88 protein-coding genes, 1 tRNA gene and 1 pseudogene (1 of these 90 running past the window's edge) are annotated in these 115,343 nt (G+C 50.5%); 49 read left to right on the forward strand and 41 right to left on the reverse strand.

The annotated features are described in order from the left end of the window. Nucleotides 1-96 precede the first annotated feature (96 nt). On the forward strand, nt 97-1,392 hold the full coding sequence (locus ACFSW8_RS06265; RefSeq protein ID WP_377091372.1) for an aminopeptidase P N-terminal domain-containing protein: 1,296 nt from the start codon (nt 97-99) through the stop codon (nt 1,390-1,392). Here ACFSW8_RS06265 and recG read toward each other — a convergent pair. From recG to ACFSW8_RS06310, 9 genes are all read right to left on the reverse strand, one after another. Then, on the reverse strand, nt 1,389-3,410 hold the full coding sequence (gene recG / locus ACFSW8_RS06270) for an ATP-dependent DNA helicase RecG (protein ID WP_377086572.1): 2,022 nt from the start codon (nt 3,408-3,410) through the stop codon (nt 1,389-1,391). The genes ACFSW8_RS06265 and recG overlap by 4 nt on opposite strands. Nucleotides 3,411-3,415: 5 nt before the next feature. Further along, complete coding sequence (gene recJ / locus ACFSW8_RS06275; RefSeq protein ID WP_377177748.1) at nt 3,416-5,113, reverse strand: single-stranded-DNA-specific exonuclease RecJ; 1,698 nt, start codon at nt 5,111-5,113, stop codon at nt 3,416-3,418. A gap of 154 nt (nt 5,114-5,267) precedes the next feature. Next, nucleotides 5,268-8,021 (reverse strand): isoleucine--tRNA ligase, encoded by a 2,754-nt coding sequence (gene ileS / locus ACFSW8_RS06280; protein ID WP_377086573.1) that lies wholly within the window; start codon nt 8,019-8,021, stop codon nt 5,268-5,270. 219 nt (nt 8,022-8,240) lie between these two features. Beyond that, nucleotides 8,241-8,903 (reverse strand): thioredoxin family protein, encoded by a 663-nt coding sequence (locus ACFSW8_RS06285; RefSeq protein ID WP_377177750.1) that lies wholly within the window; start codon nt 8,901-8,903, stop codon nt 8,241-8,243. Nucleotides 8,904-9,079: 176 nt separating this feature from the next. After that, nucleotides 9,080-9,772: a thioredoxin family protein gene (locus ACFSW8_RS06290; RefSeq protein WP_377086578.1), complete on the reverse strand. Its 693-nt coding sequence runs from the start codon at nt 9,770-9,772 to the stop codon at nt 9,080-9,082. A gap of 148 nt (nt 9,773-9,920) precedes the next feature. Beyond that, nucleotides 9,921-11,057, reverse strand: a complete 1,137-nt coding sequence (locus ACFSW8_RS06295; protein WP_377086580.1) for an acyl-CoA desaturase — start codon at nt 11,055-11,057, stop codon at nt 9,921-9,923. A 310-nt stretch (nt 11,058-11,367) separates the two neighbouring features. Continuing rightward, nucleotides 11,368-12,057 carry a ribonuclease III gene (rnc, locus tag ACFSW8_RS06300; RefSeq protein WP_377086584.1) on the reverse strand — a complete coding sequence of 230 codons (690 nt, stop codon included), beginning with the start codon at nt 12,055-12,057 and terminating at the stop codon, nt 11,368-11,370. Between the two features lie 161 nt (nt 12,058-12,218). Next, a tRNA-His gene (locus ACFSW8_RS06305) sits at nt 12,219-12,294 on the reverse strand. A gap of 96 nt (nt 12,295-12,390) precedes the next feature. After that, nucleotides 12,391-12,993: a hypothetical protein gene (locus ACFSW8_RS06310; RefSeq protein WP_377086586.1), complete on the reverse strand. Its 603-nt coding sequence runs from the start codon at nt 12,991-12,993 to the stop codon at nt 12,391-12,393. Between the two features lie 121 nt (nt 12,994-13,114). Here ACFSW8_RS06310 and mgtE point away from each other — a divergent pair, with 121 nt between their 5' ends. Beyond that, on the forward strand, nt 13,115-14,503 hold the full coding sequence (gene mgtE / locus ACFSW8_RS06315) for a magnesium transporter (protein WP_377086587.1): 1,389 nt from the start codon (nt 13,115-13,117) through the stop codon (nt 14,501-14,503). Between the two features lie 66 nt (nt 14,504-14,569). Beyond that, nucleotides 14,570-18,415, forward strand: coding sequence for a methionine synthase (metH, locus tag ACFSW8_RS06320; RefSeq protein WP_377086589.1), 3,846 nt, complete (start codon nt 14,570-14,572; stop codon nt 18,413-18,415). A gap of 12 nt (nt 18,416-18,427) precedes the next feature. On the opposite strand, the gene ACFSW8_RS06325 is transcribed toward metH, so the two are convergent. From ACFSW8_RS06325 to ACFSW8_RS06335, 3 genes are read right to left on the reverse strand one after another with little or no spacing between them, the layout of a single operon-like run. Beyond that, nucleotides 18,428-18,754 (reverse strand): MGMT family protein, encoded by a 327-nt coding sequence (locus ACFSW8_RS06325; protein WP_377086590.1) that lies wholly within the window; start codon nt 18,752-18,754, stop codon nt 18,428-18,430. Nucleotides 18,755-18,808: 54 nt separating this feature from the next. Further along, nucleotides 18,809-20,767 carry a M48 family metallopeptidase gene (locus tag ACFSW8_RS06330; RefSeq protein ID WP_377086592.1) on the reverse strand — a complete coding sequence of 653 codons (1,959 nt, stop codon included), beginning with the start codon at nt 20,765-20,767 and terminating at the stop codon, nt 18,809-18,811. Between the two features lie 45 nt (nt 20,768-20,812). Then, a complete protein-coding gene (locus ACFSW8_RS06335) occupies nt 20,813-21,445 on the reverse strand; it encodes a LemA family protein (protein ID WP_377086594.1) in 633 nt (210 codons plus the stop codon). A gap of 166 nt (nt 21,446-21,611) precedes the next feature. Here ACFSW8_RS06335 and arsS point away from each other — a divergent pair, with 166 nt between their 5' ends. Beyond that, nucleotides 21,612-22,571: an arsenosugar biosynthesis radical SAM (seleno)protein ArsS gene (arsS, locus tag ACFSW8_RS06340; RefSeq protein ID WP_377086596.1), complete on the forward strand. Its 960-nt coding sequence runs from the start codon at nt 21,612-21,614 to the stop codon at nt 22,569-22,571. Nucleotides 22,572-22,598: 27 nt separating this feature from the next. Continuing rightward, nucleotides 22,599-23,036 carry a 23S rRNA (pseudouridine(1915)-N(3))-methyltransferase RlmH gene (locus tag ACFSW8_RS06345; RefSeq protein WP_377086597.1) on the forward strand — a complete coding sequence of 146 codons (438 nt, stop codon included), beginning with the start codon at nt 22,599-22,601 and terminating at the stop codon, nt 23,034-23,036. Here ACFSW8_RS06345 and ACFSW8_RS06350 read toward each other — a convergent pair. The 4 genes from ACFSW8_RS06350 to ACFSW8_RS06365 all read right to left on the reverse strand — a co-directional run bounded on the left by ACFSW8_RS06350 (nt 23,033) and on the right by ACFSW8_RS06365 (nt 26,940). Next, entirely contained in the window at nt 23,033-24,268 is a 1,236-nt protein-coding gene (locus tag ACFSW8_RS06350; protein WP_377177752.1) for a competence/damage-inducible protein A, read from the reverse strand. The two genes, ACFSW8_RS06345 and ACFSW8_RS06350, sit on opposite strands and share 4 nt — an antisense overlap. Before the next feature lie 47 nt (nt 24,269-24,315). After that, nucleotides 24,316-25,803 carry a PP2C family protein-serine/threonine phosphatase gene (locus ACFSW8_RS06355; RefSeq protein ID WP_377086600.1) on the reverse strand — a complete coding sequence of 496 codons (1,488 nt, stop codon included), beginning with the start codon at nt 25,801-25,803 and terminating at the stop codon, nt 24,316-24,318. A 14-nt stretch (nt 25,804-25,817) separates the two neighbouring features. Then, complete coding sequence (locus ACFSW8_RS06360) at nt 25,818-26,345, reverse strand: STAS domain-containing protein (RefSeq protein WP_377086601.1); 528 nt, start codon at nt 26,343-26,345, stop codon at nt 25,818-25,820. 127 nt (nt 26,346-26,472) lie between these two features. Beyond that, nucleotides 26,473-26,940 (reverse strand): hypothetical protein, encoded by a 468-nt coding sequence (locus tag ACFSW8_RS06365; RefSeq protein WP_377086602.1) that lies wholly within the window; start codon nt 26,938-26,940, stop codon nt 26,473-26,475. 88 nt (nt 26,941-27,028) lie between these two features. Here ACFSW8_RS06365 and ACFSW8_RS06370 point away from each other — a divergent pair, with 88 nt between their 5' ends. The 11 genes from ACFSW8_RS06370 (at nt 27,029) to ACFSW8_RS06420 (ending at nt 41,952) form a co-directional block, all read left to right on the forward strand. Further along, nucleotides 27,029-27,532 carry a Fur family transcriptional regulator gene (locus tag ACFSW8_RS06370; RefSeq protein WP_377177754.1) on the forward strand — a complete coding sequence of 168 codons (504 nt, stop codon included), beginning with the start codon at nt 27,029-27,031 and terminating at the stop codon, nt 27,530-27,532. 149 nt (nt 27,533-27,681) lie between these two features. After that, nucleotides 27,682-28,425, forward strand: a complete 744-nt coding sequence (locus ACFSW8_RS06375; protein WP_377086607.1) for an AraC family transcriptional regulator — start codon at nt 27,682-27,684, stop codon at nt 28,423-28,425. Nucleotides 28,426-28,567: 142 nt separating this feature from the next. Then, entirely contained in the window at nt 28,568-29,578 is a 1,011-nt protein-coding gene (locus tag ACFSW8_RS06380; protein ID WP_377177756.1) for a sugar phosphate isomerase/epimerase family protein, read from the forward strand. Between the two features lie 44 nt (nt 29,579-29,622). Then, a complete protein-coding gene (locus ACFSW8_RS06385; protein WP_377086609.1) occupies nt 29,623-30,426 on the forward strand; it encodes an alpha/beta fold hydrolase in 804 nt (267 codons plus the stop codon). Nucleotides 30,427-30,462: 36 nt separating this feature from the next. Continuing rightward, nucleotides 30,463-31,305 (forward strand): sugar phosphate isomerase/epimerase family protein, encoded by an 843-nt coding sequence (locus ACFSW8_RS06390; RefSeq protein ID WP_377086610.1) that lies wholly within the window; start codon nt 30,463-30,465, stop codon nt 31,303-31,305. A 153-nt stretch (nt 31,306-31,458) separates the two neighbouring features. Beyond that, a complete protein-coding gene (locus tag ACFSW8_RS06395; protein WP_377086612.1) occupies nt 31,459-33,432 on the forward strand; it encodes a bifunctional aldolase/short-chain dehydrogenase in 1,974 nt (657 codons plus the stop codon). An 80-nt stretch (nt 33,433-33,512) separates the two neighbouring features. After that, nucleotides 33,513-35,279 carry a dihydroxyacetone kinase subunit DhaL gene (gene dhaL / locus ACFSW8_RS06400; protein WP_377086613.1) on the forward strand — a complete coding sequence of 589 codons (1,767 nt, stop codon included), beginning with the start codon at nt 33,513-33,515 and terminating at the stop codon, nt 35,277-35,279. A gap of 79 nt (nt 35,280-35,358) precedes the next feature. Then, nucleotides 35,359-36,237: a 3-hydroxy-5-phosphonooxypentane-2,4-dione thiolase gene (gene lsrF / locus ACFSW8_RS06405; protein ID WP_377086615.1), complete on the forward strand. Its 879-nt coding sequence runs from the start codon at nt 35,359-35,361 to the stop codon at nt 36,235-36,237. A gap of 185 nt (nt 36,238-36,422) precedes the next feature. Continuing rightward, nucleotides 36,423-37,415, forward strand: a complete 993-nt coding sequence (locus tag ACFSW8_RS06410) for a ThuA domain-containing protein (protein WP_377086618.1) — start codon at nt 36,423-36,425, stop codon at nt 37,413-37,415. Between the two features lie 51 nt (nt 37,416-37,466). Then, nucleotides 37,467-40,676: a PVC-type heme-binding CxxCH protein gene (locus ACFSW8_RS06415; RefSeq protein ID WP_377086620.1), complete on the forward strand. Its 3,210-nt coding sequence runs from the start codon at nt 37,467-37,469 to the stop codon at nt 40,674-40,676. Nucleotides 40,677-40,878: 202 nt separating this feature from the next. Next, a complete protein-coding gene (locus tag ACFSW8_RS06420) occupies nt 40,879-41,952 on the forward strand; it encodes a baeRF10 domain-containing protein (protein ID WP_377177758.1) in 1,074 nt (357 codons plus the stop codon). 56 nt (nt 41,953-42,008) lie between these two features. Here ACFSW8_RS06420 and ACFSW8_RS06425 read toward each other — a convergent pair whose 3' ends face one another. The 4 genes from ACFSW8_RS06425 to ACFSW8_RS06440 form a co-directional block, all read right to left on the reverse strand. Next, nucleotides 42,009-43,394 carry a lipase family alpha/beta hydrolase gene (locus ACFSW8_RS06425; RefSeq protein ID WP_377177760.1) on the reverse strand — a complete coding sequence of 462 codons (1,386 nt, stop codon included), beginning with the start codon at nt 43,392-43,394 and terminating at the stop codon, nt 42,009-42,011. 147 nt (nt 43,395-43,541) lie between these two features. After that, nucleotides 43,542-43,955 (reverse strand): hypothetical protein, encoded by a 414-nt coding sequence (locus ACFSW8_RS06430; protein WP_377086625.1) that lies wholly within the window; start codon nt 43,953-43,955, stop codon nt 43,542-43,544. 6 nt (nt 43,956-43,961) lie between these two features. Further along, nucleotides 43,962-44,390: a hypothetical protein gene (locus ACFSW8_RS06435; protein WP_377086626.1), complete on the reverse strand. Its 429-nt coding sequence runs from the start codon at nt 44,388-44,390 to the stop codon at nt 43,962-43,964. A gap of 60 nt (nt 44,391-44,450) precedes the next feature. Further along, entirely contained in the window at nt 44,451-47,456 is a 3,006-nt protein-coding gene (locus ACFSW8_RS06440) for an SNF2-related protein (RefSeq protein ID WP_377086628.1), read from the reverse strand. A 127-nt stretch (nt 47,457-47,583) separates the two neighbouring features. Between ACFSW8_RS06440 and ACFSW8_RS06445 the strand changes: the two genes are divergently transcribed. Next, nucleotides 47,584-48,372 carry a ParA family protein gene (locus ACFSW8_RS06445; protein WP_377177762.1) on the forward strand — a complete coding sequence of 263 codons (789 nt, stop codon included), beginning with the start codon at nt 47,584-47,586 and terminating at the stop codon, nt 48,370-48,372. A 93-nt stretch (nt 48,373-48,465) separates the two neighbouring features. Here the strand turns inward: ACFSW8_RS06445 and leuD are convergent, their stop codons facing one another. The 6 genes from leuD to ACFSW8_RS06475 all read right to left on the reverse strand — a co-directional run bounded on the left by leuD (nt 48,466) and on the right by ACFSW8_RS06475 (nt 53,403). Next, a complete protein-coding gene (leuD, locus tag ACFSW8_RS06450) occupies nt 48,466-49,065 on the reverse strand; it encodes a 3-isopropylmalate dehydratase small subunit (protein ID WP_377086632.1) in 600 nt (199 codons plus the stop codon). A gap of 118 nt (nt 49,066-49,183) precedes the next feature. Beyond that, nucleotides 49,184-49,975 carry a peptidoglycan recognition protein family protein gene (locus ACFSW8_RS06455; protein ID WP_377086633.1) on the reverse strand — a complete coding sequence of 264 codons (792 nt, stop codon included), beginning with the start codon at nt 49,973-49,975 and terminating at the stop codon, nt 49,184-49,186. 184 nt (nt 49,976-50,159) lie between these two features. Further along, a complete protein-coding gene (locus ACFSW8_RS06460) occupies nt 50,160-51,365 on the reverse strand; it encodes a hypothetical protein (protein ID WP_377177764.1) in 1,206 nt (401 codons plus the stop codon). Continuing rightward, the gene (locus ACFSW8_RS06465; RefSeq protein WP_377086636.1) at nt 51,362-51,814 is read right to left on the reverse strand and encodes a hypothetical protein; all 453 of its coding nucleotides are present in this window, start codon (nt 51,812-51,814) and stop codon (nt 51,362-51,364) included. Before ACFSW8_RS06465 ends, ACFSW8_RS06460 begins: the two co-directional genes overlap by 4 nt. Nucleotides 51,815-51,834: 20 nt before the next feature. Then, entirely contained in the window at nt 51,835-52,674 is an 840-nt protein-coding gene (locus tag ACFSW8_RS06470; RefSeq protein WP_377086637.1) for a hypothetical protein, read from the reverse strand. Between the two features lie 297 nt (nt 52,675-52,971). Further along, a complete protein-coding gene (locus ACFSW8_RS06475) occupies nt 52,972-53,403 on the reverse strand; it encodes a hypothetical protein (RefSeq protein ID WP_377086638.1) in 432 nt (143 codons plus the stop codon). 143 nt (nt 53,404-53,546) lie between these two features. On the opposite strand from ACFSW8_RS06475, the gene ACFSW8_RS06480 reads away from it, so the two are divergent. The 4 genes from ACFSW8_RS06480 to argB are packed head-to-tail and all read left to right on the forward strand — an operon-like array spanning nt 53,547 to nt 57,682. Further along, nucleotides 53,547-54,461, forward strand: coding sequence for a sugar phosphate nucleotidyltransferase (locus ACFSW8_RS06480; RefSeq protein WP_377086641.1), 915 nt, complete (start codon nt 53,547-53,549; stop codon nt 54,459-54,461). Nucleotides 54,462-54,505: 44 nt separating this feature from the next. After that, complete coding sequence (locus ACFSW8_RS06485; RefSeq protein WP_377086642.1) at nt 54,506-55,483, forward strand: aminoglycoside phosphotransferase family protein; 978 nt, start codon at nt 54,506-54,508, stop codon at nt 55,481-55,483. A 6-nt stretch (nt 55,484-55,489) separates the two neighbouring features. Then, the gene (locus ACFSW8_RS06490; protein WP_377086643.1) at nt 55,490-56,779 is read left to right on the forward strand and encodes a hypothetical protein; all 1,290 of its coding nucleotides are present in this window, start codon (nt 55,490-55,492) and stop codon (nt 56,777-56,779) included. Nucleotides 56,780-56,797: 18 nt separating this feature from the next. Then, complete coding sequence (gene argB / locus ACFSW8_RS06495; RefSeq protein ID WP_377086645.1) at nt 56,798-57,682, forward strand: acetylglutamate kinase; 885 nt, start codon at nt 56,798-56,800, stop codon at nt 57,680-57,682. A 130-nt stretch (nt 57,683-57,812) separates the two neighbouring features. Here the strand turns inward: argB and ACFSW8_RS06500 are convergent, their stop codons facing one another. The 3 genes from ACFSW8_RS06500 to ACFSW8_RS06510 all read right to left on the reverse strand — a co-directional run bounded on the left by ACFSW8_RS06500 (nt 57,813) and on the right by ACFSW8_RS06510 (nt 63,579). After that, nucleotides 57,813-60,488 carry an MGH1-like glycoside hydrolase domain-containing protein gene (locus ACFSW8_RS06500; protein WP_377086646.1) on the reverse strand — a complete coding sequence of 892 codons (2,676 nt, stop codon included), beginning with the start codon at nt 60,486-60,488 and terminating at the stop codon, nt 57,813-57,815. A gap of 141 nt (nt 60,489-60,629) precedes the next feature. Continuing rightward, complete coding sequence (glgP, locus tag ACFSW8_RS06505) at nt 60,630-62,291, reverse strand: alpha-glucan family phosphorylase (protein ID WP_377086649.1); 1,662 nt, start codon at nt 62,289-62,291, stop codon at nt 60,630-60,632. A gap of 292 nt (nt 62,292-62,583) precedes the next feature. Further along, nucleotides 62,584-63,579 (reverse strand): hypothetical protein, encoded by a 996-nt coding sequence (locus ACFSW8_RS06510; RefSeq protein WP_377086650.1) that lies wholly within the window; start codon nt 63,577-63,579, stop codon nt 62,584-62,586. A gap of 283 nt (nt 63,580-63,862) precedes the next feature. On the opposite strand from ACFSW8_RS06510, the gene ACFSW8_RS06515 reads away from it, so the two are divergent. From ACFSW8_RS06515 to ACFSW8_RS06530, 4 genes are all read left to right on the forward strand, one after another. After that, on the forward strand, nt 63,863-65,845 hold the full coding sequence (locus ACFSW8_RS06515; RefSeq protein ID WP_377086653.1) for a TonB-dependent receptor domain-containing protein: 1,983 nt from the start codon (nt 63,863-63,865) through the stop codon (nt 65,843-65,845). Between the two features lie 93 nt (nt 65,846-65,938). Further along, a complete protein-coding gene (locus ACFSW8_RS06520) occupies nt 65,939-66,190 on the forward strand; it encodes a hypothetical protein (RefSeq protein ID WP_377086654.1) in 252 nt (83 codons plus the stop codon). A gap of 46 nt (nt 66,191-66,236) precedes the next feature. Beyond that, nucleotides 66,237-66,773, forward strand: coding sequence for an EF-hand domain-containing protein (locus tag ACFSW8_RS06525; RefSeq protein ID WP_377086656.1), 537 nt, complete (start codon nt 66,237-66,239; stop codon nt 66,771-66,773). Further along, nucleotides 66,766-68,523: a Trx7/PDZ domain-containing (seleno)protein gene (locus ACFSW8_RS06530; RefSeq protein ID WP_377177766.1), complete on the forward strand. Its 1,758-nt coding sequence runs from the start codon at nt 66,766-66,768 to the stop codon at nt 68,521-68,523. Before ACFSW8_RS06525 ends, ACFSW8_RS06530 begins: the two co-directional genes overlap by 8 nt. 55 nt (nt 68,524-68,578) lie before the next feature. Here the strand turns inward: ACFSW8_RS06530 and leuC are convergent, their stop codons facing one another. Beyond that, a complete protein-coding gene (gene leuC / locus ACFSW8_RS06535) occupies nt 68,579-69,982 on the reverse strand; it encodes a 3-isopropylmalate dehydratase large subunit (protein ID WP_377091375.1) in 1,404 nt (467 codons plus the stop codon). Nucleotides 69,983-70,214: 232 nt separating this feature from the next. On the opposite strand from leuC, the gene ACFSW8_RS06540 reads away from it, so the two are divergent. The 3 genes from ACFSW8_RS06540 to ACFSW8_RS06550 all read left to right on the forward strand — a co-directional run bounded on the left by ACFSW8_RS06540 (nt 70,215) and on the right by ACFSW8_RS06550 (nt 72,419). Next, nucleotides 70,215-70,460 carry a hypothetical protein gene (locus ACFSW8_RS06540; RefSeq protein WP_377086660.1) on the forward strand — a complete coding sequence of 82 codons (246 nt, stop codon included), beginning with the start codon at nt 70,215-70,217 and terminating at the stop codon, nt 70,458-70,460. A 59-nt stretch (nt 70,461-70,519) separates the two neighbouring features. After that, nucleotides 70,520-71,368 carry an SMR family transporter gene (locus tag ACFSW8_RS06545; protein WP_377086662.1) on the forward strand — a complete coding sequence of 283 codons (849 nt, stop codon included), beginning with the start codon at nt 70,520-70,522 and terminating at the stop codon, nt 71,366-71,368. Nucleotides 71,369-71,621: 253 nt separating this feature from the next. Beyond that, a complete protein-coding gene (locus tag ACFSW8_RS06550; protein WP_377086664.1) occupies nt 71,622-72,419 on the forward strand; it encodes an MlaE family ABC transporter permease in 798 nt (265 codons plus the stop codon). Between the two features lie 102 nt (nt 72,420-72,521). On the opposite strand, the gene ACFSW8_RS06555 is transcribed toward ACFSW8_RS06550, so the two are convergent. Together ACFSW8_RS06555 and ACFSW8_RS06560 are read right to left on the reverse strand one after the other, a co-directional pair. After that, on the reverse strand, nt 72,522-73,139 hold the full coding sequence (locus ACFSW8_RS06555) for an HAD family hydrolase (RefSeq protein ID WP_377086666.1): 618 nt from the start codon (nt 73,137-73,139) through the stop codon (nt 72,522-72,524). A gap of 180 nt (nt 73,140-73,319) precedes the next feature. Continuing rightward, nucleotides 73,320-74,714: a UTP--glucose-1-phosphate uridylyltransferase gene (locus tag ACFSW8_RS06560; RefSeq protein WP_377086670.1), complete on the reverse strand. Its 1,395-nt coding sequence runs from the start codon at nt 74,712-74,714 to the stop codon at nt 73,320-73,322. A 185-nt stretch (nt 74,715-74,899) separates the two neighbouring features. On the opposite strand from ACFSW8_RS06560, the gene sufT reads away from it, so the two are divergent. The 4 genes from sufT (at nt 74,900) to ACFSW8_RS06580 (ending at nt 77,701) form a co-directional block, all read left to right on the forward strand. Next, nucleotides 74,900-75,448, forward strand: coding sequence for a putative Fe-S cluster assembly protein SufT (sufT, locus tag ACFSW8_RS06565; RefSeq protein ID WP_377086673.1), 549 nt, complete (start codon nt 74,900-74,902; stop codon nt 75,446-75,448). Between the two features lie 290 nt (nt 75,449-75,738). Next, nucleotides 75,739-76,434 carry a PEP-CTERM sorting domain-containing protein gene (locus ACFSW8_RS06570; RefSeq protein WP_377086674.1) on the forward strand — a complete coding sequence of 232 codons (696 nt, stop codon included), beginning with the start codon at nt 75,739-75,741 and terminating at the stop codon, nt 76,432-76,434. 155 nt (nt 76,435-76,589) lie between these two features. Next, nucleotides 76,590-76,883, forward strand: coding sequence for a FadR/GntR family transcriptional regulator (locus ACFSW8_RS06575; RefSeq protein ID WP_377086678.1), 294 nt, complete (start codon nt 76,590-76,592; stop codon nt 76,881-76,883). A gap of 35 nt (nt 76,884-76,918) precedes the next feature. Next, on the forward strand, nt 76,919-77,701 hold the full coding sequence (locus ACFSW8_RS06580; RefSeq protein WP_377177768.1) for a substrate-binding domain-containing protein: 783 nt from the start codon (nt 76,919-76,921) through the stop codon (nt 77,699-77,701). Between the two features lie 8 nt (nt 77,702-77,709). Here the strand turns inward: ACFSW8_RS06580 and ACFSW8_RS06585 are convergent, their stop codons facing one another. After that, a complete protein-coding gene (locus ACFSW8_RS06585; protein WP_377177770.1) occupies nt 77,710-78,351 on the reverse strand; it encodes a hypothetical protein in 642 nt (213 codons plus the stop codon). A gap of 56 nt (nt 78,352-78,407) precedes the next feature. After that, nucleotides 78,408-78,503, reverse strand: a pseudogene (locus tag ACFSW8_RS06590) (winged helix-turn-helix domain-containing protein); the annotation flags it as partial. A 731-nt stretch (nt 78,504-79,234) separates the two neighbouring features. On the opposite strand from ACFSW8_RS06590, the gene ACFSW8_RS06595 reads away from it, so the two are divergent. Then, on the forward strand, nt 79,235-79,873 hold the full coding sequence (locus ACFSW8_RS06595; RefSeq protein WP_377086684.1) for a PEP-CTERM sorting domain-containing protein: 639 nt from the start codon (nt 79,235-79,237) through the stop codon (nt 79,871-79,873). A 156-nt stretch (nt 79,874-80,029) separates the two neighbouring features. Further along, entirely contained in the window at nt 80,030-81,286 is a 1,257-nt protein-coding gene (locus ACFSW8_RS06600) for a hypothetical protein (protein WP_377086686.1), read from the forward strand. Between the two features lie 823 nt (nt 81,287-82,109). On the opposite strand, the gene ACFSW8_RS06605 is transcribed toward ACFSW8_RS06600, so the two are convergent. From ACFSW8_RS06605 to ACFSW8_RS06630, 6 genes are all read right to left on the reverse strand, one after another. Beyond that, entirely contained in the window at nt 82,110-85,097 is a 2,988-nt protein-coding gene (locus tag ACFSW8_RS06605) for an Ig-like domain-containing protein (RefSeq protein WP_377177772.1), read from the reverse strand. Between the two features lie 101 nt (nt 85,098-85,198). Next, nucleotides 85,199-91,180, reverse strand: a complete 5,982-nt coding sequence (locus tag ACFSW8_RS06610) for a LamG-like jellyroll fold domain-containing protein (protein WP_377177774.1) — start codon at nt 91,178-91,180, stop codon at nt 85,199-85,201. A 45-nt stretch (nt 91,181-91,225) separates the two neighbouring features. Beyond that, nucleotides 91,226-92,062: a YdjY domain-containing protein gene (locus ACFSW8_RS06615; protein ID WP_377177776.1), complete on the reverse strand. Its 837-nt coding sequence runs from the start codon at nt 92,060-92,062 to the stop codon at nt 91,226-91,228. Nucleotides 92,063-92,669: 607 nt separating this feature from the next. Next, nucleotides 92,670-93,086, reverse strand: coding sequence for a hypothetical protein (locus ACFSW8_RS06620; RefSeq protein ID WP_377177778.1), 417 nt, complete (start codon nt 93,084-93,086; stop codon nt 92,670-92,672). A gap of 167 nt (nt 93,087-93,253) precedes the next feature. Then, nucleotides 93,254-94,729 carry a FecR domain-containing protein gene (locus tag ACFSW8_RS06625; RefSeq protein WP_377177780.1) on the reverse strand — a complete coding sequence of 492 codons (1,476 nt, stop codon included), beginning with the start codon at nt 94,727-94,729 and terminating at the stop codon, nt 93,254-93,256. Then, nucleotides 94,726-95,286 carry a sigma-70 family RNA polymerase sigma factor gene (locus ACFSW8_RS06630; RefSeq protein ID WP_377086698.1) on the reverse strand — a complete coding sequence of 187 codons (561 nt, stop codon included), beginning with the start codon at nt 95,284-95,286 and terminating at the stop codon, nt 94,726-94,728. The genes ACFSW8_RS06625 and ACFSW8_RS06630 overlap by 4 nt, the downstream gene beginning before the upstream one ends. 251 nt (nt 95,287-95,537) lie before the next feature. On the opposite strand from ACFSW8_RS06630, the gene ACFSW8_RS06635 reads away from it, so the two are divergent. The 15 genes from ACFSW8_RS06635 to ACFSW8_RS06705 all read left to right on the forward strand — a co-directional run bounded on the left by ACFSW8_RS06635 (nt 95,538) and on the right by ACFSW8_RS06705 (nt 114,384). Continuing rightward, a complete protein-coding gene (locus tag ACFSW8_RS06635) occupies nt 95,538-96,980 on the forward strand; it encodes a sulfatase family protein (RefSeq protein WP_377086699.1) in 1,443 nt (480 codons plus the stop codon). A gap of 129 nt (nt 96,981-97,109) precedes the next feature. Further along, entirely contained in the window at nt 97,110-97,655 is a 546-nt protein-coding gene (locus ACFSW8_RS06640; RefSeq protein WP_377177782.1) for a sigma-70 family RNA polymerase sigma factor, read from the forward strand. Beyond that, complete coding sequence (locus tag ACFSW8_RS06645; protein WP_377086703.1) at nt 97,652-99,178, forward strand: LamG-like jellyroll fold domain-containing protein; 1,527 nt, start codon at nt 97,652-97,654, stop codon at nt 99,176-99,178. The genes ACFSW8_RS06640 and ACFSW8_RS06645 overlap by 4 nt, the downstream gene beginning before the upstream one ends. 20 nt (nt 99,179-99,198) lie before the next feature. Next, entirely contained in the window at nt 99,199-99,858 is a 660-nt protein-coding gene (locus ACFSW8_RS06650; RefSeq protein WP_377086705.1) for a PEP-CTERM sorting domain-containing protein, read from the forward strand. Between the two features lie 101 nt (nt 99,859-99,959). After that, nucleotides 99,960-100,565 (forward strand): hypothetical protein, encoded by a 606-nt coding sequence (locus ACFSW8_RS06655; RefSeq protein ID WP_377086706.1) that lies wholly within the window; start codon nt 99,960-99,962, stop codon nt 100,563-100,565. Nucleotides 100,566-100,789: 224 nt separating this feature from the next. Then, entirely contained in the window at nt 100,790-103,780 is a 2,991-nt protein-coding gene (locus ACFSW8_RS06660; protein WP_377086707.1) for a sulfatase-like hydrolase/transferase, read from the forward strand. Between the two features lie 82 nt (nt 103,781-103,862). After that, nucleotides 103,863-104,402: a sigma-70 family RNA polymerase sigma factor gene (locus tag ACFSW8_RS06665; RefSeq protein ID WP_377086708.1), complete on the forward strand. Its 540-nt coding sequence runs from the start codon at nt 103,863-103,865 to the stop codon at nt 104,400-104,402. Next, entirely contained in the window at nt 104,399-105,916 is a 1,518-nt protein-coding gene (locus ACFSW8_RS06670; protein WP_377086710.1) for a LamG-like jellyroll fold domain-containing protein, read from the forward strand. Before ACFSW8_RS06665 ends, ACFSW8_RS06670 begins: the two co-directional genes overlap by 4 nt. Before the next feature lie 23 nt (nt 105,917-105,939). Next, nucleotides 105,940-106,737 carry a PEP-CTERM sorting domain-containing protein gene (locus ACFSW8_RS06675; RefSeq protein ID WP_377086711.1) on the forward strand — a complete coding sequence of 266 codons (798 nt, stop codon included), beginning with the start codon at nt 105,940-105,942 and terminating at the stop codon, nt 106,735-106,737. A 27-nt stretch (nt 106,738-106,764) separates the two neighbouring features. Further along, complete coding sequence (locus tag ACFSW8_RS06680) at nt 106,765-107,490, forward strand: PEP-CTERM sorting domain-containing protein (RefSeq protein WP_377086713.1); 726 nt, start codon at nt 106,765-106,767, stop codon at nt 107,488-107,490. 56 nt (nt 107,491-107,546) lie between these two features. Then, nucleotides 107,547-108,365: a PEP-CTERM sorting domain-containing protein gene (locus tag ACFSW8_RS06685; protein WP_377177784.1), complete on the forward strand. Its 819-nt coding sequence runs from the start codon at nt 107,547-107,549 to the stop codon at nt 108,363-108,365. A 389-nt stretch (nt 108,366-108,754) separates the two neighbouring features. Next, nucleotides 108,755-111,499, forward strand: coding sequence for a sulfatase (locus ACFSW8_RS06690; protein ID WP_377086719.1), 2,745 nt, complete (start codon nt 108,755-108,757; stop codon nt 111,497-111,499). A gap of 107 nt (nt 111,500-111,606) precedes the next feature. Next, a complete protein-coding gene (locus ACFSW8_RS06695) occupies nt 111,607-112,137 on the forward strand; it encodes a sigma-70 family RNA polymerase sigma factor (RefSeq protein WP_377086721.1) in 531 nt (176 codons plus the stop codon). Next, nucleotides 112,134-113,681: a LamG-like jellyroll fold domain-containing protein gene (locus ACFSW8_RS06700; RefSeq protein ID WP_377177786.1), complete on the forward strand. Its 1,548-nt coding sequence runs from the start codon at nt 112,134-112,136 to the stop codon at nt 113,679-113,681. The genes ACFSW8_RS06695 and ACFSW8_RS06700 overlap by 4 nt, the downstream gene beginning before the upstream one ends. Nucleotides 113,682-113,694: 13 nt before the next feature. Beyond that, the gene (locus tag ACFSW8_RS06705) at nt 113,695-114,384 is read left to right on the forward strand and encodes a PEP-CTERM sorting domain-containing protein (protein ID WP_377177788.1); all 690 of its coding nucleotides are present in this window, start codon (nt 113,695-113,697) and stop codon (nt 114,382-114,384) included. Between the two features lie 86 nt (nt 114,385-114,470). Here ACFSW8_RS06705 and ACFSW8_RS06710 read toward each other — a convergent pair whose 3' ends face one another. Continuing rightward, nucleotides 114,471-115,343 carry the end of a cadherin domain-containing protein gene (locus tag ACFSW8_RS06710; protein WP_377086724.1) on the reverse strand. 6,030 nt of this gene lie beyond the right edge of the window, so 873 of the gene's 6,903 nt are visible here — the last part of the coding sequence; its start codon lies off the right edge, out of view; its stop codon occupies nt 114,471-114,473.

Below are 115,343 nucleotides of genomic sequence, written 5' to 3' on the forward strand. Positions count from 1 at the left end.
CCCCCCACCCCCCGATTTTTCAGCGGACACTCTATTTTCCCACCTTGCTAGGGATTGCCGCTTGCAGACCTCCTCATTTCGCGCTCCTATCTGGCTATGCGTTACGAACCCATCGACCCAAAACTTTTTATCCGCAACCGCGAGCGCCTCACAAAACTCCTGAAACCTAACAGCATTGTTGTACTCCACTCCAATGATGTCATGCCTACATGCGCAGACGGAGTCATGCCTTTTGTCCAAAACTCAAACATGATCCACCTCACCGGTGCCGATCAGGAAGAAACTATTCTCCTCCTTTTCCCTGACGCCCCAAACGAAAAGCAGAAAGAAATCCTCTTCGTACGTGAGACAAATGAGCACATCGCAATCTGGGAGGGAGAAAAATATACCAAAGAAAAAGCTACCGAAATCTCAGGCATCGCAAACATCCAGTGGACTGACACCTTCGATTCCACCTTTCATAACCTCGTCCAGCAAGCTGAACACATTTACCTCGCAACCAACGAGCACCTTCGAGCTGACGTCTCCGTAGAAACGCGCAACGACCGCTTCATCAAAAAATGCAAAACCGCATACCCACTCCATAAATACGAGCGACTCGCTCCCCTCATGCACGAACTGCGCATCACAAAGCAACCAGAAGAAATTGATATCCTTCAAAAAGCATGTGACATCACAGAATCTGGCTTCCGCCGTGCACTCCAACTCATCAAACCTGGAGTCGGTGAATGGGAAGTCGAAGCAGCGTTCACCCACGAGTTCCTTATCCACGGTTCCAAGGGCCACGCGTACACACCAATTATCGGCGGCGGACATAACGCCTGTGTTCTCCACTACGTAGATAACCACCACCGCCTACAAGATGGTGACCTCGTCCTCATGGACGTAGGAGCCGAATACGCAAACTGGAATGCAGACATGACTCGCACGGTCCCAGTCAACGGCAAGTTCACCAAGCGCCAACGCGCAGTATACAACGCTGTCCTCAAAGTCATGCGCCAAGCGAATGGCATCTTGCGCCCTGGCCTCAAACCCAGTGAGTACCAAAAACAAGTGCTAGAATTCATGGAAGATGCACTCATCAGTCTTCAACTCATCGATCCAGAAGAGGCGAAAAAGCAAGATGACTCAAAACCACTCGTGAAGAAGTACTTCATGCACGGCACCTCGCACCACCTCGGTCTCGATGTCCACGACGTCAGCCCACCAGACGCCCCATTCGCCGTCGGCCAAGTCTTCACCATCGAGCCTGGCATCTATATTCGTGAAGAAAACCTCGGCTGCCGAATCGAGAATGACGTCCTCATCCGCGAAGATGATAACTTCGACCTCATGCGCAATATCCCCATCGAAGCCGACGAAATTGAAGCCCTAATGGCTCAGCAAAATTAAGCGCGCACCCCATCATCAACCATCCGCTCTAGCAGCTCCGGATAGGCCGCTAGAGTCGGATGTTCGTGTAATACCGCGTCTGCCAATCGCCGTGCCTCCCGCACTAATTCCGTATCCGCCAAAAATTCAATAAAGCGCAGATCCGCTAAGCCGGATTGCTGCGTCCCTAAGACATCCCCCGGGCCGCGCAAAGTCAAATCGGCTTCAGCAATCTTGAAACCATCATCGGTACCCTCCATCACCTTGAGCTTCTCCAACCCTTCGCTGCTCTTTCCATCCGTGAGTAACACACAATAACTCTTGTGCTCCCCTCGACCAATCCTCCCTCGTAATTGATGCAACTGAGATAAACCAAACCTCTCAGCATTATAAATCACCATGAGATTCGCATTCGGAACATCCACCCCCACCTCAATTACCGTGGTTGAAACTAAAACATCCAGCTTCGCATCTCTAAAATCACACATCACGCGCTCTTTATCCTCAGCACTCAACTTGCCATGTAGCAAACCAACTTCATGCCCCTTGAGACGCTTCTGCCACTTCTCATACTCCACAGTCGCAGCCTCAGCATTGAGCGCACTGCTCTCCTCAACAAGTGGATAAACCAAGTACGCTTGCCTTCCCTCACTGAGCTGCTGCTTCACAAATTTTGTAACATCACTTACCTTTGCTTTCGCACGTACCCCCGTTACCACTTTCCCCCTTCCAGCTGGTCGTTCATCTAACACTGACACCTCCAAATCTCCGTAAATAGTCAACGTCAAGGTCCTAGGAATGGGTGTCGCTGTCATTACTAACACATCAGGCATCACACCTTGCTGAATCAGCCGACTTCGCTGCTCCACACCAAACTTGTGCTGCTCATCAATGATGACTAACCCCAAATCTTCAAACGCCTCATCATCATACAGCAAAGCATGCGTCCCAATCAGAAGTTGCACCCCATTTCCCTCCAGCAAAACATCCTCCTTGCGCGAGGATGTCCGCAACCCAACATGCCCCCCCAAGGGCTCTAACCATTTACGAAATGTGAGATAGTGTTGCTCCGCCAAGATTTGCGTCGGTGCCATCAGCGCCACCTGGGCACCACTCTCAATAGCTAACAAGGCTGCACACATCGCCACAAATGTTTTCCCCGCCCCCACATCACCCTGTAACATCCTATGCATCGGCCGCGGGGCCCGCATATCGCTCACAATCTCCTTCACCGATCGCTTTTGCGCCCCCGTAAGATCAAATGGCAAACTACGGTAAAACTCAGTCAGCAACTGCGTCTTCTTACCCATTTCTCTACCACGCTGTGCATCATACCGACTCTTGCGCCATGCAACATTGAGCTGAAGAATAAAAAATTCCTCCAATGCAAAGTACCGCTTCGCTGCCGCAGCTTGCTCCATAGAATCTGGAAAATGAACCTCCCGGTATGCCTCAATTCTCGGATACGTCTCATCCACTGGGTAAAGCTCAGTCAATGTCTCACCATCTACCTCATTGCGAAACTTGTAGATGATCTCTCTCAACCTCCGTTGATGCACCCCCGCCACATTCTTATACACAGGCACAATCCTTTCCACATGCACAGAGGCATCAACCATGTCATTGAGAATCTCAAAATCAGGATGATCGATCACTAGCCTCCCACTACTCTCCTTCGGCTTCCCATAAAATACCAGCTCATGCCCCACTGCTAACATCTTCGAGATGTATGGCATGTTAAACCACCTCAAGCTGATCGTCTCATCCGAAAATTCAGAAGCCGACCTCACCACTACCTCAAAAAATGAACGCCTTCCAAATCCCTTCCGCTGGCAATCAATCACCATCCCCCGTAAACACATCGCCGCACCAGTCGCCTGTGCTGGAAATGCCTCAAAGCGCCGCCGGTCTTCATAACGCCTTGGAAAATAATCTAACACTTGCTGCACAGTACTCATCCCAGCAGCATTCAATGCCATAATCTCCTTGGCCGAAACTCCCCCCACATTCAACAACTCAGCTCTCGCGTCGATGCCCATGACCACTAAATTTTTTGCGCAGCTCGCACGTCCTGAATCACCATCTGCAAACTCGTCCTCCCCCTGAAGGTGTTGCGATCAATAGTAAAGGCGACGTCCCATGGTGGATCCGGCAAACTCCTCTCCCCACCACCAAAGAAGATAGCGTCGTGCTCACATATCCCCTGCCGTAAAAATAACTTTAGATGGTTATTCTTTAAATGCCTCGGAGCTTCAGTAAGCCAGACATCACGACTCATAAACACTGGCTGAGGATTCTGACTGCCAAAGGGTTGTAATAAATCATAACTATCCATGAACTCTAACGAGAGCTCATCAAAATCAATCTCCGCATCCACATGCATCCTCGGAGCGCGTTGCTCAGGGCTCGTTGTCTCCACCACGTACTCAGCAAAATGCTTCCGAAAATCAGAAATCTTCTCTTCGCGAATACTCAACCCTGCCGCCATGTCATGCCCTCCCCCCGCTATCAAATCATCCGGACATGCCTGAATTGCCCCCACTAAAGATACCCCCTCGACACTGCGCCCACTCCCCTTACCTACTCCTTCTTCATCAATCGACACCACAAAAGTCGGCTTGTAAAATTGACGCATCAACCGAGAAGCCACAATACCCACAACTCCAGGGTGCCAATTTCTCGAACCTAACACAATGACCGGATCGTTCTTAGCATCACACTGCTCTTCCACCATCCGCATCGCCTCATCGCGAATCTGCTTCTCATGAGTTTGCCTCTGCCGGTTGTACTCATCTAACATATCAGCAAGGCACCTGGCCGCATCATAGTCCTTCTCCACCAAGAGCGATAGCGCATCCTCAGGCCTGTCCATCCTCCCTGCGGCATTGATCCTAGGCCCAATGCGAAACCCCACATCCATACTCGTCACCGATCCACTCAATCCAGCAACCTGCTGTAAAGCCTGAAGCCCAGCGTTCTCAGTGTGCGGCAATCGTTTTAGCCCATGGCGTACTAACAAACGATTCTCTTCTACCAAAGGCACAATATCAGCCACCGTCGCCACAGCCACCATGTCGATATAATCCCGCAGGTCAAACCCCTTCACCCGTCGCCTCTTCAGCAAAGCATGCGCTAATTTGAAAACCACACCGGCTGCACAAAGATAATGAAAGGCGTCTCCTAGTTTGGGGTTCACCACTGCGACACAATCTGGACACCCTCGCGCAGATAATTCATGGTGATCCACCACAATCACATCCACCCCTATCTCTCCTAGTTGGGCAATCTCATCCAGAGAAGCAGTCCCACAATCCACCGTGATGACTAAATCTGGCTTCCCAAAATCCTTTAGTAAATTCTCAATCGCCGCCTCGCTCAGCCCGTAACCTTCCTCACCACGCTTCGGGATATAAATATTCACATCCACCCCATACGCCTCCAAAACAGTACGCATCAGCGCAACGGAGGTCACACCATCCACATCATAGTCACCATAGACTAAAACCTTCTCCCCACGGTCCACTGCTTCAAATATTCGTTCAACCGCCTGCTCCATATGCGGCAGCTGATAGGGATCACTCAAATCCTTTAACCTAGGATTCAAAAACGACTCAATCGCGTCACGCCCACTCACCCCACGCTGACCTAACAACTTCAGCAAAATGCTTGGAAGGCGCCCCACACTCATAGTGGCATCCGGTGGATCCTCTTTGACTATCCATTGTTTAGGCTCCTCGTGCATCTTCACCACCCAAGCTAGGCAGGCCACATCACAAGCTCAAGTACTCTTTCCAAAAGCTGCAGAAAACCTCCTCCATCAAGATCCATTCACAAAAAAGAAATGCCGAGCACACGCCCGGCATTCCTAAAAAAGTCAGATCTTACTACCTAACAACTTAATTATTCACCACTGCATCGCAGCGCTCACAAAGACCACTTTCGAGAAGCGGCTCGTAGCTGCGGCAGCGTGGACACATAGTGTACTCAGTTGCACTTGCTTCAGCAGTGAGCTCAGCACCTTCCTGCACCTTGAGGTCAGCGAGGATAAAGAACTCAGTCGCAAATTCGCGATCCTTGAGCTCATCGAGAGCAACGAAGTCCGCAGGAACACTCACGAGCACAGCCGCTTCGTTATTCTTGTTGAAGACCTTCGCCTGCACCTTTTCTTCAATTGCAGTCTGAATCACGCTACGTGCTTCGAGAAGGGCTGCCACCTTGGTAGAAACTTCAGATGCAGCCCACTCATCTTTAATTTCTGGGAAGTCTTGTTCGTGTACGGAACCTGAGAAACCTGCATGCTCCCATGCTTCGTCTGCTGTGTAGGCAAGAATGGGCGCGAGAAGTTTCGCGAGAGCGGTGAACACCTCGTGCATCACAGTTTGTGTGGAACGACGGCGCACGCTGTCCTTCGCATCGCAGTACATGCGGTCCTTGGTCACATCGATGTAGATCGCAGAAAGGTCAGTCGCACAGAACTGGTTGATCTGGTTGAACACCTTGCGGAATTCGAATGACTCGTAGGCGGAGCGACATTCTTTGATCACCTCATTGAGGCGCTCAAGCACCCACTGGTCGAGGAGTGGCATGTCGGCCTTAGCAACAGCGTCTGTCTCCACATTGAACCCATCCATGTTACCAAGGAGGATACGGAGGGTATTACGAAGACGGCGATACGGTTCAGCGATCTGCTTGAAAAGATCTTCACCGAATGGCACCTCAGTCTGCCAGTCGACACTGGAAACCCAGAGACGCACGATATCCGCACCGTACTTGTTGTAGTAGTGTGCAGCATCGATCGGCTTACCACTTTTCTCAGCTTCGGACTTGGAGAGCTTGCCCTTCTTGTCCTTGTCCACAACGAAGCCATGAGTAAGCACGGACTTGTATGGAGCGGCATCTCGCACGCCCACTGAAAGCATAAGGGATGACTGGAACCAACCACGGTGCTGGTCAGTAGCCTCGAGGTAAAGATCAGCCGGACCTTCAAGTTCAGGACGGCGATCCACAACTGCAACGGATGAAGAACCTGAGTCGATCCACACGTCAAGTGTGTCGCGACATTTCTTGTAGCCCGCTGGGAGACCGAGGCGCTCACAGAGTTGTTCGTCAGTGAGCTCGAACCAGATGTTCGAACCTTCTTCTTCAATGAGGTCAGCAATCTTATCTGCAGTTTCAGAGTCAATCACAGCCTTACCTTCAGTATCGAAGAACACCGGCACAGGAACCCCCCAAGTACGCTGGCGGGAAACACACCAATCTGGACGCGCTTCCACAGTACCGTAAATGCGGTTGCGACCCCACTTTGGAAGCCAGTTCACTTTGTCAATTTCTTCAAGCGCCTTATCGCGAAGTCCTTCGAGTGAGATGAAGAACTGCTCAACAGCACGGAAGATAATGGGAGTCTTGGAGCGCCAACAATGAGGGTAGCTGTGTGCGATGGTTTCTTTACCAAGAAGGAAACCTTTGCCAGCTAGAATCTTGATGATCGGAACATTACAATCGAAGACATGCTCGCCAACCATCTCTGGCATGCCCACCTCTTCGGTGTACTTGCCTTCATCGTCTACTGGTGAAAGCACGCCGAGACCATTTTGCTGACCTGCCGTGTAATCGTCTGCACCATGACCTGGAGCAATATGCACTGCTCCTGTACCAGTTTCGGTTGTGACGAAGTTCGCGTTGATGAGCTTAGAAGTGCGATCGAGGAACGGGTGCTGCGCTTCGAGTCCTTCGAATGCATCTCCTTTCACTTCCTCGTAGATTTCCTTGAGAACGAAACCAGTCTTTGCCTCGAACGCTTCGAGAAGCTCTTTCGCGATCACGAGACGCTTAGAAATGAGTTCGTCTGGCTGATCTTTGACCTGCTTGACCTTTTCAAAACGACCAACCACGTAGTCGAAGAGTGGATGCGTCGCCACACCAAGGTTCGCTGGAAGCGTCCATGGAGTGGTCGTCCAGATCACCATGGAAGTACCCTCGCCGAACTTATCGGAGAGAAGTGGAAACTCCACGTAGAGCGAGATCGACTTCTTGTCCATGTACTCGACCTCCGCTTCCGCAAGCGCTGTCTGCGCTCCGTAGGACCACTGAACTGGCTTCTTGGATTGATAAACATTGCCACGCTTGATGAGTGCGGAAAAAGTGCGAACGATGTCTGCCTCGTAGGCTGCATCCATCGTAAGATAGGGGTTCTCCCAGTCACCTAGCACACCGAGACGGCGGAAAGAAGCTTTCTGGGTGTCAATCCAGCCTTTCGCGAAATCCACACAACGGCGGCGGATCTCAGCGGGCTCAAGACCTTGTGCGTTCTGCACCACTTTGAATTCGATCGGAAGCCCGTGGCAGTCCCATCCCGGGATGTACGGAGTTTCAAATCCCGCCATGGTCTTGGATTTCAATACGAGGTCCTTAAGCACTTTGTTGAGCGCAGTCCCCATGTGCACGTCACCGTTGGCGAACGGAGGTCCATCGTGCAAAATGTAACGAGGAGCATTTTGATCTATGCGACGCTTCTGAATTCGCTGGTATAGATCGTTAGATTCCCATTGTTCGAGGCGTTGAGGCTCACGCTTCACCAAGTCCCCACGCATTGGGAACGTAGTCTGTGGCAGGCTCAAGCTGTCTTTGTAGTTTTGGGCGTCCTTGCTCATGTGATTAAATAAATTCGGCGGACGCTAGACAGCAATGCCCTTAGGGTCAATCGCGCATTCTTCCAAATATGCCCATGCCCAGAAATGAAAATGGAGAAGGCCGACCGACCTTCTCCATTTTCCGAAAACTTACTTCCCTCATCCAGATTTGAGCTTACCTAGCGAAATGGCTCTTGCGCGCTCAGTCGAGGTCATTGTTTTCTTGGAAGAACGAGGGGCTCATCCACCTCCAGACTTCACCTTGTTGACCTGCTGCATTTCCTTGGGAACCGCCGGCTGAGTCAACACATTCGCCGCAGACTTCCCTTCTAAAGTTCTCGCATCCTCAGGAACCTTCACCCGAGTGATCCCACTGGGTAAATCTCCCTTCTTGCGCCTCACCATCATATCTTCAACGGTGCGCTGTGAACGAGTTCCAGGTAACTCCCCCTCCCTCAAAGTCAACGCAGTGTCTATCCCTGAAGTGTGACGTGCAAAGATCTCATCAAGCTCAGACTCAGACTTTGCCCCTTTCAGCTCATCCACCTCTTCGCCATTAAGAAAAAATTTCAGCGTAGGAGTCTCATCCACATTGTACTCATTCATCGCCATGGTTGCCTCATCACCTGGCTTTCCTACTTCCACACGCATGATGGCCGCCGTGTCAGCATAACGTTCCGCCATCGCATCCAATCGAGGGCTCAATGCCAGACTCCCCGCACTCGTTGCACTATGAAATTCCAACACCACAAGAACGTTCGGCTCGGCTAACCAAGTCTTCACATCCTCAACACTCGCCGAGTGCACCTTCTTTATTCCCGCTCTCCGCTCACTAGGACCAACCTCACCAACCACCTCAGAAACAAGTGATTCCACCTGATCGCAGGATACCAAAGTGATCAAGCTTGTCAGCCCGATACCCGAAATTATGGCTTTTCTCCACATAACGGTACCTGATCTAGACTAAATCCAACCAAGCGACAATGCTAAAGCTGTGATTTAACCCAAATCCTGACAATCACGCGCTCGTTTAAAACAAGCAAACGCAGCACATTTCTTCATCTATTACCACCCTTAGCCTATTGAGCTGGAGGGTTGGGAATTGTCGGCGCAGGTGGAGGACCTGCTGAGAGCACATTATCAGGCAGGCCTTTTGTTACATCGTCTGCTTCCTCAGGCACCTTGGCTCTGACAAAGCCTTTGGGCAACTCCCCCTTCTTGGTTCGCACCATCATCTCCTCCACTGTCCGCTGCACCTTCATGCCTGGTAACTCACCCTCCCGCATCGTAAACTCACCCTTGATCTTACTCGTGTACTTATTAAATGCCAGATCAAGATCCTCCTCGGTCTGAATCCCTCTCATCTCCTTTACCTCCTCACCATTCAGATAAAACTTAAGCACCGGGGTCTCACTGATCTTGTACTCATTCATGGCAATCGTCGCCAACTCACCAGGCTTGCCAACATTCAATTTCATGATCGCCGACTTATCCGCATACTTCTCAGCCATCTTGTCTAAGGCTGGGTCCATGGCCTTACAAGGAGGACAAGTGTCACTGTAAAAATCCAAGACCACCAACACATTCGGCTCAGCTAACCAAACCCTTAAATCATCTGCAGATGCTTTATGTACTCGCTTAATGCCAGCACGCCTCTCCTTCGGCAGATTGTCACCAGTTACTTCCGAAACTAAACTCCCTACCTGGTCACATGAAATGGCACCGATAAGAAAGAGGAGTCCAACACTTGGGGGTAATGCTTTTTTCCACATAACCCATAAACCCTAACCCAGATACAACATCCACCTCAATCAGTTTCTGCTAGATCCACTCTACCTCCCCCTTGAATGCAATACCCATAAAGCAAAAGGCCTGAAGTCTCACAACTTCAGGCCTTTCATAAAATCAATTAAGCTTTCTTTACTTTCCTGCAAGCGAAGGTTTGAACTTGCTGATCTTCTTCACCACGTTGTGAATGTCAGACTCAATCTCAATCAGCTTAGCTTTAGACAACTCAACCTTAGAGGCCAAAGCCTCTTCAACTTGGCTGTAGCGTTCGGTAATAGTAGTGGAAAAACCTTCTAAGATCTCTTCAGCACGCTGGCGCAATGGACAAGATTCTTCAGCCTGGTCAATCCCAGCTTTTACACGTTTCTGCTCCAGCAAACGCTGAGCTTCACGCATTTCAGCCAACAGGATCTTCTCTTGTGGCACACGGCGCAAATTGCTCACCAAGCCTAATTTAGCGAGAATCCAGATCATCCACTTAGTTGGGTCAAATTGCCATGGCTTCACACCATTACGGTAGTCATGCTGGAATGCGTGATGGTAATTGTGATAGCCCTCACCACAGGTGAAGAGCGCCATGATCGCAGAATCTCTTGCAGAATTTCCTGAGTTATACGGCTGCTTACCAATTGTGTGACACAAAGAGTTAATAAAGAAGGTGCAGTGCATCACGATCACAATGCGTAAAAAACCAGTGAGAATCAAACAACCGATAGCTCCCTGAACTCCGTAAAGGGCGTAACCAATGAGCGGAGGGATAATCAAGCCGACAATCAAGCCAATCAAATGCACCCACTTGTCTTGCCACATCACCAATCGGTCCTTCTTCAAATCGCCCACATTGTTCTGCAACGGCATCGGGTCCAACTTGAAAAGCAACCACCCAACGTGCGCGTAGAAAAAGCCCTTTGAAATATCATACGGATCACCATCATGATCCACATGCTTGTGGTGGTGGCGGTGGTCAGACGCCCAACTCAAAGCTGAATTCTCAAAAGATGCCGCCCCAAACAATAGAGTGACCAACTTCACTGGCCATTTAGCCTTGAAGGAAAGATGCGAAAACAATCGATGGTAGCCCAATGTGATACTCATGATGGTCGCAAAACAAAAGAAAAAGCAGAAACCAAGCTGGAACAATAACTCACCAGCAGACAAGTCATAAGCCATAAAATACCAAGGAGTGCCGACGATGGCTATCAATGTCGTAAAGATCAGGAAAAGGCTAGTTTTCCAGTTTACGCGGTGAAATGGGAAGTCGTTAAACATAATTCTCTGTAACTCTGTTGCGCCTCTACAACTTGGGAAGCCACGCTCCGCAAGTGAGACGACCTGACGTAACCCCAGCTTTCACAAATAGCCAACAAAATCACACTTCTCCCCAGATCTTTGCCATAATATGCGTAGGATATGCCACAAAATGCGCGCCTTATACCATCCGTGAAGATCCCGTAACAATAGGGGATCACGAGGGTTTTCCCTCTTTCTCCCCAGCTACGAACTCCCGAAAATTTTCTCCTCCAAATTTTCGAGAGAACTCTAAATAAGCGCTAACCCTTACTCACATAAGTGAGAAATACTACACCACTTCTTCCCAAGGCTTCTTCTCCAAAGCCGTAGTCGCAGCCGCTGCTTCTGCCTGTTTCTTGTTACGCCCTTTGCCACTAGCTAAAACTTTATCATTCCAATGCACCTCTACTACAAAATGCTTATCGTGATCAGGCCCTTCCTCACTCACCACCTTGTAGACTGGACTCTCAGGTAAAATCGCCTGCAAAGCCTCCTGAAGCCTCCCCTTCGGATTCTTTTCCTCAGGCTTCGCCGAAATCTTCTCAACCTCCGTTTTTGCTACTTTCAACACCACATCACGTGCCGCATCAAATCCCCCATCCAAATACACAGCTCCCAATAAGGCCTCAAAAGCATCCGCCAAAGTAGAAGCCCTCTCGCGCCCACCACTAGCTTCTTCACCTCTACCAAGCAAGACGTACTCACCCAGCTTGATATGTGCAGAAAGATTGTGTAGAGCCTCCTTGGAAACCAAGCGCGCACGCATCTTTGTCAAATCCCCCTCCGTAAAGCCCGGAAATAAGTGATACAAATGGTCCGTGAGCGCCAACTGCAAGACTGCATCCCCCAAAAACTCCAAGCGTTGGTTGTCGAAATGCGGGCGTTGCGTCTCATACGCCAAGCTGGGGTGAGTCAGTGCCTCCGCCAACAATAGTGAGTTGCGGAACTTGTATCCTAATAGAGCTTCAAGTGAATCCATTCTGTCTAAATCCAGTAGAGGAAGGCATTCAGAGCAACATCTACCGACTCTAGCAAGTGAAAAGCTTTACTCACCCCACAAAAGTCATCACCCAAGCTTAATCACTCAATTGACAAAAACAAAAAAAGCGCCATCTCTGGCGCTAGAATTCTTATTTAAAATGGGGTGACTGACGGGACTCGAACCCGCGACAACCGGAATCACAATCCGGGGCTCTACCAACTGAGCTACAGCCACCATTTAGTTTGCTGGTGCGGGCGAGAACCTACGCATCGCACACGTTTTGGCAAGATCTTTTTTATCGCTTTCTCTACTTTTTTCCAACACCTCCACTCAAGCCAATGATCGCTTCACTCGAGATAAATTTACAACCACCAGAGTCGCAATCGCATAGACAGAGCTCACCACTAACGCTAACAACATCGCCATTTGCACATGACTCCCCGAGAAGCCAGCCTCCACCAAAGTCACATCGTTCGCTACCAAGAACTCAAAAAATGGAGTCGCCAACACCATCAAGACGTAACCACTCACCACTTTCACCGCAATACTCGCCACCACGTACACATTCGACAACATCCTCCCCCAGCGCGCATACCGCACCAAGCCTACCCCTGCCAATAATAAGAGTAAGCCCACACCATAATCCAAATACCCTAACACCAAGTTAGGCACCTCCACCCCTGATAAAGCCTCTTCCAACGAGGCCTCATCCATCGCATCCAACATACCTGACTTCTTAAACTCAGCTTCTACCCCCGGAACTAAACTCCCTTGCGTAAATAACTTCATCACCCCACCTAGCAAACTGAGCCCTCCAAATATAATATGTAAAATCCCCCAGACCTTGGTGATCCCTTCGCGTTTCTCTGGCAAAGCTGGAGGCTGCGCTAAATCATCTTCTGGCTCGTAGGCTGACATTCCTTGCTGCGACATGCAGCCTAACTTACTCACTGATCAATTCAGGTCAATGCGTTCTATCACCCCCCCCTCATTCCACCCGAAATCTTCTATTTTCACTCTTCCATTCTAGGTCCCACTCATTAGGCTGAGCGGCATGAGCGAGGAGAACAAAAACACTCGGCTTCTTCTTGAAGCGATCGAACAGCGTGACGCCGCTAGCTTCCTCAAAGCTGCGGATGCTCTCCACTACGCTGACCTCGCCGAAATCTACGAAGGACTCAATGATGAAGAACGTGACTTCTTCACCGACCATATCGACATGGAACAATTCGCGGAAGTCATCACCGACCTCCCCGATACCCTCGTCGAGGAAACCATGGAGCGCCTCGACACAGACGAACAACGAGAAATTCTCGACCAAGTCTCAGACGATGACCGGGTAGACCTTCTCCAAGACGTTTCAGATGACGCCCGTGAACGCCTCCTCGAACTCGTCGAACCTGACGACATCGAAGTCACAAAGTCCCTCCTAAAGTATGGAGAACATACCGCCGGCGGACGCATGACCACCCACTTCGGCAGCATACAAGCCGACATGAGTGTCAAACAAGCCCTCCAACACCTCCGCCAAGAAAGTGACGAAACCGAGTCCTTTGCCCGAGTCTACGTCGTCGACGATAAAGACAAACTCTGCGGCTTCGTCAGATTCCGCGACCTAGCCTTCAATGCTTGGGAAACAAAAATCGCCGACATCATGCGCCCCGTGAAGCGCTATATCCTAGCCTCTTCAGATCAGGAAGAAGCTGCACAGATGGTCTCCAAATACGACCTCTTCGTGCTCCCTGTCGTCGACGAACAAAATCGTATCCTAGGAATCATCACCCACGATGACGCAGTCGAAATCATGGAGGAAGAATCCACCGAAGATATGGAAAAAATGGCCGGTTTCACTGGGGAAGGTTCAGAGGAAAGCTACCTCAACACCCCCACGATGACGCACTTCCGCCGTCGCTTCCCTTGGCTCTTCGGCCTCGCGATACTTGCCATTGCCTCAGGCGTGGTCATGATTAAATTCGAAGGAGTCCTCAGCTCACTCTTCATCCTCTCACTCTTCCTGCCTATGGTCGTTGCAGCTGGCGGAAATACTGGTGGTCAAGCCTCCACCATGGTCATCCGTGCTATGGCACTCGGTGAATTAGACCAAGGCTCCATCATGCGAGTTGCCTGGAAAGAACTACGCCTTGGACTCATGCTTGGTTCACTCCTTGGCCTCGGAATGGCCCTCATCACCGTCACTGTAGTCCCCATGTTCTACAGTGAAATGCCCGCCGAAATTGGCTTCACAAAATTCGCTATCGCGGTCGCCCTCGCCCTCGCAATTCAAATCACCTCCTCCACACTCGTTGGCTCACTCTTACCCATCGGCGCTCGAGCCATGAAGATCGACCCAGCTGTGATTGCTGCTCCTGCGATCACTACTATCGTCGATGTCTCAGGCATGGTCATTTACTTCTTCGTTGCAAAAGCGCTCCTAGGACTTTAAGTCCCCCTCACGGACCGCAGCACAGCTGCAAACTTCTCACATCTAAGATCTTACTTCTTACTTTTCATGGCTCGATCTGACGCAACCGCAGAACTCACAGCAGCACTCAATGATCGTATCCTCATGCTCGATGGAGCCATGGGCACCACCATCCGAGGCTACGGACTCACTGAAGACGATGCCCGCGGTGAACGCTTCAAAAATGTCGAAAAAGATATTCTCAACAACGGAGATATCCTCAGCATCACTCGCCCAGATGTCATCTATGACATCCACCTGCGCTTCCTTAATGCAGGCTCCGATATCATCGAAACTAATTCCTTCTCCGGAACCTCCATCGCCCAGTCAGAATTCTTCGTAGATGACCCACGCGAAACAGGTGAAGGCCGTAAAGACCCTGACTTCTACCAAAAAGTTGTCGATGACCCCTTCCTCAAAGACCTCGCCTGGGAAATCAACGTCGAGTCCGCTAAACTCGCCCGTAAAGCCTGTGATGAAGTCGAAGCCAAAACAGGCGTCAAGCGCTACGCCGCTGGTGCCATTGGCCCCATGACCGTCGGCCTCAACAACTCAGCAGTCGACCCAGATGACCCTGGCTTCCGCGTCGTCACATTCGACCAAGTCTATGAAGACTACAAACGCCAAGTCCGCGCCCTCGTTGAGGGTGGAGTCGACATCCTCATGGTCGAAACCATCTTTGATGCCCTGAACTCCAAATGCGCACTCGTCGCTATCCAAGATGTCTTCGATGAAGACAAAATCAAACTCCCCATCATTATCTCGGCCGCTGTCGGACTCGGAGGTGAGACCATGATCTCAGCGCAAAAAGTCGAGGCCCTCTGGAACTCGGTCGCCCATGTCAAGCCACTCGCAGTAGGCCTAAATTGCTCACTCGGCCCCGATCAAATGCGCGAGTTCATCGGCGAACTCAGCCGCGTCTGTGAAACTTTCGTCTCTTGCTACCCCAATGCGGGCATGCCTGATGCGCTCTCAGAAACCGGCTTCCCGCTCGGCCCCCGCGATATGTATGATCGCCTCAACGCCTTCGCACAAGATGGCTTCATCAACCTTGCTGGAGGCTGCTGCGGGAATACCCCCGACCATATCGCCGAAATCGCTGAGGCCGTCAAAAATGTCAAACCACGCGAACTCCCCACTATCGAGCCTCTGCTCCGACTCGCTGGCACCGACCCCTACAATCACACCGCCGATAAAAACTTCCTCATGATCGGTGAACGCACGAACGTCGCCGGCTCCCCACGCTTCAGAAAACTCATCCAAGAAGGAAAACTTGAAGACGCTCTCAGTGTCGCCCGCCAACAAGTCGATAATGGCGCACCTGTCATCGATATCTGCTTCGATGACGGCCTCATCGACGGCGTCGATATGATGACCCGCTTCCTCAACCTCGTACAGTCCGAGCCCGATATCACGAAGGTCCCCATCACCGTCGATTCCTCAAAATGGGAAATCATCGAAGCCGGCCTCAAATGCCTCCAAGGCAAAGGTATCGTCAACTCAATCTCACTCAAAGAAGGCGAAGACATCTTCAAAAAGCACGCACGCACCATCATGAAGTTCGGTGCCGCCGCTGTCGTCATGGCCTTCGATGAAAATGGCCAAGCCGCCACCTATGAAGACAAAATTCGCATCTGCGAACGTGCCTATCGTATCCTCGTGGACGAAGTAGGCTTCAATCCACAAGATATCATCTTCGACCCTAACATCCTCACCGTAGCCACCGGGATTGAAGAACACAACAACTACGCAGTCGACTTCTTCAACGCCACCAAATGGATCAAAGACAATCTCCCTGGCGCTAAAGTGTCAGGCGGCGTCTCCAACGTTTCCTTCTCCTTCCGCGGAAACAACCCCGTCCGAGAAGCCATGCACGCGGCCTTCCTCTACCACGCTGGTAAAAATGGCATGGACATGGGAATCGTTAACGCAGGCATGCTCGAGGTCTACGATGAAATCGAACCCAAAATGCTCCAACACGTTGAAGACGTCCTGCTCAATCGTGACCCAGATGCCACAGAGAGGCTGCTAGACTTCGCAGAACAATTCAAAGGAGTCAAAAAAGCCGCTAAAGCTGAAGACCTCTCATGGCGCGAAGCTCCAGTCGAAAAACGCCTCGAGCACGCCTTGCTCAAAGGCATTGATACCTTCATCAACGAAGATACCCAAGAAGCCCTCGACAAGTACAATGTCCCACTCAAGGTCATCGAAGGCCCACTCATGGATGGCATGTCCGTCGTCGGTGACCTCTTCGGCGCCGGCAAAATGTTCCTCCCCCAAGTGGTGAAATCCGCCCGCGTCATGAAAAAATCCGTGGCCTACCTCGAACCCTACATGGAGGCTGAAAAAGCTGAGAAGCTCGCCGGCCGCATCGCCGAACTTCAGGCTGAAGACCCATCACTCTCCGAAAACGAAGCTCAAATCAAAGCCGAAAAAGAAGCCACCGCTGGACGAGTCGTCATGGCCACCGTAAAAGGTGACGTCCACGACATTGGAAAAAATATTGTAGGCGTCGTACTCGCTTGTAACGGCTTCGAAGTCATCGACATGGGCGTCATGGTCCCTTGCGATAAGATCCTTGAAGTTGCCACTGAAAAAGGCTGCGATATCATCGGCCTCTCCGGCCTCATCACTCCATCACTCGATGAGATGATTCATGTCGCCAAAGAAATGGAACGCCGTGAAATGAAGCTCCCCGTTCTCATCGGTGGCGCCACCACCTCGGCTGCGCACACCGCTGTCAAAATCGCCCCTCACTACTCAGGTCCCATCGTCCACGTACTCGACGCCTCACGCTCAGTCCCAGTAACCACCACTCTCCTCTCCGAGGACGGCCGCGAAAAATTCATCGCTGACAACGAGGATCGACACCAAAAATTGCGCGATAACTTTAACAAAAAATCAAAACCTACCATCTCGCTTGATAAAGCGCGCGAAAATCACCCCGCCTTTGATTGGAATGCTTACGCCCCCGCTCAACCAGAATTCACCGGGACCCGCGTCATGGATAACCAATCCCTCCGTGAACTCGCCGAGTACATCGACTGGACCCCCTTCTTCCACGCATGGGAACTCCGCGGCGTCTGGGACCGTGAATCCAAAACGCTCAAAACTAAAAATCAAGAAGGCGCAAAACAGGCCCAAGAACTCTTCCACGACGCCCAAGAACTCCTGGAAGACATCATCGCCAATAAGCGTTTCACCGCCAGAGGTATCTACGGCTTCTTCCCCGCGAATTCTGAGGGCGATGACATCAAGGTCTGGACCGATGATTCACGCTCAGAACTCAGCACCACCTTCCACACCCTCAGGCAGCAAATCGAAAAAACTTCCGACAAACCCCACTTCGCACTCAGTGACTACGTCGCACCACAGGGCAATGACTTCATTGGAGGCTTCGTTGTCGGCATCCATGGTGCAGATGAATGGGCCAAAGAAGTCGAAGCCGCTGAACACGACCCCTATAAAGGAATCATGATCAAAGCTATTGCCGATCGCCTCGCGGAAGCCTTCGCCGAACTCCTCCACCACCGAGCTCGTGTCGCCTGGGGCTACGAACGGCCAAATGAATTCAATCATAACGAACTCATTAAAGAACTCTACCGAGGTATCCGCCCCGCTCCTGGTTACCCAGCCCAGCCAGATCACACCGAGAAACCTACCCTCTTTAGCCTGCTAAACGCCTCCGAGGCCACTGGCGTAGAACTCACCGAGTCCTGCGCTATGCACCCAGGCGCCGCCGTCTCCGGCCTCCTCTTCTCACACCCCGAGTCTCACTACTTCGCTATCAGTGAACTCCAAGAAGACCAAATCAAAGACTACGCAGAACGCAAAGGGTGGAGCATCGAAAAAGCTGAAAAATGGCTCGGCCCATGGCTAGGATATAATGCTTAACCCACAATAGGCTCACCATTCCTCCAAGACGAGCGAACAATCTTCTAGATAGCCATCCGAGTCGAACTCTACCCCCTCTGCAGCTAACAAGTCGATCTTCCGCTGCACCTCCTCGCCCGATACCTGCCCCATATAGCCAGCAATTTTTAACTGGCTGTTGATCACCCGGTGGCAGGGCACCTGTGGAGCGTGTGGATTGCGCTTCAGCGCCTGCCCCACCGCTTGCGCAGATCCACACCCTAGGCGCTGTGCTAGATACTTATACGTCGTCACCTTCCCGCAGGGAATAGCTGAAATAGCTTCGTATACTTGCTGTTCAAATGCTGTCACTACCCTCATACCCCCTCGTAACATAATACGATCCTAACCACACTCCAAAATCCCTGCCGCACTTCACACTTTCACAAATGGTGGAATCGCAGCACCCACCGTGTCCGCAGCTGCTCGCAGTAGCTCGACCTCTTGACTCCCCAACTCGCCATCAGACATCACCGCTAAACCACATGCGTATAGAACATCCCGCTTCATCACAGGAGTCGACTGCGCCAATTTGCTCAACGCCTCATCCACTAGATTCAAGCCACATTCTTCAGCAGGCAACAAGCCTGGCAATCTTGCTCCTTTCTCAGCTAACGCATCTGCCGCCTGCCCATAAGCCTCTTGAAGCTCGTGCGCGTTTGCTGCGCCAATCCCTGCCATCGTCGAAACCAAAATGTTCAACTCTGAAACAATCTGACCTAACTTATGATAGCGCACCCTCTCAGAGCGTGTTCCTTCATAGTGCACCGAAAGATGGTTTTCTAACACCTTTTGCAGCATAAACTCAAAGATATCAACCTGCCCATCACTCGCCATCAACCATTGAGTAGCATGCATGAACCGCTCGTACTCAGGCCGAGAGAGCTTGCGTAAGGTGGGAATGGAAAGATCCACAAGTGCGATTTTTTGTGAGGAATGTTGCTCCGAGAGCACTCCACTCCATACCTGAGCACGCTCCGCTGCAGCCTCACCCATTTTCTTCTTCAAAAACTTCACCTCCTTCGCCACTAGCTTGCGATCTACAGCCAGTAACAATCCAAAAATCATAGCCTGCGCTTCATCACGATCGTGGCATGCTTCTATCCATTCATCTTCCATGCTGCGCAAAATGCTCGCCCCAACCTCTAACCGCGTCTGACTAGACTCACCTAACTGCCCCCATTCTTCCCGCCCAACGCTCGATGGCACCGGTGGAGGCGTTGCACTCTCCCCGCCACCAGCAAAACCACTCATACGACTATCTTGGGAGTAGCCCCCATGCGCCGCAACCTCAGGAATTTCTGAGGGCTTAAATTTCCCATCCCAGTCCCCCTCAATCGCTTTGATCCGCACCTTCAATGGTGGATGGGTTGCAAAGCCATACGAAAACATCCCTCCATCAGCAAAAAACATGTGACTAGCTTCTGAGGCCTTCCCCGCCTTCACCTCCGAGCCATACTCCTGGCCACCAATCTTCTTCAATGCTCCCGCAATACCGCTGGGATCACGCGTAAATTGCACCGCTGAGGCATCTGCTAAATACTCCCTCTGACGAGAAATAGCTGCTTGAATCATCCGTGCAAAAAATACCCCTATGGCCCCCACAACAAGCAAGGCAATCGCCGCCACCAAACCAATTAAAGCCCCATTGTTATTCTCCCGGCTTCCACGAATTCTGACGAATTGCATGTGAAACAGTAACTCACGACCAATGATGGATAACATCATGATCCCAAACAACCAACCAATCAACCGCATGTTCAGCTTCATATCCCCATTGAGAATATGGCTGAACTCATGTGCAATCACCCCCTGTAGCTCAGAGCGCGTGAGACGCTGAATACACCCACGCGTCACGCCGATCACCGCATTTCCCGGCTCAGTACCCGCAGCAAAGGCATTAATACTAGGCTCGTGATCCATCACCCAAACCTCCGGCACCGGCACCCCCGATGCTATCGCCATCTCCTCAACCACATTCATCAACTTCCTCTCATCGGTGTCAGTCGTATGTGGGTCGACCTGCCTCCCCCCCATATCACGAGCCACCACAGAACCTCCACCACTCAACTGTAATGACTTGAACGCATTACCCGCCAAAATCACCCCAGTCGTCAGTATCGCTATCGTGGCAAACCGCTCCAAATCCCAAAAAGCTCCAGTCTCCACCACACGATTCCCAGCCCCATCGGTATAACTCACCGTCTGAGTCATATAAAAAAGACCCAAAATTGTGTAGATCGCCATCACAACTCCAATCAGAGCCATGACAAAGTAAAAGACTAACAACTTAGTCCTACGCCGTGCATCGTCCTGTGCTTCGTAGAAATTCATCTAACTAACCACTTTTTATCACCCTCCCTCAGCAACTCGTGACTCCTAAAAGTCAACCTTCACAGCCTCGCGCTCAGCTGCATCAGACACCTCAAAGAGAATCGCTTCCCCAAAGTTAAAGACTCCAGCTATGATGTTTGTGGGAAATGTCTCGCGCTTCGTATTATACGTTGTCACCGCATCATTATAAGCCTGTCGTGAAAAGCTGACCTTATTCTCGGTCGAGGTTAGCTCCTCGCTGAGCTGCATCATATTCTGGTTCGACTTCAAATCCGGATAAGACTCAGACAGAGCAAACAAATTCCCCAAGGATGCCCCCAACGCCCCCTCGGACGCCATTAAATTCTTCATGTCACCCGCATCATCCGGGCTCACTCCCTTGCGGGCAGATGCTGCCGCATTACGCGCTGCTATTACAGCCTCTAAAGTTTCCCGCTCGTGCGCCATAAACTTCTTCGCAGTCTCAACCAAATTCGGAATCAAATCATGACGCCTCTTTAACTGCACATCAATCTGTGCAAATGCGTTCTTATAGCGATTCCTCAATTTCACTAACCCGTTGTATGCAGCCATCACCCAAAAAATAACCAGCGCAACGAGCGCCGCTAAAATGATCAAGGTGATCGCCACGCCACCAAGGGCTAGCACATTCATTATGAGAGGTGAGATTGTCTGCATGAACTTAAAATAGTTAGTCTGGAATATTTCTCAAGCGAGATGCTCACAATTTCATCCGAAACTCACAATAATTCTATTACAATCCCCACCTCTATCTATAATCACATCGCATCCACTCGACCTAACCTCTCCACAACAAGATAACTATTCTCATACGCACAGCTAAATGAACCCCTTTGACCTAGCACTCTCTAACGCCCACCACCCACTCACAAGAACCACCCCAGAGATACTCCAACTAAACATTGGAAAACTCTGCAACCTCACCTGTGTACACTGCCATGTGAATGCAGGCCCTAAGCGTAAGGAAATCATGAGCCGTGACACCATCGACAAAATCCTTACCTGGTTCGAACAAACCGATATCCATACCCTCGATCTCACTGGCGGCACCCCAGAAATGATCCCCGATTTTCGCTACCTCGTTGAGTCAGTGCGTAACTTCTCTACCCCAAGAAAGGTAATGACGCGCCTCAATGCCACAATCATTGAAGAGCCCGGATACGAGTGGATCCCAGAATTCCACGCGCAACACCAAATCAGCATTATCGCATCCATGCCTTGCTACGCTCCAGACAATGTCAACGCCCAACGAGGCGAAGGAGTATTCGATGCCTCCATCTCCGCCTTCCAAAAGTTGAACGCTCTCGGTTATGGTCGCACCCCCGAACTCGAGCTCAATTTCGTTTATAACCCAAATGGCGCATTCCTCCCACCAGACCAACACGAGCTCGAAAATGATTATAAAGTAGAAATGAAAAAACACTTCGATATCGATTTTCATTCCCTCTTCTGTATCGCAAACATGCCTATCGCACGGTTTGCCTCATACCTCAAACGCAACAACCAACTCAACGCCTACCACCAACTTCTGCGCGAAGCCTTCAACCCTAACACTATTGAAGGCCTAATGTGTCGCAACACCATCAACACCTCCTGGCTTGGTGAAGTATTTGATTGCGATTTTAACCAAATGCTTAAGCTCGGTCTAAAAAATGGTGACGACCCACTCTTTGTCTGGGATATCAACCCCAACACCTTCAGTGAAATCCCGATCCAAACTGCAAGCCATTGCTTTGGCTGCACCGCTGGGTCAGGATCATCCTGCGGTGGATCCCTCACCTAAGCGCCGTCCTAAGACATACTCAACACCATGAAACATCAAATCATCGTTGCTGGAAAACCCTCTCTCAAATACGCAAAAGACGGGGTCGCCGAGTACAAAAAACGCCTCACCCGCTACGGCTCCTACGACCTCAAACACGTTAAAGATGGCTCCAGCATTGATGTCTCAAAACGTCTCCTGGATGGAAGCCAAAATGCTATTCGTGTCGTCATGGATGAAAGAGGGGAACAACTCACTACCCAACAACTCTTCAATAAAATTAACCAATGGGAAATGCGTGGCGAAAAACGCGCCACCTACCTCATCGGCGCCTCAGACGGACACACCCAAGACCTTCGTGATCGAGCAGACCTCGTCTGGGCCCTCAGTCCACTCACACTCCAGCACGAGCTCGCCCTCGTAGTCTTGCTCGAACAACTCTACCGCATTGCCACCATGCAAAGAGGCGAACCCTACCACCGCTAAAAGCGCACCAACACCTTACGCACCATATCTAGTGCACGCTGCTCAACCATCAATTTGAAAGTGGCGCGATCCTTTGGGTAAAACGCCCTCACGGCAGCCACTTCTCTCCCCCTTACAGCCAGCCCAATCCACACTGTACCCACGGGCTTCTCCTCACTCCCACCTCCAGGACCTGCAATACCCGTCACAGCCACTGCAATATCCGCACCGCTCTGCTGCAACGCCCCCTCAGCCATCGCCTTGGCAACCACTTCACTCACCGCCCCATGCGCTTCTAACGCAGCTTCATCCACACCTAACAATTGGCTCTTCGCCGCATTCGAGTAACTTACAAACCCGTGTGTAAATACCTCTGAAGCACCCGCTACATCCGTCAAGCGACTCGCTATCGCCCCCCCCGTACAACTCTCAGCAGTCGCTATCAGCAGCCCTTTCTCGGTTAGAAGGTCCACAACTACCTTCTCCAAACTCCTACCATCATCACTGATCATTTCATCAGGGAAGACCTCTGCCACCAACTGTCTCGCCTCTTCCACCACCTCTGCCTCACCAATCAATCTTAAGTCAACCTCAGAGGGCCGAGCACAATACCCCACCTCTAAACCTCGAATCGCCTGTAAGCGCGAATCTAAGGACTCATGAAAATCACTTTCTCCAATCCCAGTAAATTTCATCTCAACCATCGTATGACTCTCGCCAATGTCAGCCAACGCCCTCACACGGTGCGGCACCTCTGCATGATACATCGGATACAATTCACGCGGAGGCCCAGGTAGCAAGAAAACGGCACAAGGAGCCCCCTTCCCCAATCGAGGAGGCACATACACCCCCGGTGCTGTTCCATTCGGATTCGGCAACACCTCAGCCCCACAAGGAATCAAAGCCTGCTTGCGGTTCGAGGGCGCCATCTCTTTTCCAATCTTTTGAAAAAATGCCTCTATCACCCTCAACGCATGCTCATCCTCTATCAATTCGATCCCCATCGCCTCAGCGACTGCCTCCCTGGTCAAATCATCACTCGTAGGCCCTAAACCTCCAGTCACAATCAGTATATCTGCACGCTCAACACCCTCCTTTATCGCCTCCATCACCGGCTCACCATCTGCTACCGTCACCTGCCGAGCCACACGCACCCCTAAATTCCTGAGCGCAGCTCCGAGCCACCCACCATGCGTATTCTGAGTCGTGCCCAGTAACAACTCAGTGCCAGTATTCAATATCTCAACCTGCATACCAACTTCATAGCACAGAGTGCCCAAGCCGCTACCCAAATTCCTTTCTAATCCACCTTCTGCAACGCTATCATCGTGATATCATCCGACTGCATCGCTCCATCCACAAACTTTTTCAGTTCTACCACCATTTCAGAAACCACCTTCTCCACCCCCTCTGACGCCGACTGCTTAAGCACTCGCACCATCCGCTCTTCCCCAAATTCATCCTCACTAACATTGCGAGCCTCAGTCACTCCGTCCGTATACATTAGCAAGGTATCCCCAGATTCTATCTCAAACTCATAGAGCTTGGTTACGCGCTCAAAGACATCTCCGTCATCTAAACCGATAGCCAAGCCCGCTGGCTTCAACCACTCCACCTCTCCACTCGCCATCCTTAACAATGGGGCCTTATCATGCCCAGCCCGAACCAGCTGAACCTTACCATCCCCCTCATTGATCACATAAACAGCTAGACTAATAAACGAATCCTCACGGATATCCGGGAATAGCTGACGATTTAACTGTGAGACCGCTTTCAATGCATCCTTCTCACGCATCAATTCAGATCGCAACACACTACGACACATCGCCATTAGCAATCCTGCCGCCACCCCCTTGCCTGAAACATCGGCTATCACCACTACCCAACGCCCATCTCCCAAAGCAATGTAATCATAGTAATCCCCACTAATCAATCGAGCCGGCTGATTTACCCCCTGAATACTGTACCCATGAATCTTCGGACATTCTCGCGGCAATAAAACCTGCTGAACCTCCTGAGCCGTGCGTAACTCACTCTCAATCTTTCGCTTCTCACCAGCCTCTTGATGAATCATTGCATTCCCTAATGCAAAGGCTGCCTGCTCACTAGCAGACTTAAATAATTCAAACTCGTTCCCCGTAAACTTTCCATCCTCATGCTTTCGCGCCACCGCGATCACCCCCAAATCGCGCCCACCATACTTCAAGGGGGCAACCATCGCCGACACATCCCCAAAATAATGCACGAAGGCATCGCGAAACGCTTCATGATTCTTCACATCCCTCACCACCTGCGTCACCCCAGAGGACAAAACTGCCCCCAACATCCCCTCATCAAAGGGCACCTTACTTAGCTGCACATGACTCTTCAACGCCCGCACATCTCCCCCAGCCTTCTTATACACTTCCACTGGAAGTCCTATCAAAAGTGGACATTGGTCAGAAATCGCCTTCGGAACCAAAAATCGCCGGGTCGATTCCAATAAGTAGAGAGCCCCACCTCGCGCACTCACCACATCCACTAATCCATCAACAATCTCCCTGTGCAACTTCGACGCCGAATGGTCCTGCTCCAACGCAATCCCTAAGGTGTGCAAGAACTCAAACATCCGATGCTCCTCCCCCTCAATGACCTGCTTCTGCTCCTCAGATACCGTCAACTTTGCACGCATCCTCCTCCAACTAATCAACAGTGAAAACAACAACACTGTTGAAAATAGCAAACTCAGACCAACTAACGTGTCCGTCTCGCCAAATACAGAATCTAACTCAACAAACAAACTCTTCACTCAGCCAAGTTTCGCTATTGCTCATTAGATGGATCACGCGAAAGCAACTCAGCTTCCAAACAGTCCAAAACCGTAGAAAACTTATCCGTGTTACTCTCATCCGCTTCGACCAAGGTCTTGTGCGCATCAAATACATGCTGGGTCCGATCCGTAGAATTCGCCAATCCATACTCAGTCAGCGACTTCCGAACGCTAAATTCCTGACCAGCCCATTCCGGAGACTCAGGGTTAATCGTCATTAACGAACTTAAGCCTAAATCATCCAACGACTGACTATTCTTCTTATCTGCAGATGCTATCTCTAACAAACCTCCGGTGGTCTTCACCAAACGCATTGCTAATCCCGCCATCGTACCCATGAAGGTCGAATCCATTCCTGTACACTCCTCCAAATCAATAACGATATGCACGATACCAGCCTGAAGTTGGTCGTCTGCCCATGACTTCAGTTTGGGGCTATTCATGAAAGAACCTTTGCCTTCACAGCGGACCCATCCGAGTCCGTTTACATTACCCGCAAGAATGATATTTGAATTGCTCACTGTTGGAATCGCTGATCTACCTGCCAGCCTTAGTTTTGATGATAGCTTCTTATGGCGAACCGTCAATCAATAGAGCAGGAAAAATACCATTCAACACATCGCACATCACAGCGCCTTGATCTGAGCCTCATTCCCATAGATATGATTGCTCAGAAGCTCGCAAATTAGCCCCAGAATATAACTCTGTACGCCAACTTAGTACCCTCCCATTCTTCTGATAGGGTTCACCTATGATAGCGAACTCACACTTCCCTTTTGTCTGATTTGCTGCAAAAACCTGCTCCCGCTTCAACACCTTCGCCCCAGTTCCTGCCTGCTGATATAATAAGACCACGCGCACTGGATCCACTCCCCCCGACTCCCCCAACTTCCAAGAAACAGTGTAATAATGCCCCTTGCGCTCTCTCTGCTCCTTCGCACTCACCGCCCCTCGCAACCTCTTCATCTGCTCAGCCCTTACTACCCGACTCTCGCGCTCAACCCGCTTCATTGACTTCAAATGAAACTCACTAACCTCCACTGCGTCCTCCACTTGATTCGAACACGACACCACTAAAAACATAGGCAGAAGAATGGCACAGCGATAAAATTTCATACACATCGTGTTAGCCCATGATCCAAAAAATCCAACTCTCAATTGTTGCCAAGATGCTATCAATCTGCAAAAAACTCCTAAGACCCTTATGAGCATGCTAGCGGAAATCCACGATAAACTAAACCTCTTCCTCAAAACCAAAGGATTGCGCAGCACCCCCCAAAGAAATGCTATCATCGATATCATCTTCGAATCCGATGACCATTTCACTGCCGATGAACTCTGGGACCGCATTCGTAAAACGAACTCCAAAGCATCCCGAGCCACTGTCTACCGCACCCTGAGCCTCCTCGTCGAAGCCAATCTCCTCCACGAAATTGACCTCGGAGAAGATATCAAAACTTACGACCCCAACTTTAACGATAAACCCGCTCACAACCACCTCATCTGTGTCGACTGCGGAAAAGTGATCGAGTTCGAAGACAATCACCTCGAACTCCTCAATAACTGCCTCACTAAACGCCTAGGCTTCCTCCCTAAAAGCCAATCAATTAGAATCGAAGCCAATTGCGAAGAACTCCGAACTAAAGGCTCCTGCTCTAACCTCATCCAGGCTAGACTCAGCGGTAAGCGACTCCCAAAAAAACGCTAATCATCCATCCGCATTTCGTGATTGCCTCATCATAAATGATTTGTATAAGGATCTATCAGATCCCCACCCCCCCCCCCTGCGCGATCTCCCCCCTCACTCCCCCACACCTAACACCACAATGCCCCCCAACACACCTACGAACCTAACAGATGAAAAATCTAACATTTTTTCAAGAACACCAACTACCAGACCACGGCGAAGGCCTCTTTGACCACCTTCCCGGCTTCCTCTATTTTGTCAAAGACACCGAACTTCGCTTCGTATCCGCTAACGAACGACTCGCAAAAAAACTCGGAGTAGAAGTCCCTCATGAACTACTCGGCAAAACCGACCGAGACTTCTTCCCCCCCAGCCAAGCAAGCGCTTACGCAAAAGATGATATCCAAGTCATCACTTCAGGCAAACCCCTTTATAATAAAGTAGAACTCGTCCCCCGTGGTAAAGGCTTCGTCGACTGGTCTACCACCACAAAAATCCCCCTCTTCGCCCCCTCAGGGAAAGTAGTCGCCATCGCAGGCACGACCCGCCCATTCTCCACCGGCACCTCCGCCATCGACATCCACTCAGAACTCGGCACCCCACTCAAGGTCATGCACGACCGCTTTGCTGAAAATATCCGTGTCACCGAACTCGCAAAACTCGCTCACCTCTCCGTGAGCGCCTTTGAGAGAAAGTTCAAAAAACAACTCCACATGACCCCGCGTCAGTACATCCGACACCTCCGCGTCCACGATGCCTGCTATAAATTAAGCCACACTGACGAACCTCTGGCCGGCATCTCCGCCTCTTGTGGCTACGTCGACCAAAGTCACTTCAGCCGTGAATTCTCGCGCATCACAAACGAGACTCCTCTTCACTATAGAAAACGACACCGTGCAAGAGTCGGTCGCTAGACCCACTCCACACATTGCCGATTTCATACAAAAAATTCACGTAGCCATACAATACACCCAGCATTTCACGTATATGCTGGGTGTAGAAATTTTTGGTGCTCAGCACTGAGCGCTTCGAACCCAATAACAAAACCAACTCATTATGGCACTCAAACTACACAATGCAATGTGGCCCGGCCTCGTCGGCAAAGAAGAAGGCACCGACCACCCACCCATCTCACTCGATCGCATGATCGAACTCACCAAGAATGCGGAAGTCGACGGCCAAAAATATGACGGCATTGACCTCTTCCTTTTCCACCCACACACCGACCCAGAAGCTTCCATTGATGATATCCGTCGCATGGCTGATAAAATTGCTGAGAACGGTTTTAAAATTGGCTCACTGGTAGCACCAGTCTGGCCTGGCACCGTCGGAGGCTGCGCATTTGGCTCCCAAGACGACAGAGATAACTTTGTACACGCCGTCGCCCTCTCCGCTAAAATTGGTCAAGTACTCAAAGAACATGGCGCCAGAGATTACGGCATTATCCGTATCGACTCCGCAGGCGGCCCAGAAGATTTTGCAAAAGACGAAGTAGCCAATACTAAATTGCTCGCAGAAACCTTCCAGCGCGCTGGTGCCGTCGCTGCTGAACACGGCGAACGCCTCGCTGCTGAAGGTGAAATCTGTTGGGGCGGCATGCACTCGTGGAAACACATGCTCAACACTCTCGAAGAAACTGGCATGCCCTCCACTGTTGGGTTCCAGGCAGATCTCGCACACACTTACCTTTATCTACTAGGTTACAATGCCCCAGAAGCAGCACTACTCAAGGAAGGATACAGTGAAGAAGAATTCTGGGCTGCTTATAAGACCATGACCGACGCACTTCGCCCATGGACAATCGATTTCCACGTCGCTCAAAACGACGGATCAGTGCACGGTACGGGTGACCACGATAAAACAGGCCGCCACTGCCAGGCTGATGACCCGAACGGAAAACTCGACATCACGCGCTGTGCAGAAATGTGGCTTAAAGATTATGACCAACGCGGTATCGAACATATCTGCTGGGACGGCTGCATGTTCGACAATGCTGTCCTCGAGGCTCCAAAAACGTGGGATGCCATCTTGGACGCAATGATCAAAGTCCGTAACGCTGTCGGCTAGCCTCCTCCATGCCCCCCGCATTACTAACAAAACACAGTCTTATCATGCCTACCGTATCCGCTAACGGAATCCAAATGCATTACCAAGAGTCTGGCTCCGGCGAACCTCTCATCTGCATCATGGGCATCACTGCCCCTGGTGCTGTCTGGGAAGCACATGCCGAAGAATGGTCTAAACACTTCCGTTGCATCATGCCAGACAACCGTGGAGTTGGCCTATCCGATAAACCTGAAGGCCCTTATTCCTCTGCCATGATGGCTGACGACTATGCAGCTCTCATGGATACTCTTGGGATCGAATCTGCTCGCATCGTCGGCTGCTCCATGGGCTCCATTATTGCCCAACAACTCATGCTTCGCCACCCAGAGAAAGTCAAAAGCGCTATTCTCATGTGCACTTGGGCACGCTGTGACAACTACGCAAAAGGCATCTTCCAACACATGGCAAACTGTAAAGCTCGCTTCACACCCGGTGAATTCATGCACTACATCCAGACATTGATTTTCGCCAAACCATTCTGGGATAATGCCGATTGCTACGCATCACTAGCCGAAGGCCAACAAGCCGCTGACCTCGACCCAACCCCACAACCCCTCCACGGACTCCAAGCTCAAGCTGCTGCCTGCACCAGCCATGACACCTTGGAACAATTGCCTAACATTCAAACTCCTTGTTACGTCACTGGGGGAATCGATGACATCTTCACCCCACTCTGGATGTCTAACGAAGTCGCAAACGCTATACCAAATTGTGATACCTACTTCTACGATAACGCTGGCCATGGCTTCCACTTCGAAAACCTCGAAGCATTCAACTCAAAAACAACTGAGTGGCTTCTCGCAAACTAATCCCTAACTAAAAATCTAAACACAAACACACTTATTATGAGCGACATTAAATTTGGCGCAGAAGTCTACACCTGGTTCATGGACGGCTACGGTGACGGCAATGCTAACAAACTCGACCACATGGCTAAGGTAGTCAAAAAAGGTGGTTTCAAAGGTATCGAACCAATGGTGTTAGAACCATACGATACATACTGGCTCGGCGATTTTAAAGATCCTGCAAAACTCAAAGATGCTCTCGATGAAGCGGGTGTCGAGCTCGCAGCTCTCGCACTTATCTGTGCCTGGGACCAAGAAGAAGAAACTGAGTCCGAGCGCGCCTGCGCCGATTGGACAATCGAGACTCTCAAACTCTTCCCGGGCGCGGCCCTCGGCACGGTCCCCCTCCCTGGTGGCCGCCACAACCTACAACAACGCCGCCTCAATTTGGTGAACAACGTAAACCATGTTTCTCGCCGCGCCGCTGAAGCTGGCCTCAACTGCTCCTTCCACCCGAATTCACCTCCGGGATCACTCGTGCGCACCCAAGAAGATTACGATGTTGTTCTTAACTCACTCGATCCATCAGTCACAGGCTGGACCCCAGACGTCGGACACATCGTGCGCGGCGGTATGGATATCATCGACACCATGACCAAGTGGCAACACCTGATTAATCACGTCCATTACAAGGACTTCTCTGGCAATGGCCCAGAGCCTTGGTCACAGATGGGCTCAGGTAAGGTCGATTTCCATAAAATCACCGAGTTCCTCGTCCAACGTAACTACAAAGGCTGGATCATCTGCGAAGATGAATGTGAATACGCCATTAAGCACCCAGACGAAGTCACTATCCAAAATGGTGAGTGGTGCAACGAACAACTCGTTCCACTCCTCGGATAATTCCATCATCCGGAATCACACATGATCTACCCTAATCTGGGGTAGATCACTCACACTCCCCCCTCCCCCCTCCCTCAAGGGCGCATACACAGCCCACACCTCTAGCTCGCAGCGTACCGACCTCCCAAGCCGCGCACACTTGAACCGTTTCCAATGAAGAATCTCTACAACACGAAAGACGCACCCAAAAAGGATGACCTCGCACTCCGCGTCTATACATCTCGCCTCCTTGGCCAAGAAGCTGACCTCGTCCTCCACGGTGGGGGCAACACCTCCGTCAAAACGACCGTCAAAGACTTCTTCGGAAATTTCGTAGAAGTGCTCTGCGTCAAAGGATCTGGCTGGGATCTTGCAACCATTGAGAAACCTGGCTTCCCAGCGGTGCGCATGGACACCCTCCTCAAACTTGCAGAACTCGAGACTCTATCAGATGCCGATATGGTTGAACAACAACGTCTCGGGCTTCTGGATCCAGCGGCTCCCAATCCATCTATCGAGGCTATCGTCCACGCAGTCATCCCCGCTAAGTTTGTTGATCACACTCACGCAGATGCCATCCTCGCTCTCACCAATAACCCACAAGGTAAAAAACACATCAAAGCGTGCTTCGGCGACTCGATGATCGTTGTCCCCTACGTCATGCCTGGCTTCGTGCTCGCTAAAGCAGTCCAAAAAGCCATGGCCGGTAAAGACCTATCAAAAGTCGATGGCCTCATCCTCATGAACCACGGGATCTTTACCTTCCACGATGATGCGAAAAAATCCTATGACCTCATGATCAAAAAGGTCACCCAGGCGGAAAAATACCTCGCAAGCCACCTCAAACCAAACCCCATTAAGAAAGCGAAAGCCAAAAAGGACCTCCTCGGCCTAGCCGCTCTCCGACAAGCCGTTTCCAAACAACGCGCCACCCCCTGCATCGCACGCCTCTCTACTTCAAAAGCCGCAACCGCTTTCGCAGCTACTTCCAAACTCGCAGCGATCTGTAAAAAAGGACCTGTCACTCCAGACCACACCATTCGCACCAAACGCCTCCCACTCTACCTTAGCGATGGCGCGGACCCATCTAAAGCTGTCTCCAAGTACGCCAAAGATTACACAGCCTACTTTGAAAAACATGCTACGACAGAAACGATTCTCGATACCGCGCCTCGCTGGGGCGCCTGGGCCAACCACGGTGTCGTCTCCTTCGGTGCCACCCTCAAAGAAGCCAATATTATCGCCGATATCGCCGAACATTCCGTCGATACTATCCTAAAAACAGAACACGCATTCGGCGCTTGGAAAGCTCTCCCAGCCAAAGACCTCTTTGAAATCGAATACTGGGAGCTAGAACAAGCAAAACTTAAAAAAGGCGCTGCTAACAAACCACCCCATCAAGGAAAGATTGCTCTCGTCACTGGTGCCGCTGCCGGTATCGGTTTCGCCTGCGCAGAACAACTCGCCCTCCAAGGTGCCACTGTCATCGGTGCTGACCTCAACCCTGAAATCGTCGAGGCCATGGAAAAAATTGGTGGCTTAGGAATCGTTGCCAACCTAACAGACGATAAGGCGATCAAAAATGTCGTTGAAACCATCATCTCTAACTACGGTGGCCTAGACATCCTCGTGTCTAATGCTGGCATCTTCACAGCCGGCGCTTACCTCGAGGACCTCGAACAACAAAACTGGGACAAATCCTTTGCAGTCAACCTCACTTCTCACCAGAAACTCCTCCGTGAGACCATCCCCTTCATCAAACTGGGCATAGGTGGCGCTATCGTTCTCGTTGGTTCTCGTAACGTCAACGCCCCCGGTGCCGGTGCAGCTTCATATTCCTGCGCAAAAGCCGGCCTGAACCAACTCTGCCGTGTCGCAGCTCTCGAGCTCGCCCCAGCAGGCGTGCGCTGCAATATTATCCACCCAGATGCCGTCTTCGACACCAAACTCTGGACCCCAGAAAACCTCCAACGCTCCGCTGAACGCTACGGACTAACAGTCGAGGAGTACAAGACCCGCAACCTCCTCAAAACCGAAATTAAGTCCGCTAATGTCGGACAGATGGTCGCAGCTATGGCCTCTCCACTCTTCGGTAAAACCACCGGTGCTCAGATCCCTGTCGATGGCGGGAATGACCGCATCATCTAACACCATACCTTCAGAGAAAAAATACTACCACAGCAACAGGGCACAATACTTTGCCCTGCCATCCTAAAAATCACAATATTATGGCTAATTTTGCACCCAAACTCCTCAACGACCCTCTCAAAGCAGCAGATGAGCTGCTCGAAGGACTCGTCGAAGCCTACAACGGCCAATGCTACAAAGTAGGCACTCGCTCTATCGTTAAAAATGATATCCCCGACGGAAAAGTCGCCCTCCTCGTTGGCGGTGGTGCTGGCCACGAACCCATCTACCACGCTATGGTGGGTAAAAATATGGCCGACGGCGCTGCCTGTGGTGACATCTTCGCCGCCCCAGCACCTAATATTGTCCAAGAAGCAACCTCTGCAATCGACCGAGGAAATGGAGTCCTCTACCTCTACGGCAATTACGCTGGAGATGTCATGAACTTTAATGTCGGCGCCGAAATGGCAGAAGCTGAGGGGGCCGACGTTAGAACCGTTCTCATTGCCGACGATGTAGCCTCCGCTCCACCAGAACGCAAACACGACCGTCGCGGCATCGCAGGCCTCGTCCCCATCGTGAAACTCGCTGGTGCCGCATCTCAATCCGCTGAATCACTCGACGAGCTTGCAGCCGTGGCCGAGAAAGCCTGCCTACAAACCCGCTCTGTTGGTGCAGCTATGGCTCCCGGCTCCATCCCCGCAACAGGAAAACCCACCTTCGAACTCGAAGAAGGCATGGTGGGCCTCGGAATGGGTATTCACGGTGAAGCGGGTGTCGGTGAAATCCCCATGACCACCGCTGACGACCTCACTGTCCGAATGCTCGATCTCATCGTCAAAGACTATGCAGACGATGCCGATGTCGCCCCTCTTAAGTCCGGTGACGAAATCATCCTCTTTATCAACTCACTCGGCGCAACCACTATGATGGAGTGCCTCGTCTGTATGCGTAAAGCTGCCGAATATTTCGAAAACAAAGGAATCGAAATCTTCGACGTCGTCATGGGCCCATACGTTACCTGCCAAGAAATGGCCGGCCTCTCATTCTCCGTCACTCGCGTCGATGAAGAGCTTAAACAACTCTGGTCCATGCCTTGCGAGTCCTTCTGTTACTCAAAAATGGAAGGTCCTCTCAAAGGGACTTCATACACCCGCTCTAACAACTCTAGCGAAGCGGCTAAAAACACTGTGAAGGCCAAAGCTAACAAACAAAAGCTCCTTGACCTCTCAAAATCTAACGAAGGCCTCACAATCGCCCAAGCTCAGGAAATGGCCCTCGCCGTCGCAGACAAAATCATCGACTCAGAGCCAATTCTCTCACAAGCCGACCGCGACCTTGGTGACGGAGACCATGGACTCGGCATGGCTCGCGGCTTCACAGCCCTCAAAAAAGAACTTACTGGCACATCCTTCGATAACCTGCGCGACCTCTATCAGACCGCCGGTAACGCCCTGCTCACGACGATGGGTGGCGCCTCCGGTGTCGTCTTTGGCTCACTCTTCCTAGCCGGAGGTAAAACCATGCATGGCGCAGACTGCTTTGGCTCACACGAATTATCGCACCTCCTCAACCAATCACTTAAAGATGTAATGGGCAGAGGCGGGGCAAAGCCCGGTGACAAAACCATGATCGACGCCCTCGCCCCTGCTGCTGAGGCTGCTAAAGCGAATATCGATCAGCCTCTCGCTGTCTCTATCAAGGCCGTAGCCGCTGCTGCTGAAGCCGGTAAAGAAGACTCCAAAGATATGATCGCCACCATGGGGCGTGCCAAAACACTCGGTGAAAAAACTCTCGGCCTTCCTGACGCCGGAGCCATCTCAGTCACCTTCATTCTCGAAACCATGGATGCCTATATCAACGGCTAAAACTACTTCCTAAAAATCTCAGTGTCGCATCTAGCGACCTTAAACATAAAAGACTAAACTCTAACACACTAACTCCAATATGGCAGATACAGACGACATCAGAGAAGGCAAGAGCTTCGGCCTTGATACTCCAGCAGACACCAGCGGCTTCTACCTCAAAGGTATTAACAACTCCGACTGGGGCTTGAAAAACCGCATGGCTCGCATCTTTAACCAGAAGTCCGGTAACACAGTCATGCTCGCATTCGATCACGGCTTCCTCATGGGACCTACCTCCGGCCTAGAGCGTGTTGACCTCAACATCGCCCCGCTCGTAGAACACGCAGACTGTATCATGGGGACACGCGGTATGATCCGCTCCTCTATTCCAGCTGGCTGCTCAAAGCCTGTCTGTCTTCGTACCGATACCGGCACCACTATCCTCACCGAGATGAACCACAATGTGCTCATCGCAGAAGAAGACGCTATCCGCATGAACGCCTCAGCTATGGCTGCTATGATCTCAGTCGGTGAAGAAGAAACTGAGCACAAAACCATCGCCAACTTCAGTAAACTCGTAGACATCGGCAGCAAGTACGGCATCCCAGTCATGGGTGTCACCGCAGTCGGAAAAAAAATGGCACGTGACGCCCGCTACTTCGCTATGGCCTCCCGCGTCTGCGCTGAAAACGGCGCCTCCATCGTCAAAACATACTACACCGAAGGGTTTGAAAAAGTCGTTGCTTGCACACCCGTTCCTGTCGTTATCGCAGGCGGTAAAAAGCTTCCTGAACTCGAAGCCCTCGAACTCTGCTACAACGCCATCCAATGCGGTGCCGCAGGCGTAGACATGGGTCGCAACGTCTTCCAATCTGAAGCCCCTGCCGCCATGATGGCCGCTGTCGCAGGTGTCGTCCACGACGGACTCAAACCACAAGAGGCACTCGATCTCTTCAACACACTCTCTGCCGAGAGTTAGTAGGAACTGCCATGCAACTGGCACTCTGGCCCCGGTGGAGTGCACACTCTCCACCGGGGCTATTTTTTTGAATAAAATCAGCAACGTATGGCATCCTTCCGTCAGAATACTCTCTCAGCGTAACATTTTGACAGATTTCCCCCATACATCCTTATATATCCTCTACCTTCAACACACACAACAAGATGAAAGCTACACTCACCTCAGCCCTCACACTCACCCTAACAGCATCTACTTTGATGGCTGCAGACACTGACCACCTCGTTTTTGAACCGACTGGGACTGCCAACGGCAAGCATGTCGTCCTCCTCGCAGGTGACGAAGAATACCGTTCCGAAGAAGCCATGCCGATGCTCGGCCAAATTCTTGCCAAACAAGGCTTCAAGTGCTCAGTCCTCTTCTCCCTCAATGCCGATGGCACCGTCAACCCAGAAGCTGGTGCCAACCTCTCCCACTCAGAGTCACTCGAAAATGCAGACGCCATCGTCATGAGCCTGCGCTTTCGCCACTGGGATGATACCTCCATGGAGCGTTTCGACAATGCCCTCAACCGTGGCGTTCCTATCGTCGCCCTCCGTACCTCCACCCACGCCTTCAAATTTCCTAAGGACAGCAAGTGGGCCAAATACAGCTTCAATGCGAAAAAAGACAGTGGCTGGGAAAAAGGCTTCGGCCGCCAAGTGCTCGGTGAAACCTGGGTCAACCACCACGGAAAACATAAAAAAGAAGGCACACGCTCCGTTGTAGAACAAGCGAATGCCAAACACCCAGTCCTCAATGCTGTGGGCACCATCTTTGGAACCACCGATGTCTACGGAGCCAACCCGCTCGCTCCCTCAACCATCCTCTTGCGCGGAGAAGTGACCCAAACATTGGATCCAAAATCCCCAGCTGTTGAAGGCAAAAAAAATAGCCCCATGATGCCAATCGCTTGGCTCCGTGAATTTAAAAATACGGGCTCTAAACCTAACCGTATCCTCACAACTACTATGGGTGCAGCCACGGACCTCAGTGACGAAAATCTCCGTCGCCTCGTCATCAATGGCGTCTACTGGGGACTCGAAATGGACGTTCCAACAAAAGCCGATGTCACACTACCCGGCTCTTGGAACCCAACCAAGTATTCCTTCAAAACATACAAAAAAGGCCTCAAGCCTGCTGACTTCATCGTGAAGTAAGCCCCCTACCTCCTCCCCCCAACATTCCAATACCAACCATTCACCACGATCATGATAGATAGAATCCATTTTACCCTCACGAGCTCAGTAGCGAGTCTAGCTCTCGCCACTGCCTACGCCACCCCTGTGGAACACATCCACACAAGCCAGTGGAGCCAGTCGGCAACCAGCAGCTCCTCAGCCCTCACCATTACCCCTAACGCCCATATCACCATTATCGGTAACGGCCTTGCATCTAGAATGCCCAAATTCGGCGACTTCGAAACCGAACTCCAAATGCGCTACCCAGATGCTAAGCTCACCATCCGCAACATGGGCGATGAGGCAAACACCCCCGGATTCCGTCCCCAACCTGGACGTGGCTATGATGGCCAATACGCATTCCCCGGCGCTAAGGACCTCGTCAGAGATGACCTCAAAGCAAAAACCGGCGCCACCGGCCATTTTGAAACTCCAGATCAATGGCTCACTAAACTCAAGACAGATACCGTCATCGCCTGCTTCGGCTTCACCTCATCATTCGATGGCCCCGACCAAGTCGAACGCTTTAAAAAGGAACTCGATGCATTCCTCAAACACACCAAAGGACAAAAATACAACGGCAAGAGTGCGCCTCAAATAGCGCTGGTCTCCCCCACTGCTTTCGAAAATCTCTCTGCCACTCAAGACACCCCAGATGGAATCGTCGAAAACCAAAACCTCGCCCTCTATACCAAAGCTATGCAAGAGGTTGCGGCGTCTAACAATGTTCTCTTCGTCGACGCCTTCAATGCATCTAAAGCTTGGATCACAGCAGAAAAAAAGCCCATCACTCGTGACGGTGCCTTGCTCAATGCCAAAGGCTATTCCCTTTTCGCACCATTCCTAGCAGATGCCGTCTTCGGGAAGGCTCCTGCCAAAGCAGCTGACAAACGGGAAAGAATCCACAAGGCCGTGAACGAAAAGAATTGGCTTTGGCACAATTACTACAAAATCCCTAACGGAGTCCACGTCTATGGCCGACGCTTCAAACCATACGGCCCCCAAAACTACCCCGATGAATTGAAAAAAGCTGCAGAGATGACCCAGGTTCGAGATCAGGCAATTTGGGCTGCTGCTAACGGCAAAACATTCGACCTCGCTGCGGCCGATGCGAAAACGCATCCTCTCCCAGAGGTAAAAACGAACTACAAGCCAAGTAATAAAAATGGCAATCCCGACTACAAGAGCGGTCAAGAAGCTGTAAAAGAATTCAACGTTCCTGATGGATACAAAGTCGAACTCTTTGCCTCAGAAACTGACTTCAAAAACCTCGCTAACCCAGTACAGATGGCTTTCGATAATAAAGGCCGTCTCTGGGTGGCCTGTATGCCATCCTACCCACACTGGCGCGTGGGTGATCCGAAACCTACCGATACCCTCATCATCCTCGAGGATACTAACGGCGACGGTAAAGCGGATAAAGAAACTGTCTTTGCTGACGACCTCCACATCCCTATCGGCTTCGAATTCGCTCCAGAAGGAGTCTACGTCTCACAGTCCGATTCCCTTGTCCTCCTCAAGGACACCAATGGTGATGACAAATATGATGTCAAAGAATACGTCCTCTCAGGCTTCGACGATCACGACACCCACCACGCAATTTCAGCCTTCTGTGCCGATCCGTCTGGTGCAATCTACATGGGTGAAGGCGTCTTCCTTCATTCCAACGTCGACACTGCCTACGGCCCGGTCCGAGGAACCAATGGCGGCTTCATGCGCTTCGACCCAGTCAAAAAGAAACTCGAACGTACCACTCAGCTCGGTATCCCGAACCCTTGGGGAATTGCCTTCGACGACTATGGTCAAAACTTCTTCCTCCACACTTCCGGCACCTCATTCAGCTGGATGGGCCAATCCTCTATCAAGCCGAAATATGGTCGTAACCTGCGCGCTCCAAACTTACTCAAGAGCAACCAAGTCCGCCCGACTTCAGGACTTGAGTTCGTGTCGAGCCGTCATTTCCCTGATGAAGTCCAAGGCGACATCCTCATCAACAATAACATCGGCTACCTCGGCATCAAACAACACGCTGTCAAAGAAGACGGCACCGGCTACACAACCGCCTATCGCCAAGATCTTCTCAAATCAAATGACAAAAACTTCCGCCCGGTCGACCTCGAGTTCGCACCAGACGGCTCCCTCTACTTCGTCGATTGGTCTAATGTCCTCATCGGCCACATGCAACACAACGCTCGTGACCCACATCGCGATCACGTGCACGGCCGAGTCTATCGTATCACCTACCCGTCGAGACCACTCGTAAAACCAGCTCAAATTGACGGTGCCAGTATCGATCAATTGCTCGAAAACTTGAAACTCCCAGAATACCGTACGCGCTACCGTACCCGTCGCGAACTCCGCGGCCGCAATGCCGAAGAAGTTGCCACAGCGACAAAAGCCTGGGCGCGTAAACTCAACAAGAGTGACGAGAACTATGAACGACTTCTCTTAGAATCCCTCTGGGTTCTCTGGGGTGTCAACCAGGTCGACGAAGCACTCGTTTCTAACCTACTCAAGGCTAAAGACCATAGAGTCCGCGCTGCCGCTGCACGCGTCGTGCGTTACAACCTAGATAAACTCAGTAACGCCCAACAATTGCTAGAGCTCGCAGCCGCCGACGATCACGGCCGCGTACGCCTCGAAGCCATCAACACAGCTAACTGGTTAGATACAGATAGCGGCCAATCCATCCTCGATATCGCTAAATCCAAGCCAGTCGATAACTGGATGAAGCAATCTTTCGACCATGCTAACAACGACCTCACTGGCTCAAAAGTAGCAAAAGAAAAAGATAAAGAAGTCGAGGGCTGGAAAAAAGCAGGCATGAATAAAAAACAAATTGCCTACCTTAAGAAAGGTCGTGAAATCTACCACCGTGAAGCACATTGCGGCACCTGTCACCAAGACAACGGCAATGGTCTTCCAGACGGAGGCTTCCCACCACTCGCTGGCACCAAATGGGCCACTGGTGACCCTGATCGCCTAATTAAACTGTCGCTCAAAGGCCTCATGGGTCCAATCGAAGTCAAAGGTAAGAAGTACAATGGCGCCATGACTCCATTCGAAGGCCTCCTCAATGATGAAGAACTCGCAGCCGTCCTCACATACGTCCGCAAGAGCTTCGGAAATAAAGCTTCTGCGATCAAGGCCGACCAAGTGAAAAAGGTGAGGGCCGCTACGAAAGGACAAGTCGGACTCTACCAAGCCGACGCCCTCCTCAAAGAGCACCCACATAAATAATACCAACTCCCCCCCCATCAATCCTTCCCATCTCAAAAGCTCAGAGTTCCCTACTCTGAGCTTTTTTCTTACAATACCTAAACCACTACCACAAAAAACATGAAAAATAATTCACGTTTTAATTTGCGCGTTTTGTTTTTGATGGAATCTTTTCATGTCCAGAAGAGGAACCCCTGAACCATTCCTCAGCGACATAGAAAATATGAAAAAGTTGACCCTCAAAAAACACCTCATAGCCCTGGCCAGCTTACCAGAAACGAACGCCCCCATCCTCAGTGTGTATTTTGATGCCAGCTACACGCGGCAGGAACGTCACAAACACCTCAAACAATGGGCAGCCCTAGCGCGCCACGCTTTCCGCGGCCAAGCTCAGTTTGATTTTGACGACGCACTCGAAGAAATCCACATCGCAATCGACGCAGCTAAACTTGGTCACAGCCTGGCCATATTCAGCCGTTGGGGTGAACACCCCCTCGTATTGCCTATGCACCTCAAAGTACCCGTCGAAACCCAATGCCACGCGGGCACTCTCCCCATTATCTACCCACTCGTAGAGATCAAAGACCGCTTTGACCGCTTCATCCTCGTCTCAGTAAACTCAAGTTCAGCACGAATTTTTGAAATCAACCTAGGAGACGTCTCACAAGACCTCCTCAAACACCACCCAGAACTCAGGTCGCGAATAGGTAAAGAATGGACCCGTGAACATTATCAAAACCACCGTAGCCATCGCGACACCCGCTTCATCCGCGAAAAAATCGCCGTCATCGACAGACTAATGAGCAAACGTGGACACAACGCTCTAATCATTGCCGGTGAATCAAAGTATGTTAGTCGCCTCAAGAAATACTTACCTAAGCACCTAACTGCTAAACTTTCTGGTGAACTGAAAACTGGAGCTAGGGAAGAAACCACGGAATTTATCGTCCAGCAATCTATCCAACTCTTCCTAGAACAGGAACACCGTGAAAGCTTCAATGCTGTACAAAAACTTGAGCGTGCACTCCGCTCAAATGGACTCGCAGCCATGGGAACCCAAGCAACTCTCGACGCCATCAGGAGCTATCGAGCTGACCTCATTATCCTCTCAACCACCCTTCCAGACAATGAACGTGAAATGGTTGTTAGAGCTGCCGCCAACCAAGACCTGAGCATTGAAACAGTGCAACACAACAACACCTTAGAGCGCTATGGAGGCGTCGGCTGCCTTCTGAGGTACCTCCCCCCAAAACTGCCCCTGAAGCAAACGGCACAAAATAAAAAACGCCCAGCATAGCCCCCACACACAAGCTTCACTGAGTTCTTACTCAGTGGAGCTCTCCCTCACTTTCTCTACTCCTCGAGTAGGCGGTAAAGCACATTGTCTGAAAAAATAGGATCCTGTGTCATCGTAAGATGGTCTCTAAACAAAAAGAGCACGTCATCTAATACCATGCTGCTCTGAACTTTTGGAGCATAGCCCTTTCCCACTCGTTCATCGCCCAGAGCACTGCTCCGCAATACGATCCCGTCACCGGGCCCATACTTCGTCGCCTCAAATACACCCGAATCTAATTGGATCTGCACACGTTCTTTCGTAGCGACAGCATCCCCAGCAACCAACCGCAACTTCACCTCAACCGGTGGCACAACCTTCTTATCAAGAGATCGTTGAAATTGCTCAGCATTCTTCAAACACTTCCTTAAATGATCACGCGCAATCTCCCGCCTCTCAACTCGGTCCGATACCTTCGATAAAATAGCATCTAACTGAGAACTTTCCTTAGCCTGCATCAAGCCCCACCCATATCTCTCCCAATTGCCAACATCGTAAACATTGACAATGTCATCAGTCTGATCATCCACATAGGCCCTGTGCCGCGTCCTGGGCATCAGCTCATAGAGCGATGGGTAAGTCCCTAACACTCCAGTACTGTAGTTAGGAATACTCACCACACCCAACTTCTGGGCCCACCCAGGTGCAAATTTCTTTCCCTTAGCCAAATCTTCAAATGCTAATACAGACCCCGAGTTCGGAGTCCCCACCATAATCAATTGATTCACATGCCGCGCCCCCGCCCAATTTAACTGAGGCAAACTCCCATCGCTAGGTAGACTCTGGCCTCCATAACGTAAGTAATACCGCGCTATCAAACCACCCATCGAGTGCGCCACTATATCAAACTTTATCTCCCCCCTATCCTTACCATATACCTCTCTATGCTTCTTCCTAACATAGGCCTCTTTCTCCCGAATGAACTCAGCTAACCGCCCAGCATTCTCAACGTTAGATCGACGCCAATCATAGGCAAACTGGAAACAAGTAAAATGATCATTGCCGTAGTCAATAGCTCCCGCCTCCGCCAGCTGTTGATCCTGATACCCGGCTGCTCCCAGAGTCTCCAAAATTCCAGCATAAGCTTTGGCTTCCACAGGAACCCCAAAAACGCGTATCTTCAATCGGTCCAAAGCAACATCAGCTTCAACCGAGTCCTTCAACGCTCGTAGTGCTTTCCCCCTCTGCATTGGTAAGGCCACCATCGCCGCATTCCCATGCTTTGAGGGATCTAAATACGCCCCATCAAACATCCCCCATACAGGCAACCCTGTCTGACGATCAACAAGACGAGATCCGAGAATGCCAGGTATGACAATCACCGGGTTGCGAGACTCATGGTGCTTCGCCGCAGCCTCATCATACAGGGCATTCAAATCCGGCGGCTTTATCTCCTGAGTCACACAGGAGCTCAGCAAGCACCCTGCCCCAAGCACGAGAAACAATGTCTGACCAATTCTACCCAGCATAGACTGGACGCTAACAAATCACCCATTGCCAGACAAACTCAGATTATGCTGAGTTCCTCCCCCCACTACTAACTATTGCTATCAACGCGTAAGTGCACGCACCTTGAAATCAGGCTCAACCACTAAGTATGCTGTGACAGCCCTGTCCTGATAGAGCTCTCTCGGCAAATCAAATATAATGGGCTGACTCTGATGCATGCTCCCATTCTGCCTCCAAACCAAACGCGCCGGACGCCCCTGATATTCCTCAGCTTGAAAAGCTGTCTCAAACTGACTACCTGCTAGCACGCGGTTGATGTTGACCTGCTGAGTAGCCCCCTCAATCAGCAGCTGAACCTCGGTGATATCCGTCGTAGTCTGGTTCACTATGAACAAGCCCTTGATGTCAGCTCGCTCAGGGCTAGCTGGCTTAGACTCACCAACGGAATGTGTCGTCTCACATTGACTCAATGCGACCACGATCAACCCAGCCAATAACTTGCCAATGCCCCCCATGCTTCCCTAGGTTAAAAGATCTCGAAGCTTCTCCTGAAACTTGATCAAGTCCTCTTCATCCGGCTGGTAACCAGGCGTGTCAGCATCCAATGAAAGACGCCCCATTTGGTCAATCGCCCAAAGTGCCTTCTCACCATCGCTAAAGCAAACGGAACCCGATTTCAATGCCCCCGGTCGTACAATCTCATCCACCGTCGCCTCCACAACTCCCGTCGGAACTTTTATTTCCTCCGCCTGTGCCTCTTCTTGCTTCACCTCTTCCTGATGCAACTCAATACCTAGATCTAACACGAGAAAACGTGTGTCCATATAGGTAATCTGAATAGAAAACTCCTCTTGAAGCTTCTTCTGAATATCAGGTAGTTGGGCTCCCTCTGCTGCCCAAGACGCAATCTGCGCCTTCTGATCGTCGGATAATTGAGATACGCTAAACATTGTTACAGTTCCTTACCCACTTCTATGTTCAAATCCATTAGGAGAAAAGTACCATTTCCCCTATTCTAGCAATTCACGCATTTCCTCGCTGCTCAAACCACTCATCATTGGCTGACTCTCATCTCCTATTGCAGCACCTATCAAACCTCGCTTCTTCTCCTGAAGCCTCAGAATCTTCTCTTCCACTGTCCCCTTACTGATCAACTTATAGACCGTCACTGGCTTTGTCTGTCCAATCCGATACGCTCGGTCTGTTGCCTGCGCTTCCACTGCTGGGTTCCACCATGGGTCAAAATGCACCACTGTATCTGCTGCTGTTAGATTGAGACCGTAGCCTCCAGCCTTCAAACTAATTAAGAAGCTGTCAGGCCCATGAGCCTCTTGAAACTTCCTCACCTCACCCGCTCGATCACGCGTGCTTCCATCAAGATACGCATAGCTAATGCCATTCGCCTCAAAGGCTTCCTTTATCAGCCCTAGCATTTGAGTGAATTGACTAAATACCAACACCCTATGCCCACCGCGCTTTGCCTCTTCCATCAATTCAACCAATAAAGTCAACTTACTCGACACCTCAGCTTCGCTCGCTTCAACTTCACCTCCTAACAACCTTAAATCGCAACTCGCCTGACGTAACCTCAACAATACAGTCAACATCTGCATACGCGCCTGCCCACCTTCAAGCGACTCCACCTTACTCACTCCTCGCCTCAAAATCTCTTCGTAGCTGTTCTTTTGAAGTGCACTAGGATCGCAGTACAATACCTGCTCCAACTTCTTCGGAAGATCTTTAGCAACTTCTGACTTCGTTCTGCGTTTCATGAAAGGTTCCACGCGCAACCTGAGACGTCTCAGAGTGTTCTCATCCGGCTGAGCACCACTCAAAGCCAATTCATAACGTTGCTTGAAATCCTCCCGACTCCCTAAATACCCAGGCAACAAGAATGCATACAATGACCATAGATCTCGCACAGCATTCTCTACAGGAGTCCCCGTCAATGCCAACCTCGATTCCGCCCCCAATTTACGTAACGCTTTCGCGGCCTGCGTGTCAGGATTGCGAATCACACTCGCTTCATCAATCACTAGCATTTCTAGATCAATATCTTGGTACAATTTTAAATCTCGCGCCACGAGAGCATAACTCGTAATCAACAAATCATAACCCTCAGCTTGATCAAAATTCTTGTGACGATCAGCCCCATGTAACACCATCACCTTCAGCTCCGGCGTCCACTTCTGCGCTTCATCCGCCCAGTTGCCTAACAAGGATGTTGGGCAAACGACCAAGCTGGGCTTGCCACTCGCCTGAAATAGTTGGATAGCCGCCAAGGTCTGTAGTGTCTTCCCTAATCCCATATCGTCAGCTAATAAAGCCGCTCGCTCAGATTTGAGCCGCTGATAGATCCAAGCAATCCCCTGCAATTGATAATCTCTCAACACAGAACGTATCCTGTCAGGTAGCTCTCCAATCTCAGCCTCACCATCACCCACTTGCGCCTGACCTGAGTAGTATGAGCGCAGGTGCTTTAAATAAGCACCCTGGTTTGCAGCCACATAATACTGACCTCCTTCTTGCCTCGGGTCCGTATCTCTTAAAACCGACTCCATCATCTCCGCATCAAACTGCGAGATCACGACATGCTTCCCATTCTTCGTCGTCCCAGAACGTTTCCCTGAAGCCAGCATCTTTTGGATAACCTCTTTAGGAACCCCTTTTCCGGCATCAGTCTCAAACCCATAATCAAAGGCGAGCCAATCTTCGCCACTCCCCTGAATATCTAACTTCGGGCGCACTCGCACCAAGTTCCCCTTTGCAGCCTTCAGCCCCCCCTGCACCTCAACCCTCCACTCAGCTTCAAGCCCAGGCAATGCATCAGTCAGAAAGTCTAACACTGCATCGTCACCAACTAACTCCCAACTGCCACCATTGCCAGTGAGTTGAAAACCGTACCGCATCAGCACACCTGCCGCTTCATCTTCAGCATCCCGATTGCGCTCAATCCACTGACCAGATCCCTCAGGCTGCTCCAGAGGGAAACTGATCTCATCAGCACCAAAGAGGCCCAAAGTTAATACAGCACCATCTGCATACTTCGCCATCAGCTGAGCTTTCAACTTCTCGGTGCTACCCTGCAATTTGAGTATAAAATCAGCCTTCCCTTCAGTCAGCGGGATTGCATCAAGCACCGAGTCATCATCCCATAAAGCAAAGCTTTGCCAAGCACTCTGCTCTCGCAGAAATTGCTTCATCGGCAAATACACTGCAGCGCCAGACACAATTCTCAACCACTGCCTTTCATCGAGAACACTTCCAACATCCAGAACGACTAAGACATGCTGCCCCCGATCCCATAACCATAAATCTCCATCCGCATACCACGCCACCCCCTGTCTCAAAACACTCGGACATAAACCCACAGCCACCCGATCCTCATCGACCTCCAAGTGCATGGGCACACGCACCCCAGTAGTAGAAACCCGGACTTGCTGCTCACCTGCCAATACCGCGGAATGCCCATCAAGAGATTTCAGAAAGCTCAATGCCTGCTTCCCCTTGAGCCCCATCATGGGAGGTATTTGCCCGCCAGCATGCTCTAGCAACCACCGGCCTAAACTCTGATCCCCACTCTTTTCCCCTCCCCCCTCACGTTCTTGCAAACGCAGCGAAAGCCCCCCCTCTGGTAAACTCCCTGGAAATTGAGGAGCCAATAGCACACGTAGCCTAGGGCTTTCGATACGCACCGCCTCCATCGTCTTACTCGCTTCCCCCCTCTGTAAAGTGGGCTTCGCTTCCTGAAGTGTGGCCAACATCACTGCCACAGCATGTGCACACACCGCCCCAGTCCTGCGGCACGCCATCCTCGGACAAACCGTATCAATATCCGTATCTGAGTGAATCCGCACCGTGACCCTCAATGGCTTCCCGCCCCCATGAATCTCTCCCGACACGACTCCTTCATTGCGCTTAGCCTTTGCCACCACCCCTCTGGAAAAAATTTCTTTCCCTTCCTTCATCGCCTTCCATCCGGCGGCTTTTCGTATCCATTGCTCGTCAATCTTCATTCGCCTGCGCTTTTCTCTTCCGTGTCCGCCCCCTTTTATGCAAGTCTCAGCCCGACCTGCAACGTTAAGCGCACCATATTCGCCACATCTCGTAGAAATTCCCGCCAGTCACCGTATTCAAACGCACATGAACGTAGTCGCCATCGCCAACCAAAAAGGAGGAGTCGGTAAAACCACCACTGCCATATCACTCTCTGCTGCTCTCGCAGAACTCGGCCAGCGCGTCCTCCTGCTCGACCTCGACCCTCAAGCCAATGCGACTTCAGGCCTCGGTGTTGAACCCGACAGCGAAGGCTCCATGTATTATCCACTGATCGGTGAGGCTAAAATCCAAGAAAAAGTCATCCCCACACGCATCGAAAACCTCTCACTGGTCCCATCCGGTATGGACCTCGCTGGTGTGGAAATCGAACTCGCTCGCAGTGATGACCACCTCACCAGACTGCGCAAGCTGCTCACCAACCTCAAACGCGGCAAGAAATACGACTACTGTATTCTCGATACCCCGCCCTCATTGGGTGTCCTCATGACGACCTCCCTCGCCGCAGCCGATGAAGTCATCATCCCCCTCCAATGCGAATGGTTCGGCCTCGAAGGCCTCGCTAAAATTGTCCATGTCATCGAACAAATCCGTGAATCTGGTGCCGCCCCGAAACTCAAACTCGAAGGCATCCTCATGACCATGTTCGACGGCCGAACCAACCTCTCGCGCCAAGTCGTCGAAGAAGTCTCAAACTACTTCCCCGACCAACTCTACCAAAGCGTCATCCCCCGCACCATCCGCATCGGGGAGGCCCCCTCACATGGCAAAACCATTTTCGAACACGACTCCAGCGGCATCGGAGCCCAAGCCTATCGCTCAGCTGCCCAAGAGTTCCTCATCCGCCATTCCAACGTAGGCGGCCCAATTGCCTAATGGTATCTCCTACCTGCCTGAAACAGGCCAGTCGCCACAATAAAACACCTCGCACCCTGTCAGAATGCGAGGTGCAGTTAAATGAGAGCACTCTTACTTAACGTAAGGCAAGGAAGCCGCAGTCTGGGCAATCGCTTCTCCATTGTCAGCAAGCTCACCAATCGTGTCCCACTTGCCATTCACTAAAGCTTCGCGTGCGCCATCTGGCATATCCATCACAAAAACCTCTTCACCAAATCGCACAGTCTTCGCCTCTAAATCCACAGCCACCTCTTGATCTGGCGCCTGCTCAACCAACTGCATCAACTTCTCGTTGTCTTCAAGGCTTAGTGAAACACAAGGCATACCCAAGTTTACTGAATTGCCAAAGAAAATCTCTGCAAACGATACCCCCACAATAGCTCTAAAACCAAATCGACGTATCGACTGCGGTGCGTGCTCACGAGAGGATCCACAACCAAAGTTCGGTCCGACCACCATCACGGAAGCTCCCTTGTACTTTTCAGCGTCGATCGGGTGCCCTTTGCTTGAGCCGTCTTGCTCAAATCGCTCATCGTAAAACATCCCCTCTGCAAGATCATCAAAAGTCACACACTTGAGGAAGCGTGCAGGAATAATGCGGTCAGTATCCACATCTGCTCCAGGCACCGGCACCGCCTTGCCCACTACTTGCTTGATCTTTTCAATTGCCATAACGAGGCGAGACCATTCGCCAATTCCCCCATAAAATCAAGCCCACATATTGGCCTATACCTTTACCATTCCACAATCACTCAGGAATAAATAGCGTCACCGCAGGACTTTCTCCTAACTAGAGCTTCGCATAGCGAGGCGATGAGGTGATCTGATCGTGATAATGCTTCACACGTCCCTGAAACCAACGCCACTTCGCACCAGGTTTCCCGTTATCCAAGAGATAATGTGGGCAATTCTTGTGGGGCTTTGACAATCCCTTACGAGGCCAATGGTAATGTGGCACCACGTTCTTCAGCGGAATATTGTGCTGGTGCATCAAATAGGCTGTCAACTTCGCGGTACGCTCAATCGTTCTGGAGCGGCTATTGCCGCGGTTTTCACACATCTCAATACCGATCGAATAACGATTCCCTGGCCCGTCAAAATCAGCGTGCTCACCCTGCTCGTTCGTCGGTAAATGCTGTACAGCCACACTCTGGTCTACCGTAAAATGCCATACCAAATAACCGATCCGGTTCCCACCCTTGCGCTTATACGCCCTCAACTTCCCATTCTTTAGAGCCAATGAATGCCGGTAGGCATCTGCCCCTGATGAAAAATTCTGGGTGCTGTGAATCGTGATGTAACGCGGACGCATCGAACGCTTGTACTTCCTCGCATGCACCCCCCGTGGGATATAATCCTTATGTAAATTGACCTCACCTAACAAATCACCCGGGCGCTTTCGCGGTCTCTCCATCACTGGCTTGTAATCCCCCCCACTGATATAAGTGGCTGTCGAACCCAATGCCGGGTCTCCTGAAACAGGTTTGACCATTACCACCGGCGGCGAAGAAGGTGAACAAGATAAAATGGCTGCACAGAGCCCTAAAATACTGAGTGGGAGAAAGATGAGAAGACCGCGCATGACGTTAGACTATTACCATATCTACACAATAATGGCGAGGTGAGTTTCAAAAAATCCTCACCTCGCCACCTATTTGATGACTTGCCTCACAATTTCTGGTGGATTTTAGGATCACCACCTCTGGCATCGTCCCCGTCGATATTATCAGCTCTTTGAGGCCAGCCTCTCTGCATACAGAAATCTGTTAGTTGTTCTCACCTGTTACCATGATCCCGTTGACAAGCACCTCGCGATCCAACGAAAAGCTCACCCGATTAAGCTCGATCCAAGTACTCGCACCAAGAGTTTCATCATAATCTAATACTGTCGTGGTCTCTAATATAACGGTGTAGTTCACACCGTCTTGATCCATTGCCGATTCATAGAGTTCCTTACCCAAGACAAACCTTTGGTTCTGCACATCATCAACGTCCACAACGTGCTCATCAGATTCATAGATCAACTGAGCAACACCTCCAGCATCTCGATAGATGGTCACCTTTGTCTTGCTTCCAGGATAGAGCTGGTAACCCCATACTGAAATCTGAGAAGGAGTCGCATCCAGCACATCTCCGTCTTTTAACACCTTTTCAGCCCCATCATAGTCAAAATCCGAAGCGTAGGCTGTTGGTAATATGCGGATGGACGCTGAGTTGCGAATCAACCAATCCGGATTTGCCTCATCCTCATTGACCATCACATAGGTATCAATGGTCTCAGTCCCCCGAATCCCACGCGTGCCCTCCGGACTCGTCAAATGCGTGAAAATCTCATCAGCCGAGTGCGTGACTGAGGTATCCGTACTGGACACTACTTGCGTTAAGTTAAATTCTGCAGACTCAGTAGACAAATAATCCGCAACTCCATTATCCATAGCTGCGCCACTTTCGTCCTTGGTCACTAATGAGAGCTTCATCACTTTAGTTGAGGGGGCAAAGGTCTCTCCATTCTCAAGATTACTGAGTAATGCATCATCACTTAAATTAACCACCTTCACTGACACTCCGAAGGGGACGTCAGCCCGGGTTCTTGGGTTTGCCGGGTCCGAATTCGTATCCTTGCTTGTAAAGGTGATTTCGGCTGTCGGTTTAGCTCCGACCACTGTCGAGGCTACCAAATCATGCCCAGTGCCATCGTTATTCATCGCAAACAACCCAAACCATAAGCCAGATCCTACAGCATAGTTTGAGGTTCCCACACCCGAAATTTCTAGTGAATTCGGATCGTTGCTCGCTACCTCATGAATAAATGCTGACCAGCCCTCGATGAGATCAGTCGGATTCGGATTAGCTGCCATGTCAGCTAACCGCACTTCCAGAATTAAATCTCCATTGTAGTTCACTTGGGCCTCTGCCGTCGGTAACAACGACGTGGCACACAACGTGGATAGAATGCTCACTAGTTTTTTCATTTTTCTATTCTCACCTCAGTTAAGTTCATTTGTTTTTTACGTACTATTGATGTCGGCTGGCCATTCCGCACCGCAATCACCACCTTACCTGTCTTCTTCAATCTCTCGAGGCGCTCCTCGCACAAAGGTGCATCCCCCTCCATCTCAGATTGTGAGACTTCTACCTTCATTATCCACACCTGATTCTTCTTGTAGAAATCTCCAAACCTTAAATAAGTCCGGTCTTTTTCTGGGAGAAACTTCGCTTCTAAGCCCTTTGGCACGTGCAGAACACTCCTCTTGGGAATATAGGTGAAATTCCCCCTGTCTCCCATCACATCCATGATCGATTTGATCTTTAGATTGAGAGTTCTCCCCTTGGTTTCAGCAACTGCATCAACACTCGTCACGAGAGGAATGACAGCCAGCATGCAAACCACGCGCAACAACGAGTTCTTCATCATTTTCATAGCTGATCTTTCAACTAAACTTAATTACGACCCTTGTTACCTTCTGTAGTATCTATGCCAGTGGTACCATCCTCATAGGAAGCGTCCGAAAGCTTCTTCTTCTCATTCCACTTCGTTAAGGCTGCACCCTTGTTATCATCGTCGTAACGCATGCCGTCTGCGTCAGACTCATTGTTACCGTGACCTGAGTCGAGTGAGGTTGTCGCTTGCTCCGTAGCAACCACTGTGAACTCCACGGCCTCATCTTCCACGACAAGACGCTTCATCATGAACGAGAAGTCACATTGCTTTGTGGTATCTGCAACCGAACTTGTTGCCAGCACATAGCCCACTACTTCAGGTGCAGTCTTCAGCCCATAACCATTGAGCTTGATGAAGCTATTGGTGTCACCAGTCATGTTTGTCTCCTCACCTAAAGTAAACGTCAAAGACACTGGACCATCCACTTCAATCGGTGTTTCCAACACTACTGAGATCGTGCCTGTGTAATCACTCACATTATCTGCATCTAAGTAAACGTTGTGTGATGCAAGCACCACTTCCTGTCCATTCACACTCACCTTAATGCTAGATTGTCCCAGTAAATCTGAGCCATCGTAATGCGCTAAATGTCCACCATTGCGTACTATGCCTTCCAGCGGAGTACCTGCGGCCAAAGCCCATTCAAAACCTGTGATCACATACTTCCAATAGTCGATATCCTGACCAGTTTCGGAATCCTTAAGAGTGATGGTCTTACTACCTTCAGTAGTCGTAAAGCTATCTTCAGAAGTCATTCCTGGAGCGGAGAACACCAAATCCGCACGCGAATCCACAGCTAACAATGCAGCAGTAGCTGCAAGAGCAACAAGAGTTTTCATTTTTTTGGGGGGTTATTGGGGGGGTTAGGGGGATGTACCAAGCCACTTCCGCTAGAACCATCTCTAGCAGAAATCCACAAACTTGGTTCACTTGTTATCGTAGGTCAAACATCCATTTAAACTCAAGGCTCTTTTGATAGTTTTTTACAAATCAACCAAACTACAAGGGTTTGAGGGTCAATATATCTTAAAAAAATAATTTAGTTATACCAATAGTTTAAACAAGCGTAGAAAAAACATCCCTTTGCTAGCTCACCTATTTCACCAACCAAAGAGTCAACCAGTCAACGGCGCGACTTACATATCCAGAGCCGCGGTAAAAGCAGCATAACGCTCCCTCAAGGTCGCCTCCTGACTCTTCGAAACATCTGAAGCTAAATGCTCCTGAGCATGCTGGAGCGCGCTGTGAATACCAGAGGCATTGCCAAGCTCCGTATTCCCCAGCTTGATCGCACAACTCTTGAGAATATCGAGAATCTCCTCCTGTATCTCCACACTACTGATACGAAAGATCTCTACGAGAAAAGGAATCGCAGGCTCTGCAGCAGTTGCCAACTGCCCACTACAAAGTAAGCGCCATAGCTCCTGACTCGCCCGCATCGAACGCGTCACCTTTCGCGACGCCAAATCCTGCATCAGTTTAGGCAACTTATCAGCCCTACCAGAGTTCACCTCATAGCCCCCCCAGTCGACCTCCCTCAGCCGCATCCATAGTGCATCTTGCTTCATATAGAGATCCTCACTAGCGCATGTCAGATCGATGGCAAGCTCGCTATGACTGTACCACCTAAAAAATCCCCCCCGCCCTCTGCGGTATTCCTGCAGATCCAGCCTTCACAAACCCACTTCTGCACGCCACACTCCCGCCCATCGTGAGTGACATCCCAAAAGCCTTCATCCTCGGCGCCGGCCTCGGCACACGCCTGCGCCCCCTAACTGAAAACCTCCCTAAACCCCTAGTTCCATACCTTCACGAGCCACTCATCCACCAAGCACTGCGCCATTGCCAACACGCCGGCATCAAACATTGTGCCATCAATACCCACCACCTCGCTCACACCTGGCCTCAACAGTTCCCTCAAAAAAAATTTGAAAACCTCACCCTCGAGTTCTTTCATGAACCCGTATTGTTAGAAACCGGAGGAGGCATAAAGAACATCGAACCCTGGATAGGCTCTGACCCCATCCTTGTCTACAACGGCGATATCCTCACCGACATCGACCTAAAAGGCCTCATTCAAGCACACCAATCCGCTGATAACATCGCCACCCTCGCCGTCTTTTCAGAGGGCCCCAATTGCAACGTCGCTCTCGAAGGCTCCCAGATTACTGACATGCGCCACAGCCTCGGCATCCACCCTGGCACCCACCAATTTTCTGGAATCTACATCATTGAGCCCTCAATCCTCCAGTACATCCCAGCCGGTGAAAAAATCTCCATCGTACCCGCCTTCTTAGAACTCATCCGACAGGGCAAACTCGGTGCCTACCTTGCCGACGGGGCCACTTGGAAAGACCTTGGAACCCGCGAAGAATACCTCGCAGCCCACAAAACTGCCGCACTCACTCACACGGTAGAACCGATCTCGCCCTCTGCCAGTATTGCCCCTGAAGCACAAATTGATAGAGATTCCTGTTTTATTGGCCCGCATTGTGTGATTGAAAAAGGCGCAAAACTCAGCAACACCATTGTGTGGCCAGGCGCTACAGTCCACGAAAATGCCAACTTAGATGGCTGCATCGTACGTCAGTCCGCCCAGGGAACACACCAAAACACCGACCTCTAGAAGCACATTCTCTCCAACCCCTTTCCTAGCAAACACACCTAACCATGCCTACCGATACCCTACTCACAGCCACGCGCACTCACCTTGAGTTAGAACCCACCCATTCGGTGATCATCGAACCCATCGTCAAAGGCGGCTCCGGCCGTACCATCGTGCGAATCAAACCCGAGGGCCACCCGACCTACATCGGCATCTACTACACCCTCGAACGTGCAGATAATGCCAACTACCTTCCCGTCTCGAAGTTTCTCAAAAAAGCCAAGCTAAACGTCCCAGAGGTCCTCTACGACAACACCGGCCGTCGCTGTGCTCTGATCGAGGACCTCGGTGAGGTCGACCTCCTGTCGCTTAAAGATCAACCGTGGGACGTCCGCGAACCCATCTATCGCTCCGCCCTCGCCCAACTCGATAAGCTCTTCTACACCCGCGCTCCAAAAGATCTCGACTTCCAACCCCCCTTCGACCCTGAACTCTACCAATGGGAACAAGATTACTTCTTCGATAACTTCGCCGAAATCCACCTCGGTATGAGTAGCGGTGAAACCGAAAAACTCCGCACCCACCCGGCATTGAAAAAAATGACCGAATCGCTGGGCGCCTCAGCACGAAATCTCGTCCACCGCGACTTCCAGTCCCAAAATATCATCGTCAAGGACGACAAAGCCTTCCTCATCGACTTCCAAGGGATGCGCCGTGGCCGCCAAGAGTACGACCTCGCCTCACTCCTCTTCGACCCCTACATGGAACACAGCGCCGAAGAACGAGAAAAACTTCTCGACCTCTGGGAAGACATCAGTGAGGAACGCCCAATCGATGACATCCTCAAGCGCTGCGCCGCTCAGCGACTCATGCAGGCCCTCGGCGCCTACGGTTACCTCGTCTCCAATAAAGGCGAAGAATGGTTCGAGCAACACATCCCCGCCGCCTGCCGCCTCCTCAGCGAGGTCATCCAAGGCATGGACATTGAGGAAGCCATCCAGCCCGTCCTCGATGTCGCACAAGCAAAGTACGCATTCTCATAAATCATCGTGCCGCGCGTCCGAACCATTCAAGCCCTCATCTTTCTCATCGCCATGGCGATGGGAATGGTCGGCTTGATGGTCTGGCAGCCCAAAGGGCACCTCAAATGGGCCGAGAATTTCCTCTCGCCTGTCAAAAATGAATCCTTCCGCGTCGGGGCCAAGATCGAAGACAAGCTCCCACCAGATTCTCGTGAACGCGTCATCCGTGAAGTCACCCCACCAGCGCACACTGCTCTCGACTTCGTCATCTGCGAGATCGATGACGACCCAGAGCAAATTAACGCCTTCGGACTCTACCACCCTGCAGACCTAGCCATCACTCTCAATAACCTGCGAGACCAAGGGGTGAAACAAATCTTCATCTCAACCCACCTCCATTGGCCCAATAAAGAGCCCGCAGAAAACAACACCCTTGCTACTGCCATGCAAGGCTTCGACTCCGTCGTCGTCACCACGCCTCTCCGACGCCAGCTCGCAGGCACCCCCATCACTCCAGCCTTCTTGCGAAGCTCACTCCCACTCTCAGGCATCGACGGGGATAGCGAACTGCTTCCCCGCGTCAATAGTTTCAGCCTAGAGCCCAACCTGCGCTTTCCCCAAAACACCTATGCTGGCTTCAGCACCCTAGAATCTGAAAATGCCACCAGCACGGTTCCTCTGCTCGCCCGCTGGGATGACCGCCTCGTATTCTCCTCGCTTCTGCTCGCTCTCATGCAGCAATACAAAGCCACCCCTGAGGATGTCCAAGTCGTACTCGGCTCCTACATTCGACTCGGAAATACCGGCAATATTATCCCAATCAATAGCTTCGGCCATTACCAACCAGACCTCAGCTTTACCGCCAAACCCGCCCCCCGTACCATCACCTCAGCCCTCAGTGGCCAATCCAGCATCATCGGTGCCACCCAAAAATCTGCCATCCTTACAGCCAACGGCCAGCGTAGCTCCCAGTTCGAAGCCATCGACTCCCCCTACTTCAAACTCTCCCAACTCGCTTTCACCCCCCGCGTCTCAGCCCCCATGACCCTCAAACGCATCCCTCTCTGGCTGGAATGCATCCTCATCGCCGATGTTGCCTTCCTCTGCGCCTGGTTTCTCGCCTATCGTTCCATGCGCCGCAATACCGCCTTCCTCATCAGCCTTATCGGTATTGGCCTCACCTTCCTCTCAGTCTACCATATCTTCCACTACTGGAGTCCCGTCTCAGTCTACCTGCTCACCTTGCTAAGTGGCTGGACACTCACCACCATTCTCGCTAAACCTGCCCGCCGCAGCCTCCTCAGCGAGGAGCACTAATTTTCCATCTACCTTACCATGTCCATCGAAGCCTACACCGCAAAAGCCGCTACCCTCATTGAAGCACTCCCCTACCTTCAAGCCTTCCGTGGACAGACCTTCCTCATCAAAATGGGCGGCTCCGCAATGGAGGACCCAGAGCTCGTTAAAAAAGTCATGCGCGACATCGTCTTCCTCGAAGTCGTAGGCGTCAACCCCGTCATCGTCCACGGCGGTGGAAAAGCCATCTCTGCCGCCATGCAGGAGGCCGGACTCGAAGCTAAATTCATCGGTGGCTTCCGCGTCACCACCCCAGAAGCCATCGAAATCGTCGAAAAAACCCTCAGCGATACTCTCAACCCAAGTCTCGTCGAAATGCTCAGAGAGTTCGGTGGAAAAGCCGTTGGAGTTCCCGGCACCGACGTCTTCATCGGCGAACGCATCAAAAGCACCAACGACCAAGGTGAACGCGTCGATATCGGCCGCGTCGGCCAAGTCGTCGGCTCCCAAAAAGAAAAAATGCAGGAGGCCCTCAATGCCAACATCGTCCCTGTCATCTCCCCACTCGCTTCCGAACTCGGCACCGGCAAACCACTCAATGTCAATGCCGACCTCGCCGCGGCTGCCCTCGCCAAAGACTTGCGCGCCGCCAAACTCATCTACCTCTCAGATGTCCCAGGCCTCATGCGCGACCCCGCACAGCCAGACACTCTGATCCCCTCAATCAATCCAGCTCAAGCTGCCTCCCTCATGGAAGATGGCACCATCTCAGGCGGTATGATTCCTAAAATTAATTCCGCCCTCGACGCCCTCAACAACGGCGTCAATAAAGTACACTTCATCGATGGCCGCCAAGCCCACTCGCTCCTCCTCGAAATCTTTACCAAGTCAGGAATCGGCACCGAAGTCACCAATGCCAATTAAGCGCACCCCTCGATGCTCTAGGCGCCCAAAGCTCCCATGATGAGGGGCTCAGCGAAGCTCCTCACTCAGCCAGAGTAAACACCCTCTGATGCATATCCGGGGGCAGAACCTACTGCCCCTCCTCTCCCAACTAGTAGCCACGTATCCGGTCGCGCATCAAGGTCACCACCAATGCCGTCCAGCCAGTCTGGTGACTCGCCCCCAGCCCTTGACCCGTGTCCCCGTTGAAATACTCGTAAAACAATACGAGATCCTCCCACTCCTGCCCCTGACAATAATGCTTCAGTGCACTCAGGGCCGGACGACACCCACAGTCGTTAGGCAAGAACATGCTCACAAGTCGATCGCTGATCCGATCCGCCACTTGGCCTAAACTCAGCTTCTCACCCGAGCCCGTGGGAAATTCCACTTGGAAATTGTTGCCATAAAAATGCTGATACTTCCTCAAAGAAGCAATGATGATATAATTCACCGGAAACCATATCGGCCCTCGCCAGTTAGAATTGCCACCAAACATATATCCATCCGACTCGCCAGGTACATAGCTCACCTTGTGGTTCTCACCCTTCCACACAATGCTGTATGGATGCTCGCTATGGTCCTTCGATAATGAACGCAATCCAAAGTCAGATAAAAATTCTTCTTCGTCTAACATCCTAACCAATATCTTCTCAAATCGCTCGCGCAGTGGCAGCATCAACAAACGCGATTCCTTATCATCACGTTGCTCGTCACGATACGTCGTGTACTCAGCCAAATCCGGTCGGTTCTCAATAAACCAATCAAGCCGCTTCTTAAATCCAGGCATGTGCTCGACCTTCTTCATGTCAATCTCTGCCACCCCCATCATCGTCAGCAAGCCAACCATCGAGCGCACTTTTAGCGGAATTTTCTGCCCATTCTTTAACACCAGATGGTCGTAATAAAATCCATCGTCCTCACACCATAAACCACGACCAAATTCTTCATTCATCGCACGCGCAATCCGCACAAAATGCTCGAAAAACTTCGAGGCCATATCCTCATATGCTGGCCGAGTCTCAGCTAATTTCAGACACATCTCTAACATTTGTGAGCAAAAGCCTCCCATCCAAGCAGTTCCATCCGCCTGCAGCAAGCGCGCACCATCTCCAAGGTCCTGAGATCTATCAAAAACACCAATGTTATCCAATCCAAGGAATCCTCCCGAGAACAAATGATTCCCATCGTGGTCCTTTCTGTTCACCCACCAAGTGAAATTCAGACACAACTTCTGAACGGCTTTCTCTAACCACTCCAGATCTTCAATCCCGTTGCGCTCGAGAATCTGATAAACTTGCCAAACCGCCCAAGCATGCACCGGAGGGTTCACATCCGAAAAACTCCATTCGTATGCTGGAATCTGCCCGTTAGGGTGAAGATACCACTCACGTAAAAATAACAACAATTGCTTCTTCGCAAAGTCTGGGTCGAGCCTTGCAAATGCAACCATGTGGAATGCCGAATCCCAACATGCAAACCACGGATACTCCCACTTATCAGGCATCGATAAAACATCGCGGGCAAACATATGACGCCAGTCCTTGTTGCGCCCACTCACCCGTAACTCAGAGGCATTCTCCCAACCATTATCGCCGTAGAGCCAGTTCTTCACCACATAGTAATAGAACTGCTTAGACCACAACAACCCGGCATAGCCCTGTACTGCTACCCGGCGCTCTTCTTCACTCAAGCCCTGCGGTAACATACAGTCATAAAACTCCGCCTCTTCCCTCTCACGAGCCTCAACAACCCCATCAAAATCACTGAAGCCCTGCCCCTGGTCATCTTCCTCAGCAATCAAGCGACAACGCACCTCATAGCTCTTCCCCGCGGGCACCGTCACCTTCATCCACGCCGCCGCTTTCGTGCCTCGCATTTCAGGATTCACAGCATCCTTGCGCACGTTAATCAAATACTCGTGAAACGCATCCTTCAAATACGGTCCGGGATTCTCCTGCCCAAATAGGGACTTCAAGTTTGAGTCATTCTCCGTAAATAACCATTCCACTGGCACCTCTGGGTCTTCATCGATGTAAAAATGAAAAACACCCATGTCACAGTGCTCTAACACAAGCCTATCACCCTCGAGCCGAATCTCCGGCCGCTGCCATTCTGACTCAAAATGATCCTGCCCCCATGACCACGAGTTCCGCATCCAAACGCTAGGTAAAACATGGATAGTCTGTGCTTCAGAACTCTGATTAGTTAGCTTCAACCTCCAACATAAGTCGCTCGGTCCGGCCTTCGCCACAGTTGTCTCCACATCCCAATACTCCCCACCCTCAAACACACCCGTGTCCTCAATCCCATACTCAGGCTCCTCTGGACCGCGGTGCTGATTTGTATGCACCAAGTCAGAATACGGATACTCAGCTATCGGATACTTATATAGTGCGCGCGTGTATGAATGCGTCGGCGTACTATTCAGGTAATAATAACATTCCTTAACATCCTCACCATGGTTCCCCTGCGTCCCACTCACACCAAAGAGGCGTTCTTTTAAAATCGGATCCTTCCCATTCCATAAAACAGGTGCAAAATTTATCCGCGACTTCCTATCACACCAACCTAGCAAACCATCTTCTCCCCAACGGTAGGCCCTCCGCCTCGCCTGATCGTGCGTGAAATAGTTCCATGCGTCCCCCGTCTCTGAGTAATCCTCGCGTACTGTCCCCCATTGCCTCTCAGCCAAATACGGCCCCCACCTCTTCCAGTTCTTCTCAAATGCCGCCTCCTCAGCGAGCCTCTGGCGTTCGGGGGTATTCTTTTCGCGCTCCGTGATCATTGCCTCGGCAAGCTAGCACAGCCCCCCTCCTTTGTGAACCTAAACTGTGTTACAACTGGGAGTTCACTCCTCCAGCTCAAGCTTGGATGAATGCCCCCACTCAAAGCTGTGAATACCATTCATCAAACCATTACTCACCAGTCACTTACTCACATTGTAAAGCTTCTGATAATATTCCTCCGCCATCCGGTTAGATCCAAACTCCGGAGTCACATCCTCCATGCTCTGAACCACCATGCGCATCCAACTCTCTGGCGCGTCATAATAGCTTGGCAAGACAACATGCTGCATCAACTCATAAAAGCCCTCACAGTCCCTGTCATCACGCTCCGTGTCCCTCAATCCCAGATCCGCAGTAGGAATGAGAAATGCATTCTCACCTCCGCGAGCAAACTCACAAATCCAACCGTCCTGAGTCGAAAGATTAATAGCACCGTTCATCGCAGCCGTCATCCCCGATGTCCCTGATGCCTCGCGTGTCACGACTGGAGTGTTAAGCCAAATGTCTGCACCACCCTTTAGAAGCCTAGACAAAGCGAGTTCATAGCCTACTAACACAGCCACATTAGAATGGCTTCGTGATAGCCGAACAAGACGATTGAAAGTATCCACTGCTGCATAATCTTCTGGGTATGGCTTGCCCGCCCACACCAACTGCACAGGATATTGGCTGTTGGCTAACATCGCCTCAAACTTTGCCATGTCCCTGAGAAGTAAATCCGGCCGCTTGTACCCCGCAAAGCGCCTCGCCCACACAATCGTCAAAATATCTGGGTCAAATATTCGACCAGTCTGGTTAGCCACTTCCTTCACTAACTTTTCCTTAAGCTGCCGCTTTCTTCTCCCCAAGCCTCCAATGTCGCCCTCCTCTGCACAGACAGCTAAAGCACGATCCTCCCAAAACTTCTTATTCTGAGCATTCGTGATGTGGATGATAGGACACAGCCCCTCATACCCACTCCACATCCTGCGCGCTACCTCACCATGTAACTTCGATACCCCATTCGCTATCCGACACACCCTCAAGGCCACTAAACTATGGTTGAAGGTGTCGTCCTCCAAATCTGTCACCCGACCTAACACATCGTCGCTTAATCCTGAAAAATACCCAAACTGCCGTAAGGTCTGAAAACTCGATTTCTCATTCCCAGCTTCCTCAGGCGTGTGCGTCGTAAACACAAACCGCTCCCCCACCCAGTCCAGCCCCCACTTCTTTGCCTCGTAAAAACACGCTGCTAAACCATGCGCCTCATTTAAATGCCACACCTCAGGAACAACATTTAACACTTCTAACAACTTAGCCCCACCCACCCCTAATAATATATTCTGCGAAATGCGCGTCAGCTTATCCGATGCATAGAGCGAATGTGAGATCGTCCGAGACAAGTGGTCGTTCTCAGCAATATCAGTCGTAAGAAAAAACATTGGAGCCGTCCCAAAGACCTCCCCCGGCAAATACAGCGCCTTCACCCAAACCTCAGCTCCATGCACTTGGATCGAATACACCAACCCCGTATCTTTTAGAAAGTGATACATTTTCTGGCGGTGCGCCACCGCCATTTCCCTGTTCTCATCGCGCGCCTGATCATAATACCCGTATGTCCACAGAATCCCAATACCCAACATGTTTTGCCCCAGCTCACAAGCACTACGCATATGAGAACCAGCCAAGAACCCCAAACCTCCAGAATAGGTTTTTAAAGCCTGGTCGATGGCAAACTCCATCGAAAAATAAACGACACTCTTCTGGTACCCTTGAGCTACTTCATAAGTGTGTTGGTAGGGCGTAGGTAAAAAACTCATAGATGACATACGAATGATGGTTATTCTTCTAACTACACCACTATCAAAGAAATCATACGAGCAAACCCCACACCAGTGACAGTCCTGTCAGCTTCCTCACCTCGCTGACTTTACACGTTTGTTGCGCATTACCGTCGAGAAATAGACATCCTCAGAAAGTTTCTCCAAGGACTTATCCTTATTAACAGAGACACTTCAAATCTTAGAATAGTGCCAGTAGTTGCCCCAGAAATGCGAAAGCGAATACAGCACTAACAGATAAAGATTTCACGACACACACAAGGATGAATCTCTACCTTCTGCCTCGCCCACCCCAGCCACGCATCCAGCGGGTCTGACTTTCCAAACTCTGCCTGTATTGGCTCTGCTGCGTCTCAGTAAGAATGCCGTCAAACCTCTGCACCTTTGCGTCAATGTTAGCTTGCTGCATCTCTTCCACCTTCGCCTTCTTTTGCTCAGCATCAAGTGACTCATCCGCTTCTATGGCCATCCGCTGCTCCACCATTGAAGTATCAATGTTCATCATCATTCCTCCTGTAAATGCCGACATCATAGAAGACACCGGCGAGTTCTTATCCACATTGCTCTCCGCTTCCGCATAGAGAATGTCATACACCGCATCTTTTTGCGTGTCGTCTAAAGTCACCACCCCCTGTAAACTCGCCATCGACTTCATCGCGCTCGATTCGATATCATTCTTCCTTTCACTCGTCTTGAGCGCTTCAAAATCACCCAATTGCTCGTCCGTTAGAATTTCTTCCATCGCAGCGGTAAGGTCTCCATCGCCCATGATCGCTGCCATTTTCTCCATCCCATCCATGCTGCGCATCCCTTCAAAACCACCCGCCATCATTTCTTCATACGCCTCAATCTTCTTAGCATAATGCGCACGCAACTGCTCTTCCTGCTGAGGGGTAAGTCCTAACTTTTCTACCAAGTTGGCAATCTTCGCATCAAATTGCTTTTGCTGCCTGTCGACCATCCGGCTGCTCATCTGCTTACGCCACTCTTCACGCCGCTTCTGGCGCTCAGCGTCCCGCGTCTCCCCCTCAGGCTTCACCTCCTCATCCTTACTAACGGAGTTGGATGGACTCACAGACTTGCGCGGGCTCGCCGGCTTTCCACTTGTCCCGGTCGCAGCCAACTCGGCAGGCCCAGCATTTTGCTGCTTACCCTGCGCCGTTTTCTCCGAGCCACCACCGGACTCAGAATCAGAATTATTCAGTATCCAGCCTGCGCCAAAGCTGACTGCAATGGCCGCACCAAATAGGAGATATGTAGGTTTCATTGAGGTAGGTCTATTAATGTTCAACGCTTACGCGATATGCACTAAGCGAACACACTACCCACACTTTGTCTCCCATAAAGAAAAAAGTAACCTCCCACTCATCCCACACACTCAACGATATCCTAAATACAGCATTTAAATCGCAACCTGCTAGAGTCACGCCCTAGCACACATATCCCCAGCGCTCCCCACCAGCACACCCCACCCTCATGACATCCCAGCGCTAAGATAAATCATTCTAACGTTAGCAGTATCACACCTGGCCGACATAGCCTGCGCGGCCATGAAAATTACGACACAAGCGTGTTCAATCGCCGGCTTAACTCTGACGATCAGCGGAGTTACGCTCGCGCAAGACTACCAAAAAAATCTAGAGCACGAGACACTCGACCGCACCACTATCACTGCAGACACTGAGCCTCTCTCAGGTAACAATGTTTCTTCTGAAGAAATAAAGGTTAAGAACCCAGCGGATCTCAAAACACTCTTCAAAAAGTCTCCTAACATCAACATCAACGGCGGTGCTAACCAAGCCCAACAAATCTTCGTGAATGGATTTGAGTCCACTAACATGAATGTAACCATAGATGGAGCAAGCCAAGGCAACCTCTTTCACCACCAATCCTCCACCCTCGTTGACCCAAGCCTATTAAAAAGAGTTGATGTCCTCCCGGGCGCCGGCTCAGCTCTCGACGGCCCAGGTGCGCTGGCAGGTTCTATCCGATTTGAAACAAAGAACGCATTCGACTACCTTCCTTACACTTCAGGTGTCGACATCAGCGGTAAGTCTCCAGTCGATGTTGGTTATAAACGCTTCGCTTCAGACTCTAAAGGTACTTACTTCAACAATGGTGACGGTTTCAACCTCAGCCAAACAATTGCTGGCAAGTTCTCCCCAGAATGGGGTTACCTCCTAAGTGGTTCCTACACTGACCGTGACGCATACAAAGATGGAAACGGAAATACCGTAGATAACTCAGACTACACATCCGGCGCGGGGCTCTTTAAGATCTCAGGTAGACTCCAAAATGGTCATAACCTCGATTTAGGATACGAGTACAACCAAACTGAAACTCTCTCCTATGATCGAGTAAACATCGACACGGCTTTCTTCCGCCCACCGCGTACCCCTGGGCTCCTACAACCAATGAAGGCTACACGCTCCACCGCCTCATTGAACTATGATTACCTGCCTAGCGATAATGACCTCATCCACTTAGAGTCTAACCTCTTCTTCACCGAACAAGACTTCGAACGTAAGCAAACAAATGTAAACTCTTCACTCGCAACTCTTGGCCTTGACCTACGCAACACCTTCAAGTTCTGGAAGCTCGTCTCCACGGTTGGTTTCGATTACCAAGACAAGAAAGGTACTGCTGACTACGGCCCTGCAGAAGCTATGTACAACCCTGACCAAGACGAAAAAGAGCAAATCTTTGGACTCTATAACCAGAACATTCTCTCAGTACATGAAACCGTCGATTTCTCATTTGGTGCACGCTATGATAATTACGACTACACCGATGGTTTCGGCCAAGACTACAAGTCTGATAGAGTTAGCCCTAATGGGAGCATTATATGGAGACCTGTAGACAACTTGACCCTCGATGGCGGATACTCAGAAGCCTACCGTGGTGTCGGCATTCGCGAAGCATTCCTCCCCGGCTCACGTCCAGCTGACCTCGGAGGCGAAAAAGCCAATACACTCAAAGCAAATATCGCATATGACAATGGCTCCTTCTTTGCATCCGGCTCCATTTTCCAACAAGAAATCAAAGACTACATCAACCCCGTTGCTTCCAGAGGTGCAGGCCGTGCTGGTGATGTCGAAACAAAAGGTTATGAAGCCCGCCTCGGCTTCCGTAAGAATGGGTTCGTTGGCTCAGTCGCTGTCACTGAAGCTACTCCAGAAATCAACGGCCAGAAAAATGTTGAAGTCTATGGCATCAATGTTGCCGGCCGTCGCTGGTTAGCAGACCTTAACTACAACCATCAAGACACCGGCCTTGGCCTCGGGTACTTCGTCGAATACCGCGAAGCTGTCGATGCCGAATACCTAGGCTACCCAGGAACATATACCAAAGAGAGCTACGCCCTCAACAGCCTCTACGCTTCCTGGGATGTACAACAGGTAAAAGGCCTCAGACTTCAGCTCAACATCGATAACCTCTTCGATAAATTCTACCAAGACCAGAGTGTCTATGTCGAATCTGGCCTTGCCAGCCCAGGCCGTGAAGTCCGACTCAGCGCCAACTACGTATTCTAGGCCACATCCTTCAAACACCCCTTATTCATAACCAACGGTTTGAGCAGGCTCATTTTTTTCGTGCATGGGCCTGCTCAAACTTCCTTTTTCACGATGAAAACTATTCTAACTTCTCTGCTCGCCGTCGCCAGTTCACTCCACTCTGCATTCGCAAAAACTCCAGAAGTGGATGCCCTCATGAAGCAAACTGCCGACCATGCTGTCCCACATATCACCGCAGCGATCGCACTCGCACAAAACACTCACCCCGACTCCCCCAATTACGCCGCCCTAGCTCAATCCATGGGCCAACTCGGACTCGGTATAGCCCCCCCCATTCCCAGACCACTGGATTTCCGGCGATAGAGAAGCCGACGACCACTCCCGCGCCGAACTCACCGAACGCATCAAAATGTTCGCTCAGTATGATGTCAAATTTATCAAAACTCTCGACGTCAATGGTGACCTCGAAACAAATGAAACCGAACTCCGTCAAGGAATTCGCAACCAGCTCCTCTTCTTCCTCAATGACAAACTTAAGGTCGACCAAAATAACGATCAAAGACTTACCCTAAAAGAATACGCTCTCTCCGTACCCGCTCGCTCAGATGAAAAAGATGAAGATGGATTCGACTGGCACCAACGCGGACATTTCCAACGAGATGACAAAAATAAGGATGGCTTCATCGACCTAACCGAAATGCTAGGCCACACCACCAAAGGGATTAAAGAACGCGCCATGCTAGTGCATGCCTCTCTCATCCTAAAGAAAGCCGACACTAACAATGACTCCGTCATCACTAAAGATGAGTTCCTCGCTATCAACAAAGAGGCAGAACCTGTCTGGAACAAAGCCGTGAAAGGCAACTCTCACATCGAGCTTTCAAATGCCTACCCCACCCTCTACTGGCTCTCTATCAAAGAACTTAGCATGCTCACTGATGCCTAAAGTCCTCCTTCTCTCACTACTTACTCTTCTCAGCTCTATCTCCGGGGCTGAGGAGTTTCTCTCATGGCACTATTCCTATCAAGATGCGCTTGCTGAAGCGCGCGCCACTAAGAAACCACTCATCGTAGAGTTCCGCTGCGCCCCATGTATCAATGGTCGAGAGTTCGACGCACAAGTCCTCTATACCAAACCCAACAGCCATAGAGGCAAGCTTCTCAAACAATTCGTCCGAGCTCGCATCACTACCATGACCGGTGTCGATATCGCGCATTTCGACCGAGACTGGCATAACTCGCTCTACTACTTCATCATCAATGCCAACGAAGATATCTACATGCGTTACGGCGGCAGAGATGAAGCCTCAGCCACCACCTACCTCAATCTCGATAGCCTAGAGCTCGCTCTCTCGCTTGGCCTGAAAGAACATGAAAAGTTCCTCGCAGGATCCCGCCCGTCGCCACCACGACCTAGGAGACGCACTCCTGCTAACCACCCACTCGTCAAAAAAAATGTCATTAGCACGGGCCGCTGCACCGAGTGCCACCTCATCGCTGACTACACAGCTCAAGAAAAACAACTCGCCGGCACACTCGACCCCATCAGCGACCTCTACCAATCACCAGATATTCAATCAATAGGCCTCCATCTCGACATTCCAAAAGGCTTGTTGCTCAAAAACACAAGCTCCGCCGCTAAGCAAGCAGGCCTACTACCAGGTGACACTATCACGGCGATCAACCAACAATCCGTCCTCACCTTCGGTGACCTCCAATATTATTACAACAAAGTCCCAAGAAGCGCCGAAGCCATCACACTCACTGTCCATAGAAACCAACAATCCTACACCCTCACCCTAACACTCCCAGATGAATGGTGGAAGACCGACCTTAGCTTCCGCCATTGGTCACTCGAAACTCAACTCTACTTCAAAGCCCAATCCCTCACCACTGAAGAAAAAGTAAGGCTCAAGCTACCTCCTGAGGGATTCGCCAGCAAAATCACCCATATCGACTTTGAAGCCTTCCTCAGCCGAAATCATCAACTCAAAGTGGGTGACATCATCACTGCCGTCGACGGACGCTACTCCGATCCCAGAACCTCCGACCTCAAAGCACACATCCAACTCTGCCACAGCGCCGGAAAAACACGCCAGCTCACCCTCATTCGTGATCAAAGCACACTCACTCTCCCCCTCCTCACCGGTCGTAAAGCGTTCCGCAAGGCCACTGAAAACCTCATCGCGCCTGACCAATCAGAGGTCCATTGGTCGCAACCCGAATCGATCACTAAAGGCAAACAAGTCGCTGCTAGCTATCGAGCATGCATCGCGAACCAACACCTCATCATCGAGGTCAAACATCAACCCTCTTGGCATACCTACGCCATGGATAACCCTGCTCGCGCCATCGCCACCCGCGGATTCGTCGTCGACCAAGACCTCCCCACCACCATCCACTTGCCCAACTCACTAAACACCTCAGGCCCCTGGCTCCAATCACCACCTCACAACTACTCAAATCCATCAATTAATTGGCTCACCTGGGGCTTCGAAGGCACCAGCTACTTCGCCATCAAACTTCTCTCCACACCGCAGGCTGACACCCAAATTCGGATCTCTTCCCAAGCTTGCAATAAAGACTCCTGCGCAGCTGCCAATGCTCTCGCACTCAAGGTCCCACCTCCCAATGCGACTCAAACAAACCTCATGATCTCCTTGATTCTCGAGTCGCTCATACCCGTCGCTAAATAATAAAAATGCCCGCCTCCACCTCAGTGAAAGCGGGCAAATCTATAATGATATTTTCCTACGCCAGCTCGCGTACGTCGCTGACCTTGCCCTTGACCGCTGCTGCCACCACCATCGCAGGACTCATCAAAATCGTGCGACCTGTTGGAGACCCCTGGCGCCCTTTGTAGTTGCGGTTCGAAGAACTCGCGCAAATCTGATCTCCCACAAGCTTGTCTGGGTTCATCGCCAAACACATGGAGCAACCAGCATGACGCCATTCAAAACCTGCCTCGCGGAAAATCTCCGCAATCCCCTCCTGCTCACATTGGTGCGCTGTAATCTGTGAACCAGGCACCGCAATCGCTTTCACCCCCTCAGCGACCTTGTGGCCCTTCAGTAAGTGAGCTGCCTCGCGGAAATCGGAAAGTCGCCCATTCGTGCAGGAACCAATAAACGCCACATCAATCGGGATGTCACTCACTGGTGTTCCCGCTGGTAACTTCATATACTCCAACGCTTCCTCAATACTTGCCTTCTCATCAGCACTCTCAGCCTTCGCTGGATCAGGAATCAACTCAGAAATCCCCACCCCATGATCAGGTGAAATCCCCCAAGTCACCGTAGGCTCAATGTCCTCCGCGTCAAAGTCGACAACATCGTCGTACTCAGCATCTGCATCAGATGCAAAGCTCTTCCAACGTGCTACCGCTTCATCCCACTCATCATCTTTTGGCGCATAAGGACGCCCCTTAAGATAAGCAAAAGTCGTTTCGTCCGGATTGACGTAACCGCATCGAGCCCCACCCTCGATCGCCATGTTACACACGGTCATCCGTTCCTCCATCGTCATCTTGTCAAAAACATCGCCGCCGTATTCGTAGGCAAAACCAATACCTCCCTTCGCTCCAAGCTTGCGAATGATATAAAGCGCCACATCCTTGGCATACACTCCCGGCTTTAACTTCCCATTCACATTCACTCGGCGCACCTTCAAGGCTGCCATCGCCAATGTCTGAGTCGCTAACACATCTCTAACCTGAGTCGTGCCAATCCCAAAGGCAATCGCACCAAACGCACCATGCGTCGCTGTGTGTGAATCACCACAAACAATCGTCGTTCCCGGCTGGGTGATACCTTGCTCAGGCCCCACCATGTGCACAATCCCCTGCATGCCTGTGCTCAATGAAAAATACTTGATCCCATATTCCTCTACATTTTTCTTCAGCTCATTGATCATCGCCTCCGCCAAGTTGTCTTGGAAAGGCTGCTGCTGGTTGTCAGTGGGAACAATGTGATCCACAGTCGCAAACGTACGGTTCGGAAACTTTACTCCTAGACCAAGATCACGGATCATACCGAAGGCCTGCGGTGAGGTGACTTCGTGAATCAAGTGTGAACCGATGAACAACTGCGTACGCCCATCTTCCAAGATTCCAACGCTGTGCGCGTCCCATGTCTTTTTATAGAGTGTCTTTCCCATAACTGTGACCGCCATCTCCGGCGGGCCGAGAATGTGGACAAGAATTCTCAGAAAGTCAAAAACCGATCGCAACTACCGCATGATACAATGCCAAACCCTCCACCACCCATCTGCCTGAGAGCATTTCAGAACTCCCCAGTCCCTGCCTACACTACTCCCCGACGCATCATAGATCCTACCTCTTGCCCATTTTCCTCTTGGGCTTCGCTTCCATTCTGCTAGCTTCAGCCTCATGCCTCATCCGTCGATCAAATGGTCTCTCGGGATTATCTCTCTCTCCGCCATCATTGGTGCCAGCACCGCCTACCTCACCCACCAATGTCTCCCAGACCCCTACGCCGAATTAGAATCGCTGCGATCTGAGGAATTGCGACTCCACCAAGCCCTCCTCGCTGAACAAGCAAAAGTCCACGCCCTCGAAAAACAACTCCAGCACCTCGCACAACACGCCACACCATCCCCGCCAGACACCAATTGACAACTTTGTCATTATTTTTAGCGATTTCGACTTAAATTCCTGCGTATTGATGGGCGTCCATGACCACCCTAGTCTTTTTTCTCGTCCTCCTCTCAGCATGCCTGCACGCAAGCTGGAATTTCACCGCACGCAGAGTCTCAGGAAATGCGACAGTCGTCTGGATGGCCAACCTGGTCTCCGTTCTTTTCCTAACACTCCTACTCTTCTGGGTCGAATCCCCCTTCACTGGCCAAGCTGTCTCCGCCACTGGCTGGTTGAGCCTCCTCCTCTCGGGCATCCTCCATGTCGCTTACTACCTGCTGCTCGGGCTTGCCTACCGGAAAGGAGAAGTCTCTATCGTCTACCCAGTCGCCCGCGGGCTCGGTGTCGCCACACTCCCACTCATCCTCTGGACCTTTTTTGAGGAATCTCTCTCCGCCCAAGGAGTCGCAGCAATCGGAATCATCGTACTCGGCATCCTCACCCTGGGCATTCCCGCTCTCAGAAAAGGCAGCCACAAACTCGGCATCCCCATCCTCATCGGCCTCGTCATCGTTTCCTACTCACTCGCCGATCGTACCGGCGCCAATGCCATGAACCCCATTTTCTACCTCTGGGGGATGATGCTCTTTATCGTCATTGGCCAACTCCCCTTCCTCTTCCGCTCACTCACCCGCCAATGGCGCCTAACTTGGAAATCGCATAAAAAAGAAATCTTCCTCATCGGATTCGCAGACCCTTCCGCCTACCTCATCATTCTAATCTGTTACACACTGGGAGCCGCCAGCTACATCGTCGCCCTCCGCGAGTTCTCTGTCGTCATCGCCTCCTTCCTCGGCCTCCTCATCCTAAAAGAAAAATTCACCTGGTCTAAAATCACCGCAATCTCCCTCATCACCCTCGGCATGATCCTCATGAAACTCGCCTAAGCAAACCACCCCTATAATCTGAGCCAAACGTGTTACCTATGATCTGAACCGTACCACCCCTGCCCCCTGCCCCCTGACCCCTGACCCCTGACCCCTCACTTCTCACTTCTCACTTCTCACTTCTCACTTCTCACTTCTCACTTCTCACTTCTCACTTCTCACTTCTCACTTCTCACTTCTCACTTCTCACTTCTCACTTCTCACTTCTCACTTCTCACTTCACACATCTAACTTATCAGATTAAAAAAGAAACGTGCTAGCACTCCGCATCATTGGTTCCCCCATCCTAAACTTTCTCAACTACCTCGGTGAGTTGAGTAAACTCGCTAGCGAAGTCTTCTCCTCCGTCTTTGTCGGGAAGTTTTGCTACAACCAATTGATGAAGCAAGTGGCTGAGATCGGCTACCGCTCCCAACCCGTCGTCATTCTCACTGGTGCCTTCACCGGTTCAGTCCTCGCTGCTCAGGCCCTCTTCCAGCTCACCCAAATGAAAATGGAAACCATGGGCGGCGCTCTTGTCAGTGTCGGTATGCTGCGCGAACTCGGCCCCACTATCACCGGCCTCATGCTCGCCGGACGCGTAGGTGCCGCCATGGCCGCTGAAATCGGCACCATGAAAGTCACCGAACAAATCGATGCCCTGCGCTCCATGGATGTGCATCCCATCGACTACCTCGTCACGCCCCGCTTCGGAGCCATGGCCATCTCAGTCCCTCTCCTTATTGCCGAATCCGCCTTCTTCGGCATCCTCTCCGCCTGGATCGTCGGCACCCAAATTTTTCACGTCCCCACCTCCTATTGGGTCAATCGCATGAGCGCCCATACAGACATGTCCGATATCACCATCGCCATTGTCAAAGGATTCGTCTTCGGCATGCTCATCGTCCTCATCTCCTGCCACCAAGGCCTCAAGGCAAACAATGGTGCTGTAGGCGTCGGGAAAGGCACGACCAATGCCATGGTCATCTCCTCACTCGCCATCCTCATCTTCAACTTCTTCCTCACCATGGCCCTCAACCTCGTCTTCCCACTCGGTCTCTCCCCCAAATAAAAATACCCAAGGCCATCACAGCCTCGGGCATAGAAAACAGTCTGGGTGCTGCACACTAGCAGCTCAACGATGTGAACTGCTCAAGAGTCGCCACCCCCCTACTTACTTCACAATGTGCATCGCGGCAGGAACTGTCACTACCTGCATGCCTGCAAGCTGAGCTGCCATAATCCCAGGTGCCGCATCTTCAAGCACCAAACATTCTTCTGCTGCTACCTCAAGGCGCTCAGCACAGCTCAAAAATACCTCTGGGTCTGGCTTGCCACACTTCACATCATCAGCAGTCACAACCTCATCAAAAAGTTCACAAAGACCAGTCACTTTCAAGGTCTCTTCCACCACCTTACGACTCCCACCTGTCGCGACGCCTACCGGCATCTTACCTCGCAGTGACTTCGCAAATGCTACCACATCTTCGTTGATCGCTACTAAGTCTAACCGCGCCAAAAAGGCCTTGCGCTTCGCATACGATACCGCTTCCGGATCTAAACTAAGTCCAAACTCGCCATTGAGTTCCTTCACAATGTCCTTCGTCGGACGTCCCCCCATCGTATAAAATACATCCTCAGGAAAAACATCCTTCGGTGCACCATTCGCTGCCAATGCCTCACGCCACGCCTCAAAATGCGCTGGCATGGAATCTACTAAAGTACCGTCGAGATCAAAAATAACAGCCTTGTAGCCTGACTTGGGGATATTGAGAGAGCCAAATTGTTCCATTGCCCGGTGTAGTGCCGTTATTCTTTTGCCATTGCAAGCGCAGAAATCATCAACAGGTCACAATTTCTTCACATCCCATCTCAACCTAACAGAATTGAGACCCGGTTCTCCAAAAAATAAGGGACTACCGCCCACAGAAGTAGCCCCAAACTTTTCGATGAATAGAATTCATTCAGTGCATCAAAGCACCACCTCTTCATCCTGATAGCGCCCGTTGGCCACCCATGAAGTCTCTTCACTCTCGTTCTTGATGCTCACTGATCCGAGAATCTCTACTGCGTCAGCAAAGCGAACTGGTCCACTCAAGCTCAACTTGTCAGCACCCTTCAATGAAGGTACTCCCAAGCCCTCCAAACTATCGACGAGCTTGTACTCATCGCTCAGGCTCACCACCGGCGGCTTTCCTCCACGCTCAGCCAACAAGGCAATACGACCATCCTCTGTCGTCTCATAGGCATCCGACCTGAGAGCAAATAAGTCAGCTGTAGTCTTCACAGGCGCGAAGCGCGAACGCGGGACACAGATAGCATCAGCCCCCTTAAAGCACTCAATCGCTGCACCCATCGCAGTCTCTAACTGGTACACAGCCTGTGACCCTTTGTTGCGCGGATCGACAGTCTTCTTGTTGATAATCACAGGGAGCGGTAACACTCCCCCTTGGCTCTCTAACTCAGCCTTCAGAGACTCTAAATTAATCCACAAGCTGTTGGTATTGAAATACTGATGCTTCTCCACATTTTGGAACTCCGCAATGTCCCCCTCTGGACACTGTGCTACCTCGCGTAACAACATCTGCTGGTCTGACTTGCGAATCGCCAAATGCCCCCCCTTCTTGTCAGCCTCCGTACGGCGTGTCGCTTCCATCAAAAATGGCTTACCACTCTCCGCAAAATAACGTAAAATACCCGGATCTAATACCGCCCCTAAATTGTCAGAGTTGGAAACAAACGCGTACTTTACCCCATCCGCTAATAAGCGCTCTAACCACCCAGACCCAGCAATTGCTGGATACAAATCACCATGCCCAGGCGGACACCACTCCAAACTCGGGTTCTCAGGGAATACCACTGGCTCCAATGATTCAGCATGAATCTTGGGAATCTGATTCTGATGCAACTCCACCTCATCCTTGGCAGCCAAGCCACGCTCCGCATACTGCGAAAGGTGCTCCAGTGTGTCCTCAGATGTGCTGAAGCTATTCATCAACAAAAACTTTACCTGAGCTCCCGTGCTCTCGCGTAAATAAGAAATCTGATCCACAATGATGTCGAGGAAAGTCGCCCCCTCCTTAACTTCCAATAAACTCTTTGCCTTCTGCAACCCCATGCTCGTCCCCAGACCTCCATTCAACTTGATAACAACCGTCTGAGCTAACAGCACTGGGTCGAATTCCTCCCCGTCTCTCGATATCTCAGCTAACTCCGGTAACTTTTCCACAGGCTCGATGCTATCCTCGCTAATGTCCGTCGAACTGCCCTCACACAAAATCGCATAGTTGCGCTCAAAACTCTTAATTGCAGCCTCACTGACACCAGCTTGCTCCATCTTATCTTTAAAAGGGGTGAATGAACTCATTGGTAGGTATTCCTTTGCCTATTCCCGCCATCAAGTCACGCATGAAGTGCCCGTCCCACCTAAAAAACATGACAAGTTCGCCAGATTCCACTCACTTTTCTGCCCAGCCTCCCCACACCACACAAACCTCCCCCTCCACCACAATCTTGCCTTGCATTTTCTGAAAGCCACGGAACACTTCCACCATGAATCAAGAAATCATCCTCGAACGCGAAGTCGAAGCTATCCAAATCCCCAGCGGTGACGCCATCACACTCCCCGTCGGTACCCCCGTCGTCGTCACCCAAACACTCGGCGGCAGCTACACCGTAGCCACACAAGCCGGCCTCGCTCGTATCTCATCAAAGGACTCAGACGCACTCGGTATCGATGAAGCCGAGGCTCAAGCCAAAAAAGAATACGAAAATAAACTCAAAGACGCCCCACTCGAAGACCAAGTCTGGGGACAACTTAAAGAAGTTTACGACCCCGAAATCCCAGTCGATATCGTCAACCTCGGCCTCGTCTACGACTGCGTCCTCACCGAAAAAGAAAATGGCAAAACCGACGTTAACGTTAAGATGACTCTCACCGCACCCGGCTGCGGTATGGGCCCAGTCATCGCAGCTGACGCACAAGCCCGCATCATGTCACTCGATGGTATCGAAGATGCTCAAGTCGACCTCGTCTGGGACCCCGTCTGGAACCAAGATATGATCACCGAAGAAGGTAAAATGAAACTCGGTATGATCTAATCCTCCCCCATACTTTCCCTTTAAAAAAAGGCGACCATTCACGGTCGCCTTTTTATTTTCTTACCTTAACAACATCCCCACCCCTCAGAGAAAAAAAACTAACAAATTCTAACACATTCCATCATTTCCCGCCGCCTACTCTTCCCATCACTCGATCATGGTAAACTTAATTGACCAATTGATTTACTTAGCCCATCGCCCTCCTCCCGCGTATAGCTAGGTTCTTGAATTCCAAGCCCTAAGCATCGCGCACGGCCACATATTCAAGTTCAAACCTACAAGAACTAACTATGATTAAGAAACACCTCAGCCTGGCCGCCCTCGCAGCCTGCACCGCAGCCGGATTCCAATCCGCTTCCGCTGCTACAATCGCCATCACCAACCACAGCTTCGAATCCGCAGTAACCAATTCCGTTGGTACCACGCCCACTGGCTGGACCGCTGAAGCCGCTGGTGGCCTCGTCAACCTCGATGCTTCGGATGTATCCTACACCGACAACACCAACGGACTCGATGGTGCACAAGTGGCCTTCTGGACCTCAGGATCTGACATCGCAGGACGTGGTCTTAGCCAAGTCCTATCTGGCGAAAAAGCTCTCGATAACACCACCTACACCCTCACTCTCGGTCTTGGTGAGCGTAACTTCACGACACGCTTCTCAGGGCTCACCATCGAACTCCGACTCGCCGATGACACCGTACTCGGCTCAGCACAATTCGGCCTCAATGATGTCACATTTGCAACAGCTGCGGAAAACGGCGAAGTCGTTGACGTCTCAGCTAACTTTAACCTCGCGGACGTAGACAACACTCAAGACCTCAAAGTCGTTCTCCTCGCAGGTGGCGGTACTTCCGGGGGGTCCACTGGACGCCAATCCATCGACATCGACAATGTACGCTTGGAGTACACAGCTATCCCAGAACCTTCAGCCACAGCTCTCCTCGGCCTTGGAGGTATGACCCTCTTGCTCCGCCGGAGACGTTAGGCCCGATCCCTAGCAATACATTTCATGTTCGTATCTCCCCTTCTCACTCCGAGAGGGGGAGCTTTTTTGTACCTACAAATGCGCCTCTCTCAGAAAAACCTTCCCCACCTCACCCCCAATAACGTTGCCCCTCCTTGCTTCCAAGCTATCATAGAATGATGAAAGGCTCGCGCTACCACCAACAACCCTCTGCCCACGCAAGCCCTGTCCCTACCGTCTATAAGGCCGAACTCGTCGTCGCTGAACTCAAAAAACGTATCAACGAAGCCAATTGGTCCGAATACCTCCCCAGTGAACGAAAACTCTCCGCGGACCTCGGAGTCAGTAGACCCATCCTCCGTGACGCTCTCGCCATCCTCGAAGCCGAAAATTGGATCGCGCGCCACCCAAATGGCCGCCCAGTCATTCACAAAACAAAACAAAACAAACTCACTCACCTAACACCCTAACACCGCTCATCATCCACCCCTCACCGATAAGCTCCATGCCTGCCTCTTCAGTCGAGATGCTACGCCATACTGAGGAAGCACTCGCCAAACTCGGCTACCACACACAGCACCTCATCTATCAAGAACGGCACCATACCAACTCTAAACAAGCTCTTGAAGCACTCCGCCAAAAATACCCGAACACCGTATGGCTCCTCCGCTCGCCGACTCTCACCACTCTCCAATGGTGTTATGATAACCAAATTCCATGCTGCATCATGGGAGCCCAACCTTCCCCTCCACTCTTTCCTGGTGTCGACCTCGATATCGAACGCGTCGTCACCCAGAGCATCGATTACCTCAAAAAGTTAGGCCACTCACACATCTTCTTCATCCACCCTAAAGGTGACACCCACGGCCTCACAAGAATGCTCCAAGCCACTCAAAATCTCAATGACATCCACGTCCACCCACTCGCTCTCCCCAGCGATGACAACCCACGCGCACTCTCTTTGATCAAAAAGATGTTGTTAGACCACCCTGGATTCACAGCCTGTATCTGTACCTACTTCCAACACTTCATCGCAGTTAACTCCACCCTTAGCGCGGCAGGTGCAAAAATCCCACACGACCTCTCAGCCCTCTGCCTCTACCCAGACCCACTCATGGATTGGACCTATGGCGGAGTCACTCACTTTAAACTCGATCCAAAACAAGCGGGCCTCCGCATGGCCACGATCATCAAGCAACTCCTCTCAGGCCAATCCCTCGCCCCCAAAAGCACCCTCTTCTTCCCCACTTTCAAAGAAGGCGCAACTTGCGCTAAAAAAACACCCTAACAGATCCTCTACCTTCCGAGCTCGCGGTCGAGCAATTCCTTGAAGCTCTTGTCAAATTCCCCACCCACCTCTCGAAATACCTGTTTCAACTTCTCTGGCCCCTCCACATAATCCGCCACTGTGAACGCTGACTGAGATCTTAGATCCATCAACTCAGAAAATAGCTTCTTCCCTTCAGAGTCCTCTAACCAAACACGCAACTCCACATGCGCTTGGTAATACTCGGCGTCTCCCCCGCTGTGCTTATCGCGAACCAGCCCATACCTCACCACCTCACCATCAAAGTAATGGCTGGCATCCTTCTTCAGCTTCTCCCCAAAGAAACCATCAGACTTCAAAATGCCCATCGCTCTCTGCTCGATACTATCTGCCAAACGTGGAACCACATAGTCACTCACACTTTGGTCTGCCTCACTAGCAGCCCCCAAGGCTCCTGAACGAATAGCATCCTCTAATAAAAGGGATAATGTCTCCGCGTTCTCAACACTCGGGCCACCCCTCACTCCAACATTCGCCCCCTCGCTCTGCGCATGCTCCGCAATACCCACTGACTGGATCGACTCGAGCTCACGCTCGCTCAAACTCTGAGTACAACTCGCTAAGCTACACCACCCAAATACCACTGGAATCACAGACCATCTCATTTTCATTGCTCCACCATCTCTCCACACCCCCTAACATCTGTCAAGCCCACGAACTCGACCATTCAGCTTGCCACCGTAAATCCCCTGCCATGCAAAGTCTTAATAAAGTTCTTCCCTAACTTCTTTCTAATTTTACACATGTGCACATCTAGCACATTAGAATGCGGGTCATCTCATCCACTGGCGTCTAGCGCCACCCACCCAACAAAATAGCCAAAAAAATCCTCTTTATTCAGGCAAGGAAGACGCTGGCCCCACGCCCACAACGGCAATATAGAAATCCAAAGCACCCCAGACGAGGGAACCACCGTAATCCTCCAACTCCCCTCTTAAGGTCGTTAAAAAACCTCACTAACATTCTGATTAGGCAAGAATTTCTAGAGTAAATAACTCTCCGCCCTAAGCCCTCAAGGCGGAGAATGCAATTCACGACAGAGTCCCAACACTGTTTTAGTTTCAAATTGCAATAATACAGACCTCTACAACCCACTTTCTGACCAAATATTAGTACAATCTCCTCATACCTCCCTCCCCCTATACGCATATACCCGCAGCCGCAGCGATTTCTCGACTCTTGTTTACGAGCCCTTCCTTTTTCATCTCACCCGCAAACATGGTTACGAGTTGCGGGTGCATCCCCCCCAACTCGCTACCTTGCGTTGATTACACCTATAGTACACTCCTCTCAGCCAATGCGGATGCGCATGTACTCACCCACATCATATGGGGACTAGCAAAGAGTCTTCATTCATTAGACCGCTCCCAACCAGTTTTTGACACGAAAACGCTCTCCCCATAGGAATCTTCAAACTTTTTCGTCAGAAGCCGTCCAATCATGGTCTTTTTTAAAGGATATCCCCAGATATCTATGAAATAACACATGATTGATATGAAAAAAGTAGTAAGAAACCTCATAATATTTTCGGCCATTGCTTCATCCGCACAGGCTGTAACTCTCGTTGATGCAACATTCACAACAGACACGAACTACCCCAATTCTTCAGCAGGCCAGTTTTTTCTCGATGAAACTGACGCTACGTGGACTATTAACTCTGGCGTTACGGTCACAGGAGGGAGATATTTTATTGGCATGAACTCGGGTTCAAGCTCAGCCCCTGCTAACTGGACGATCGATGGAGGCGGCACACTCGTCATCAACAGAGATGGCTTTCTAAATTTGCGACTCGGTAACGGCAGCACAAGTGAAATTGGTACGCTCACCATCAAGGAGGGCTCATCCGTTCTCATGACAGGCGCAACTCCAAGCCTTAGCACTTCCAAGTCAGGTAGTTTTGTCGCCCTAGAAGGCGTAGGCAGCACCCTCCAATGGTCAGGCACATGGGACGCGGTTAACAACAGAATAATCAGCGATGGTGGTACAGATTTAACCTTTTCTGGTGGCACTCTCGATATCAGCACCAATGGGGGCTTCACAACGGCCACTGTTGTTGCCGCCGTTCCTGAGCCTTCTGCGACAGCTCTTCTTGGCATAGCTGGAGTAACGCTCATCTTGCGCCGACGCCGCTAGACACACCTACATCCAGAATCTCATCCAGTTTTTATTCTTTTCTGGATGAGATTCCCTCCATCAACAAATACAGGTCGATCACACTAGTATAACTGGTGAAACGCATACTCGCTATAGCAATAAGTAATTAATAAAAAACCAACCCTTAACAATATTATGTCAACAAAAACCCTCATACCCATCACTGCCACTTGGCTAGCAACACTCGTTGCTGCATATTACTTCGGCTATTCCACTAACACGAAACACACAACACCTGAAATCTCAGAATCCGCAACTCAGTCCTCAAAGGCCAAGCTCTACTCCCAACTCAATGGCAACCGATACTCCTCGGAATCCACGCGATCAGCACGTGCTCAAAGCTATGACAAAGGAGCCTCCTCCTCTCCATTCGCAAAAATCAATCAACTTAATGACCCCATACAGCAAACCGACCAACTTAATAAATACATGCACACCATTTCTGGTGGAGAATTCGGTTCAATTGTAAACGTCGATAGAACTTATGAAGTTATCGGGGAATACTCCATGCTCCTGCACTCTTGGGGCAAGGCTGCACCTAGCGAAGCTTTAGCTTACCTCAAAAAAAACATCAAATCACCTGACTTTGCTATAAACATAGTCTTGGGGTCCTGGGCTCGCACCAATCCCGATGAAGCCATAACCTGGGCCAACGCAAACCACGCTGGAGATAAGGCCAACCCTTACCTCGTCGGCATTATACGAAGCCTAGCAGATACCAACCCAAGTCACGCAACCACGCTTCTCCAACAACTTCCAATCTCTGAAGAAAGCGACAAAGCACTCCATGGCCTCACCCCTCACATCGCCGATCTTGGGGTGAGTGGTGCAGAGCAATGGCTACGTAGTGTTGAAGATTCCAAGCTTGTCAGCCAAGCCTCTGCATACCTAGCTGAACACTTCACAAAACAGGACCCACAACTAGGAGCCCAATGGGTCAACTCCCTCACTGATGAAGCCGCTCGTAAAGAAGCCATACCAAAAGTGCTCGATAATTGGCTCTGGAAGGACCTTAGCGCAGCTAAATCATGGGTTGATACCCTCTCTCACAAGGACAGGGTCATAGCTGAACCAAAGGTGCTTCACACCTACGCATCTAAAAATCCCCATGCCGCCGCTGACTGGCTCGACTCTCAAACCAGCTCCGAACACTATCAGAAACTCCTTTTAGAATTTTCCAAAGGAGCGGCCCACAAAGATCCTATCATCGCTCTTAATTATGGCAACGAACTGCTTGATGAAGATGCGCGTACAAGAGCTGTCAAAAATGCACTTCTACACCTGAACGGTAAAGACAGCAGCAAAGCGCGTGAATGGCTCAACAACAACAAGATCCCAAAAGGTGTGGAAGGCTTCGCAGAGCGTGTGTTAAACGATCCTGACTCGTTCTAAACTACCACAAGGCATCAACAAAATCCCACCCTAGTTTTTAATTATGGCTGGCGAACTCTAGCAATTAAACAAGGAAAATAAGGATGTAGTGGGAATTGGGTAATTAATGTTTGGATATGTGCTCGTTCTCATATTAAATGATAAATAATAGTATTCACCTGACAATGGCTGCGTCTTAAACGAGACAGCGGCCACGCCTGTTTGGTAAGTTGTTATTTACCACAAAAACACAAAACCAAACATAAACATGACTGCTGAAAAGAAAGTCGCTCGTCGCAAGCTCAGCTTACTTGAACTAGCTAAAAAACTTAACAAGGTTTCTAAAGCCTACAGAGTAACGGGTACTGTAAACCCTACCAGTTACATGTCCCTAGATGAGTGAGACATTCTAAGTCGTTATATGCCCTCTTTAATGCTTTTCCCTAACAGACTCTTGGGCTTTTGTATGTTCAGCATGAATGCAGCACACACCTTATTAAGTTCGAGGGCTTTACAATCCAATAGCCTAAGACAATTAGCATCCGATTGACTCATTTGACCATATTTATTGCGCCAACGATGGACCATCGCCATTGAAGTTTACAAAAAGCGTCTTGAGTTATATCCCGCACTTCGCTCCCTCATGAAGTAAGCGGTTGATTTCCTAGCCTTATGAGCTTTTTAGGTTCATTTGTTTGGTTTTCAGTTCTACTCAAACTCCCACTCGAAATAGACCAGTTTTTCTGACGGCGACCACTATCACATCACACTTCTTCAACCACCAATTCAAAACAACTAATGGTATTTAACTAGTTATTATGAGGTAATAAAATACGTGTAATCCTCATTTGTGCACGGTTCGCAACTTCATCAATTTTTTAATGTCTTCCTGATTCAGAGCACCACTGTAGATATATAAGTCATCATAGGCTGCAAATATATTGTATCCAAGTCGTCCCATAAAAGGAATCGCATAAGACTCCCTTTCAGCAGACACCACCTCGTCTCCGTTGATAAAAATACGCACCTTATCCCCGATACTAATCGCGAAATGAAACCATTTCCCTTCCGGTACCATAGGAAAGTAATGAAGATCCCAGCCTGACACCTTATTATTATTATACGCCATTACCATCTCCCCCCCCTTCATGACAGGTCGGACACCAGTGTTACCCAGGTACCTCAATAAATACGGATCTTGTTTGATGCCCCATTCTGGTACATGACACCACACTGCTAAAGTTCGATAATTATTAGAAGTCTTCTTATGTTGATAGTTCAATTGCTCAAACCCATGGACCTTGATGCAACCACCTCGACCTTTGACTTTTTCTAATTTAGGCATGACTGGAACCATCCTAAGCGACCCAGTAAATAAGTTAGGACTCTTGCTCATAGTCAATTTTAGTTCCACCTTGGGCTTCGACTCACCTTCATTTCGCTTGCCTTTTTTTAAAGCTGAGTTGAATGCCAGATTGAGCTTTGAGCGTAAGCTAGGAGTTAAATGGCGAACTTTCAGTCTCCATGTGTAAGTCCCTGTCGTAATGCGACTCCAATTAGAGCTCACATGCTTGGCATTCAGCTTGGGGTACTCATCCTCAAGAACAACTTCCTCGTCCACCCTAGTAGAAGCGATAATTCTTCCGTCCACTAGCATTTCTAACTTATGCATCATAACCTTTGGATGATCATAGTTAGAGGCATACTTCCTTGCTCCCCTGAGCTTGTAATAATGATAACGGTTCATGGTCACATCGTATTGACCTATCGGGCTATCACCAAAGATCTGTTGACTGATATCCAGGCGAATCTCTTTTCTATTCCATGCAGCCTTATCGCCAGTAAAGTCCGCACAGCTCGGCTCCTTGAAATCGTCATAATACCCACCCCTGTTGGTAACTCTATGAAAATTCCAATAGGCCAAAAACGGCTGCCTGCGAAACTTGTGATCGATAAAGCTTACTCTCGAATACAACCCTGACTGCGTATCACTCTCAATAAGGTCATGCTCATTGTACGCATTGACTGAATTAAACGAATAATAAGCCAGTTCTTTTGCTCGAGGTGCTATAGTAACTATCACATTCCCATACCCAATCCGCCCCTCCTCGTCTACGATACTGTAACTAAAACGATCTTCTCCCACAAAACCAGCCTTGGGCTCATAGATAAGAGTGTCACGTGATGACCCGCTATCAGAAGCATACGATATACGCACTGTCCCCCCTTCGCGTGACGTCTTTTGAAATCCCTCTAGCGCTATCCTATCCAAATTCGTATCAAAATCGTTTGCCAAGCAATCAATAACTAATTGCTGATCAGGCGCACCTCTAACCTGATCACAAACTACATAAGGAGTTAGAGGAAATTTCACATTATCTACATACTCAACAGAATTGCGGAATGCTTCAAAATCCATCCTATACTTGGTATTTCTATAGCGTTGTTGTACATTCGGTGTCCCAAAGCGGTTGTAGTGCCCCCCATCAAAAATACCTGTAAAGCCGCCCTCCACTGACGCACCATGATAGTCGCCCCCCCAATCAAATAAATGACCTAATTCATGGGACATGACTGCCTGATCGTAATTAGCAGATGTGAAATATCGCTTATTCTTGTTGAGGTGCCTATATTTACCAGCTCCCCCGCCTCCGTAAAAACTAACATAGGCTAACGCATCACTCTTTTGACCCCTCTGAGCATCCTCGTAAAACTTCCTTTCCTTCTTATCTAGTCCCACAACTGGCCGCACAAGTAGCACATTCGATAATCTGAAACACTCATTTCCATCTCTCAAAGAGGCTGTGTCATAAAGTAGAGCACTCATCTCAAAGTTCATCTGCGCTTCTTTGTCAGCCTGCGTCAATTCACTGTCTGTAAACCCCCCAAAAAATGTATGCGATGTTAGAATGGTTTGATCGACCATTGTCGTATCAGTAAAAAATGGAGCATCGCCAGGGCTTGGCTGATAATAGCTCGCACCAGAGTATGGTTTACCCATTTGAATCTGAGGACTTCCTGAGATAAACTGATAAGGTCTTGTCTGTAAATTTTTTCGTTTTCTCTTGAGCTGATGAACATCAATGAAAACACCGTCATCGACATCGATTTTAGAATAACTTCCCGGTCCCATCAAACTCGACCGAATGCCATTGAGATACATCGGTCTGAGCAGACGCACCGCCACGGTTCCATCCTCATTCAAATAAGCATTCACTAGTGTATCAGGTAGCTCCTCACACCATCCCCGATAAGTACGCACTCCACCATTTTTTAACTGCCGTATTTTCCCATCTGACTCACGTATCTCTACTTTATATCTTTCGCCGCGCACACTATACTTCTCTAGGAAAAAGGTAATCTCATTTCCATCATCTGTCTCACTTCGAAGACGAAGATAATGTGGGGGATCTAAAGGGTTCACATCAGAGGATAACTGCAAGTCATTGAATCGCTCAAAATACCTACCTTTCTCGTATACAATTTCTCCAGCAGAGATATGAGCCACCTTTTCTTCTAAGGATGAAACATTTTTCTCATCACTACTAAAGATGCCCTTTGCGCCGTGAATCCCAGTCTGTTGCTTTTCGGCCTCAATTAAAAAATCTTTAACAATGGTTGCATCTTTACTTGTATCAATAGGCTGATTAACGGTAGATGATTCTATAAGAGGTAAAAGCTCATCTTTCACATAAGGGGTAATCAGATAACCCATTACTATCAGAACTAGTACCCAGAGAAAAGATTTCCGATTCTTAGGCGGTCTCCCAGAATTACCTCCACCAACATTCAGGCAGCTTTCACCACCATCATAATTAAAACTTACTGACATAATAACATACACAATAAAAAACTACTGCTGTATATGATAGCCCCACACGTTCTCCCCCTACGCATGGGACCATCATTTTCACATACACAACAGTGAAATCATCATTCAAAAATAAGGTAACTAACCTGTTCTGTTGTATGGGTGCGTTCACTATCCTGAATAGCATCCTCATCAACAATCAAAGTGACTGCATCCGCCATTATCGATTCATCCCCAAAAAATACGGGCCAACAGCCATCATATCCATCCATACCTGCTGAGCTCAAAACTCCTGCGCTTGCAGTATACAAACCACTCAACCCATACTCATACCCATTAGCGTTATTACTAAAATTTCGTACCGTGTCAGAGCCAACACCTGCAGAATAGGCTACCCCATTAATAACCCCCTCGCCAGATTCTATGATGATGTATCCTATAGTCTCATCCGCTCGAGTATTATTACTGTCTTCTGCGACGTGCTTGCCTATATTAAGATTAGTCGTATCTGCTGGATGTGTGGGCCCACTGCCCATACTCCAGAAAACTGACCAGTTCGTATCATTTGCACTCATCACCTGACCAAGCACCACTGGTGTGGTGTAGCTGTTTGCATAAGGACGAGCTTCAGCAACCCAATTGTTGTTCTCCCCACTAATCGTAGATGTAAACTTTACTGCTTCCATTTGCACGCCGTCACCTGCGAGCGTGTATACACCCTCTTCTACAGCGATCACGGAAACATCACAGCTCACGGCAGCTGTCAGTCCATCTGCTCTATCAAGCTTCACTTCGAAGCTGCTGCCACTCACGTTGCGGATGCGGGTCACCACCGGCACTTGTGCAGCATTCGCGTAGATCGGTGTCGCCACGATCACTGCCGAGTTGTAGTTCCTGCCAAGATCCACAGCGGTCCAGTTACCACTAGAGACACCGTTCACTATCGTCCGTACCATCTTAGGGGAAGGATCCGCTAGGGTGCTAAAACTCCCGACACTACCCCAGGTCGAACCTGCTATGTTACTTGCTTCTATCGTGTAATAATAATCTACACCATCGTCTAAACCTGTGACATATACTTCATGAGCCCCTTGAAACTTTGCCCCAAGTGTAACACTATGCTGCCACTTTGCTCTGGTGCTGCCGCCATCAGAGTCACCATAATGCAGTGTGACACTCGTTGCTGCCCCACCTGTATCAACAATATCAAAGCTTATATCAGCTTCACTCATTCCAATATTTGATACAAGACCAGTCTCAACAACAGCAACATCAGGTATCGACTCCTCGTATAAGGCCGCAACTTCCTCCTCACTCAGAGCTCTACCATATAAATATACCTCATCAATTATTCCGTCGAAAAAACGATTAATACCACCACCTCGCGCTCCAATAGCCCAGTTGGCTGATACACTCACAGCTCCCTGAGAACTAGCAACGTTTCCTATTTCTACACCATTTTTATATAACCTCCAATGCGTGCCGTCATATACACCAGTGATGTTAACCCATGTTCCAAGATCCGCATGCGCGTCCCCCCCTGTAGCCCTGTCACCACTTCCATTCCATGACCCGACTTGGTACTTACCGTCAAATATACGTAACATCACTTCACCATTTGGCGAAAATGTATGCCCATGTGCTAGGATATTATGATAATCCCCTACAGATTCAGCCTTGATCCATGCCGACATGGTTACCTCCCCAATCACATCCATTCCAATCGGATTGCCAAGGTCAATATATTGACCACTTCCGCTGAATTCGCGCGCCTTATCATGCGCACCAATGTCGACCGTCGCTCCAGTCACTACTCCATGGTGCGCATTGCCTGACGAATCATTAGCAAGTGATGTTCCCATGGCTTCATTCATCCTCCACCAACCTACTAAACCAATGAAATGTGACCCTGGAGTGGACCCTGTTCCATACGGATCAGTTCCTAATTCACACTCTATAAAATCATTCACCCCATCGCCATCAGTGTCCGTAGGACCAGCCCAAGCATTGTAGTGTGCTATAATTTCAGAATGTTCTAACACATCATTGTAGGCGGCAAATACATGCACACCTGAGCACGGACCGCTTCCCATCCTATTATCTCCAATAACAGTATCAGATGTTTTGATCAAAGCGACTTCGCCGATGTGACCTACCAGCTCACCGTCTATATACACACGCGTTTCACTATTCTCACTATCAACTACATAAACCAGATGATGTACACCTCCATAGGGTGAGGCCGTCGACGCTCCCGATACAGCTCTAAGCTGATAATCTGACTCCCCGTACCGAGTCACCCCTAACCTTCCTGACCTACTCCATTGCTCAAAACGAAGGCTCCAGACCGAATTATCCAGCAAATGCAAAACTGGCTGGTTGAGATCTTCAGCTCCCACAACAAACTCATATGTGGCAGAACCGGAGAGCCCAGACATGTCCAAGATTGCTGTCGTGCTGCCTGCGAGCCTCTGACTAAGCTTATGGGTAGACGCTGTCCCCGCATTTACCTCTTCCTCCCAAGCTGCAACCCCGTTAAGACCACTCTCATCCACATCAGTAACATTGACAGTCACTACCGCTGTCTCGATAAACCCTACAGCATCAGTCACTCTTACCCTAAGGCTATAACTTGAGACAGCTTCAAAGTTAAGACCTCCTGCTGTGCTAATTTCTCCAGTCGTAGGATGGATAGCAAACACTTCGCCATCATTGCCTGCAGTAATCGCATAGCTTTGATCGTCACCAGCATCTGAATGACTCACACTTACTGCACCAACCCTGCTTCCCACTAATGCAGCTTCATCAATAGATAAAGTCACATCATCCAGCCTAGGCGTTTGATCCATCCCCAATTGGCTCAATTCCGCAATCTCAGATTCACCTAAGTCCCGATTATAGAGGCGCACTTCATCAATGGCACCATGGAAATACTGATTATTGTATCGCTGATCTCCTCCTATTGCTATCCCTATTCTTTCATCTAGATCCCTAACTATCGTTCCAGTGACAGAACCGTCCTGAACCCCATCAACCCAGATCGACGCATTTCCTTGGTCGTCACGCTTGGCTAAGACATGATGCCATTGCCCATCATTGACCTTAGTCATTCCAGAGAAATTAAACTGGGTATTCCTACGCTTACCAAAAAGCTCAAAACCAACTGTTCCATTGCCATTCACAGTCAAACTAAAATGTCCAAGACTACCATTAACATTGTAAATGCTAGGACCATGCTGCTGGAGAATAACTGCTTTTGAAGCATGCCCGGTATTTACCCTTATCCATGCTGAAACCGTAAAAGGAGATGCCCCCTCTACGGAGGCAGAATTCCCACACCGCACCATATCGTTGCCATCAAAGCTCAAACCACTCTGATCACGTCCAACCACCCAACTAGCCCCTTGGATGTAACCATCAGCCCCACCTAACATATCTTGAGTGAAGTCTCCATAGCCTTCATCCATTGGCCACCATGCCTGGAAACCGTGATACACTGGATCCGGCTGATCAATCAAACACTCAAGGTAAGCATCGCCGATAGGCTCAGATCCATTGGCTGGTAATGCTCCTCCCGGAAGCTGCCATGCAACTGCCAAATGGTCACCGGCACCACTTTCTTTATGATACACTTCAATGTAGTATTTCTGCCCAGCGGTGAGCGAGATCAATCCAGACTGCTCCCCATCACTGTATGACCGGTAACCATTAAAACCTGTCTTATTGACGATAAGCACTTTGTTCGCCTCTGCATCATCAGTACTTAACCACAACTCAGCGTGATCATCAGAGGCAACATAAAATCGATATTGACCAGTTGTTGGAGGAATCAACCAGCCCTCCATCTTCTCACCATATCTATCTCCCGAGTTACTCGGAGTCTCAATACTGGTGACCATTTCAGTCACATCAGGAAAAGTTGGAAAACGGTCATTAGCAGTTAAGTCAGCAATGCGATTTCCTCCAATGTCATACCACACCTCACGTCTCAAACCTCCCACAGTGAGAGTTGGCGTAGCGGCTATGGTGACTGTTACGTTGTCGGACACTATGACTCCTTCAGGATGATGAACGAGACATACGTAATTACCTTCTGCTTGTTTGGCTACATTGGTAAGCCTTAGATTAGGGTACAGACTTGCACCCCATAATGACACACCATCTTTCTGCCATTCATAATAAAATGGTCCGTCCCCAGTCATTTCTAGACTCAAATCCACATTACTTCCAGGCGAGGAGATCCTTGACCTTGGCTGCCTTATTATGCTGGGTGCCGACACTGTCACTGGATCTTGGCCCACTATGAATTCGTAGACTTCGCTAGTAGTCAGAGCACCTTTACTGACATCCAATTGCAACCTGTACGTTCCAACTGCCGGGAATGTCACTGACGTGTCCTCTTTGCTTGTGGTAGAAAAGGTGACATTTCCTCCTGAGACTTGCGACCAAGTCGCGCTGTATCCAGACGCAATAGTTTCGCTATTATGGTCTAACACAGTCATATCTAGCACCTGATAGAGATCATTCACTGTCACTTGACGGCAATCTAACTCAGGCCAGGTATCAGCATGTGAGTCCATCGTGATATAAATCCTATTATCGGAGACAGCCGGGAAACTTGGCAGATTACCTGACATTACGGCATAAGCCAAACCTGGTATATATATTGCATCTTCTCGTTTGTCCGTTCCATCTGACACTGCTCTGAGTGGGAAGTACTGCATAGCTTCATCATGATTTTGAGTTAGTGTGAAATAGAATTGATTATTCTCCATGAAATGGCGTCTGGAACGTTCATCAATAAAAGGCATTAACATCATATTAAGGGACACCCCCGCGGATCCGAAACCGTGCGCATATTGCATGAGATCCCATCTGCGAACACAGTACGCCTTCATCCGGTCCAACTTGTTCAGGTCATCAGTATTCGCAGGAATGCCTCCCGCATTGAGATAGAGTGAGTAGCCTGCAGCGGCACCAGCAGTCCGGCCCGAACTATCCCAGGAATTGTTCGTAATTCCTGCATAGCCTACATTGCCATCGGCCTTATCACCCTGCGAGTTCATGCATGCTTTTAAAAATGACCAGCAGAGTTGAACTTTTTCCTCAATAGAGTAACCACTAGTACCTGAGAAAACATTGAAGTCAGCACCAGCCGCCCTTAGCATCGACATCGCAACCATTGTATGGGAATTGATAATATTTAAAGAATTATTACCATAGTCGTTTACAACTCCACCGTGCCCCATATGCCCCATTTTCATGGGGTTTTTTGTCTGGATTCTATTAGCCAAAAGTTCTGAAGCACGCTGTATAACTACATCAACACTGGTATCACCCGACTTTCGCCTGTATTCTGCAACAAACATTGCCGAAGTGACAAGAGCCCAATTTTCAGTTCCCGGCTTGACAAAACTGGGGTCGTCTTCCTCAACAGGTTCAAGAATGGCAGAATTCAACCTATTTATGCAATCGTTTAACAACGTGTCGATACTGTTCCCGTAATCGAAACTCCCAGTTCTCGTATCCCATTCGGGATGTGCCAAAAGGATCATCCCCAAATATCCTTCCCAGTATCCATTCCCGCGTGGTCTTGGAATATTAGTCTTAATATGTTGGTGCAACTCCAGACACAAAGTTTCATAATATGATGAGGAGCGACTATCCCCAATAGGATAGGAAACATTCCAAGCACTTCGAAGCGGCAGACTCAGATTCAAATCAACCTTCCCAACTCCAGAACGTAAAACCGAAATATTCAAAAGTCCATTGCCTGACTGCGCCTGAATGATTGCCTGTGATAGCTCCGTCACGGCACCTATCCAACTACTCTCATAACGTTGTCCCATTTCTGAGAGTAAGTGACCTTGTGCCGCATAAATGCCATCGCCTACTGAAAGTCCTGCAGATGCACCTGGCCCCCCAGGATCAACTTCAGTAATGACAAGTAATGATTCCCCTTGGGCGGCGCGAGCCTTAGCTCCGATAGGTCCTAGCGGGAATGGCACCTCAAGAAATTGAGCATATACCTGAGCTTCACATATCAGTAACACTGAGATTAACAGAATGGGTAATCTTTTTAAGTTGAATTGCTGTATAGTCATGGTTGGTTTTGGGTTATGGTTGAAGGCTTTTTAAAGTTCGGAAGCTCATTGTGAACTGGGCATAGTCAATGTGATGCGCACTGGATAATATCTTCTCGGAAGTGAGTGCCTATTAACTGTGAAGAGGCTGTCATCGTCGTTATTGGGCCGCAAACCATTCACGAGGGCTGCTCTGTCAGCGATGATAGCTATAACTGAGCCCTCTACTTGCGCAGCAAATGCCCCCTTTCGCAGATAAGACCCAGAGTAGAGCCAGGCTCCATCGGCTAAACAAACCTTGGCTTCTTTTGATTTGTCGGGTGAACAGGCGCGGACCACACTCTTGCTAATAGGTAGCTTCTTGATAGGCCCATTGCTCTTCCAGGACACCTCAATTCGGACTTGATTTTCAGGAGCAATACTAAGAAACCCGTCAGGCCATAACTCAGCAGACACCCCTTGCACGCCAAGCAACAAGCAGGCAACATGAACATCCCGGGGGCATGCAACTGTCGTAAAAACCGATTCGTGAACTTTACCCTGCTCTGACACTAAAAGATATTCCACAACACCATCGACCATATTAACCTTCGCAGGAAACATTATGGTGCGCTTATGCTTATCAAGATGAACTTCTCCTATGCGTAACCTCCCTTCTCCCAAAACCTCGACTTTCGGTTGTGGTGAAGCTTCTACTTTAGCCCCAACCTCATTGATCTGGGCGTATTGAGCAGAATACTTGCCTGAATTCGTCAACATTCCTCCACTCAGCCTGTTGTTGGAAATTCCCTCAGACTGCTCTTTATTTTCTGACAGATTTCTATCTCTGCTTGAAGATTCTTCAGCTAAAATCTCTTCTGAGGCTAAAAGAGTACTCAGCAAGAATAATAAGATATATACCAAGACGCAAAGAGAGCTTCTCTGTAATTTGAGAGTCCTACTTTCTCTTGTATACATATGGCACGGATAGAGCATTATATATAGAGACCTCAAACACATAAGTTTCTGACAAAAAAACAGAACCTCCCATTTTCTTACCCCTACTTAGCAGATGAAAAACCATTTCCTAACATTTCAGCCGAGACCCAGAAGTCATACCTTTAGACCGGCAAACAGAAGAAGCCGTAGCGGGGCAGCAGCACTGGACTCCAACTACAAAATTCGAAGCTATATCAAACCACAGACCCCATCCAACATTTTGACGACAATCAAATAACACTCTCGTCACCTAAGAATCAACAGGCGTTCCAAAAAAGCACAGCGCTAAATTTCTACCTCCCTTTGTCAAGTAACCTCAATAAAATTCGATGTAATTCTCGATAACACTAGAAAAATAAGAATCTTAACCACAACTTTAAACGACAAATTCCACCCACTTACCAGACTCATAGAGATCAAACCTGATGCCAGTCTATCAACTAGATGACAATGATACAGGTCAAATAACACCTAATTAACCTAACTAATCACAATTGAAAAAATAACTTCAAAAACCATAAACTACTACACATCAAAAAAGGTGACATATGGATGTACCTACCACTTCATCAACCATGAAGTTATAATGAATATACTTTTGCTCTCCTCTCACATCATAGAGCTCTGCGGCAACCACCATTAATGCGGCATCTTCCCCTCCCACTCTACTCATTGCAAGATAGAGTCTCAACCCTGACTGGATCTCACTCAGATCGATGTGGCAATTCATACTATCTCTTCTCCCCCCCTCAACTAACTGAACACCTGACTCAGAAAGAAGCTTCTTCAAAGCACTTTTCACTGACTTTAATGACTGTGGTTCCTCCAATGAATCTAAGTAATTCATAATATTAATACATCTCGAATCACCTTTTGAGTTATCCCCTTCCCCATAAGAAGGTTGCAAAAACCCACAACTAATAATTATCACCATTAAATAGAATTTCATATAGATAAAGACCACTCACATCACATTTCTGACAAACAGATACCCTATCTTTAAAAACACTGCCATAGACCTCTTAACCTATATTCCAAATCACACAAACACGAAGATATTGAGGACCCTATGACACCTAGAATCTCCCTTACCGCAATCAGCCGAGGAACCACTAATCAATCAATTACGCGGTGAGCATTACGATACACATTACCCACAAATATGAGAGTATTCTCATCTCTTAGCATGTGATCCTCTGTAAGCTTCACTCCAGGAATACTCAAACGCAGAACTCCATCTTCAACAAACCAGCGTGACTTACTAGCAGCAAAAATCTCCTCTCCATCACGATAGAGAGCTACTCCACCTCCCGGCAAAAAACATCTCTCCCACACACTTCCATTGTGCGCGTACCTCCATCTACCGCAAAAGTCTTCTTCACTTGCAGCATAGGCAATCCCCTCTTCGAAATACAAAATACCCTTGGCCACCGACTTACCACTCGGAACCTTCTCAACTCTGGCCATTTCAACCTTGAGGACCCATTCCCCCCCACGAGTCACACCATCACTGATTTCAAAGTCATAAATATTCTGCTCAGTGTGTCCCACAAAACCACTAGAGCCCAAATGAACATCTTCTGCAACCATCTGACCATCACACCATAAACTCGCATTGTAGATATCCACCTTGTAAACGCCTGACATCCACTTAACCAATGCGCGATATTTTCCAGGCGTCCACACCAAGTGACTGACATCAAATTCTAACACCTCCCGACCTGCTGAATGCACCTCCCAAGCAAACTCCCGACTAGGTACAAGCCGGACAAACCCCCCTCTATCAAAGGGGATCGACTCAAGCTCGGCTGGCTTCTTCACTCGCTGCAGTAATGCATGATCCTTCTCAATCAAAGCCACCTCATCACTTCCCGCAGGATGTAACTCCACCTCCCCCTCAAAGACACCTATCGATAAATCCCCACCCTGCCTTAAGTCGACGCCAAACTCCGTACCCAAATCCACCACCTTCCCCATGGGATAATCAACCGTAAAACCCTCAGCCCCTGGTGGAACCTGCGCCACAAACTTACCATAGGCCAAATTTCCACCATTTACCCCAGTCACTCTATACCTCGCGGGCCCCTCAAGAATAACTCGCGTCCCAATCGAATACACCAACTCTACCAAACCTGAATCAATCTCAATAACCTCCGGATTGATGAGATCGGCCGATTCTCCAGACCATCTAACACCAAACAAACTTGTGATAGCTACCCCATCTACCACCTTCACTCTCCCACCTGCCGACTCAGCAATCTCCTCTGACTCAGCAATCTGCGACTCATCGAACATATTTATAGAAACTCCAATAAAAAATGCCACAGCTGCTGCGACAGCCGCAGTCCACCAACCCTCCCGACTTTTCACATCCACACTCTCAAATGGAACCACCGCAGCATCAACAATTTCAGCCCCCTCTACAGCATCACTCATACGCCCCTCCACTGTCATCAACTTCAGATAATAATCCAAACAGTCATCAGACTCTAACAAACTTTCAAGGCGCTGAATTTCTTCAGCCTGCAGTGGCGGATCATCCAGCTGCTTATCCACGATTGCCTGTAGCTCCTTCCTCTCCTTTTCTGTCATAATGTTGAAGTAGATTTCTGTTCTATACAATGGCGGAGACTCTTACGAAGACGAGACAGTGTCTTGTATAACTTAGCGGCACTCTCCTCAGTTTTGTGCGCCAACTCCGAAAAAGGCACACGATCAACATACTTCCACCTTAATAATAGCCTTTGCTCTGCATTCAGCCTTCTTACACATTGAGATAAATGCATCAACCTCTCATCTTCTTGCTCTAAATGCTCAACCCCCATATTGGAAATACGCTCCAACATTCCATCAGACAACTCAACATATCCACGCCTCTGCCGATCCCTTATATGAGCTCGCACCCTAAAATAAGCCACTTTCAACACCCATCCTTTAAAATTACTACCACGCTCATATTGATCTATGTGCGTCAAAATGTAGGTATTCGCCTCCTGTAAAATATCATCAGCCTCATCACTCGAACTCAACATCGACAAGATATACGCCTTCAACTGAGGCTGAAATTGCGCCAATAACCATGGAGGATCCTCAGTGTCCACCACTTGAATCTTACGTCGAATTTCAGACTCTAGACCTTCGGAATCCATAGTAACATTTTATACCATTCTATAATAGCAAGACCATCTAGAAATCGTTTCTGACTAAAAACTTCAGTTTTTTTGTCAGATCCCAACTCGCCAAGGTCTAAATAAGTAACAACAGCACAAAAGCCCTCAAGTAGCTTCCACGCCTGCTTTCACAATCCACAGAAAGATCAACACAACATTATGCGTTCTTCTATTTGGCCCAAGCCCCCCCTTCGAGCCAATAAAAACAATCAAACACACCTACAATACACATGATCTCCAAATTCTTGTGCGCTAGCCTCCTAGCCACAACTACAACACTTCAGGCTCGCCCCGCTCTCGAACAACCCAATGTCATCATCTTCTTTGTCGATGACAGCGGCTATGGCGACTACCAACACAACGGCAACCCCGTCATCGCCACCCCTAACATCGCAAAAATGGCCAACGAAGGGGCCAACTTCACCCAATTCTACGTCAGCAGCCCAGCCTGTTCCGCATCGCGCTACTCCCTGCTCACTGGCCGCTACCCCGGACGCTCCGGACTCGGTAGCTGGGTCGTTGGACCAGGCTCTAAACGCCATATCCACCCCAAAGAAATAACCCTCGCCGAAGCTCTCAAAGACCAAGGCTACGCCACAGGGATGTTCGGCAAATGGCACCTAGGTTCCCCAAATAAAGCCAACGCCATGTCCACCGACACCCTCCCCCTCGCTCACGGCTTCGACCAATGGGTCGGCACCAATGTCTCCCATGACTACGGCAATGCCATGTTGCTACAAAGCTCCCCCTCAGATCAGGACCCCATCAAAGGCTACAAAACTCTCGCTAAAAACCTCCCCTCCGATATTCCAGCCTCAGAGTCACTCACCGGTCGCTACACCGACGCCGCCATCGACTTCATCAAAAAGAACAAACAAAAACCCTTCTTCGCTTACGTCGCTCACAACCAACCCCACCTCGGACTCTTCGCTACCGATAAGTACAAGGGCATTTCCAAACGTGGGCTGCTAGGCGATGTCATGACCGAACTCGACGACTCGATCGGCCGTGTGCTCCAAACTCTCGAAGACGAAGGAATCAGCAAAAACACCCTCGTCATATACAGCTCGGACAATGGCCCCTGGGTCATGTTTCGTAATGCTAAAAAAACCAAATACGGCGAGGCCCGCATGCATGTCGGATACGCATGGCCCTTCCGCGACGGCAAAGGCTCCACCTGGGAAGGTGGTCACCGCATCCCTGGTATCTTCTACTGGCCAGGTGTCATCCAAGCCAACACCGTAGTCCGCGAACCTGCCAGCACACTCGACATCTTCCCAACCTTGATGCAGATCACAGGTGGAAAAGTGCCCACTGACCGTACTATCGATGGCCGTGACATCTCCCCCTACCTACTCGCCAACGATAAAGACGTCCCCCCCTTCTCCTTCCTCTATTCCTACTCCGATAACAAACCCTCTGCTGTGCGTGTCGGTCCATGGAAACTCCATATCCGCATTGGCTCACAAACAGGCAACAACTACGGTTACAAAGCCACTGAGGCTACTCCTCTCCTCTTTAATGTCGAACAAGACCTCAACGAACGTATCAACCGCGCCGATGAACACCCAGAACGTGTCGAATCTATGCGCAAACTACTACTCGAAAAAGAACAACAACTTCTCGATGAAGCCAGCTTCTGGGGCCCCGTAAGAGAACGCAAACGTAAGTAATAACCCCATAATAATTCAGCTCCCCCCCCACTAGCCCGTGCATCCTTTCACGGGCTTTTTTCTGCCCATATCAGAAATTTATTCTGATTCTTGTTAACGCTCTATAGCATCTTGCCATATGTTGGTAGGATGCCTTCTTCCCCACAACAGACACAACAATTTGTAGCTCTCCTGACCGACCATCAGGAAGTCATCCGCTGCTACATCCTCTCGTTGTTGCCCGGATCCTCCGATGTCCGCGACCTTCAACAAGAGGTCAATATGTTCCTCTGGGAAAAAATGGAAGAGTTCCAGCTAGGTTCTAACTTCGGCGCTTGGGCATGCACCGTCGCCTACTACAAGGTCCTCGACTACCGCAGAAAACTCAAAAAAGATGGCATCCTCGTCTTCAATGACACCCTCTGCGAATTGCTCGGCGATGATTCTCAAACCGACGCCCAACCAGAAGCTATCAGCCAAAAACGCAGCGCCCTAAACCAATGCCTGCTCAGCTTAACCCAAAACGAACGTAAGCTCCTGATCACCCGCTACGCATCCGATCACAACCCCATGGATGCTATCGCCGCCGCTACTGGAAGATCAAAAGCCTCACTCCGTGTCACCCTCAGCCGACTCCGATCTAAACTGCGCTCCTGCATTACTAAACGTCTCATCCAACAAGGAGGTACCGCATGAATCACGATGCCTTACATGAGAAAATCTCGCGCCTCCTCGACCAAGACCTCTCTCCAGAGGAGTTCGCCGAACTCGAAAACACCCTGATCCACGATCCTGAAGCGCGCGCCTATTACCGCCAGCAGGCCCAGTTTCACTCACTCATGGCTCTGGAATTCGACAAAGCCACCAATACCCATCCACAACTCAACTCAGTCGTGTCGATGGATACAATCCTCGAACGCCAAAAATGGCGCAGCCTAAAAGTCTCCGCACTCGTCGCAGCCGCTGTCGTTCTCATCAGTATCCTCAGCCTCAATTTCTTCCTCATCCCTACCCCTTCTAACACACTCTCCTTCGAAACCGCACCCGCCAGCATCTTTACCCTAACAAAAGCGCGCCCAAATCCTAACAAGCCACATGACCAGATGGAGCCCGGAGATTCCCTCAAACTCGATCAAGGCGCCCTCTCACTCACCTTTGCCTCAGGCGTGCGCTCCATCATACTCGCCCCCGCCGACCTCACTCTCACCACTGGTGGACACCTCACCCTCCAACAAGGCTCCGCGTGGTTCGATGTCCCCGCTAATGCCACCGGCTTCACCGTAACTACCAAAGAACTAAAAGTCGTCGACCTCGGCACCCAATTCGGTGTCACCTCCCGCCCCAAAGGATTCGATGAAGTCCACGTCTTTAAGGGCTCAGTCGAAGCTCATAGCCTTCGCAAAAAAAATACCTCTCTCACTCTCAACGCCGGCAATGCCAGACGCCTCAATACCGTCGGCGCCCTCGTACACATCCCTGCCGACCCATCAAACTATCTAACCAACCTCCCTAACGCGCTACCCCATGTCCACTGGAACTTTGATGAAAACTTCCAAGCACAAGGGAGCCACCCGATCGCTAACTCCATCCATACCCAAGCCAATGGCACACCGGAAATCACCCTCGGAAAAGTTGGCGCAGCCCTCCAACTAAACGGCTCAGACGCTTTCCTCCTCTCAGATTGGAACGGGTTCGCCGGCAACCGCCCACGCACCGCCGCATTCTGGATCAAATTCCCCAAAAACGCAGACTTCACCGGACACCCACGCGGTATCGTCGGCTGGGGAGATAACTCTATCAAAAATGCTAAATGGAAAATTGCCCTCACAGCGAATAAAAAATCCTCCTCTCCAACCCTCCGTGTCTCCTGGGGAGATTACTGGATCGATTGCCCCACTCCCCTCACTCCAGATACCTGGCACCATGTCCTCGTCACAAGCTCCGGCTCCCTCGACACCCAAAATCGCCCCCATGCCGACATCTACCTCAATGCCAAAAAAGTCCGCGCCAAACCACGCCCGATTGGCCACCAAACACTCCCTGCCCCGAATACAAAAACCTTCACCCGTAACGCCTCACCTCTGGTGATTGGCAATGACCTTCGCTCACACGTCTCGCGCATCCCCCTCCACGCAACGATCGACGAACTCTTTGTCTTCGATGGCTACTTGCCCCCTGAAGACGCCTCATCCTGGTTACAAAACCTAACCAGCCATTAAACACAACAAATAGATAACACATGAAAAAAACAATCCTTGGCGCCCTAACCTGTATGGCAACTTCTGCATTATGTAACGCCGCGACCATTCAATTTAATTTTGACGATAACGATGGTGTAGTAGACTTTAACGACTTCGGCCCTGGCGTCACCGTGAGTGATTTTGTGATTACCTCTGGAGGCGGCACTGACTTTCTAGGTTCCTCTCACGGAGGGCCTACTGACGGTATGGCGCGCGGTGGAGCTCGCAAAGCAGCTCAGGGAGGCATCACCATGTCGTTTTCCGTTACGATTGATGCTGCCACAACTATTGATTTGACTAATCTCGCATGGGAAAACGGTATGGACACCAATGGTGCATCTATGACACCGCTCTGGTCACTGGCTATCGATAATGGAGGGACAGCAACCCCCACTTCGGGCACCAACGCAGACATCACCGCAGAGGGGTTTTATGGCGAAAATAAAGCTAGCACCTTAACAAATCTCACAGGTCTTACTGATACTACAATTACCTTCACATGGGATCTGACTCAGGAAGAGCGTGCCAATAGCGTTGATATAATAGCGAACACAATGGATGACATTGTTCTTACGGGCACAGTCGCAGTGCCTGAACCCACCACCAGCGTCCTCCTCGGACTCGGAGGACTTGCTCTGATCCTCAGACGCCGTAAGTAAACCTCTTCTCTATAGAGAAAGACACTCTTTCATATGTTGGGAAAGCTGGTGGGGCAGAGTCATCTACCCACCAGCTTTTTTTTCACCCACCTAAATCACCAATGTCACACCACCCACTCTTAATCACCCTCTGCGCCCTCATCCTCACCTCTACTTTTACAGCATCCAAAGGCACGGAAGTCGCTTTCTCTCACCCAACGGAATCCACCACTCTCTCCATCAGCAAACCGCAAACAAAAGCCTCCCCACACTTTTTCAAAAGACAAAACGACAGCTTACTGTTCGCAGCGCGTCAACCATCACCTTCATTGCTCTTTAAGGTCTCGTCACCAACCCCTCAGCAAATTTCAGAAATCCACTTCCGCTATGGTTTCAATGAAACCTTCCACCCAAACCCAATCACCCCAATTTGGCAACTCACTACCTCACACCCTTCCTCCACCACGCATACAGGATCCCTTCCCACCTTCCAAGCAACCGGAAATAAATCGCAAACCTACTCCGCAAAATTCTCCCCTCCAATCCCTATCTCAAAAACCCCAACCACATTCACCTTCCAGTTCCTCACTAAAGAAAAACGCCACGCCGCACTCAATCGATCACATCAGATATCTAACATAACCCTAGTCACCGGAGAATCCACATTCACTACTGCTACCCTTATTGCAGTCGGAAACATCACTCTCTCCATGAGCACGAAACGATAGCCCCTCTCAGCAAATCAACGTGCCTGCTATCGGGCTCTCATTTTACCACTGCTAACACACTCACTGTGTCTCCCTCCTTCAACAATCGGCTGACACAAAGTGACTCCGCCCCCCACCCTATCTGTAAATGTTATTTTCCTGAACTGAGTCAATCTCCAACGAATTGACTGTAAATTCTCCGCACACCCGAAGCTCAGACATCAAAAACAATCTCACATAAACGCATGAAGTCTATACTCTATCTCTCCTCTTTTCTTGCTTGCCTCCCCCTCTCACATGCTCAAACCACACGCCTCAGTACCGATTTCACAGCCAGTGACATTGAGAAATCCGTAACTTGGAATTTTGATTCCCCCACCACACCTGAAACTCCGAGCAGCAATGATACCGGTCTAACCATCGGAAACTTCACATTCACAGCTCCAGCTGGAGCGGACTTCATCACAGTGCTTCCAGATGCCTCAGGTGATGGAACGACCGGAACACTGGGCTCAAACACTAGAGCCGCTGTGGCATCCCGAAACGATTCCGATATAGCAACAAACGGGGCTCAAGCCATGTCCTTTAACCTTACCATCGGCTCTGCTCAGTCCTTTGACTTCAACTCCCTGAGCTTCGAACACGGCTTCAATGAACGAGGTAACAACAGCCTGACCCCTGTCTTCACCTTGACCATTCACGACGGGATTTCGGAACTCTACCGTACATCCGGAAATTTACCCCAGCACAACTCCGGAACAGATCTCTTCTATTCTCAAGATGTCACCCTAGACCTCTCATCCGAGACAAATCTGCAGAACATCTCCAATAAAACGCTCACGGTAAAATGGGAATTCAGCAACCTTGAGGGCAGATCTAACAGTATAGCCCAGCGGGCTCATACCATCGACGACCTCACCCTCAAAGGAAAAACTTCCACTCTTTCCACGCCTCAGATTCATCTATTCACCGCAGATGACACCCTAATCGATCCCGGCCAAACCGTGGCACTTTCTTGGAACGTCAGTGACGCAGATCAACTCACCATCAACCCTGGAAATATCGACGTGACATCGGATCCGGATCAACAGATCGAGTTCGTCATCAACGAGTCGACTACCTACACCCTAACTGCCACTAATGCTGACGGCAGTTCAAGCGCAGAGCTCCCAGTGTATCTCAACCCCACAGTCCCTAACGTCCTCCTTGTCCTTGTAGACGATATGGGAACAGAGGATACCTCCGTCGATTTTAACTACGACTCAGCCGGAAATAAAGTCGACCGAGTTGACCCGACATCAGTCGGGCTCGCCGCATTCGCCACCGACAACCGCCACTTCAGAACCCCTAACATGGAGACTCTAGCAGCTCAGGGAATGAAATTCTCACGAGCCTACGCCTGCCAAGTGTGCTCTCCCACCCGCGTCAGTCTGCTCACCGGGCAAAACTCAGCCCGTCACGGTACCATCCAGTACATCGGCGGTGGAGGCAATCTCCACAACCTCAAAGCCCCTCAAAACCCCGGATTGAAAGATGCCAACCTCACCCTCGCCGAAATCATGCGAGACGCCGGGTACCGAACCATCATCTCCGGCAAAGGGCATATCGGCAATGTCTTTAACTCCAATGCTAACAACTATAGCTCGCCCGCTAACCCAGCCGATGATTACTACGGTTTTCAGGTCAATGTCTCAGCATCAAACAAAGGGTCACATGGAAGTTGCTATTCAAATGCATCAAACGCCTTCGGTTTGCCTGCCTCTGGAACAACAGCTTCACTCGTTGCCGAATACCAAGATAAAACCTACAACCAAATCGACCCAGAAAACTACCCCGCCAACCACCCTCAGGCCAACGAACCCATCTTTGTCACCGAAGCCATCACCAGGGAGCTCAACGAACGCATTGAAGACAGCGTCAACCAGGGCAAACCCTTCTTCGCCTACCTATCCCAATTCGCAGTCCACGACCCCCATCAACCCGACCCACGCTTCACAGCCAACTACCCTAACCTCTCCGGAGATGTGCTCGACTTCGCCACCATGGTCGAAGGCATAGACCAATCACTGGGCGATGTGATCACCAAACTCGAAGAGCTTGAAGTGGCTGAAAACACCCTCGTCATTTTCCTCGGTGACAATGGTAGCGACTCCAAACCACGCGGACCCAACAATCCCTCCACCCTAACCATGACCAATCCTCTGCGCGGAGAAAAAGGTATGCGTTATGAAGGGGGCATCCGAGTCCCCCTCATCATCTCCTGGGCAAAAACAAATGCCACCAATCCCCATCAACAATCTTTGCCCATCCTTATTGGTGGTCGTGAGAACGATATCGTCAGTGTTGAAGATCTCTTTCCTACCATTCTAGCCACATGCGGCATCCCTCTCCCCACCACCGATGACAACCAAGCCCCCCTGATCATCGATGGAACCGACCTTAGCCCCTACCTCAGAGGCCAGCCGGGCTCCCACCGCCCTCAAAAACTCATCACCCACGCCCCTTGCAGTAGCCGCAGCAGCTTCTTCACTACCTACCACCAAGACAACTGGAAGCTGATCTATAACTACACCACCAGCTCACCCGTCACCTCCACCAATGTGCCCCTAGGCACCTACGAACTCTACGATCTGGCCAACGATATCCATGAAGCCAATAATCTAGCAGCTACTCAACCCGAAGTAGTCATGAACATGGCACGCGCCATGGCCCGAGAGCTCGAACGCCTCGGCGCACCCTACCCTATCCTCAAAGCTTACGACGCCGACCTAGACGCCCTCGGTCTTCCCTCGGCCGCCAACGATACCCACCCAGTGATCCTGCCGCCAGCCGCCAGCGTAGACTCAGACAACGATGGCCTAAGCGACAATGCCGAAGACCCGAATCGTAACGGCCTCGTCGACCCCGGTGAAACCGACCCACTCAACGAAGACTCAGATCATGATGCCACCCCCGATGGGGTTGAAGAAAAAATTGGCACCTCACCACTAGACGCTTCCAGTTCCTTCCAGATAAATTCCCAACACCTCCAAGACGGTAGCTTGCTACTCTCCTGGCCCTCCTCCCCCGGTAACACCTTTTCCGTACAAACCAGCTCCGATCTTACCGATTGGACCGCGGCCCCACTCAGCACAATCACGGCCCCATCCAACCAGAGTTTCACCCAAATCCAACTCTCTCCCCCTATCACCCCTACACAATTCTTCCGCATCGAGCTCCTCAACAATAATCTCTAAACCCTTGAGAACTCTAGAGATGAGCAAAAAAATGAAATAAAGTTGTTTAGAAACCGCTCGGGGATTCCATATCGTAATAGGTATGAATCCTCACTCCCAGGAACTACATCACTTCGTAAAGCAACTCCTAGAGCACCAAGCGGCTCTACGAGCCTTTATCGTGTCCCTGATGCCCGGTTCAGACGATGCCGAAGATGTCCTCCAAAATACCAATGTCATCATCTGGGAAAAAATGCACGACTTCGAACCCGGCACCAATTTCCGCGCCTGGATCTTCGCCATCGCACGCAATACCGTCAAAGCACAATTTAAGGCCAATAAACGCAACCAAGCCACCGGTGTCGACGAAGAACTCATCATGGCCATCGACGCCATCTGGAATAAACGCAATTCCGAATCCACCAAACTCAAACAAAAAGCCCTCGATCGCTGCCTCGAAAAACTCAAAGCAACTGAGAAAGAGCTCATCCAAGTGCGCTACAGTAAAGGCACTAATATCGAGCAATACGCACACCAAATCGGCCGTTCTGCTGACTCACTCCGAACCACCATCTCACGCGTGCGTGCCAAACTCAGAGACTGTGTCCAAAGACGTCTCCAACACGAAGGAGGTGCCCTGTGATCGAACACTCACGACTTGTCGAATACATCGAACGCTGGCTCGATGGCACACTTTCCGCCCCAGAGATCCAATTGCTCAAAGCAGAACTTCTGCGCAACCCTGAGGCCCTAGAAACCTACGTAGACATCGCCGAAACCCACGGTCTCCTCATCCACGGAAACACCTCGCCTATCAGTCACAGCAATGTCGTGCCTGTTGACCAAATCCTCCAACGTGAAAAACGACGCAACCTCAAAATTGCCGCCCTCGCTGCAGCTGCCATCGTCGTCCTCTCACTCATCAGTCTCAAACTTTTCTTCGTCACCCCTCCTCCCACCACTCTCGCCTTCCAAACCTCCCCTGGCACCCTCTTCACCCTCAGCCACGAAAACTCTGAGACCCCGCCCCAAAACCAAACCCTCGAACCTGGATCCCGCCTCCAACTCGAACAAGGATCAATCGAACTCACTCTCAGCTCTGGCGTGAAATCCATCATCCTCGCTCCCGCTGACCTCACCCTCCACGACTACCAAACCCTTTACCTCAATACCGGACTCGCCTGGTTTGAAGTCGGTAAAGATGCCGTCGGATTCACCGTCAAAACCAAAGAACTCGAAGTCGTCGACCTCGGCACCGAATTCGGCGTCCACTCCGCCCCAGACGACTACGATGAAGTCCATGTTTTCAAAGGATCCGTCCTCGCAAAAAGCCTCGTCGGCAACCGTCCACAAACCACCCTCACCGCAGGTGAAGCCCGTAAATCCACCCTCACTGGTGGACTCGCTGCAATCCCAGCCCAACCCAAAAACTACCTCACCGACCTTCCCGACCAACTCCCCTTCATCCGCTGGACCTTCGATAAAAATTTCCAAGCCTCCGGCAGCCACCCCGACGCCCACACCATCCACACCACCCCCCTCAATAATCCAAATCGCTCAGTCGGTATCCAAGGCACCGCCCTCACCCTCAACGGCAATCAACAATCCCTCGAAACCGACTGGCCAGGCTTCGCCGGCGACCGCCCACGATCTGTAAGCTTCTGGGTGAAATTCCCCCAAAACGCCAACTTCACTTCCTTCCCAGCCTGCGTCAATTGGGGCGATAACACACAAGGGAACTCAAAATGGAAAATCATGCTCGCCCAAGATAAGAAAAATTCCCCGCCCTACCTCCGCCTCTCCTTCGGCGGCACCTGGCTCAATGGCACTACCCACCTCCAACCTAACCGTTGGTACCATATCCTCGTTACCTCCCCAGATAAACCGAACCAAAAAGGCCTCCCCACCGCGGATATGTACATCAACTTCTCCCCAGAAAAATACACCTACAAAGGCTTCACTGGCGTCCCCAAAAATAAAGGCATGAATACCGCCACCACAACCCGCAACGCTAACCCACTGCGCATCGGTAAATCCATCGTCCACCCATCTAACGCAACCCCAACATTCCATGGGGAAATCGATGAACTCACCATCTACGACGGCTACCTCTCCCCCCTCCAAGTCAAAGCAATCAAACAAGATAACCAGCGTTAATTTCAATACACCCAACAACACATATGAAAAAAGCAAACACACCCCTCGCCGCAGCTCTATTCCTCGCCGGCTCACTCGCAACCAATGCCGCCTCTATCAGCGTCAACATCCATATCAACACCAATGACGCTAATATGGTAGACGCAGGCGAATCTGCATTCGTCGGACTCGCTGGTGCCGAAGTCGTCGATGGCGCAAACGTCAATAACTACAAAGTCGACACCACCTCTAACCAAAATAACCTCGTCGATAACTCTGGCGCATCCACTTCAGTAGCTCTCGCTGACAACTCAGGCTATAGCTCCTTCGTCAATAACTCTTTCCCTAACCAAGCTACCACCGGTGATGCCGGCCTCACACAGTCCGCCGGATTTATCAACGACAGCGAAGCTTACACACTCACCAACCTCAATAGCTTCGCTTCATCCTACACCCTCATCTTGCTCTTCGAAATTGGCAATGACAGCGGTGGTGCTCTCAAAGCCAGAAATTACGGCTTCACCGTCAACGATGGCAATGGCCCTCAGTCAGTCTTTACCAACGATACTGCCAGCCGTGACCTCGACCTCACAAACGACGGGTCTCTCGAATACTTGCTCGCCTCAGGTGGCAGCATCGGTGCCGGTACTGTCGATGGCAACTACGCCGTCTTCACCGGCCTCTCCGGTGACACACTCTCTATCAGCGGTGCCCAAAGCAGCTCGCGCTCACCACTCCTTGGCTTCCAGGTTGTCTCAGAAGTCGCCTCCATCCCTGAGCCCAGCATCTCAGCGCTCCTCGGACTGGGTGGTGTCGCACTCATCCTGCGCCGACGCAAGTAATTCCCCCCGTAAAGAAACATAATAACGATGAAACACACACCCCTAACAAGCATAGCTTGCGCTCTCACTCTCACCCTGGGATCCGCATCGCTTACCGCTGCTACAATTAGCATCAACTTTGTCGGTAATACCAACCTCAATAATGTCGGTGCCGACTCACCGACCTCTATCGTTGGCCTCAATGGCGTCCAAGCACAAGACTGGGTCAACCTCGCGGGAACCTCAGCCACTGATGCCGATATCGATGGAGCCTCAGGCTCTGCCACCATCAGCTTCTCCACTAACTGGCGCTTCAACACCGGCGGCACCAGTGGCACTGAAAATCACAACATGATGGATGGTGCCATCCGACTCGGAGGAACCGGGGACTCCGCTCCCGTTATCAGCAATCTCGGTACGGATTTCACCTCCAGTGGCTACGATGTCTATGTCTATTTTGGGTCCGATAGCCACAACCGAGTCCATCGATTCACTCTAACACCCACTGGTGACTCCACATCTAACAACTCGGGAACCGAAAACCTCACTCAAGCATACAATGGCGCTTTCACCGAAACCAATGCCGATGGAGACGTAGGAAACTATCTCGTCTTCCGCGGTATCACAGCCTCCGAATTCACACTCTCAGACAATGGGACCTCTCCTGGCAAACCTGGTGTTGCAGGTATTGAAATCGTCGCTGTACCTGAACCGAGCCTCTCCCTCCTCCTTGGCCTCGGTGGCTTCAGCCTCACCCTGCGCCGTCGCAGATAAACTCCTTGCCCACCAAACGCCTTGGTGGGCTTCCACTCAACCACAATACCACACTGATGAAAAGACTCACACTCCCTCTCACTACCTTCGCCATTTTCACCAGCCCCATCGTATCACACGCTGCCTCTATCAGTGTCAACTTCGCTGTCAGCGCCACCGTCGACAACCAAGTCGTCGATCCTGGTGAAACCGCCCTCGTCGGTATCTCAGCCGCTGAATCCGTCGATGGCTCAAACTGGAATAATGTCTCCTTGCGCCTCGCAGGAAATGCTGGTGATCCAGGCACCTTCAGAACCAACACCCAAGGGGGGGCAAGTATCAGCCTCATCGATTCCTCAGGTGCAAACGCAGGTGTCAATCTCACCTCCACCGGCACCTTCTATACTAACTACGCGAACGTCAGCTCCCCAAGCCAAGGTGCGACCGGCGATGGTGGTCTCCTCCAAGGTTTCCTCAACCTCAATGACTCAGAATCAATCACGCTAACGGGACTCTCATCCTGGGCCCCCAGTGGCTACAAAGTAATAGCCGTCTTCGATATCGGCAGCCAAAGCCGAACATACAGTCTCTCTATGCAAGACGGCACGTCTACTGAGACCTACTGGACAAACGACACCTCTGCTGACAGTGACCTCGACAATGATGGATCTATCTCTTGGTTAGAAACAACCGCTACCACCCAAGCCTCCGCTACCACAGATGCGAACTATGCCACCTTCGGCACCTTCTCCGGCGATACTCTTACCATTTCCGGCTCCAATGTCGGCGGGCGCGCAACACTCAGTGGCTTTCAAATCGTCGCCATTCCAGAACCTTCATCGACCACCCTCGTGGGACTTGCGGCGCTAGCCCTCATTCTGCGTCGCAGAAAATAATCGACCACCCCAATCCCACCTCACCCAAAAAGTGAGAGAGCCACATTGGCTGCAGGGATGGGCATGCCCTCCCCATAACCACGGTAACACCAATGAGCAAAAGTTTCTGGTAGTATTTTCGAGCTGATTTTGCCGTTTCTCAAGGAATGAGAAAGAAGTGGTGCGTGCACCATGACTGACGAATGACGCAGAGAAACGGCAAAAGCAGCCGAAACTCCTAAACGATGGCGTAGCCCAATCCATAACCTAACAATCATAAATACTACCAGAAAATTTTGTGAGTTGGTATAACCTCTCTCACTCAAAGGATACTACATCTCTGACTCTCCACCAAGCGGGGTGGCCTCCTCCTTGCTACCTACTCACCCCGCTCTACCCTCTCAAGAAACGTGAAAACCTACTTCTTCCTTCTCGCCCTCCTTCCCGCCTCCACGCTCGCAAAGTCGATCAATATCAACCTCTACAATAATGCCGGCTCTGCGTCGAATAACCAAGTGACCGACAATGCTCTTGCTGGCGATGTCCCTATCAGCGCCGAGCACTGGAATAACATAGGCTTTAACAATGGCAATGTCGCCGGGGCTGCAGTCCAACGCAACCTCCCCGTAAAAGACGACGCCGGCACCCCCAATGCCGCAACCTTCATCTCATCACTCAATTCAGGCTACGTCGGATACTCCGGCGCTAGCCAAGGCGCTGGATCCGTAGGTAGCCGCGCTATCATGAATTCCTACCTCGCATTCAAACCCTCCGATGGCGGTAACCTCCAAGTCAGCGGACTCGACTCCAGCTTCACCGCCCCAGCTTATAAAGTCTACGTCTACTTCGATACCGACTCCGCAGATCGCTCACACACTCTCACACTCACACCTAACAATGCTGCCGCCATCTCAAAATACGGAGATGATTCAGGTACTTACTCAGGCACCTTTGTCCCCACCTCAGGGGCCGGCAACTATGCCAACCTCGCCGTTTTTGAAAACCTCCAAGCCACAAGCTTTACCTTAAATGTCGACTCCAGCGTCGGACGTGCAGCTGTCAATGCCATCCAGATTGTCACTAACAACCACGTATTCCCCCCCACGATCACCTCCTTCTCTGCCAACGACTACTACACTCCCCCTAGCTCTCCTATCACCCTCACTTGGAATGCCTCCGAGGCCGACTCACTCACCATTAGCCCATCGATTGGCGATGTCACCGCTCACACATCCAATGGCTCTGGATCCCTCACTATCAATCCCACTGCCACCACCGCCTACACACTCACTGCCACTAACAGTGGTGGAAGTAGCTCCAAAACTCTAAGAGTGGGTGTTGGACCTGCAAAACCTAATATCCTCTTCTTCCTCGTCGACGATATGGGCTGGCAGGATACCTCCGTCCCTTTCCACTACGACTCTGATGGAAACCCACTCCCAACGACCAATCAAACCAACAAAATAAGAATCACTCCTAACATGGAGACCTTGGCCCATAATGGTATGAAGTTCACCTCTGCCTATGCGTGCTCGGTCTGCTCTCCCACACGTGTCTCCATCATGACCGGAATGAATGCCACCCGCCACCGAGTCACCACCTGGACACACCCAAGCACCCCACAAGACACCGGAAGTAATAATGTCGCCCACCTCAAGTCCCCCAGTACCTGGCACAAGGCCGGCATGCAACCCACCGACATCGCCCTGCCCAAATTACTCCAAGACGTCGGCTACCGTACCATCCATGCGGGCAAAGCACACTTCGGCACCAATAGTTCCTTCGCCGGGAACCCTCAAGCCATCGGCTTCGATGTCAACATCGCCGGTCATGGCGCAGGTGGACCAGGCTCTTATTACGGAACCAATAACTATGGCTCTGGTATCTGGCACGTCCCAGGGCTCGAGCAATACCACGGCACTGACACCTTCCTAACAGAGGCTCTCACCCTCGAGATGAATAAAGCAATCGAACAATCTGTCTCCGATGGCGTCCCCTTCTTTGCCTACATGTCTCACTACGCCGTCCACCTCCCTTGGCAAGCCGATAGCCGATTCACCGCAAACTACCCCACCCTCACTGGTAATGCCCTCGCCTACGCCACTCTTATCGAGGGCATGGATAAATCACTCGGTGACATTCTCACTAAGCTCGACCAACTCGGTGTCGCTGAAGACACCATCGTCATCTTCTACTCAGATAATGGAAGTGATGCTTCCAACCCCGTCCTCCGCGGTAAAAAAGGCCAATACTGGGAAGGGGGCATCCGCGTCCCACTCCTCGTCTCCTGGGCGAAACTCAAAGCCGACAACCCATTCCAATCACAACTCACGATCCCAGCCGCCAGCCGAGAAGAGGATATCGTAAGCTGTGAAGATATGTTCGCCACCGTCGCTAGCCTCGCGGGTGCCAACTATTCCCACCCCATCGACGGCCATGACCTCACCCCCTACCTCCGCGCCACCCCAGGCACCCACCGACCACAAGAGTTTATCCAACACTTCCCACATGGCCATAACCACGACCACTTCGCACTCATGCGTAAAGGAAATTGGAAAATTATCCACCAGTACAGCAACGGCTCCACCGCACTCTACAATCTCGAAGATGATCTCTCTGAGTCTAACAACCTCGCATCAAGCCAACCAGAGCGCCTCATGAGTATGGTCCGCTACCTCCGCCAACAGCTCGATGCCATGGATGCCCAATACTCGGTGAATAAAAATACAGACCAGTCCGTCCCCCTTGCCCTACCGAACCTCCCAGACGTGGATTTAGACCAAGATGGCATCCCAGACCTTAACGAAGACAGCAATCAAAATGGCGCTGTCGACCCAGGTGAAACTAACCCCACCAATAACGATAGTGATGGCGATAGTACCTCAGACGGTGACGAACACCGCCTCGGTATCGACCCACTCGACCCTAGCAGTAGCTTCCAACTTACCCCCCAATCCACCAATGATGGTAAACTCAGCCTCTCCTGGCCTTCTTCTCCAAACACTGAGTTCCTCCTGAAAGAAAGTAGTAACCTCATCGATTGGACCCCCGTCAACACCATCCTCGCGGCCTCCGGCACCAGTACCAGCATCATCCTTCCTTCTCCGCCTACCTCCCAAAAATTCTACTGCGTAGAACTCCAGCCCGCCCCCTAATCCCCCACACACCTCCCCCCAAAAAACCTCCCAAAATTCTCCCGATCTCGTTTTTTTAGAAAAAAATTGGTAACGTTTCCATTGGCTCGATTGGTAATAAGCGAGTAATGGAAAACCAGCCCGAATCACTACAGAACTTCGTTCAGTTGATGACACAGCACCAAGGTGCCGTGCGGGCCTTTATTGTCTCCTTGATGCCCGGCCGCCCAGAGGTCAACGATGTCCTCCAAGAAACCAACCTCACCCTCTGGCGCAAACGCGATACCTTCCAAGAAGGCACCAACTTTATCGCATGGGCTTTCACCATCGCACGCTACGAAGTCATGCGCCAGCGCAGTAAAGACAAGCGCGATCATCGACTCCAATTCTCAGATTCACTCCTCGACGCCCTCAGCGCCCCCCCTGAACCAGACTCCCATGAGTCCCCTAAACTCCTCGCCCTCGAACGCTGCCTCTCCAAACTCTCCACCATCGAACGCGAAATCATCCGCCACCGATACACCGCAGGAAAAAGCATCGAAAACCTCTCCCAACACCTAGCAAAGTCCCCAGGGTCACTCCGCATCGCCCTCTTCAGAGTCCGCGCTTCTCTCAAAAAATGCATCGAGAAAAACTTGCTGAAAGGAGACCTCGCATGACCAAGCTCGAACTCGAAAATCTCATCCAAGGCGCTCTCGATGGATCTCTGTCACAAGAAGAATTCGAGTTGCTGGAACACACACTTCTCAACGACCCTCAAGCTCTTGACACCTACAAACGCTGGGCCTGGATCAGTAGCTCACTTGACGTACAACACAGCCACCAACTCCCAGGGTCTGCAGTGCCCATCGAAAAAGTGGTGGCACTCCAAAAAAAACGAAGCCTGCACATTGCTCTCGTTGCCGCAGCAGCCATCGTACTCCTCTCACTCGTCAGTCTGAAACTTTTCTTCGTCACGCCCCACCCCTCCAACACCCTCGTCTTCCAAAGCTCTCCTAACACCCAGTTCGAGCTCACTCACAGCCCAAAACACACCGACGAATCTAACCCACAAACTCTCCACCCAGGCTCTAGCCTCTCAATCGAACAAGGCTCCGTTGAACTCCAATTCAGCAATGGAGTCCGCTCCATCATCCTAGCTCCAGCCCAACTCACCCTCACCAACTACCAACAACTCCACCTCAAACAAGGCTCAGCCTGGTTCGATGTCCCACCCCAAGCCGTCGGCTTCACTGTCACTACCAAGGAACTCGAAATCATCGACCTCGGCACCCAGTTCGGTGTCCATTCCACCCTCTCTGGCTTCGACGAAGTCCACGTATTCAAAGGCTCAGTCCAAGCACGTAGCCTCCGCCTTAAAGAACAAAAACTCACCCTCACCGCTGGCCAATCACGTAGCCTCAATACCCTCGGTGCTCTCGTCGATATCCCCAACCAACCCGAAGCCTACCTAACACAATTACCTAACAATTTACCAAATCTACATTGGTCCTTTGATGATGACTACCAGTCCTCGGGTTCACACCCTGATGCGGCTCTCACGCATACCGACCCCATGCCCACCGCCCGCCCGCCACAACGCTCCAAAAATGGAGTCCTAGGTCATGCACTCGCCCTCAATGGCAAACAACAATTCCTCCTCAGCGACTGGAAAGGCTTCTCCGGCGACCGCTCACGCTCCGCAAGCTTCTGGATCAAAGTCAAAAAACCTCACAATGATCCCTACCACAGAGGTATCCTAGGCTGGGGTGACCCCAATATTAAATCCGCCAAATGGACCATCGTCACACACCCTAATGCCGACGGGTCCTCACAAAAAATCTCCCTCACCATCGGTAGTAAAAAATTCACCGCCTCCACTCCCATTGCCTATGACCATTGGCAACATGTCGCCGTCGTCTATGTCGGCGCCCAACAATCGGGAACCAATCACGGCTACACAAAAATCTATATCAATGGCCAAGAGTCCAAAGTTCAAGGTGCCCCCGGCTCAGTCGTCCAACCCATCAATACCCGCCAACAAACCCGCAGTGCACATACTTTCCGCATCGGACAAGCAATCCGCGGCCGCTCCGAGGACGACCTCACTCGCTACTTCCGTGGCCTACTCGACGAAGTCTACATCTTTGATGGCAGCCTCACTGATTCCCAAATCAAAGAGCTCGCCAAGCCCCCCTTCCTTCCAAATCGGAAGAAGCACTAAAGAAACAAAACATATGAACACAACAAATATCCTTAGCTTAGCGCTCATAGGTATGACTTGTTCCTCCATCCAGGCAGCTACTGTCATCTATGACTTCGCTGTAACTGGAGGGGGTGGAAGTAATAATAATACCGAAGGCGGTGGCTCCCCACCTGTCGGTAACGTCCTCGTTGCCGAAGACGCTGTCGGTGCCACCTCTGTCACCATCGACGGACTCCAAATCAGCCTCACCGCAACCTCACCAGACAGCTCCCAAAACTTTGGCGCAAACACTCAAGGCTGGGGCGTCGTCTCAGGCAGTGAGTCACTCGACACCACAACGCGTCGCCTCAACGATGGTGAATCCATCCAGTTTAGCTTCGACCAAGCTGTAACTCTCGACTCCATTCGCATGGGGAGCTTCACAAATGGAGAAACGATTACCATCGCTTTCGTCTCAGGTGTCAACCCCTTCGACTCAGGCTCATCCATCTCAATCAATGGGGCCAATGGTGGAGCGACAGGCCCTTCAGTAGACCTCGCGGTCACCGGACTCGGCACTGTCCAAGCTGGTACCATCCTCTCTATCAGCACAAGTGGTGGAGACGGAAGCCTGCTCAACAGCCTCAATGTTTCCACAATCTCAGCGGTACCTGAACCTAGCACCGTCACACTCCTCGGACTCGGTGGCATCTCCATCTTGTTGCGCCGCCAGCGCCGCTAAAAATACACTTCTTTAATCAAAAAAGGCACTTGGCAACCTTCTCAGCCAAGTGCCTTTTTTCTGCTTATACCGTGCCTTTCGCGCCCCTACTCAAACACGATATAAGAAACGTTCTCCGCATACTTCCGACGCTCAGAATCAGCCACTTGGTCCTCATCAGCTAGCATCGTCACACTGGACCCACTAACAGCTGGATCACCTAACAGAACAGCCCATGAGCCATCATTTGCATTCTGACCAGTTTGACTCAGCACGCCTCCGCTGGCATTACTCAGACCACTAAACGCGTAGCTATAGCCACTACTGCTATTGTCTGGCCCCCTCACACTGCGACCACCTACTGCAGCCACATACTGCACACCATTGAGCGTGCCACTTCCTGATTCGATAACAATATACCCAATGGTCTCATCGGCTCGCACCTGGTTTGGGTCGCCAGCCACGCTTTTGGTGATGTTGAGTCCGTTGGCATCCGCTATGGCTCCAGCACTCGCCCCATAGCTCAAGAAAGTACTCCAACCAGTGTCGTTGTAACTCATCACCTGCCCCAGTACCACCGGAGTTGTGTAGCTGTTCACATAACTGCGACTCTCTGCTACCCAACTGTCCTTTCCGGCTGTCACAGAGGAAGCAAACCGAACTGCCTCCATCTGCACCCCATCATCAGCCAGCGTGTACACTCCCTCCTCGACGGCAAAAATAGCAACATTACAGTGCGTCTCACTAGTCTGAGTATCTGCTCTATCCAACTTTATTTCAAAGCTGCTGCCGCTCACATTGCGGATTCTCGTAACTACCGGGCTCTGAGTAGAGTCTGCATAACTCGGCGTCGCCACAATCACTGCTGAGTTGTAGTTCTTCCCTAAGTCAACGGTCGTCCAAGTCACACTAGAAACATTACTCACGACCGTACGCACCATCTTCGGAGATGTGTCAGCCTCTGTCGTGAAGCTCCCAAC

The organism is Rubritalea tangerina (assembly GCF_042683245.1).
Lineage (GTDB): Bacteria > Verrucomicrobiota > Verrucomicrobiia > Verrucomicrobiales > Akkermansiaceae > Rubritalea > Rubritalea tangerina.

Coding starts and splice junctions, on each gene's coding strand:
- ACFSW8_RS06585 (WP_377177770.1), bottom strand. CDS start 78,351: ATGAAAATGAGATGGTCTGTGATTCCAGTGGTATTTGGGTGGTGTAGC.
- ACFSW8_RS06470 (WP_377086637.1), bottom strand. CDS start 52,674: ATGAAAACTCTTGTTGCTCTTGCAGCTACTGCTGCATTGTTAGCTGTG.
- ACFSW8_RS06440 (WP_377086628.1), bottom strand. CDS start 47,456: ATGAAGATTGACGAGCAATGGATACGAAAAGCCGCCGGATGGAAGGCG.
- ACFSW8_RS06545 (WP_377086662.1), top strand. CDS start 70,520: ATGACCACCCTAGTCTTTTTTCTCGTCCTCCTCTCAGCATGCCTGCAC.
- ACFSW8_RS06610 (WP_377177774.1), bottom strand. CDS start 91,180: ATGACTATACAGCAATTCAACTTAAAAAGATTACCCATTCTGTTAATC.
- ACFSW8_RS06330 (WP_377086592.1), bottom strand. CDS start 20,767: ATGAATTTCTACGAAGCACAGGACGATGCACGGCGTAGGACTAAGTTG.
- glgP (WP_377086649.1), bottom strand. CDS start 62,291: ATGAGTTTTTTACCTACGCCCTACCAACACACTTATGAAGTAGCTCAA.
- ACFSW8_RS06375 (WP_377086607.1), top strand. CDS start 27,682: ATGAAAAATCTAACATTTTTTCAAGAACACCAACTACCAGACCACGGC.
- ACFSW8_RS06540 (WP_377086660.1), top strand. CDS start 70,215: ATGCCTCATCCGTCGATCAAATGGTCTCTCGGGATTATCTCTCTCTCC.
- ACFSW8_RS06465 (WP_377086636.1), bottom strand. CDS start 51,814: ATGAAAATGATGAAGAACTCGTTGTTGCGCGTGGTTTGCATGCTGGCT.
- ACFSW8_RS06290 (WP_377086578.1), bottom strand. CDS start 9,772: ATGTGGAAAAAAGCATTACCCCCAAGTGTTGGACTCCTCTTTCTTATC.
- ACFSW8_RS06390 (WP_377086610.1), top strand. CDS start 30,463: ATGAGCGACATTAAATTTGGCGCAGAAGTCTACACCTGGTTCATGGAC.
- ACFSW8_RS06420 (WP_377177758.1), top strand. CDS start 40,879: ATGAAAAAGTTGACCCTCAAAAAACACCTCATAGCCCTGGCCAGCTTA.
- ACFSW8_RS06395 (WP_377086612.1), top strand. CDS start 31,459: ATGAAGAATCTCTACAACACGAAAGACGCACCCAAAAAGGATGACCTC.
- ACFSW8_RS06685 (WP_377177784.1), top strand. CDS start 107,547: ATGAAAAGACTCACACTCCCTCTCACTACCTTCGCCATTTTCACCAGC.
- ACFSW8_RS06370 (WP_377177754.1), top strand. CDS start 27,029: ATGAGCATGCTAGCGGAAATCCACGATAAACTAAACCTCTTCCTCAAA.
- ACFSW8_RS06635 (WP_377086699.1), top strand. CDS start 95,538: ATGATCTCCAAATTCTTGTGCGCTAGCCTCCTAGCCACAACTACAACA.
- ACFSW8_RS06645 (WP_377086703.1), top strand. CDS start 97,652: ATGAATCACGATGCCTTACATGAGAAAATCTCGCGCCTCCTCGACCAA.
- ACFSW8_RS06675 (WP_377086711.1), top strand. CDS start 105,940: ATGAAAAAAGCAAACACACCCCTCGCCGCAGCTCTATTCCTCGCCGGC.
- ACFSW8_RS06485 (WP_377086642.1), top strand. CDS start 54,506: ATGCCTACCGATACCCTACTCACAGCCACGCGCACTCACCTTGAGTTA.
- ACFSW8_RS06570 (WP_377086674.1), top strand. CDS start 75,739: ATGATTAAGAAACACCTCAGCCTGGCCGCCCTCGCAGCCTGCACCGCA.
- ACFSW8_RS06560 (WP_377086670.1), bottom strand. CDS start 74,714: ATGAGTTCATTCACCCCTTTTAAAGATAAGATGGAGCAAGCTGGTGTC.
- ACFSW8_RS06430 (WP_377086625.1), bottom strand. CDS start 43,955: ATGGGGGGCATTGGCAAGTTATTGGCTGGGTTGATCGTGGTCGCATTG.
- ACFSW8_RS06630 (WP_377086698.1), bottom strand. CDS start 95,286: ATGGATTCCGAAGGTCTAGAGTCTGAAATTCGACGTAAGATTCAAGTG.
- lsrF (WP_377086615.1), top strand. CDS start 35,359: ATGGCAGATACAGACGACATCAGAGAAGGCAAGAGCTTCGGCCTTGAT.
- recG (WP_377086572.1), bottom strand. CDS start 3,410: ATGGGCATCGACGCGAGAGCTGAGTTGTTGAATGTGGGGGGAGTTTCG.
- ileS (WP_377086573.1), bottom strand. CDS start 8,021: ATGAGCAAGGACGCCCAAAACTACAAAGACAGCTTGAGCCTGCCACAG.
- ACFSW8_RS06700 (WP_377177786.1), top strand. CDS start 112,134: ATGACCAAGCTCGAACTCGAAAATCTCATCCAAGGCGCTCTCGATGGA.
- ACFSW8_RS06705 (WP_377177788.1), top strand. CDS start 113,695: ATGAACACAACAAATATCCTTAGCTTAGCGCTCATAGGTATGACTTGT.
- ACFSW8_RS06600 (WP_377086686.1), top strand. CDS start 80,030: ATGTCAACAAAAACCCTCATACCCATCACTGCCACTTGGCTAGCAACA.
- ACFSW8_RS06410 (WP_377086618.1), top strand. CDS start 36,423: ATGAAAGCTACACTCACCTCAGCCCTCACACTCACCCTAACAGCATCT.
- ACFSW8_RS06265 (WP_377091372.1), top strand. CDS start 97: ATGCGTTACGAACCCATCGACCCAAAACTTTTTATCCGCAACCGCGAG.
- ACFSW8_RS06695 (WP_377086721.1), top strand. CDS start 111,607: ATGGAAAACCAGCCCGAATCACTACAGAACTTCGTTCAGTTGATGACA.
- argB (WP_377086645.1), top strand. CDS start 56,798: ATGTCCATCGAAGCCTACACCGCAAAAGCCGCTACCCTCATTGAAGCA.
- ACFSW8_RS06525 (WP_377086656.1), top strand. CDS start 66,237: ATGTTCGCTCAGTATGATGTCAAATTTATCAAAACTCTCGACGTCAAT.
- ACFSW8_RS06575 (WP_377086678.1), top strand. CDS start 76,590: ATGATGAAAGGCTCGCGCTACCACCAACAACCCTCTGCCCACGCAAGC.
- ACFSW8_RS06660 (WP_377086707.1), top strand. CDS start 100,790: ATGAAGTCTATACTCTATCTCTCCTCTTTTCTTGCTTGCCTCCCCCTC.
- ACFSW8_RS06640 (WP_377177782.1), top strand. CDS start 97,110: ATGCCTTCTTCCCCACAACAGACACAACAATTTGTAGCTCTCCTGACC.
- ACFSW8_RS06445 (WP_377177762.1), top strand. CDS start 47,584: ATGAACGTAGTCGCCATCGCCAACCAAAAAGGAGGAGTCGGTAAAACC.
- ACFSW8_RS06605 (WP_377177772.1), bottom strand. CDS start 85,097: ATGTCAGTAAGTTTTAATTATGATGGTGGTGAAAGCTGCCTGAATGTT.
- dhaL (WP_377086613.1), top strand. CDS start 33,513: ATGGCTAATTTTGCACCCAAACTCCTCAACGACCCTCTCAAAGCAGCA.
- ACFSW8_RS06475 (WP_377086638.1), bottom strand. CDS start 53,403: ATGAAGCAAGATGCACTATGGATGCGGCTGAGGGAGGTCGACTGGGGG.
- leuC (WP_377091375.1), bottom strand. CDS start 69,982: ATGGGAAAGACACTCTATAAAAAGACATGGGACGCGCACAGCGTTGGA.
- metH (WP_377086589.1), top strand. CDS start 14,570: ATGGCTCGATCTGACGCAACCGCAGAACTCACAGCAGCACTCAATGAT.
- ACFSW8_RS06515 (WP_377086653.1), top strand. CDS start 63,863: ATGAAAATTACGACACAAGCGTGTTCAATCGCCGGCTTAACTCTGACG.
- recJ (WP_377177748.1), bottom strand. CDS start 5,113: ATGCACGAGGAGCCTAAACAATGGATAGTCAAAGAGGATCCACCGGAT.
- ACFSW8_RS06555 (WP_377086666.1), bottom strand. CDS start 73,139: ATGGAACAATTTGGCTCTCTCAATATCCCCAAGTCAGGCTACAAGGCT.
- ACFSW8_RS06415 (WP_377086620.1), top strand. CDS start 37,467: ATGATAGATAGAATCCATTTTACCCTCACGAGCTCAGTAGCGAGTCTA.
- ACFSW8_RS06435 (WP_377086626.1), bottom strand. CDS start 44,390: ATGTTTAGCGTATCTCAATTATCCGACGATCAGAAGGCGCAGATTGCG.
- ACFSW8_RS06530 (WP_377177766.1), top strand. CDS start 66,766: ATGCCTAAAGTCCTCCTTCTCTCACTACTTACTCTTCTCAGCTCTATC.
- ACFSW8_RS06385 (WP_377086609.1), top strand. CDS start 29,623: ATGCCTACCGTATCCGCTAACGGAATCCAAATGCATTACCAAGAGTCT.
- ACFSW8_RS06325 (WP_377086590.1), bottom strand. CDS start 18,754: ATGAGGGTAGTGACAGCATTTGAACAGCAAGTATACGAAGCTATTTCA.
- ACFSW8_RS06655 (WP_377086706.1), top strand. CDS start 99,960: ATGTCACACCACCCACTCTTAATCACCCTCTGCGCCCTCATCCTCACC.
- ACFSW8_RS06335 (WP_377086594.1), bottom strand. CDS start 21,445: ATGCAGACAATCTCACCTCTCATAATGAATGTGCTAGCCCTTGGTGGC.
- ACFSW8_RS06460 (WP_377177764.1), bottom strand. CDS start 51,365: ATGAAAAAACTAGTGAGCATTCTATCCACGTTGTGTGCCACGTCGTTG.
- rnc (WP_377086584.1), bottom strand. CDS start 12,057: ATGGATTCACTTGAAGCTCTATTAGGATACAAGTTCCGCAACTCACTA.
- ACFSW8_RS06625 (WP_377177780.1), bottom strand. CDS start 94,729: ATGACAGAAAAGGAGAGGAAGGAGCTACAGGCAATCGTGGATAAGCAG.
- ACFSW8_RS06650 (WP_377086705.1), top strand. CDS start 99,199: ATGAAAAAAACAATCCTTGGCGCCCTAACCTGTATGGCAACTTCTGCA.
- mgtE (WP_377086587.1), top strand. CDS start 13,115: ATGAGCGAGGAGAACAAAAACACTCGGCTTCTTCTTGAAGCGATCGAA.
- ACFSW8_RS06510 (WP_377086650.1), bottom strand. CDS start 63,579: ATGAAACCTACATATCTCCTATTTGGTGCGGCCATTGCAGTCAGCTTT.
- ACFSW8_RS06620 (WP_377177778.1), bottom strand. CDS start 93,086: ATGAAATTCTATTTAATGGTGATAATTATTAGTTGTGGGTTTTTGCAA.
- ACFSW8_RS06665 (WP_377086708.1), top strand. CDS start 103,863: ATGAATCCTCACTCCCAGGAACTACATCACTTCGTAAAGCAACTCCTA.
- ACFSW8_RS06500 (WP_377086646.1), bottom strand. CDS start 60,488: ATGATCACGGAGCGCGAAAAGAATACCCCCGAACGCCAGAGGCTCGCT.
- arsS (WP_377086596.1), top strand. CDS start 21,612: ATGAACCCCTTTGACCTAGCACTCTCTAACGCCCACCACCCACTCACA.
- ACFSW8_RS06580 (WP_377177768.1), top strand. CDS start 76,919: ATGCCTGCCTCTTCAGTCGAGATGCTACGCCATACTGAGGAAGCACTC.
- ACFSW8_RS06455 (WP_377086633.1), bottom strand. CDS start 49,975: ATGCGCGGTCTTCTCATCTTTCTCCCACTCAGTATTTTAGGGCTCTGT.
- ACFSW8_RS06680 (WP_377086713.1), top strand. CDS start 106,765: ATGAAACACACACCCCTAACAAGCATAGCTTGCGCTCTCACTCTCACC.
- leuD (WP_377086632.1), bottom strand. CDS start 49,065: ATGGCAATTGAAAAGATCAAGCAAGTAGTGGGCAAGGCGGTGCCGGTG.
- ACFSW8_RS06520 (WP_377086654.1), top strand. CDS start 65,939: ATGAAAACTATTCTAACTTCTCTGCTCGCCGTCGCCAGTTCACTCCAC.
- ACFSW8_RS06295 (WP_377086580.1), bottom strand. CDS start 11,057: ATGTTTAACGACTTCCCATTTCACCGCGTAAACTGGAAAACTAGCCTT.
- ACFSW8_RS06345 (WP_377086597.1), top strand. CDS start 22,599: ATGAAACATCAAATCATCGTTGCTGGAAAACCCTCTCTCAAATACGCA.
- ACFSW8_RS06380 (WP_377177756.1), top strand. CDS start 28,568: ATGGCACTCAAACTACACAATGCAATGTGGCCCGGCCTCGTCGGCAAA.
- ACFSW8_RS06350 (WP_377177752.1), bottom strand. CDS start 24,268: ATGCAGGTTGAGATATTGAATACTGGCACTGAGTTGTTACTGGGCACG.
- ACFSW8_RS06310 (WP_377086586.1), bottom strand. CDS start 12,993: ATGTCGCAGCAAGGAATGTCAGCCTACGAGCCAGAAGATGATTTAGCG.
- ACFSW8_RS06365 (WP_377086602.1), bottom strand. CDS start 26,940: ATGAAATTTTATCGCTGTGCCATTCTTCTGCCTATGTTTTTAGTGGTG.
- sufT (WP_377086673.1), top strand. CDS start 74,900: ATGAATCAAGAAATCATCCTCGAACGCGAAGTCGAAGCTATCCAAATC.
- ACFSW8_RS06595 (WP_377086684.1), top strand. CDS start 79,235: ATGAAAAAAGTAGTAAGAAACCTCATAATATTTTCGGCCATTGCTTCA.